This is a genomic window from Pseudomonas sp. Choline-02u-1 (genome assembly GCF_002836515.1).
Classification (GTDB): Bacteria; Pseudomonadota; Gammaproteobacteria; order Pseudomonadales; family Pseudomonadaceae; genus Aquipseudomonas.
The window spans coordinates 115,343-230,685 of sequence record NZ_PJBC01000065.1 but is presented as its reverse complement, the minus strand read 5'-3'; the positions used below and the strand labels follow the sequence as shown (position 1 = coordinate 230,685).

Here is a 115,343-nt window from a genome sequence, read left to right as displayed (position 1 = left end):
ACTCAAAGGCTGATCGCGCAATCATGAGCGAATCGCTGACCGCGTTCGAACTGCTCTGGCAGATCGACCAGCGCTGCCGCTTGCTGGCGGCGGACCTGCCCTCGCAAGCGGCGCGCCCGGATCGCTGGAGCGGGATCGGCTTTCGCCTCGGCGAGCATTGGTATGTGGCGCCGATGGGCGAAGTCAGCGAAGTCCTGCACGAGCCGCGCTTCACCCAGTTGCCCGGGGTCAAGCCGTGGGTCAAGGGTGTCGCCAATCTGCGCGGGCGGCTGCTGCCGATCATGGACCTGTGCGGGTTCTTCGGCCATGAGCTGTCGCCGCTGCGCAAACAGCGGCGGGTATTGGTGGTGGAGCATGAAGACGTGTTCGCCGGGGTGATGGTCGACGAGGTGATCGGTCTGCAGCATTTCGAACAGGGCAGTTTCGAGCCACTGTCGATCAGCAAGCGCCAGGGCTCGAAGGCCGAATTCGTCAAAGGCTATTTCCGCCGCGAACAGAACTGGCGGGTGTTCAGCCTGTTCGCACTGGCCAAATCCCCGGTATTCATGGGTGTGGCGGTATAGCAAGTACAACACTTCCCCCTGTGGGAGCGGGCTTGCTCGCGAATGCGGTGGGTCAGTCAATCCATGTGTCGGCTGACCTACCGCATTCGTGAGCAAGCCCGCTCCCACATTTGAAGGTGGCGGGTTTCATAGGCGAGGACCGATGACAACAGCAAAAACAGGCAAGTCGGCAGAAGCATCGCGCAGTCGTGCGCAGATCATCGTGCTGTTTATCGCGCTGATCGTGTTCATCATGCTGCTGTTCGCGAACTTTGCTTACCTCAACACCCAGGCGAACTACGACAAGCAGTACATCGGCCACGCCGGTGAGCTGCGCGTGCTCTCACAACGCATCGCCAAGAATGCCACCGAAGCGGCGGCGGGCAAGGCGGCTGCATTCAAACTGCTCAGCGATGCGCGCAACGATTTCGCCCAGCGCTGGGGTTACCTGAAAAAAGGTGATCCGAATACCGGCCTGCCGCCGGCACCCGTCGCCGTGCGCCCGGAAATGCGCGCGGTGCAGATGGACTGGGAACGCCTGCTGAAAAATACCGACGCGATCCTCACCAGCGAACAGACCGTGCTATCGCTGCATCAGGTCGCCGCGACACTCGCCGAAACCGTGCCGCAGTTGCAGATCGAATACGAAAAAGTCGTGGAAATCCTCCTGCAGCGTGGCGCTCCGGCGGCGCAGGTGGCGATGGCGCAAAGGCAATCGCTGCTGGCTGAACGCATTCTCGGCGCGGTCAACACCGTGCTCGCTGGTGACGAAAACTCGCAACAGGCTGCCGACGCTTTTGGCCGCGACGCCGCGCGTTTCGGCCTGGTGCTCAACGGCATGTTGCAGGGCAACCCGGCGCTGAAAATCAGCCAGGTCGAAGACCGCGACGCCCGTGCGCGTTTGAGCGAAATCTCCGAGCTGTTCCAGTTCGTTTCCGGCTCGGTGGATGAAATCCTCGAAACCTCGCCAGAGCTGTTCAAGGTCCGCGAATCGGCGAGCAACATCTTCACCCTGTCGCAAACCCTGCTCGACGAAGCTTCGCACCTGGCCACCGGGTTCGAGCATTTGGCCGGCGGACGCAACACCGACACGATTGGCGGCTATGTGCTGGGCCTGCTGGCGCTGGCCTCGATCATCCTCATCGGTCTGGTCATGGTCCGCGAAACCAATCGCCAATTGCGCGAGACAGCCGAGAAGAATGAGCGTAACCAGAACGCGATCATGCGCCTGCTCGACGAAATCGAAGACCTCGCCGATGGCGACCTCACCGTGACCGCTTCGGTGACCGAAGACTTCACCGGCACCATCGCCGACTCGATCAACTATTCCGTCGACCAGTTGCGCGATCTGGTCGCCACCATCAACCTCACCGCCGGCCAGGTTGCCGCCGCCGTGCAGGAAACCCAGGCCACCGCCATGCATCTGGCCCAGGCCTCGGAGCAACAGGCCCAGCAGATTTCTGAAGCCTCGACAGCGATCAGCGACATGGCCGAGTCCATCGATCAGGTCTCGGCCAACGCTGCCGAGTCGTCGGCGGTGGCCGAGCGTTCCGTGGAAATCGCCAACAAGGGCAACGAGGTGGTGCACAACACCATCCACGGCATGGACAACATTCGCGAACAGATTCAGGACACCGCCAAGCGCATCAAGCGCCTCGGCGAGTCTTCTCAGGAAATCGGCGACATCGTCAGCCTGATCGACGACATCGCCGACCAGACCAACATCCTCGCCCTCAACGCAGCGATCCAGGCATCGATGGCCGGGGATGCCGGGCGCGGTTTTGCCGTGGTTGCCGACGAAGTGCAGCGGCTGGCCGAACGTTCCTCAGCCGCGACCCGGCAGATCGAAACCCTGGTGCGGGCGATTCAGGCCGACACCAATGAAGCGGTGATTTCCATGGAACAGACCACCACCGAAGTGGTGCGCGGCGCGCGACTGGCGCAGGATGCCGGTGTGGCCCTGGAAGAAATCGAAGGCGTGTCGAAAACCCTCGCGGCGCTGATCCAGAGCATTTCCAACGCGGCGCAGCAGCAGACGTCTTCGGCCGGGCAGATCTCGCTGACGATGAATGTGATCCAACAGATCACCTCGCAAACCTCGTCGGGATCCACCGCCACCGCCGAGAGCATCGGCAACCTGGCGAAAATGGCCAGTCAGTTGCGCCGTTCGGTGTCCGGTTTTACCTTGCCGGCGGCGACAGATAAAGCGTGAGTGGAGTGGTTATGGGTGATCGGCACGACTATGTGGCCCTGGAGTGGGTCAAGGGCGAAATTGCCGAAACGCTGAAGCTGGCGCATCAGGCGATCGAAGCCGTGCTTGACGATCCGCAGGCTCTCCCCGGGCTGGACGATTGCCTGGCCTACATTCATCAGGTCCACGGCAGTCTGCAAATGGTCGAGTTCTACGGCGCAGCGTTGCTTGCCGAAGAAATGGAGCATCTGGTTGAAGCCCTGCAACATCAACGCGTGCCGCACCGCGACGAAGCCCTGCACCTGATGCTGCAAGCGCTGGGGCAATTGCCGGCGTACCTCGACCGCGTACAGAGCGCCCGCCGTGACCTGCCGCTGGTGGTGCTGCCGCTGATCAATGATCTGCGCAGCGCTCGCGGTGAAAGCCTGCTGGCGGAAACCAGCCTGTTCAGCCCGCCACTGCCCGGGTTGGCGCCGCTCGGCGACGAGGCACTCGCCGCGCTGGAACCGCCCGATCTGCCGAACGTACTGCGCAAACTTCGGCAGATGCTGCAAATGGCTCTGGTCGGCCTGCTGCGCGAACAGGATGACCAGACGCACCTCGGTTATCTGGCCAAAGTCTTCAGCCGTCTCGAAGCACTGAGCGGCGATGCGCCGTTGAGCCCGTTGTGGCAGGTCGCCTCGGCGTTGGTCGAGGGCATGCGCGAGGGCGCCATCGCCAACAGTCCAGCGCTGCGCAGCCTGTTCAAGGACGCCGACACAGAGCTCAAGCGCCTGCTTGAGCAGGGCATCGTCGGGCTCAATCAACCGGCGCCGGCCGAGCTGCTGAAAAGCCTGTTGTTCTATATTGCCAAGGCCGAACATCCCACCGGGCAGATGCTGACCATGAAAGATCGCTACTCCCTGGACGACGCGCTGCCCGATAGCGCGATGGTCGACGAAGAGCGCGTACGCCTCGCCGGCCCCGACCGCGATGCCATGCGTTCGGTGCTGGCAGCGCTGTGCGAAGAGCTGGTGCGGGTCAAGGAACGCCTTGATCTGTTCGTGCGCAGCGACCGCCAGCACGCCTCGGATCTGGACAGCCTGCTCGCGCCGCTGCGGCAGATCGCCGACACCCTTGCGGTGCTGGGTTTCGGCCAGCCGCGCAAAGTCATCATCGACCAACTGGCGGTGGTCCTCAGCCTTGCTCAGGGCCAGCGCGAACCGAACGACGCAATCCTCATGGACGTCGCCGGTGCCTTGCTCTACGTCGAAGCGACACTGGCCGGCATGGTCGGCACGGTCGAGACGCAAAGCGCCGACGACGCGCGCCTGCCGACCACCGACCTGACGCAGATCCACCAGATCGTGATCAAGGAAGCACGCATCTGCCTGCAACAGTCCAAGGACATGATCGTCGATTACATCGACGCCGATTGGGACCGCCAGCATCTGCAACCGCTGCCCGAGCTGCTGACCCAGGTGCGTGGCGCGCTGGCGATGATTCCGCTGGCCCGCGCGGCGAGTCTGGTCGAGGCCTGCAACGGTTTCATTCGCGAGCATTTGATGCTCGATGCCCATGAACCGGGCTGGGAGCAACTCGATCATCTGGCCGATGTGATCAGCAGCCTCGAGTATTACCTCGAACGCTTGAGCGATGACCCGCAGGCGCCCGCCGAGCATCTGCTTGATGTCGCGCAGAACAGCCTCGCTAGCCTCGGCTTCTTTGCCAGTGAGCAGCCCGGCGAACCGCAAGTGCCGGTGCTCGATGAGGTGCTCAGCCCCAGCGAAGCGCAGGTCATGCAGAACCTGCAGACCCTCGATGATCCGCAGGTCGTGCAGTCGCTGGCCGAGGTGCTGGCCAGTCCGGTTTCGACGCTCAACCCGCCGGCACGCACTACACCTGGCAGCCTGATGCCGCCGCCGACGGATGAAGAACCGGTCGACGATGAACTGCGCGAAGTGTTCCTCGAAGAAACCGACGAAGTCCTCGCGGTCCTCCACGAATACCTGCCGCGCTGGACCGCCAATCCGCAGGACCGCGCCGCGCTGACCGAGCTGCGCCGGGCGTTCCACACCTTGAAGGGCAGTGGGCGCATGGTCCGTGCGTTGATCCTCGGCGAACTGGCCTGGGCGGTCGAAAATCTGCTCAATCGCGTACTCGAACAAAGCGTCGAACCTGGCGCAGTGCTGCGCCAGTTGCTCGGCGACACCGTGTTGCTGCTGCCCGAGCTGATCAACGAATTCGCCACCCAGCGTCAGCGTCAGCGCAGTGACGTCGATCAACTCGCCGCCCGCGCCCACGCGTTGGCCAAGGGTGATGAACCGCTGGCCGCCGAAGACACCGACGACGTCGCCGCACTCGATCCGCTGCTGCTGGAAATCTTCCGCAAGGAAGCCGAAACCCACCTCGCCAGCCTCAACCGTTTCCTCGATCAGGCCGCCGAGCAGGTGCCGTTGCAAGCCAGTGATGAACTGCAACGCGCACTGCATACGCTCAAGGGCAGCGCGTCGATGGCCGGCGTAGTGCCGATGGCCGAACTCGCAGCGTCACTCGATCAACTGGCCCGCGAATTCAAGGCGCATCAGTTGCCGCTGGATCTGGATGAGGTCGAATTGCTGCTCGAAGCCGAGGGCTTGTTCCGCGTCGGTCTGCGCCAGCTCAAACACGATCCGCTGGCGCCGATTGTCGGGGCGCAGTCGCTGATCAAACGCACCGAGGCGCTGCTCGCCGAACGCCTGCAAGCAGGCTCCGATGGCGCTGACAGCGGCCGGCGGCTCAAGCGCGATCCGCAACTGATCAACAACTTCCTCGCCCAGGGCATGGACATCCTCCTCGACGCGGAAAACCTCTTGCAGCGTTGGCAGCAGCACCCCGGCGAACGCCAGGAACTCAGCGCTTTGCTCGATGAGCTGACCACCCTGGGCGAAGGCGCACACCTTGCCGATCTGCTGCCGGTTGATGGCTTGTGCGAAGCCTTGCTCGACCTGTATGGCGCGGTGGAAGAAAGCAGCCTGGCGGTCAGTGAGCGGTTTTTCCACGAAGCGCAACTGGCCCACGAAGCGCTGATCAACATGCTCGACGAACTCGCTGCCGGCCAGGAAATCACCGCGCAACCGGAGCGGATTCGTGCCTTGCAGGAACTGCTCGACGAAGGCCTCGACCCGGCGGCGATGGGCCTGATCCGCAGCGACGGCAGTCGCACCCTGGATATTCGCGAGCTGGGCAGCGCCACCGCGCAATTTCAGCAATCGGTTGCCGCCCTCGAGCCTGACGACGAAATCGTCGAAATCTTCCTCGAAGAGGCGGTGGACATTCTCGACAGCGCCGGGCAAGCCTTGCAGCGCTGGCTCAAGGACCCGGACAACGCCGCGCCGCTGTCGTCATTGCAGCGCGACTTGCACACGCTGAAGGGCGGCGCGCGCATGGCCGAGGTCGAGGCCGTCGGCGACCTTGCCCAGGAACTGGAAAATCTCTACGAAGGGCTGGTCGATCGACGCTACAACCACAGCGCCGCGCTCGAAGGTTTGTTGCAGCGCAGTCATGAGCGGTTGGCGCTGATGCTGGAGCAACTGCAAGCGCATCAAGCGCTGACCCCGGCGCAGGATTTGATCGACGCGATCCGTCAGTTGCGTCAGGGCCAGGCCGCCAGCGAATCTGCCCCCGCAGCGGTCGAACACGACAACGCCGGGCATGATCCAGAACTGTTGGAAATCTTCCTCGAAGAAGGTTTCGACATCATCGAAAGCTCCGGCGCCGCGCTGTTGCGCTGGCAGGCCGAGCCGGGCAACCGTCAGGAAATCGAAACCCTGCTGCGCGATCTGCACACCCTCAAGGGCGGTGCGCGGATGGTCGAAATCGGCCCGATCGGTGACCTCGCCCATGAGCTGGAATTTCTCTACGAAAGCCTTTCCACCGGTGCGCTGCAACCGTCTGCCGAATTGTTCGCCCTGGTGCAGCGCGGACATGACCGGTTGGCGCAGATGCTCGACGGCGTGCGCGCCGGGCAACCGTGCCCACCTGCCGATCGGCTGATCAGCGCGATCCAGAATTTCAGCCATCCGGCGCAGGTTGAAGCGCCGCCGGCGCCAGCTCCCGTGGTCAAGCCTGAGGCTGCGCCACCGCCCGCCGATGCTGGGGCGGACATGGTCAAGGTCTCGTCCGAACTGCTCGATGAGCTGGTCAACCTGGCCGGGGAAACCTCGATCTTTCGTGGGCGGATCGAGCAGCAAGTCAACGATGCGCAGATTGCTCTCAACGAGATGGAAACCACCATCGAGCGCATGCGCGATCAGTTGCGCCGCCTCGACACCGAAACCCAAGGGCGCATCCTCAGCCGCCAGCAAGTCGATGGCGAACGCCTCGGTTATGAAGACTTCGATCCGCTGGAAATGGATCGCCATTCGCAGCTCCAGCAACTGTCGCGGGCGCTGTTCGAATCCGCCTCGGACCTGCTCGACCTGAAGGAAACCCTCGACCGCCGCAACCACGATGCGGAGAACCTGTTGCAGCAGCAGGGGCGGATCAACACCGAGTTGCAGGAAGGCCTGATGCGTACGCGCATGGTGCCGTTCGAACGCATGGTGCCGCGTCTGAAACGCATCGTGCGTCAGGTCGCCGAAGAGCTGGGCAAGGATGTCGCGTTTGTGGTCGGCAACGCTGATGGCGAGATGGATCGCAACGTGCTGGAGCGCATGGCCGCGCCGCTGGAACACATGCTGCGCAATGCCGTCGACCATGGCCTGGAATCCACCGAGGTGCGGCTGGCGGCGGGTAAACCGGCGCAAGGGCAGATCACCCTCGATCTGTCGCGCGAGGGCGGCGACATGGTTTTCGACATCCGCGATGACGGCGCCGGTGTGCCTTTGGAAGCCGTGCGGCGCAAGGCGATCAAGCGCGGCTTGCTCGCGCCCGACGCCGAGATCAGCGACCGCGATGTGTTGCAGTTCATCCTCCAGCCGGGTTTCTCCACGGCGGAAAAGATTACCCAGATTTCCGGGCGTGGTGTCGGCATGGACGTGGTCCACGAAGAAGTGCGACAGCTCGGCGGCAGCATGAGCATCGATTCGGTGCCGGGGCAGGGCGTGCATTTCCGTATTCGCCTGCCGTTCACCGTGTCGGTCAACCGCGCGTTGATGGTGCAGTGCGGTGAGGATCAGTACGCGATCCCGCTGAACACCATCGAAGGCATTGTGCGTGTGTTGCCGAATGATCTGGAAGGGCATTTCCGTCACGATCCGCCGCGCTACGAGTATGGCGGTCAGCGTTACGAGCTGTGTTATCTGGGCGAGCTGCTGAAGACGGCGCCGCGGCCGAAACTGCTCGGGCAGAACCTGCCGTTGCCGGTGCTGCTGGTGCATTACAACGACCGCCACATTGCCGTGCTGGTGGATGCCATGGCCGGCACCCGCGAGATCGTGGTCAAAAGCCTCGGCCCTCAATTCGCGGCGGTGCAGGGCGTGTCGGGGGCGACGATTCTCGGCGATGGCCGGGTGGTGCTGATTCTGGATCTGCTCGCACCGATCCGGGCGATGCAGGCGCGGTTGGCGCAAGAGCCGGCGCGCACGGAGATCGACAGCGAACCGCACAAGCCGCTGCTGATCATGGTTGTCGATGACTCGGTGACGGTGCGCAAGGTCACCAGCCGTTTGCTCGAACGTCACGGCATGAACGTGCTGACCGCCAAGGACGGTGTCGATGCGATGCTGCTGCTTGAGGAGCACATGCCCGATCTGATGCTGCTCGACATCGAAATGCCGCGCATGGACGGCTTCGAGGTCGCCACCCAGGTACGCGCCGATGAACGCCTGCGCCATCTGCCGATCATCATGATCACCTCGCGCACCGGGCAGAAACACCGCGACCGCGCCATGGCCATCGGCGTCAACGACTACCTCGGCAAGCCGTATCAGGAATCGGTGTTGCTGGAGAGCATTGCCCAGTGGAGCCAGAAACATGCATGAGCACCGGCTCAACCCGCGCAACAGCCAGCTCACCGGGCTGCTGCTGCCGCTGGCCGATCGCAATCTAATCCTGCCCAATGTCGCCATCGCCGAGCTGATCGACTACCAGGCCAGCGCCTTCGACCTCGACACGCCGCCGTGGTACCTGGGGCGGGTGAAGTGGCGCGAGCGGCAGATCCCGCTGATCAGCTTCGAGTCGGCGTGCGGGCAGAAAATCGTCATCGGCGAACGGGCGCGCATTGTCATTCTCAATGCCTTGGGCGGCTTGCCCGAGCTGAGATTCATCGCCCTGTTGGTGCAGGGGATTCCTCGGTCGTACAAGCTGGACAGTCAGTTGAGTTATGTCGATGTGCCGTTGTGTGCGCTGGAGCAGGCGGCGGTGCAGGTGGGCGAGCAGGTGGCGAAGGTACCGGATTTGTTGGGGCTGGAGAAGTTGTTGGTGGAGGCGGGATTGGCCCGCTGATCCAAGGCTTGACCGATCGTTCCCACGCTCCGCGTGGGAATGCAGCCCGGGACGCTCCGCGTCCCTTTCAGAAGCCGAACGCGGAGCGTCCGTGGAGGCATTCCCACGCAGAGCGTGGGAACGATCAACATCAAGCCATGCCTGTGTTTAAAGACACCCAGTGTTACGCCCCACCAGCCTACAAATCCTTGCGCCGCTGCCTACGCCTGCGCCAGAATCCGCCGGCTTGTGCGCCCAGGGCTTGCTGCGTAACTTGGTTCCGTCACTGATTCGCAGTGATCGGGTTTAGTAGCCCGCGGTAATTCAGCTGGTCGTGCATTCATCACAGGTGTTCCGCACCTGAGCTTGATGGTGGCTGTACGTAGGGCGCTTCGGCGCGCCGGCTTAAGCTGAGTTCCCCGGTCTACTAACCTGCGTACAGTCGCCTCCCTTTCGTTTAGTAGCCAAGGGGTTGGCGCTCAACAACGGGAACACAGCTCATGTTCAAAGTTACGCCAAACCCGCCGACCCAAGACCCGGCATCGCCCTACCAATCTCCCGACTCAAAGAATCTTCACGACGCCGCCGAACGCGCCCTCGACCATTATCTCGGCCCGCACGCCGCCGACTTCATGGCCCCGCCGTACACCCCCAACACGCTATACATGGCCAACCCCGAAGCCGACACCGAGTCCTTGCTGGCCGACGCTTGTGAAACCCTTGGTTCGGCAACGGTGATGCTGCACAACCACGCCGCTTCCGTGGAAGGCTCACAGCGCAAGACCCTGCAGGGCATCGCGCAGATTGTCATGGTGGCGGAGATGGCGGTGAACCGGGTGCTGGACAAACTGGTGCCAACCGACTGAGCGAATGCGCTGAGGCGACTGGCCTCTTCGCGAGCAGGCTCGCTCCCACAATTGGAATGCGTTCGATCGTTCCCACGCGGAGCGTGGGAACGATCAAAAGATCGCAGCCTCGTTTCACTCGACAGCTTCTACAGGGGCTTCAGCTTGTCCGTTACGCTCAGCGTAATGATTCACCATCCAGCTTGATTGATGCCCTCATCGCACACGCCTACCTTGGCTCCACGACAGCGAACCCGTGGAGTGAGCATGACAACAACAACTACCCCCGACTCGCGCTGGACGCGGCGGCGTGACGAGAAGCAGCGTCGGCTCGACAAGGTGCGCGGGCTGGCCGATGGTGCGGTGTTGCCCAGCGACAAGATCGTCGCCGCGCTCGAAGCGCTGATCCATCCCGGCGACCGTGTGGTGCTGGAGGGCAACAACCAGAAGCAGGCGGATTTCCTCTCGCGTTCGCTGGCCAAGGCCGATCCGGCCAAGCTCCATGACCTGCACATGATCATGCCCAGCGTCGGCCGTTCGGAGCACCTCGACCTGTTCGAACGCGGCATCGCCCGCAAGCTCGATTTCTCCTTCGCTGGCACCCAGAGCCTGCGCATCAGCCAGTTGCTCGAAGACGGCCTGCTCGAAGTCGGCGCGATCCACACTTACATCGAACTCTATGCACGGCTGGTGGTGGACCTGATCCCCAACGTCGTGCTCTCGGCCGGGTTCATGGCCGACCGCGCCGGCAACATCTACACCGGCCCGAGCACCGAAGACACCCCGGCATTGATCGAACCGGCCGCATTCAGCGACGGCATCGTCATCGTTCAGGTCAACCAGTTGGTCGACGACGTCAGCGAACTGCCGCGCGTAGACATTCCCGCTTCATGGGTCGATTTTGTCGTGGTCGCCGACAAGCCGTTCTACATCGAACCGTTGTTCACTCGCGACCCGCGCCACATCAAGCCTGTACATGTGCTGATGGCGATGATGGCGATTCGCGGGATCTACGAAAAACACAACGTGCAGTCGCTCAACCACGGCATCGGTTTCAACACCGCCGCCATTGAGCTGATCCTGCCGACCTACGGCGAATCCCTCGGCCTCAAAGGCAAGATCTGCCGCAACTGGACCCTCAACCCGCACCCGACGCTGATCCCGGCGATCGAAAGCGGCTGGGTCGAAAGCGTGCATTGCTTCGGCACCGAACTGGGCATGGAAAACTACATCGCCGCCCGGCCGGACGTGTTCTTCACCGGCCGCGACGGCTCGCTGCGTTCCAATCGTATGGTCTGCCAACTCGCCGGGCAGTACGCGGTGGATCTGTTTATCGGCGCGACGCTGCAGGTCGATGGCGACGGCCATTCCTCGACCGTGACCCGGGGTCGTCTGGCCGGTTTCGGTGGCGCGCCGAACATGGGCCACGACCCGCGCGGTCGCCGTCACGGCACCCCGGCGTGGCTGGACATGCGCCACGCCGATGGGCCGCAACCGATGCTCGAACGTGGCAAGAAACTCGTGGTGCAAATGGTCGAGACCTTCCAGGAGGGCGGCAAACCGACCTTCGTCGAAACCCTCGACGCCGTGGAGGTGGCGAAGAAAAGCGGCATGCCGCTGGCGCCGATCATGATCTACGGCGACGACGTTACCCACCTGCTCACCGAAGAAGGCATCGCCTACCTGTACAAGGCGCGCTCGCTGGAAGAGCGCCAGGCGATGATCGCAGCGGTCGCCGGAGTTACTGCCATCGGCCTGCGACACAACCCGAAAGACACCGAACGCATGCGCCGCGAGGGCCTGATCGCCCTGCCCGAAGACCTCGGCATCCGCCGCACTGACGCCACGCGCGAATTGCTCGCGGCGAAAAGCGTGGCCGATCTGGTCGAGTGGTCCGGCGGCCTGTACAACCCGCCCGCCAAATTCAGGAGCTGGTAATGCACGCATTCAACCTGCAAGCACAACCGCTGTCGCTGGCTGACCGCTTGGCCGATCTGGCGGTGGACGCGCTGATCGACGAAGCGGATCTGTCGCCGAAACCGGCGCTGGTCGACCGTCGCGGCAATGGCGCGCACACCGATCTGCACCTGGGCCTGATGCACGCGTCGGCGTTGGCCTTGTGGCCGGCATTCAAGGAAATGGCCGAGGCAGCGCTGAACATTGGCGAAGTCGGTCTGCCATTGCGCGAAGCGATTGGCCGCATCGGCCGTGAAGGCGAGCAAGCGATGCTCGCGACCACTAACGGCGTCAACACCCATCGCGGTGCGATCTGGGCGTTGGGACTGTTGGTGACGGCCGCCGCGCTGCAACCGAAATCCGTCGCCCTGTGTGCCGCGCGCCTGGCATTGCTCGACGACCGCTACGCACCGAAACCGCTCAGCCACGGCGCACAAGTCGCCCAGCGTTACGGCGCACGCGGCGCTCGGGAAGAAGCGCAACTCGGCTTCCCGTCCGTGCTGCAACGCGGCCTGCCGCAGCTGCACAAAAGCCGCGCCAGCGGCCACGGCGAACAGAACGCCCGGCTCGACGCCTTGCTGGCGATCATGACCGAACTGGCCGACACCTGCGTGCTCTACCGCGCCGGCGAACCCGGCCTGCAGGCCATGCAGTCCGGCGCGCAAGCGGTGCTCGATGCCGGTGGCAGCGCCAGCCTCAGCGGCCGCCGCCGATTGCACGAACTGGATCAACAACTCATCGCATTGAATGCCTCGCCCGGTGGTGCCGCCGACTTGCTCGCCGCCACGCTGCTGCTCGACCGAATCGAGCGCGACGGCATCTTGCAGGGAGCGTTTTGATGGAAAGCCTATCGTTTGAATTCCCCGCCGGGCAGCCGCCACGCGGGCGTGCGCTGGTCGGTTGTGTCGGCTCGGGGGATCTGGAAGTGCTGATCGAACCGGGCCTGGCCGGCAAACTGACGATCAACGTGCAGACCTCGGTCAACGGCGCGCAACAGCGCTGGCAGCATCTGTTTGCGCGGATGTTCGATGGCACCACGCCACCGGCGATGGCCATCGACATCCACGATTTTGGCGCGACGCCGGGGGTGGTGCGCTTGCGTCTGGAACAGGGTTTCGAGGAGATCGGCCATGACTGACAGCGCCGCGTTGCTCAACAAACACAGCTTCGTCGAACTCGGCGCGCGGCAGCGGGCGAAGGCCTTGCTCGACGCCGGGACGTTTCGCGAACTGCTCGATCCGTTTCAACGGGTCATGTCGCCATGGCTTGAGCGCCAGGGCGTAGTGCCGCAGGCCGATGACGGCGTAATCATCGCCAAGGGCAGCCTCGACGGTTTGCCAGTAGTGATTGCCGCGGTCGAAGGCGCGTTTCAGGGCGGCAGCCTTGGCGAAGTCGGCGGGGCGAAAATTGCCGGGGCGCTGGAGCTGGCCGCCGAAGACAACCGCAAAGGCATCCCGACCCGCGCAGTGCTGCTGCTGGAAACCGGTGGCGTGCGCTTGCAGGAAGCCAATCTCGGCCTCGCGGCGATTGCCGATATTCACGCGGCGATTGTCGATTTGCAGCAATACCAACCCGTGGTCGGCGTGGTCGCCGGCAGCGTCGGTTGCTTTGGCGGCATGTCGATTGCCGCTGCGCTGTGCAGTTATCTGCTGGTGACTCAGGAAGCGCGCCTCGGATTGAACGGCCCGCAAGTGATCGAGCAGGAAGCCGGGATCGAGGAATACGACTCTCGCGACCGCCCATTCATCTGGAGCCTGACCGGCGGCGAACAGCGGTTCAACACGGGACTGGTGGACCGTTATGTCGGCGATGATGTGGCGCAGATTCGTCAGCAGGTGAGTGAACTGCTCCAGCAAGGTCTGCCGGCACAGCCGCGCAGTCAACGCGCCGAGTGGTTTCTGCAACGCCTGGCGAGTCTGGACACGGACAAGCAAATCGAGCCTTCGGTGGTTCGCGATCTGTATCAAGGAGAGCGCTCATGAGTGGTTATTCATTGCGCGGTTTGCACTGGTTCAACGCTCTGAGCGCGGGTGCTAAAAACGTCGAAGGCCTGCCGGCGTCGTTGAAAGTCGCTGACGGTGAACTCGGGCGTTTTATCGCCGTGGTCGCCGACCCGGACAATCGCTTTCCCCGCGCTCGCAACGGCGAAGTCGGCTTGCTCGAAGGCTGGGGGCTGGCCAAGGCTGTGGATGACGCGATCAGCGCTGATCGCGATAACGCGCAAAAGCGCCCGATCATCGCCATCGTCGATGTGCCGAGCCAGGCCTATGGTCGGCGCGAAGAAGCGCTCGGCATTCATCAGGCGCTGGCCGGCGCGGCGGGCAGTTATGCCCGTGCGCGGCTGGCCGGCCATCCGGTGATTGCGCTGCTGGTGGGCAAGGCCATGTCGGGTGCATTTCTGGCCCACGGTTATCAGGCCAATCGCCTGATTGCTTTGCGCGATCCCGGGGTGATGGTGCATGCGATGGGCAAGGCTTCGGCGGCGCGGGTCACCTTGCGCAGTGTCGAGGAGCTGGAAGCGCTGGCCTCCAGCGTACCGCCGATGGCTTATGACATCGACAGCTACGCCAGCCTCGGTCTGCTCTGGGAAACCCTCTCGGTGCAGCAGATCGAACAACCGACGGCGGAGGATCTGGCGCGGGTCAGCGAATGCCTCAAGCAAGCCATTGCTGATATCACCGGCACCGATTTGAAAGGCCGCCTCGGCGCGAGCAATCGTGCAGCTTCCAGCAAAGTCCGCGAATTGCTGAGGGCGCAGTGGTGAACCAGCCCATGGCCCACGATCTGCTCTGGGGCATGACCCCGGCGCAGTTGCCGGCGGATGCGCCACAGTGGGCAGTTGATTCGCTGGCCGCCGGGCAACCGGTGGTGGTGCGCCGGGCGTTGAGTGCTGACGGTTTTGTCGCGGTCGGCGTGCGTGGGTTGCTGCGTGAGCAGCGGCTGGCGGCGTTCATGCGCGTCGATTCGATTGTGCGGCGGGTCAGTCCTGAAGCGTTGTGTCATGTCGACAGCGCGCGTGATCTGCCGGTCATGCAAGCGCTCAGACAATTGCGGCCGATGCTCGATGACTGCGGTTCGGTCTGGGGTGTCAGCGGCAGTGTCGGGTTTGAATTGGCCAGTGGTTTCAGAGCGATGCACGCGGCCAGTGATCTTGATCTGATTCTGCGTGCGCCGCAGATGATCGGCCGTGATCAGGCGCGCGAACTGGTCGCGCTTTTTGATCAAACTGCGTGCCGGGTCGACATGCAATTGCAGACGCCGCTCGGTGCCGTGGCTTTGCGCGAATGGGCCAGTGGCTCGGCGCGTGTCCTGCTGAAAAATGCGCATCAGGCAGTATTGGTGACGAATCCGTGGCACCCGCAGGAGCAGGCAGCGTGAGCAGTCTGCTGGTGTTCCCCGGCCAGGGCGCGCAGCAAGCCGGCATGCTCCAGCGTTTGCCTCGCGAAACACTGGTCGAGGCCAGTGATGTGCTCGGCGAAGATGTTGCGCTGCTGGATTCAGCCGAGGCATTGCGCGCGACCAGAGCGGTGCAGCTGTGCCTGCTGATCGCCGGTGTCGCTGCTTCTCGGCAGTTATTGCAGGATGGGCTGAGCGCGGATTACGTCGCCGGCCTGTCCATCGGCGCATACCCGGCAGCAGTGGTGGCGGGAGCCTTGAGTTTCAGCGATGCGTTGCATCTGGTCAGCCTGCGCGGTGAGCTGATGCAGCAGGCTTATCCACAGGGCTACGGCATGACCGCGATCATCGGCTTGCAGTTATCCACCGTCGAAACGCTGCTGGCGCAGGTTCACAGCGAGGATTCGCCGGTGTATCTGGCCAACATCAATGCCGATAACCAAGTGGTGATTGCCGGTAGCGACAGGGCCATGCAAACGGTGGCTGAACTGGCGCGCAGTCGCGGCGCCGGTCTGGCGAAGCGCCTGGCGGTGAGTGTGCCGTCGCACTGTCCGCTGCTGGACGAACCGGCGCAAACCCTCGCCGAAGCCTTCGCCGGGGTTGCGGTTAAAACGCCGAAAATCGCATACCTCAGTGGTAGCCGTGCGCGTCCGGTAATCAAGCCGGAGGCCTTGCGCGACGACCTCGCTTTCAACATGTGCCGCGTGGTGGACTGGCGCGGCACCGTGCAAAGCGCCTACGAGCGCGGCGTACGTTTACAGATCGAACTGCCGCCCGGCGCGGTGCTGACCGGGCTGGCGCGCCGGGTCTTCGAGCAGGGCACCGTCACTGCCTTCGACAGTGCTCGCCTCGACACCCTGCAAGCGCTGTTGCGAGAGGAGGGTGGCCGCCAACTCTAAAACCGCCGCGACTCAAGCTTCGAACAACAAAAACAACATTCGACGATGCACTTTGAGGACTACAACAATGATTATTTACGGTGTGGCGTTTCTCGCCTTTTGTACGCTGGTCGGTATCTGGGTCGGTGAACTGCTCGGCAAGCTGATCGGCGTGCCGGCCAACGTCGGCGGCGTCGGTATTGCGATGCTGCTGTTGATCGGCCTCGGCAGCTATCTCTATAAAAGCGGCTGGCTCAAGGGCAAGACCGAGCAGGGCGTGGAGTTCTGGAGCGCGATCTACATTCCCATCGTGGTCGCCATGGCCGCGCAGCAGAATGTCTACGGTGCGCTGAAGGGCGGGCCGATGGCGATTCTTGCCGGAACCCTCGCCGTAGTGATCGCTTTTGCTCTGGTGCCGGTGCTGACACGCATGGGCAACAAGCAACAGACGCCGATTGCTCCAGCCAAGACTGCGGGGTGATCGCCATGTACGAATCAATGATGAAAGTGATCACCGGCTACGGTCTGATCAGCGGCTTTTTGATTGTCGGCCTGACCATGTGGGTGTCCTACTGGATGTCCAACACCTTCACCAAGGGTCGTCTGCACGGCTCGGCGATCGCCATTCTGCTCGGGCTGGTGCTGTCGTATATCGGCGGCGCGCTCACCGGTGGGCAGAAGGGCGTGGTCGATATTCCGCTGCTGTCGGGCATTGGCCTGCTCGGCGGTGCGATGCTGCGTGATTTCGCGATTGTTGCCACCGCGTTCGGTGTCAGCGTCGATGAGCTCAAACGGGCCGGGCTTGTGGGTGTGCTGGCGCTGTTCGTGGGGGTAGGCACTTCTTTCGTCGCGGGTGTCGGCGTGGCGATGGCGTTCGGCTATACCGATGCGGTGAGCCTGACCACCATTGGCGCGGGTGCCGTGACCTATATCGTCGGTCCGGTGACGGGGGCGGCGATTGGTGCGAGTTCCGAAGTGATGGCGTTGTCGATTGCGGCGGGTCTGATCAAGGCGATTCTGGTAATGGTGATGACACCGTTCGTGGCGCCGATGATCGGCCTGAACAATCCACGTAGCGCGGTGATTTTTGGCGGTTTGATGGGCACCTCCAGCGGCGTCGCCGGCGGGTTGGCGGCCACCGATCCGAAGCTGGTGCCTTATGGTTGCCTGACGGCGGCGTTCTACACCGCGCTTGGGTGTCTGCTGGGGCCTTCGCTGTTATTTCTGGCGATGCGCGGGTTGATGGGCTGAGACACTGGTTGTCGGGACAGACGCCTTCGCGAGCAAGCCCGCTCCCACAGGGGAACGCATTCCAAATGTGGGAGCGGCTTGTTCGCGAAGGGCGCGACTCGCTATCAGGTCTGGCGATTGGCATACATCCGACACTCCGCCAGCAACGCCAGCAAATTAGGATCCCTCTCCTTGGCCTTCAGAAACACCACGCCAATGTGCTGCTGCAACCGATATTTCTCCTGCAACGCAATCAGCTTCACCCGGTTCTCGTACACCGCTGCAATCCGCCCCGGCAGCAGTGCATAGCCCACGCCCGAGCTGACCATGCTCAGCAAAGTGAAGATGTCATTGACCTGCATCGCCACTTTCGGCTCGAACCCCGCCTGCTTGAACACCCGATTGCCATCCTGATGCGTCGCAAATCCCTGGGTCAGGGTGATGAACGTTTCATCCCGCACCTCGGCCAGATCGACTTCACTGCGCTGAGCAAATTTTGAATCGGCCGGGGTGGCGAGGAAGATGTCGTCGGAAAACAGCGCAATCTGTTCGCAGTCCGGATCGTTGATGCTGTCGTCCAGTGACACCAGAATCGCGTCGACCTCCATGTTTTTCAGCTTGTAGAGCAGGTCGATGTTCGAGCCGAGGATCAGGTCGATGTTGAGTTCGCTGCGGCGGATTTTCAAGCCCATGATCAGTTGCGGCACGGTTTTCACCGTCAGCGAATACAGCGAGCCAAGCTTGAAGCGCTCAGCGGAGAACCCGGCGGCTTCGCGGGTCAGGCGCACGCTGTCGACCACGTCGTTGATCAGCTTCTGCGCACGCTCTTCCAGCACATAGGCGCTTTCCAGCGGCGTCAGGTTGCGCCCTTCGTGTTTGAACAGCGGGCAGCGCAGCGCGCTTTCCAGCGAGTGAATGGCGCGGTGCACGCTGACGTTGCTGGTCTGCAGTTCGGCAGCGGCGCGGGCGAGGTTGCCGGTGCGCATGAAGGCGAGGAACACCTCGAGTTTTTTCAGGGTCAATTCTTCGTCGATCAGCATGGCGCGGACTCTTTTTGGAATGCGTCGATTGTGCCTTGAAGATCAAAAGATCGCAGCCTTCGGCAGCTCCTACATTGGAATGCGATCACCTGTAGGCGCTGCCGAAGGCTGCGATCTATTGATCTGTTAAACGGAAACATTGCGCTTTTACGCTCAAGGCCCGAGCCTTGCGCGCTTGCGGTAGCGACTATGAGGAAGGCGACACATGTATCACGGGGAAAAACTCAACGCCTGGACCCACCTGGTCGGAGCGGTGGCGGCGTTTATTGGCGGCGTGTGGATGCTGGTGATCGCCAGTCTCGACGGCAGTCCGTGGAAGATTGTCAGCGTGGCGATCTACGCGTTCACCCTGCTGGTGCTCTACAGCGCATCGACCGTGTACCACAGCGTGCGCGGGCGCAAGAAGGCGATCATGAAGAAGGTCGATCATTTTTCGATCTACCTGCTGATCGCCGGCAGCTACACACCGTTTTGTCTGGTAACCCTGCGCGGGCCATGGGGCTGGACGCTGTTCGGAATCGTCTGGGGGCTGGCGCTGATCGGCATCCTGCAGGAAATCAAACCGCGCTCGGAGGCGCGGATTCTGTCGATCGTGATTTACGCGGTGATGGGCTGGATCGTGCTGGTCGCGGTCAAGCCGTTGATTGCCGCGCTGGGCACGGCGGGGTTTGCCTGGCTGGCGTCGGGCGGGGTGTTGTATACGGTGGGGATTATCTTTTTTGCCCTTGATCACCGGCTGCGGCATGCACATGGGATCTGGCATCTGTTCGTGATTGCCGGGAGCTTGCTGCACTTTGTCGCGATTCTGTTTTACGTCCTCTAGACGCAATCCCTGTGGGAGGGGGCTTGCTCCCGAAGGCGTCAGGTCAGTCAATCGTTGATGAATGGCCCACCGCATTCGGGAGCAAGCCCCCTCCCACATTGGAACTGGAGTGTTCACAAACCTGTGGTCACTGGAGATCCAATGTGGGAGCGAGCTTGCTCGCGAAGGGGCCTTAGAAATCACCCCACAATTGTTGGGCTACCGCCAACGCCACCACCGGCGCGGTTTCGGTGCGCAGCACGCGCGGGCCGAGGCGGGCGGCGTGGAAGCCATTGCCTTTGGCCTGCTCGACTTCGCCGTCCGTCAAGCCACCTTCCGGCCCGATCAGGAACGCCAGCGTCGCCGGTTTGGCATGACTCACCAGCGGTTCTGCGACCGGGTGCAGGACCAGTTTCAACTCGGCTTCGGTCTGCTTGATCCAGTCCGCCAGCAACACCGGCGGATGAATCACCGGCACCCGTGAGCGCCCGCACTGTTCGCAGGCGCTGATCGCCACCTGGCGCCAGTGCAGCAGGCGTTTGTCGGCGCGTTCGTCCTTGAGACGGACTTCGCAGCGATCGCTGAAGATCGGGGTGATTTCATTCACGCCCAGTTCGGTGGCTTTCTGAATCGCCCAGTCCATGCGCTCGCCCCGGGACAAGCCCTGGCCGAGGTGGATGTGCAGCGGCGATTCGACCTGCCCGGCGAATTGCTCGTCGATCTGCACGACGACGCGCTTCTTGCCAACGTCCACCAGCGATCCGCGAAATTCATGGCCGGAGCCGTCGAACAACTGCACCGCATCGCCCTCGGCCATGCGCAGCACGCGGCTGATGTAATGCGCCTGGGCTTCCGGCAGTTCATGTTCGCCGGTGCTCAGCGGGGCGTCGATAAAGAAGCGGGACAGTCTCATTTCGGGTCTCTGCAAATATGAATCAGTTGGATCGGCGTCGACTTCATTCGCGAGCAAGCCCGCTCCCACACTTGAAATGCATTCCCCTGTGGGAGCGGGCTTGCTCGCGAAAGCGGCCGCCAGGCACTACAGATCTTGGATGATTTTTCAGCCCGGATCGCGGAAGCCGGGGTGGAAGTCTTTTGGCACCGCCACGCTGACGCTGTCACGCGTGGCGATATCAATGCCTTCACTCGCCACTTCTGCCAGAAAATCGATCTGCTCCGGGGTGATCACATACGGCGGCAGGAAATACACCACGCTGCCCAGCGGCCGCAGCAATGCGCCACGTTCCAACGCATGCTGGAACACCTTCAAACCACGGCGTTCCTGCCAAGGGTAGGCCTCTTTGCTGGCTTTATCCTTGACCATCTCGATCGCCAGAACCATGCCGGTCTGGCGCACTTCGGAGACGTTGGGGTGATCGACCAGATGGGCCGTCGCCGAAGCCATGCGCTGGGCCAGGGCCTGGTTGTTCTCGATGACGTTGTCCTGCTCGAAGATATCCAGCGTCGCCAATGCTGCCGCGCACGCCAGCGGGTTGCCGGTGTAGCTGTGCGAGTGGAGGAAGGCGCGCAGGGTCGGGTAGTCGTCGTAGAATGCGCTGTAGACCTCATCGGTCGTCAGGCAGGCGGCCAGCGGCAGGTAGCCGCCGGTCAGGGCTTTCGACAGGCAGAGGAAATCCGGGCGGATGCCGGCCTGTTCGCAGGCGAACATCGTCCCGGTGCGACCGAAGCCGACCGCGATTTCATCGTGAATCAGGTGCACGCCATAGCGGTCGCAGGCCTCGCGCAACAGCCTGAGGTACACCGGGTGATACATGCGCATGCCGCCGGCGCCCTGAATCAACGGCTCGACGATCACTGCCGCGACGCTGTCATGATTTTCCGCCAGTGTCTGTTCCATGGCGGCGAACATATTGCGCGAGTGTTCTTCCCAGCTCATGCCTTGCGGGCGCAGATAGCAATCCGGGCTCGGCACTTTGATGGTGTCCATCAGCAGCGCTTTGTAGGTCTCGGTGAACAGCGGCACGTCGCCAACCGCCATCGCCGCCATGGTTTCACCGTGGTAGCTGTTGGTCAGGGTGACGAAGCGTTTCTTGTTTGGTTGGCCGCGATTGAGCCAGTAGTGAAAGCTCATCTTCAGCGCGACTTCGATGCACGACGAGCCGTTGTCGGCGTAGAACACCCGATTCAGGCCTTGCGGCGTCATCTTCACCAGACGCTCGGACAGCTCGATCACCGGTTGATGGCTGAAACCGGCCAAAATCACATGTTCGAGTTGATCGACCTGATCCTTGATGCGCTGGTTGATACGCGGGTTGGCGTGGCCGAACACGTTGACCCACCAGGAGCTGACCGCGTCGAGGTAGCGCTTGCCTTCGAAGTCTTCGAGCCAGACGCCTTCGCCGCGCTTGATCGGGATCAGCGGCAGCTGTTCGTGGTCTTTCATCTGGGTGCAGGGATGCCACAACACCGCGAGATCGCGTTGCATCCACTGGTTATTCAGGCCCATTTACAGTCTCCTCGAGGCGGCTCGCGTCAGGCGCGGGCGAACAATCGCGCAAGCCTATGCAATGCATCGCGCGGGAACAACCCATTGTGTCGATTGAGCTACTTTGTCTGAGCCGATAGACGTCGCTGGCGGCGTTTTGATGGCTAACGTATTCTTCGCGGTTCTTGAGTCGTCTGACTCGCAAAACTGCTTTTTCCCACATGTTTTTCCGGAGTTCGCTGAATGTCTGTCGGTTGGCTGCGCGCCTGTGCGCTGGTGATGTTGGGGCTGTTCAGCGTTACGGCGCTGGCCAAGGATAAAACCGCAATCGTGATCGGCGGCGGCCTGTCGGGTCTGACTGCCGCTTACGAGCTGCAGAACAAGGGCTGGCAGGTCACCCTGCTGGAAGCCAAGCCGAGCCTGGGCGGTCGCTCGGGCATGGCCACCAGCGAGTGGATCGGCAACGACAAGACCCAGCCGGTGCTGAACAAGTACGTCTCGACCTTCAAGCTCGGCACCACGCCGGCGCCGGAATTCGTCCGTACGCCGAGCTATCTGATTGACGGCGATTATTTCTCCGCCGCCGATCTGGCCACCAAGCAGCCAGCCACCGCGGACGCACTCAAGCGCTACCAGAAAACCCTCGACGATCTGGCGCGCTCGATTGACGATCCACAGAACCCGGCGGCGACCCCCACCCTGCATGCGCTGGATCAGATCACCGTATCCAGCTGGCTCGACAAGCAGAACCTGCCGGCCACCGCGCGTCAGTTGATCAACCAGGACATCCGCACCCACTACGACGAACCTTCGCGTCTGTCGCTGCTGTATTTCGCTCAGCAGAACCGCGTCTATCGCGGCGTCTCCGACCGCGACCTGCGCGCCTCGCGTCTGGTCGGCGGCAGCCAGGTGCTGGCCCAGGCGTTCGTCAAACAGATCAAGACCATCAAGACCAGCTCGCCGGTCTCGGCCATTACCCAGGACAAGGACGGCGTGACCGTCAAGGTCGGCAGCGTCGGCTATCAGGCTGATTACGTAGTACTGGCAGTGCCGTTGCGCGCACTGAACAAGATCGCCCTGACCCCGGCGCTGGATGCTCAGCACCTGGCGGCGATCAAAGGTACCAACTACGGTTGGCGCGACCAGATCATGCTGAAGTTCAAGACGCCAGTGTGGGAAAGCAAGTCGCGCATGTCCGGCGAGATCTACAGCAATACCGGCCTGGGCATGCTCTGGATCGAACCGGCGCTCAAGGGCGGCGCCAACGTGGTGATCAACCTCTCCGGCGATAACGCCCGCGTGATGCAGGCGTTCGGCGACAAGCAGATGGTCGATCAGGTGCTGATCCGTCTGCACGCGTTTTATCCACAGGCCCGTGGCTCGTTCACCGGTTATGAAATCCGTCGCTACAGCACCGACCCGTCGATGGGCGGCGCCTACCTGGCTTACGGCCCGGGGCAGATCAGCAAGTTCTGGCGCCTGTGGGAGCGTCCGCTGCAACGCGTAGCGTTCGCCGGCGAACACACCGACACCTTGTACCCCGGCACTCTGGAGGGCGCGCTGCGCACCGGCCAGCGTGCGGCCAGTCAGGTTGAAGATCTGGCGGCAGGCAAATCGTTCGAACCGGTCAAAGTTGTTCCGGCTGCAGCAGCGGCAGGCGCGGCGGGTGCCGTAGCGGCGAAGAAGGGCAACTTCTTCACTAATCTGTTCGGCGGTTCGGATGACGAGAAGAAGCCTGAGCCGGTGAAAGCACCAGAGCCGGCGCCTGCTCCAGCGCCTGCACCGACTCCGGCACCGGCGCCAGCTCCGGTGGAAGCACCGAAGCCAGCGGCCCCGGCGAAAGCTGAACCGGCGAAGAAAGCAGCGGCCAAGCCTGCGGCGAAGAAGCCTGCGGCGAAAACCGAAACCAAAAAGCCTGCCGCGAAACCGGCGGCGAAAAAGGCTGAGCCGGCGAAGAAACCAGCGGCCAAGCCTGGTGCAACGACCGAGACCAAGGCGCAGTAAGCCTTGCGGTGAATGAAAAAGCGCGGCGTTTATGCCGCGCTTTTTTTTTGCCTCTGAGACCGCTTTCGCGAGCAAGCCCGCTCCCACCTTTGACCGTGTTTCTTGTTGGAATGCAATCGCTGTGGGAGTGGCCTTGCTCCCACCTTTGACTGTGTTTCCTCAGTTGGAATGCAATCGCTGTGGGAGTGGCCTTACTCTCAAATTTGACCGTGTTTCCTCAGTTGGAACGCAATCACTGTGGGAGCGGGCTTGCTCGCGAAGGGGCCGGCGCAGGCATTCCGATTCCGATGCCTTGCAACAACATCCCGCCACACTTTTGCCTTTAATCTTTCCTTAACACGCGACTTCCAGACTCTTGATCGTATTTCTCGATATTTCAAAGCGAAATTTTCCGCTTTAATTCGATAGGTAACTCGCTAGTCTTGGTTCGCAGTTCTCACAGGATTTGGGCAATGCAGCTACGTAACTCTTCTTCGCGCTATGGTTGGGTCAGCATCTTCATGCACTGGGGCGTCGCGCTGGCGGTCTTCGGGCTGTTTGCGCTGGGTCTGTGGATGGTAGGGCTGGATTACTACAGCACCTGGCGCAAAGACGCGCCGGACCTGCACAAAAGCATCGGTCTGGTGCTGCTCGGTGTGATGGTGTTGCGGGTGTTGTGGCGTTTCGTCAGCCCGCCACCTTCTACGCTGCAAAGCTACAGCCGCATGACCCGCGTTGGCGCTAAATTCGGCCATGGGTTTCTGTATCTGGCGCTGTTCGCTGTGATGATTGCCGGTTACCTGATTTCCACCGCAGACGGTGTCGGGATCCCGGTGTTTGGCCTGTTTGAAGTTCCTGCACTGCTCTCCGGACTACCGGATCAGGCAGATACCGCTGGGGTGATTCATCTCTGGCTGGCGTGGATACTGGTAATTTTTTCCGGTCTCCATGCGTTGGCAGCATTGAAGCACCACTTTATCGATCGTGATGCGACCCTCACCCGGATGCTCGGTCGCAAAGCCTGAAATTCAACCTCGACTCAAAGGAAAAGAAAGCATGTTGAAAAAGACTCTGGCCGCTCTGGCAATCGGTTCTGCCGTGCTGTCCGCCAACGTAATGGCTGCTGACTATGTAGTAGACAAGGAAGGCCAGCACGCCTTCGTCGACTTCAAGATCAGCCACTTGGGCTACAGCTACATCACCGGCACCTTCAAGGACATCGACGGCAAATTCAGCTTCGACGCTGCCAAGCCTGAAGACAGCAAGATCGAGTTCAACGTCAACACTGCCAGCGTGTTCACCAACCACGCCGAGCGCGACAAACACATCGCCAGCGCTGATTTCCTCAACGCCAGCAAGTTTGGCAAAGCCACTTTCGTTTCCACCAGCGTCAAGTCCACCGGTGCCAATACCGCTGACGTGACCGGCGACCTGACCCTGCTGGGCGTGACCAAGCCAGTGGTCGTGAAAGCAACCTTCCTGGGCGAAGGCAAGGATCCATGGGGCGGCTACCGTGCCGGCTTCGAAGGCACCACCACCATCAAGCGTTCCGATTTCGGCAAGCAGAAAGACCTCGGGCCGAAGTCCGATGCAGTCGAGCTGTATGTTTCGTTTGAAGGTGTGAAAGCGAAGTAATTCTCGCCGCCATAAAAAAACGCCCCTGGTCGCAAGGCCGGGGGCGTTTTTTATTGATGCAACACAGATCCCTTGTAGGAGCTGCCGAAGGCTGCGATCTCTTGATCTTGATTTTTGAAGATCAAGATCAAGATCAAAAGATCGCAGCCTTCGGCAGCTCCTACACAAAGCGATTTGCAGTGCTCAAAAAAATGCCCCGGTTCTTTCGAACGGGGGCATTTTTCATTGCGGCATGAAACTCAGCGATTGCGCGTCAGCAAGGCTGGTTTCTCGCCACGCGGGCGGCTTGGCAGTTGATCGAGTTGCTCAGGTGTCGGAAAGCGGTCGGCTTTCGATTCCTTGTGCATGATCTTCGGGCCGTTGCTGCGCGGGTTCTGCACGGCCGGTTCGCTGCGCGGCTGATCGTCACGGGCCGGGCGGCGATTGCGTGGTGCGGATTCGTCACGACGACCCTGACCGTCACGCGGTGCGCCATTGCGCGGGCCGCTGCGTTTGGCCGGTGGCGTGCCGGTGGTCGAGCCATTGCTGTTGCGCGGGCCGTTCTGTCGACCCTGTGGCTGGCCACCACGAGGTGCGCCAGTGCCTGCGCCTTGCGCCGGAGCGCCCGGACGACGGCCACGACCCCCGGCAGGGGCGGCTTTCGGCACGTAATCAACGCGGTTACCGAAGTTATCGATATCGTCGTCGAGGAACTCGTCCGGAGCGCGGTCAGCTGCTGCACGCGGTGGCTGACTCGGACGCTGTTCGCGGCTCGGCGTACCTTCGCGTGGCTTCTGCTGACGGGCAGGGCGCTCGCCACGTTCACCGGCCGGCTTTTCCTTGCCTTTGTCCTTGCCTTTGTCCTTGCGACCGCCGCCACCGCCACCGCCATTCGGGCCGTCGCCGCGTGGGCCACGGGAATTGCGCGGGTTGCGGATGTCCGGACGCTCGCGGGCTTCCGGCTTCTCGGCTTCGATGGTGCTGGAGTCGAAGCCCATCAGGTCGCCGTCGGCGATCTTCTGCTTGGTCATGCGCTCGATGCTTTTCAGCAGTTTTTCTTCGTCCGGTGCGACCAGCGAGATCGCCTCGCCCGAACGACCGGCACGGCCGGTACGACCGATACGGTGCACGTAGTCTTCATCGACGTTCGGCAGCTCGAAGTTGACTACATGCGGCAACTGGTCGATGTCCAGGCCACGGGCCGCAATGTCGGTAGCAACCAGAATGCGCACTTCGCCGGCCTTGAAGTCGGCCAGAGCTTTGGTGCGCGCGTTCTGGCTCTTGTTGCCGTGAATCGCCACCGCCGGCAGACCGTGTTTGTCCAGGTATTCGGCGAGACGGTTGGCGCCGTGCTTGGTGCGGGTGAACACCAGTACCTGTTCCCACGCGCCGGCGGTGATCAGGTGCGCCAGCAGGGCACGCTTGTGGCTGGCCGGCAGGCGGAACACGCGTTGCTCGATGCGCTCGACCGTGGTGTTCGGCGGCGTGACTTCGATGCGTTCCGGGTTGTGCAGCAGTTTGCCGGCAAGATCGGTGATGTCTTTGGAGAATGTTGCCGAGAACAGCAGGTTCTGACGCTTGGCCGGCAGACGCGCGAGGACTTTCTTCACGTCGTGCACAAAGCCCATGTCGAGCATGCGGTCGGCTTCGTCGAGGACGAGAATTTCCACGTGGGACAGATCGACGCTGCCCTGGCCGGCGAGATCGAGCAGACGACCCGGGCAGGCGACGAGAACGTCGACGCCACGGGACATGGCCTGGACCTGCGGGTTCATGCCGACGCCGCCGAAGATGCAGGCGCTGACGAATTTCAGGTCACGGGCGTAGATCTTGAAGCTCTCGTGCACCTGGGCCGCGAGTTCGCGGGTCGGGGTCAGGACCAGCACGCGCGGTTGGCGCGGACCGTGACGCTGGGATTTGTCCGGGTGACCGTTGGGGAACAACCGCTCCAGAATCGGAAGGGCGAAGCCGCCGGTTTTACCGGTACCTGTCTGAGCCGCCACCATCAGGTCGCGACCTTGCAACACGGCGGGAATGGCCCGCTGTTGCACCGGAGTAGGCTCGGTATAGCCCGCATCTTCGATGGCACGGACTAAAGCCTCGGAGAGACCGAGGGAAGCAAAGGACATGAGTAATCCTGTTTTAGTTAGGGCTTGGCCCAATGGGAGTCTTGCCTGGCGCGAATCACGTTTAAGAGGACGCAATCCCGTCCGGTCCAGCGGCGGTTCCGAAGGCTCGTCAGGAGCGCTCGCGCGGGCTGAAAGCTGCGCTGTAGCGGGTCGTGAGGCCTGTTACGGTTCCGGGCGTCCGGGCGTGAGCCTGGCGGGAACGCCGGAGTATAACAGAGCAATCACTGCGCGCTGCTTTCCTGCTGCTCAACGGTTTTGCCGTTGGCCGTGGCCGAGCGCAGTGATGCGCTGTCAACCGGTGCGGCGCCATAGCGCGCGCTGAGTTCGGCGTAGGCCGGTTCGCGCTTGAAACGCCTGAGTTCGGCGCCGAAACGCTGCACCAGCAAGTCCATGCCAGCATTGCGCCGAACCGCGAGAAACTGGCTCTGACGGCTGATAACTGTCGGGTTTTCCGTGATCAGATCGCGAATATTCAGTTCATCGAGCAAATGCTGGCCGACGCGGCGATCAGTGATCAGCAGGTCGATACGCCCGCGCACCAGTTTGCCGAAGTTGGCCTCATGGGTGGGCGCCGGTTCGCGGTTGAACAAGTTCGACTGGCTGAAATCCGGGCTGTACAGATAGCCCGGCGAGGTGCCGATGGTCAGGCCCTTGAGCTGTTCGAGTGTGCTGAACGGGTGCGGCCGATCGTTGGCGTAGAACATCACGAATTCAACATCGGACAACGGTTCGCTGGGGTAGAGCAGGGTGGCATCACGCTCGGCGCTGTGAAAAATGTCCAGCGCACCGTCGGCCTGACCGGTTTCAAGCATCGACAGGCAGCGCTTCCACGGCAGGAACTGCCATTGAACTTCAATGCCCAACCGCTTGAACACGATGGCTGTGGTTTCGTAGTCCAGACCGAGGTTCTGCCCGTCCTGTTCGTACACGTACGGCGCCCATGGCTCGGTGACAATGCGCAACTTCTCGCCCCGAGCGGCGAAGCTCAGGCAAGTCAGAAGGATAACGCTCAGCAGTTGGGCGATGACGGGCATGGCCTGAGGTTAGTACGCGAAACGCCAGATGAGAAGCTCTGGCATGCATGTTTCGCGCAGTCCCCGTGCGGATTGGCCGCAACAGCCTTATTTGCTCGAAGTTTTGAGCAAATGTTGATGGACCGTTGCGTGGCGTGTTCCCAGGATCCGCTTGACCAGGCCACGACTGAACCAGTCTTTGAGCAAGTGCTGGCAAACCGGCTTGCCAATGCGTTCCTGCTGGTTTTGCAGCGCCTTGTCCCACCACACCCGTGCACACGCCTGATCGAACTCGTTGGGGTGTTCATAGCAGCCGTAGAGGATTTCGCGGATGAACTGACGCAGATGTGCCGGCAACAGCAGCGTAATGAGCTTGTGAAACACGCGCTGCAGGCGCGGTGGTCGGGGCAATTGCGGTGATACGCGGCGGGTGTCGTCCAGTGCAGCCTGGCCGGTCGGATTGTCGCCGTGTTTGGCGACCCAGGCCTGAACCTTGGCCCTGAACAGATGTTTGCGACTCCAGTAATGATGGATCAGGTCCGGGCACTTGTTGACGTCCAGCGTGCGATAGGCGGCCACTGACAGGCAGAACTCTTCGAGGGTGTAGGCGCCCTGTGCAGCCGGAAACAATTCATCAATCAAGGCGATGGAGCGGTCGAGCACATGGGCGTCCTGCCGGTGCAAACCGATGACGCCAGAGTTGAGCAGGCGCATGTGATCGTCAGTCAGGCCCTTGTCCAGCAGTGTTGCCGACAGTGTGCGGTAAAGCAGGCTCGCTTTGTTGTCGCCATATCGGGCGTGGTAGTCATTGCACAGCAGGGTGCCGGGCTGCACCCGCTCGAACAGTTTGAGCGGCGAGCAGTGGAAAAACGTATCGGTGTCGATCAACAGCGCCGTTTCGTATTCGGCCAGTACCGAGCGCAATGCGACGTGTTTGATGCGGAAGTGATAACCGTGGGGCTCGCTCCATGTCTGGCGCGTTTGCGCGTCAAGAGGGCGAACACGTACGGGAAGCTGTTCATAGGGTTGCGGATTGTCGGTGAAGACCTGGATGTCGATCGGGGCATCCGGTGTTTCGCGCAACCACGCCAAAGCACTGGCGATGCTGAAAACAGCTTCTTGATGGTAGGTCTCGGCGCCGAAAACCAGATAGACCAGTTGAGGGCGTTTTTTTGTTTGCGCGCAGATCATTGACGACAACATTCCATTGGTGCTTTTTAGTGAAAAGGCCCGATCAGGGCCTTTTGTACCGCATGAAAACCCTTCAGCGCGGTAGCTTGAGGTTGTTCCAGATCGCCAGGCTAGGTTCGGCCTGGTTCATCGAGTAGAAGTGCAGTCCCGGTGCGCCACCCTGCAACAGGCGTTCGCACATCTCGCTGACGACTTGCTCGCCAAAACGTTGAATGCTTTGCGTGTCATCGCCGTAAGCCTCCAGTTGCTTGCGGATCCAGCGCGGGATTTCCGCACCGCAGGCATCGGAGAAACGCGCGAGTTTGCTGTAGTTGGTGATCGGCATGATCCCCGGCACGATCGGCAGATCCACGCCCAGTGCCTGCAAACGGTCGACGAAGTAGAAGTAGCTGTCGGCGTTGAAGAAGTACTGGGTGATCGCGCTGTCGGCACCGGCACGGGCCTTGCGCACGAAGTTGGCGAGATCGTCCTCATAGTTGCGCGCCTGCGGATGCATCTCCGGGTAGGCGGCGACTTCGATGTGGAAATGGTCGCCGGTCTCTTCACGAATGAATTCGACCAGTTCATTGGCGTGACGCAGCTCACCGCTGGTCATGCCCATGCCGGACGGCAAATCGCCACGCAGGGCGACGATGCGCTTGATGCCGGCAGCCTTGTATTCGTTCAGCAGGCCGCGCAGGTCGTCCTTGCTGTCGCCGACGCACGACAGGTGCGGTGCGGCGGGTACTTTGACTTCGCTTTCGAGCTGCAACACGGTATTGAGCGTGCGGTCACGGGTCGAGCCGCCAGCGCCGTAGGTGCAGGAAAAGAAATCAGGGTTGTAAGTGGCCAGTTGACGGGCAGTGGCGAGCAGCTTTTCCTGCCCGGCATCGGTCTTGGTCGGGAAAAACTCGAAGCTGTAGCGACGGTCTTGGGACATGGTCATACCCTTTGGAACACAAAGCCTTTGAAGCTTGCAAAGCCCCTGTGGGAGCGGGCTTGCTCGCGAATGCGCTGGGTCAGTCAACAAAGATGTTGAAGGACTGATCGCCTTCGCGGGCAAGCCCGCTCCCACAGGGGAGGCAGGCCGACGCGTCAATCAGTAGCGATAAGCGTGCGGCTTGAACGGGCCTTCGACGGTGACGCCGATGTAGTCAGCCTGTTGCTTGGTCAGTTGGGTGACCACACCGCCGAAGCCGCGGACCATTTCCAGGGCCACTTCTTCGTCGAGTTTCTTGGGCAGCACTTCAACGGTCAGACGCTCGGCTTTCTGCGCTGGCGACAGGTCGGCGTACTTCTGGCCGAACAGGAAGATCTGAGCCAGAACCTGGTTGGCGAACGAACCGTCCATGATGCGGCTCGGGTGACCGGTGGCGTTGCCCAGGTTCACCAGACGGCCTTCGGCCAGCAGGATCAGGTAGTCGTCGTTCTGTGGATCGAAGCTGCCGGCGCCGGTGCGGTGAACCTTGTGCACCTGTGGCTTCACTTCTTCCCACGCCCAGTTCTTGCGCATGAAAGCGGTGTCGATTTCGTTGTCGAAGTGACCGATGTTGCAGACCACAGCGCGCTTCTTCAGGGCCTTGAGCATGTTCGCGTCGCAAACATTGACGTTACCGGTGGTGGTCACGATCAGGTCGATCTTGCCCAGCAGTGCTTTGTCGATGCTCGCTTCGGAACCGTCGTTGATACCGTCGATGAACGGCGATACCAGTTCGAAACCGTCCATGCAGGCTTGCATGGCGCAGATCGGGTCGACTTCGGAAACCTTGACGATCATGCCTTCCTGACGCAGGGACTGGGCCGAGCCCTTGCCCACGTCACCGTAACCGATGACCAGCGCTTGCTTGCCGGACAGCAGGTGGTCGGTGCCACGCTTGATCGCATCGTTCAGGCTGTGACGGCAGCCGTACTTGTTGTCGTTCTTGGACTTGGTCACCGAGTCGTTGACGTTGATGGCCGGGATCTTCAGCTCGCCCTTGGCCAGCATGTCCAGCAGACGGTGTACGCCGGTGGTGGTTTCTTCGGTCACGCCGTGAACGCGATCGAGCACTTGCGGGTATTTCTTGTGCAGCAGCTCGGTGAGATCGCCGCCGTCGTCAAGGATCATGTTGGCGTCCCATGGCTGACCGTCCTTGAGGATGGTCTGCTCCAGGCACCACTCGTACTCTTCTTCAGTCTCGCCTTTCCAGGCGAACACCGGGATACCGGCAGCGGCGATAGCGGCAGCGGCCTGATCCTGAGTGGAGAAAATGTTGCAGGACGACCAGCGCACTTCGGCACCCAGGGCAACCAGGGTTTCGATCAGCACGGCAGTCTGAATGGTCATGTGGATGCAGCCGAGGATTTTCGCGCCCTTGAGCGGCTGCTCGGAGGCGTACTTGCGGCGCAGGCCCATCAGGGCAGGCATTTCCGATTCGGCGATGATGGTTTCGCGACGGCCCCAGGCAGCCAGGGACATGTCGGCAACTTTGTAATCGGTAAAATCGGCAGGCGTGTTGACAGCGCTCATGAAGAGCCTCCATTCGTAATGTATGCGAATGGGCGCCGTTGTGCGTTTAGTGTCCGGCGTGAGCCGGTCAACGCCCCATCCGAGCCTGACAGGTCGAACCTGCTGCAGCGCCCCTCGGACAGGTGGCGGGAAAACGGTATCAATCGAAGATGACCGTTTTAAAACGGGGGCGATTATAGCTGCCCGGGCTGATCTTCCAAAGGGTTTCTGTCGGCCAGATGAAGATCGCCAATGGCGACCATAGTCGCAGCTGGCTGGAGCCTGACTGATCGGTCTGCCAAGATGGGCGCATCTTTCGGCAAGCGCTCAGGAGTGAACATGAATTTCCACACCCGCAAATGGGTAAAACCCGAAGACCTCAACCCCAACGGCACCCTGTTCGGCGGCAGCCTGCTGCGCTGGATCGATGAAGAAGCAGCGATCTACGCGATCGTGCAACTGGGCAACCAGCGTGTCGTGACCAAGTACATCTCGGAAATCAACTTCGTCAGCGCCTCGCGCCAGGGCGACATCATCGAACTGGGCATCACCGCCACCGAATTCGGCCGCACCTCGATCACCCTGACCTGCGAAGTGCGCAACAAGATCACCCGCAAGAGCATCCTGACCGTCGAGAAGATGGTTTTCGTCAATCTCGGCGAAGACGGCCTGCCGGCGCCGCACGGGCGAACCGAGATCAAATATGTGAAAGACCAGTTTCAGGAAGATGAACCCGTTACCAGGTGACATGGGCGGCGCGCCCTTCGCGAGCAAGCCCGCTCCCACATTTGGAATGCGTTCCCTTGCGGAAGCAATCCCGCTCCACATTTGGAATTGGAATGCGTTCCCTTGTGGGAGCGGGCTTGCTCGCGAATGCGGTTGTGCAGCCACCGAATCTTTATCTGACCACTGAACAGTCGTGAGCCGCGGGAGTCGTAGCTAAACACCACCCCCCACGGTTCTCACGCCATGACCACCCCCACCAGCGACAAGACCCCCGACCTCTCGGCCAAGGAACAGCACGAAGTCGAGAAGAGCCAGCCGCCGCGCGCGGCCGTTCTGCATGAAATCATCCGCACCCAGGGCGATCAGGAGCTGGAGCGCAGCATTGCCGCGCTGTGGTGGTCAGCGCTGGCGGCAGGCCTGACCATGGGCCTGTCGCTGATGGGCATGGGTTTACTCAATTCGCGCTTGCCTGATGGTGACGAATTCAAGGTGATCGCCAGTTTTGGCTACTGCGCGGGGTTCCTCGCAGTGATCCTTGCGCGCCAGCAACTGTTCACCGAGAACACCCTGACCGCCGTGCTACCGGTGATGACCAAACCGACGCTGCTCAATTTCGCCCGATTGATCCGCCTGTGGAGCGTGGTCCTGATCGGCAACCTCTGCGGGACGATTCTGGTCGCCTACGTGATGCTGGAGCTGCCGATCTTCGACAGCAAGACCGACGTCGCCTTCCTCGAAATCGGCCGCAAGGTCATGGAGCACAGTGCCAGTCAGATGTTTGCCAAGGGCATCGTTTCCGGCTGGATGATCGCCACCATGGTCTGGATGATCCCGTCCATGGAGAGCGCGAAGATGTGGATCATCATCCTCATCACTTACTTCATGGCACTGGGCGACTTCACCCATATCGTCGTCGGATCGGCGGAAGTGTCGTATCTGGTGTTTGCCGGCGAATTGCCGTGGAGTGATTTCTGGGCGGTATTCGCCGGGCCGACATTGGCGGGGAACATCATTGGCGGCAGTTTCATCTTCGCGCTGATCAGCCATGCGCAGATTCGCAGCGAAAGCGGTGCGCCGCAGGCTGACAAGCCGAGCCCTGATGAAACAGGCTCGGCAGGTAAACGCGCAGTGGGTACCGAGCACCGGGGCGAATAGCTTCAGGCTTGCAGCGTCGGCTGATCTGCAGCTGCCGCGTCCTCGGGTGCTTTCAGCTGGCCCTCCCATCGGGCGATGACCAACGGCGCCAAGGCATTGCCCAGCACATTGAGAGCGGTGACGGGCATGTCCATCAGGCGATAGACGCCAGCAATGATCGCGACGCCTTCTACCGGCAATCCTGCGGTAGTCAGCGTCGCGGTCAAAATGATGAACATGAAGCCCGGCACCCCTGCGGCCCCTTTGGACGTCAGCACCATGATCAATACCAGCATGGCTTGATCGGCCCAGCCCAGGTCGATGCCGTAAGCCTGGGCGATGAACAGGGTTCCCAGCCCTGCAAACAGTGAAGCGCCATCGAGATTGAATGAATAGCCCAAGGGAATGACCATGCTGGTGATTGAGCGCGGCGCGCCATATCGCTGCATTTTTTCAATCAGTTGCGGCATCACCGTGGCGGACGCCGCGCTGCTGTAAGCCAGTATGAGTTCACTGCGGATTTCCCTGAGAAGGTGAAAAAATCCGATGCCGGCGATGCGTGCCACCAGCCCCAGTACGCCGAATGCGAACAGCAACACCGCCAGGTAAGTGACAGCGATCAGCTTGGCCAGCGGCATCAACGCACTGAGACCGAAGCTGGCCACGGTGACTCCGATCAGGCCGAAGATGCCGATCGGCGAATAGTGCATGACCAGATGGGTAACTTTGAACATGGTGTCCGAAATGGCTTGCATGACTGCGATCAAAGGCGCCCTTTGCTGCTCGGGCAGCATTGACAAGGCGCAGCCGAACACAATAGCGAAAAACAGCACCGACAGCAGTTTGCCCTGGGACATCGCCAGCACGATGTTATCGGGCACGATGTTGACCAGCGTTCGGCCAAGGTTTTGCGTTTCCCCGGCAGTGGCCAAAGCGGATGCCGGTGCTTGCAGGGTGCTGCTGAAGTCCGCGCCGGCGCCGGGTTGGAATACGTTACCGACGACCAGCCCGAAGACGATGGCAATACTGGTGATGGTAAAGAAGTAGACCAGCGTCTTGATGCCGACTCGCCCGAGCGCTTTTGTGCTGCCGGCGCCAGCAATGCCGACCACCATGCAGGCAAAGACCAGCGGCACCACGATCATCTTCATCAGCCGGATAAACAGATCACCGGCCGGCTGCAGCAGGTTGTCGATAAACCATGCCTTGTGCTCCGGAAACTGGTTGAGAAGGATGCCGACGACGATCCCGGCGACCAGCCCGATCATGATGCGGGTGACAAGGCTCGAGGTGTTTTTCTTGCTCATGTTGTGCCCCTTTTTTCTTGTGTTTGTTGGTGGGGAAATCAGCGCGCGAAGAGGTTGTTGAAGTCCTTGAAGCCTTTGACTTCGATTGGATTACCGCTCGGGTCGAGGAAAAACATTGTGCGTTGTTCCCCTGGCTCGCCGGCAAAGCGGATCACGGGTGGAATCTCGAAAAGGGTGCCGAGGCGGATCAAGCGTTCAGCCAGTGCCAGCCACTCCTGCAGCGGCAGGACGACGCCAATGTGCGGCATCAACACCTTGTGCTCGCCTACTTGTCCGGAGCGGGTAGTGGCAAACGGAACGCCCAGATGCAGGGAGATCTGGTTGCCGAAAAAATCGAAGTCGACCCATGTCTCGGTACTGCGGCCCTCGATGCAGCCCAACACATCCCGATAAAAAATCCGCGACTGGTCCAGGTCGCAAACATGGTATGCAGCGTGAAAAGGTCTGTTCATGGGGTAGCCCTGAGTGAAGGAACTCTCAGGTTAAGCAGGCCGTACGGCGAGGCATAACGGCTTCGCCTTGTTCTGAGCGAAAGGAAAACTTATGGACGTACGCTTTCTGAGAAGTCTGGTGGCCGTCATTGAAACCGGCTCGATTGCAGCGGCGGCGCGGCGGGAAAATCGTACGGCGGCGGCAATCAGTCAGCGTGTGCAGACGCTCGAACGTACCCTGGGCTGTACGCTGCTGCTGCGCACAGCCCATGCGGTGCACCCGTCGGATCAATGCCTGATGGCTTTGCCGAAGATCAAAGCAATTATTGAACTGACACAGGTATTGCAGCATGACCTGCACCAGGATGGATTAACGGGCGAAGTGAAAGTCGGCGCCATTTCCACCGCCCTGACCGGCGTACTGCCAGACTTGATCGAGCGCCTGACACTGTCGGCACCCAACCTGAAACTCAGGATCACCCCGGGTGACTCGAAAAGCCTTTACGAAAAAGTGCTCAATGGCGAACTGGACGCGGCCATTCTGGTGAGGCCGCCATTTCAGCCGCCGAAGGCATTGGCCTGTACGGTGCTGAGGATCGAGAAGCTGGTGCTGGTTGCGCCGCCTGCATGTGTCGGAAAATCGCTCGATACGCTGCTGCGCGAAGGACCTTTGATTCGTTACGACGCGCGTTCCTGGGGCGGTCAGATTGCTCAGCGATATCTTGCTGAACAGGCAATCGAGCCCGAAGTGCTGTGTGAACTGGATGCGCTGGAGACCATCGTGATGCTGGTTGCGCAGGGCATGGGCGTTTCGCTGGTACCGCAATGGTCCGGGATGGCGCTGGAAGGGTTGTACGTTTTGCCGGTGGAGGAGGGACACCTTTACTCACGGGAGCTGGTGGTGATGCACGGCTCGGCGCCGCACCGCCCGTTGGCGATGCGGCACCTGCTCGATCTACTCGGCAGCCCGCCTTGATGAAACTCAATGAAGGGCCACGGCGATGCGTCAGTGCGCAGACTCGCTCGCTACAGTCGGCTCATTGCGCGTCGCGTGCTTGACCAGTTTGCCGATGGACAGGCCCTGCAACAGGATCGACGACAGCACGACGATGTAGGTGATGCTCAGCAACAGATCGCGTTCCGGGCCCAGTGGCAGGGCCAGCGCCAGTGCCACCGAGACACCGCCGCGCAAGCCGCCCCAGGTGAGGATGCGGATGGTGCCGGCCGGCACTGAGCGCCACCGACGCAGCAGCAGGATCGCCGGCGCCACGGTGAGCAGACGCGACAGCAGAATCGCCACCGCCAGCAGACCCGCTGCGGCCATGTGCAACCAGTTGAAAGGGAGCAGCAACAACTCCATGCCGATCAGTGCAAACAGCAGCGCATTGAGCATGTCATCGAGCAATTCCCAGAAGCCATCGAGGTAGCGCCGGGTCATGTCGTTCATTGCCAGATTGCGCCCAAGGTTGCCGATGATCAGGCCGGCCACCACCATCGCGATCGGTGCCGAAACGTGCAGTTCGGTGGACATCGCCGAACCGCCGATCACCAGAGCCAGGGTCAGCATTACCGTGATCTGATGCTGCTCGACGCTTTTGATCATGCGATAGACCAGATAGCCGATCAGCCCGCCGAACAACACACCGCCAATCGCCTCATGGACGAAGAGCATCGCCGTGGCACTGACAGTCGGGGTTTCGCCCAGTTGCGCGATGCCCAGCAGTACGGTGAAGACCACGACCGCCGTGCCGTCGTTGAATAGCGATTCGCCGACGATGGTGGTTTTCAATGGTTTCGAAGCGTTGGCCGTACGCAGTACGCCGAGTACGGCAATCGGATCGGTCGGCGAAATCAGCGCGCCGAACAACAGGCAGTAAAGGAAACTCACGTGCCAGCCGAAGAGGGCAAAAATGTAGAAAGCCAGGCTGCCGATGACGACGGTGGCGATCAATACGCCGAAGGTGGCCAGCAGGCCGATCGGCCACCGGTAACTGCGCAAGTCATTCAGGTTAACGTGCAGGGCGCCGGCGAACAGCAGAAACGACAGCATCCAGTTCATCAGCAGATCGCCGAAGTCGATCTGGCCGATCAGTTGCTGCACGCGGTCTTCGAGGCCGGGAAAACCGAGGACACTGAGGCCTTGCAGGATCAGCGAAAACAGCAGCGCTGTGACCATTACGCCAATGGTCGGCGGCAGGCCTATGAAACGGAAATTGACGAAGGTCAGAAGGGTGGTCAAACAGATAAAAGCGGCGACAAGTTCAAGCATCCGGAGTCCTTTGGATGAAGGGTGAATGGAGTGCGACCGGAGATTGGGCGCAGAAGTTGAAGGGGTGGGGGCTCGGTCTGGCACCACAATCAGCCAGACACATTGACCGTACTCGCCCGCCGCCGTTGCAGGTAGATGAACAACAGCGCCGTCAGCACCGTCAGCACGCCAACCAGTGCCCCGGTCCACGGCAAGTCCGCCAGATCCGCGCCGCTGGCGACTACCAGTCCGCCGATCCAGGCACCTGCGGCGTTACCGAGGTTGAACGCGCTCTGGTTCAGCGTCGAGCCGAGATTCGGCGCTTCGTGGGCCTGATCGATGATCAGCAGCTGCAGAATCGGGCACAGCGCAAAGGCGAAAATCCCCCACAGCACCAGCGTGATTGCCGCCGGAATTACCGAACGGCTGGTCTGGCTGAAGGCCGCGAGAATTACCACGACTGCCAGCGCTACACCGACCAGCGACGGCAACAAACGGCTATCGGCCAGGCGCCCGCCGAGCATGCTGCCTGCCGTCAGGCCAACGCCGAACAACAGCAGCATCACCGTCACGCCGTGGGGGCTGACGCCAGTGATGTCTTGCAGGATCGGTGCGATATACGTGAATACGCTGAACAGACTGGTCGAGGCCAGCACGCTCATGCCCAGCGCCAGCAGCACGTTGGCCTTGCCCAGTACTTTGAATTCGCTGGCGAGGTTGGCCTTGTCCATCGCGATGTGTCTGGGCAACCACAACCATTGCGCCAGCGCCGCAACAACGCCGATCACCGACACCGCCCAGAAGGTCGAACGCCAGCCAGCGTATTGACCCAGCGCCGTGCCTAAGGGCACGCCGAGGACGTTGGCCAATGTCAGGCCGGTGAACATCATCGCAATGGCTTGCGCGCGCTTGTTTGGCGCGACCAGCCCGGCGGCGACCACCGAGCCGATCCCGAAAAACGCGCCATGACACAGTGCCGTGACGACGCGCGCCGCCATCAGCGTTGCGTAGTTCGGCGCGAGTGCGCAAAGCACATTGCCAAGAATGAACATCAGCGTCATGCCCAACAGCGTTGCTCTGCGCGGCATGTTGGCGGTGCCGATCGCCAGAATCGGTGCACCGAACACCACGCCCAGGGCGTAACCGGTGATCAGCAGGCCGGCATGTGGAATGCTCACGGCAAGGTCGCGGGCCACATCGGGTAGCAGGCCCATGATGACGAATTCGGTGGTGCCGATGCCGAACGCGGCAACGGCGAGTGCAAGCAAAGCGAGGGGCATGCGCAAGGTCTCTGTCAGTCGTCTTGACGCTTTGATCAGGCATACGCGTGCCAGCGACCGTTTTCGGAGAAAGCGGAGCAGGCAGCTTTTATTGGTTTTTTTTTGGTGTGCAGCTGAGTACGGCGTGGTGGGTTGCAGTATAAACAGCTGCTGACACATGGCGAATCAATAATCTGACTGGTTGTCGTGTGGATTACTTTATGTCCACTGCAGAAGCTGCCGAAGGCTGCGGTTTTTTGCTTTTGGTTTTGACAGACAAGGTCTAAAGATCGCAGCCTTCGGCCGCTCCAACAAGATAATAAAAACAAAGGAGTCAATTGTGCTGGCAACAGCTCTGGTAATGGTGGCGGCGCTGTTGCATGCGGCGTGGAATACCCTGATCAAGTTCAGTGCCGAGCGGCTGCTGGTGGTGGCGTGCATGGACACCGTGGCGCTGTTGTTCGTCGCCCTCGCGTTGCCCTTCGTGAGTTTGCCGCCTGCGGAGATCTGGCCATGGATTCTCGCTTCGGCGGCGTTTGAGCTGCTGTATCGCTATCTGTTGATTCAGGCTTATCGCGTGGGCGATCTGGGTCTGGTCTATCCGTTGATGCGCGGGCTTTCACCGCTGGTAGTGCTGGCGTTGACCCTGATGTTCGCCGGTGAGGAGCTGAGCACGCAGCAGATTTTCGGAATCATGCTGATCCCGTTGGGCATGGTCTGCCTGCTGTGGCAGGGCGGTGGCGGCGGCCGTTTGCCGTGGTCAATGCTGCCGGTCGTGGCGCTGATCGGCCTGTGCATTGGTTGCTATACCTACATCGATGGTCAGGCGCTGCGGCGTTGGTCGCATCCGCTGGATTATCTGGTCTGGGTCACGTTGCTCAGTGCCTGGCCGTTTCCGCTGTTGGCATGGGTCGCCCGGCGCCCCGCATTCCTGCTGTTCTGGCGCGAGCAATGGAGACTGGGCCTGGCGGTCGGGTTCTGTGTGTTGTTCAGCTACGCTCTGGTGCTGTGGGCGATGCAGTTGGGGTCGATCGCCGAAGCGGCGGCGTTGCGCGAAATCAGCGTGATTCTGGTGGTGCTGTTCGGCATGCGTTACCTGAAAGAACCTTTCGGCCGGCCGCGGCTCTTAGCCTGTGGGCTGGTGCTGATCGGCATGCTGGTGATGAAGTTCTGACCGCTCGCCAATTACTCGAATCGAAAAAAAGGACGACGTTATGACGGTGGCTCTGTGGTGTGTGTTGATCGCGATTTTTCTGCCGTACGTGTGCACGATCGTGGCGAAGGCAACCGGCGGTTTCCGCCTCAAGGACAATTACGATCCAAGGGATTTTCTCGACAGCGTCGATGGCGTCGCCCGTCGCGCCCATGCTGCGCAACTGAACAGCTTTGAAGTGACGCCGGCCTTTGCCGCAGCGGTGATCGTTGCACATCTGGTCGGCACTGCGGAGCTGGTAACGGTCAATGTGCTGGCGGTGCTGTTTATCACCAGTCGCCTGCTGTACATCATTTGCTACCTGGCCGACTGGGCTGCACTGCGTTCGGTGGTGTGGTTTATCGGGATGGGGTTGATTGCTTCGTTCTTCTTTGTGTCTATCTGATAGCAGGATCAAAAGATCGCGGCCTGCGGCAGCGCCTACAGAGGAATGCGTACTCCTGTAGGAGCTGCCGAAGGCTGCGATCTTTTGCTTTTAGGGTTCGTCAGCCACCTGCGGCACTTGCGGCAACGCTGCCCCTTTGGGCCAGAGCATCCAGATCTGCCCTTGCTGCTTCATGTCTCCGGCCAGTTGCCCGGCCGCATCGCCGGTGCCCCAGAACAGATCCGCGCGCACCTCACCGGCAATCGCGCCGCCGGTGTCCTGCGCCGCGACCGGGCGTACCAGCGGTGTGCCATCAGGTTTGGTGGTCGACAGCCATAACAGACTGCCCAACGGAATCACCTTGCGATCCACCGCCGCGCTGTAGCCAGCGGTCAGCGGCACATTCAGCGAGCCGCGCGGGCCTTCGTTGCTGTCCGGGTTGCGAGTGAAAAACACGTAGCTCGGATTGCTGGCGAGCAGCTCAGGGATGCGCGTCGGGTTGGCCTTGGCCCAATTGCTGATCGCGCTCATGGTCACGTCTTCTTTCTTCAGCTCGCCCTGCTCGACGAGCCAGCGACCGATCGGCCGGTACGGGTGGCCATTCTGGTCGGCGTAAGCGATGCGCAACTGTTTGCCGTCCTCGGTCTGAATCCGGCCCGACCCCTGGATCTGCAGAAATTGCAGGTTCATCGGATCAGTCAGATAGGCAACGACGGGCGCTTTCACGCCTTTGGATGCAATCGTCGCCGCGTCGTCGTAAGGCTTGAGCACGCGACCTTCGAGGCGGCCGCGCAGGCGCTTGCCTTTGAGTTCCGGATAGAGGCTGTCGAGCGAGACAATGATCATGTCCTCGGGCACGCCATACACTGGCACGTTTGCTGACGCGGTCGGCGTCAGGCTGCCGGGGTAGACCGGTTCGTAGTAGCCCGTGATCAGACCGTTGGGGTTGTCGTTTTCGGCGCGCAGGCCGAAGACATCGAGGTTGTGCTTGAGAAATGCGCGAATCTCGGCGGCGCTTTGCGGCACATTGGCCGCCGCTGCGCAGGTCGGGGCCCACACTGCGTCGGTTTTGAGACGGGTGCAGGCGCTGCGCCACGAACCGAAACCGGCGACCAGGTCGCTGTCGGACACAGCGGGCAGGGCTTCCCAAGTGGCGCTTGAGTAGGTGGCCAGTGCATGGGTTTTCGGTTTGTCGCTGTCACCGCCGGTGCAGCCAGTGAGTGCGGCCAGCAGGGGAAGGGTGGCAAGCAGTGGGTGACGCCAGGCCTGGAAACGGCGATTCATGGAGTGATTCCTGTGCCGGTTGCCCAAGTGCTCCATGCGCTCAGGCAACCCGTATTTTTAATAGGGCTATTGGTGTTTGACGGTGACGCGAGGATACTGGCCGCCGATTTCCGCGACCTGAAGCCGCCATGACCCTCAAACGAATTGCTGTTGTATTGCTGGCCTGCCTGACCCTGTCCGCCTGTGGCGGCGTTGACCCGAATTCGCCGCTGGGCCAGCGCAAGGCCATCTTCAAGCAGATGCTCAAGACCAGCGAAGACCTGGGCGGCATGTTGCGCGGGCGCATTGCGTTCGACGGGCCAAAATTCACCGAGGGTGCGGTCAAGCTCGATGCCTTGTCCCATGAACCGTGGGAGCATTTTCCGCAGGTGCGCGAAGAAGATCACACCAGCGCCAAAGATGATGTCTGGCAGAAACAGGCGCGTTTTCAGCAACTGGCCCGCGCACTTGAAGCCGCCACCGGTGAACTGGTGGTTGCCAGCCAGGTTCAGCCGTACAAGGTCAGCAATCTCGGGCCGGCCGTGCAGAAAGTTGAAGATGCCTGCAGTGCTTGCCATAAAGAGTTTCGCGATCATTGATTTGTATTGCTTGAGCTGACACCTTCGCGAGCAGGCTCGCTCCCACCGTTGACCAGGTGGTTCATGTGGGAGCGAGCCTGCTCGCGAACGCGGTTTGCCATTCGCCACGAAACCAAAGTCTTACTTGTCGATCTCGTCCAGCGCTTCCTGCAGCTCTTTACGCGACTCTGCCAGTTTTTCCTTACGCTTGTTGATCTTCTCCGGATCGCCTTTCTTCATGGCTTTGTCGAGGTCCGCCTGACGCTGGCTCACCTCATGCTTGGCCTCCAGCACCTTGTTTTCGCGTTCTTTCTTCAAACCGGCGTCGGTGCAGTGTTCGTTCACTTCGCGCAGTGCGGTTTCCAGACCTGCCTGCTGCTCCATGTTGCCGCGCGATTTGGCCTGTTCGATCTGATTGATGATGCCCTGCTTCTTGGCAGCGCAACCGGTCAGGCCCGGGCCATCTTCTTCGGCCATGACCGGAGCGGCCATGACACCGCAAAGAGTAAGCAGGGCGAGCGGTGCGAGAAATTTCATAAAAGCTCCATGTGCATAGGCAATCGGGGTTGGAGGGCACTGCGCTGTTGGAGCGTCTGCCCGGCCGTTGGGTTCCCGCAAGGCGGGGATTGCAGATTCAGAAGCCGTCGATTCCGGCGGCTTTGAGAGTGTCACTCAAAGCCAGCACCTGCGGATCGCGAAAAAATGCGCTCAGCTGTGCCGCGCGTCCCGGGCCGATGCCGGCTTCTGCCTGCCATTGTTCAGTGTCGCGTTGTGCCAGGGCCTGCCATGAATCTTCCAGTTGTGCCTGTCCGGTCGGTGGCATGCCCAGCGCTTTCAACCAGTGAGCGAACGGCTGTTGCCGTGCGCCGTGAAAACTGTGGATCAGGCGTGCGCTGCTGCGCTCGCCGAGGCCGGCAATGTTAGCAAGCTCTGACGCGTCGAGGGTCAGCCAATCCAGCAGGTGTTTCAGGCGGCCTGTTTCCAAAAGTTTCTCCCAGGTGCCACGCCCGACATGGTGCATGGCCAGACCCTGCTTGCCACTGAGCCAGGTCAGGCGCGCGAGAAACTGGCTTTCACACCCGGGCGTTGGTTGCCAGCAGCTCAGGGCGTGGTAGTCGCCGGCATGGGGAATGCGGATGTCTGCCCGTTCGCTGGTGCGCAGCACGACACTGTCCAGACGTGGAATGGTCAGCCCGGCCAGACTGATTGCCACCTGGTCGCCCGGACGGATGTCGAGCGTTTGCCAGCGTTTGAGCGAGCTGACGCTGACCCGTTTGATCTCGCGGTCATCGAGTCTGACCGGCAGCAGTTCCAGTACCGGCGTGATGCGCCCGGTGCGGCCGATGTTGAAATTGACCTTGCGCACTTCGGCCAATGCCTGGGCGAACGGGTATTTCCAGGCAATCGCCCAATAAGGTGCCTTGGGCTGCCAACGGTGCGCAGGTGGCCGCTGGTTCTGGCGCAACACCACGCCGTCACTGGCAAAGGGCAGCGGCGAGCGATACCAGTGTTCGCGCCATTGTCGCGCGTCTTCGAATCGGGTGATGGGTTGTGTATAGGTCTGGGTTGTCGCGAATCCCAGCGTCTGCAGTTCTGACAAGCGTTCAGTAAGGTCTATCGGGCCTTGCGGCCAGTCCCAAACAAACAGGCCGATCCCGGCGGCCTGTTCGGCATCGAGGGTTTTACGCCCCATAAGGCCGGCCACGGTGGCGCGGGCATTAATACTGCCGGACCTGGCTTGCACATGTGCATTCAAGCGCCAGTAGAGTTCACCCTGCACCAGCAGATCCCGTGGCTGCGTCAGGCGTTGCGGAATGGTCGCGATCTTGCGCGCCGAGACTGTCCAGTCTTGACCAGTGACCCCGTCACCGCGACTGATGGCCTGGTGCAATATTCCCTGGCGATAGATCAACGTGACAGCCACACCGTCGACCTTGGGCTGCACCCAGACGTTCTGGCGATCGCGTAGCCAGTTGGCGACATCTTCGGCTTTGTGCAGCTTGTCCAGACCGGTGTGGGCGATCGGGTGGGTGACTTTGCCGGACGCGGTGCGCAACGGCTGCGGTGATGACGGTTGGTTGAAGCAGGCTCGCCATTCGTCCAGTCGCAGCAGGGACTGGTCGTAGAGTTCGTCGGTGATCAATGAACGGCCTTCGCGATGATAGGCGTTGTCCCATTGGTCGATCTGGGTCTGCAGGGTGGTGATTTGCTTTTGCGCTTTGAGAGCCGTCCAGTCGGGGCAGCTGGCGAGCGTCGGATGGGCAATAACAATCAGCAGTAAGGCAAGCAGCGAGCGCATCGTGAGCATCCTTGCTCAGGGATAGTTCTTGAAGGCTAGTCAGAATTTCGAGCAAGGTCGGGCGGGTGTTTTGCGGGGTATTTCGTTAGATCAAAGTCAAATGATCGTCCGAAGGCTGCGAACTTTGCTCTTGCATGAAAAAGCCCCGCACGGCGCGAACCGTGCGGGGCTTTCATGCAGCCAGGGTTTTACAGGCCAGCGGCAGAACGCAGGGCGTCGGCGCGGTCGGTTTTTTCCCAGGTGAACGTGGTGAAGCTGTCTTCGCCAACGGTCTTGGACTGCGGCGCGCGACCGAAGTGGCCGTAGGCTGCGGTTTCCTGGTACATCGGGTGCAGCAGGTCGAGCATGGTGGTGATGGCGTATGGACGCAGGTCGAACACATCACGCACCAGTTTGATGATCTTGTCATCGCTGATCTTGCCGGTGCCGAAGGTGTTCAGCGAGATCGAAGTCGGTTGGGCCACACCGATCGCGTAGGAAACCTGAATCTCGCAACGCTCGGCCAGGCCGGCCGCGACGATGTTCTTGGCCACGTAACGGCCAGCGTAGGCAGCCGAACGGTCAACCTTCGATGGATCCTTGCCGGAGAACGCGCCGCCGCCGTGACGGGCCATGCCGCCGTAGCTGTCGACGATGATCTTGCGACCGGTCAGACCGCAGTCACCTACCGGGCCGCCAATGATGAACTGGCCGGTCGGGTTGATGTGGAACTGGGTGTCCTTGCTCAGCAGTTCGGCAGGCAGTACGTGCTTGACGATCAGCTCCATCACGCCTTCGCGCAGGTCTTTGTACGACACTTCAGGGTTGTGCTGGGTCGACAGAACAACTGCGTCGATACCGACAACCTTGCCGCCTTCGTAGCGGCAGGTCACTTGCGACTTGGCGTCCGGACGCAGCCAAGGCAGCAAGCCCGATTTACGGGCCTCGGCCTGACGCTGCACCAGTTGGTGCGAGAAGGTGATCGGCGCTGGCATCAGCACGTCGGTTTCGTTGCTGGCGTAGCCGAACATCAGGCCCTGGTCGCCGGCGCCCTGATCTTCAGGCTTGGCACGGTCAACGCCCTGGTTGATGTCGGGGGACTGCTTGCCGATGATGTTCATCACGCCACAGGTCGCGCCGTCGAAGCCGACTTCGGAGCTGGTGTAGCCGATGTCGCAAATCACGTCACGAACGATCTGCTCCAGGTCGACCCAGGCGCTGGTGGTCACTTCACCGGCAACGATGGCCACGCCGGTCTTGACCAGGGTTTCCACGGCCACGCGAGCGTGTTTGTCCTGGGCAATAATGGCGTCCAGCACCGCATCGGAAATCTGGTCGGCGATTTTGTCCGGATGTCCTTCAGACACGGACTCGGAGGTGAAGAGGGAGTATTCGCTCATCTCGATGTTTTCCTGAATTTACCGATGGTGAGTGTCGCCAGCCGGTCGCTGAAAGTGGCGAACCTGGATCTGGAAACCATTACGTAAGCCTACATAGAGGCTTTCCCCGGGAACGAGTCCCGCAGCGGTGGCCCAACGGGCCAGATCGTCCTGTTCAAACCCCAACCAGAGATCACCGCAGGCCTCCCTGGCCCAACTCTGGTTGTGGCTACATAACTCTGTCACGAGCAGGCTACCGCCCGGTTGCAGCAGGTCGGCCATGTGCCTGAGCGCATCGGCCGGGGCGGCGAAATGGTGCAACACCATGTTCAACACCACGCAATCGGCCTGAAGGCTTGTGCCGTTCAATGCATCGGCCAATTGCAGGCTGACGTTAGCCAGCTGTTCACGTTCACACACCTGACGCGCCAGTTCGAGCATCGCCGGGCTGTTGTCCAGCGCGGTCACGGTGCCGAAGCGACGGGCCAGCTCCGGCAGAAAAGCACCATCGCCGGGGCCGACTTCGATGGCCGTGGCTGCACCATTGAAGTTCAGTTTGTCGAGCAGGGCCAGCACGCTGTCACGGTATTGCGGCAGGCCTGCGATCAAGTCTTGCTGGGCTCGGAATTTTTCCGCCACCCGGGCAAAAAAGTCCTGACTGGCGGCGGCTCGCTGGCTGTGAACCTGCTCGATGCGCGCTTGCACATCATCAGGCAGGTCCAGATTGTCGACTTCTTCCAACAATGCCGCGTGCAGCTTGCCGCCGAGCAATTCGCTGTGGGGCAGGGCGCGACGATAGAAAATCGCATTGCCTTCACGGCGTGTCGCTACCAGATCGGCTTGTGCCAACACTTTGAGGTGATGGCTCATGCCGGACTGGCCGATGCCGAAAATCTGCGCCAGCTCCAGCACGCCGAACGAATCGTTGGCCAGCGCGCGCAAGACATTCAGCCGCAGCGGATCGCCGCCGGCCTTGCACAGGGCCGCCAGCTCGTCGCAATCGTCATGGCGAATGGAAGGCACGCGTAGGTTCATAGGGCAGGCAGTCTAGAGACGGGGGGATAGCATCGCAAGGCCAATATCAAAAAGTTTTGATATTGCTCGATAAATGGCACTTCTCAGCGCACGGCAGTCTCTACAAAACGAATAGCGGAAAGGTTTCACCAAGCGAAACCTGTGCTATCGATTGGAAAAACGCCTGCCGATGACTATCTGTCATTGCCCCGAGGCGCATGGGTGAGGGAAAATGCCCTCCTTTTTTCCGTTTCAGTCTATTCACACCCAGGAGATCAGCGATGCCTAGCCGTCGTGAGCGTGCCAACGCCATTCGTGCCCTCAGCATGGATGCCGTGCAAAAAGCCAACAGCGGCCATCCCGGTGCCCCTATGGGTATGGCAGATATTGCCGAAGTGCTGTGGCGCGACTACCTCAAGCACAACCCGAGCAACCCGTCGTTCGCCGACCGTGACCGCTTCGTGCTGTCCAACGGCCACGGCTCGATGTTGATCTACTCGTTGCTGCACCTGACCGGTTACGACCTGTCGATCGACGACCTCAAGCAGTTCCGCCAGCTGCACAGCCGCACTCCGGGCCACCCGGAATTCGGCTACACCCCAGGCGTCGAAACCACGACCGGCCCGCTGGGTCAGGGTCTGGCCAACGCCGTCGGCTTCGCGCTGGCAGAAAAGGTCATGGGCGCACAGTTCAACCGTCCCGGCCACAACATCGTCGACCACCACACCTACGTATTCCTCGGTGATGGCTGCATGATGGAAGGCATTTCCCACGAAGTCGCCTCCCTGGCCGGCACGCTGGGCCTGGGCAAGCTGATTGCCTTCTACGATGACAACGGCATCTCCATCGACGGTGAAGTTGAAGGCTGGTTCACCGATGACACGCCGAAGCGTTTCGAAGCCTATAACTGGCAGGTGATCCGCAACGTCGACGGCCACGATCCGGAAGAGATCAAGACCGCTATCGAAACCGCGCGCAAGAGCGCCCAGCCGACGCTGATCTGCTGCAAGACCACCATCGGTTTCGGTTCGCCGAACAAGCAGGGCAAGGAAGATTGCCATGGCGCCCCACTGGGTGACGCGGAAATCGCCCTGACCCGTCAGGCGCTGAACTGGAACCATGGCCCGTTCGAAATCCCGGCCGACATCTATGCCGAGTGGGATGCCAAAGAAGCAGGCCGCGCGGTCGAAGCCGAGTGGGATCAGCGTTTTGCTGCCTACTCCGCTGCATTCCCGACCGAAGCCAACGAGCTGATCCGTCGCCTGAGCGGTGAGCTGCCGGCTGACTTCTCGGAAAAAGCCTCGGCCTACATCGCCGAAGTCGCGGCCAAGGGCGAAACCATCGCCAGCCGCAAAGCCAGCCAGAACACCCTCAACGCCTTCGGCCCGCTGCTGCCGGAAATGCTTGGCGGTTCGGCTGACCTCGCCGGTTCCAACCTGACCCTGTGGAAAGGTTGCAAGGGCGTCAACGCTGAAGACGCCAGCGGCAACTACATGTACTACGGCGTGCGCGAATTCGGCATGACCGCGATCATGAACGGCGTCGCCCTGCACGGCGGTCTGGTGCCTTACGGCGCCACCTTCCTGATGTTCATGGAATACGCGCGCAACGCCGTACGTATGTCGGCACTGATGAAGAAGCGCGTGATCCACGTCTACACCCACGACTCCATCGGTCTGGGCGAAGACGGCCCGACGCACCAGCCGATCGAGCAACTGACCAGCCTGCGCAGCACGCCGAACCTCGACACCTGGCGCCCAGCCGATGCCGTTGAATCGGCGGTGGCCTGGAAAAACGCTCTGGAACGCAAGGACGGCCCGTCGGCGCTGATCTTCTCGCGGCAGAACCTGCAGCACCAGGAACGCGATGCCGGCCAGATTGCCGCCATCAGCCGTGGCGGTTATGTGCTCAAGGACTGCGCAGGCGAGCCTGAGCTGATCCTGATTGCCACCGGTTCGGAAGTCGGTCTGGCCGTGCAGGCCTTCGACAAGCTGACCGAGCAGGGCCGCAAGGTCCGCGTGGTTTCCATGCCGTGCACCAGCGCGTTCGATGCTCAGGACGCGGAGTACAAGCAGTCGGTTCTGCCGCTGCAGGTCAGCGCACGTATCGCCATCGAAGCGGCCCATGCCGACTTCTGGTTCAAATACGTGGGTCTGGAAGGTCGCGTGATCGGCATGACCACCTACGGTGAGTCGGCGCCGGCTTCGGCACTGTTCGAAGAGTTCGGCTTTACCCTGGAAAACATCCTTGGTCAGGCTGAAGAGCTGCTGGAAGACTAACCAGCAGGAATGCGGTGGCTACGGCTGCCGCGTTCTCCTGTAGGAGCTGCCGAAGGCTGCGATCTTTTGATCTTGATCTTGAAAACAAGATCAAAAGATCGCAGCCTCGTTTCACTCGTCAGCTCCTACAGGGGTTGTGTGTCAGTGAATTCTATCGAGAACCCCATGCCTCAACCGCGTCCCTACAAAGTTGCACTCAACGGCTACGGCCGCATTGGTCGTTGCGTCTTGCGGGCGTTGTTCGAGCGCGGCGACAAGGCCGGGTTTGAAATTGTCGCGATCAACGATCTGGCCGACATGGCCAGCATCGAATACCTGACACGCTTTGACTCCACCCACGGCCGTTTTCCCGGCGAAGTGCGGGTGGAAGGCGATTGTCTGCATATTAATGGCGACTGCGTGAAGGTCCTGCGCAGTGCCACCCCCGAAGGCATCGATTGGGCGTCGCTGGGCGTCGATCTGGTGCTCGAATGCTCCGGTGCCTATAACACCCGTGAAGACGGCCAGCGTTTTCTCGACGCTGGCGCGCCACGCGTGTTGTTCTCGCAGCCCATGGCCAGCGAGGCGGATGTCGACGCCACCATCGTTTACGGCGTCAATCAGGACTGCCTGACCGGCGACGAATTGCTGGTGTCCAACGCCTCGTGCACCACCAACTGCGGCGTGCCGTTGTTGCGTCTGCTCGATCAGGCGATCGGCCTCGATTACGTGTCGATCACCACGATTCACTCGGCAATGAACGATCAGCCGGTGATCGACGCCTATCACCACGAAGACCTGCGCCGCACGCGTTCGGCGTTCCAGTCGGTGATCCCGGTGTCCACTGGTCTGGCACGCGGTATCGAGCGCCTGCTGCCGGAACTTGCCGGGCGAATTCAGGCCAAAGCCGTGCGCGTGCCGACAGTCAACGTGTCCTGCCTCGACATCACGATGCAGACCGCCACGGCGACTGACGCCAGTGAGGTCAACCGGATCCTGCGCGAAGCCGCCACCAGCGGCCCGCTCAAAGGCCTTTTGGCCTACACCGAGTTGCCGCACGCCAGCTGTGATTTCAACCATGACCCACATTCGGCCATCGTCGATGCCAGTCAGACCCGTGTTTCCGGCCCCAGACTGGTGAACATCCTGGCCTGGTTCGACAACGAATGGGGTTTTGCCAACCGAATGCTGGACGTTGCAGACCACTATCTGCAAACAGCAACTTCAAAAAAACCGTAGGAAGTGCGACCCATGACCGTGTTGAAGATGTCCGACCTCGATCTGCAAGGTAAGCGCGTATTGATCCGCGAAGACCTCAACGTCCCCGTCAAGGACGGTGTTGTCACCAGCGACGCGCGCATCCTGGCTTCGCTGCCGACCATCAAGCTGGCCCTGGAAAAAGGCGCGGCAGTGATGGTCTGCTCGCACCTTGGCCGTCCGACCGAAGGCGAGTTCTCTGCCGAGAACAGCCTGAAACCTGTCGCTGACTACCTGAGCAAAGCACTGGGTCGCGAAGTGCCGCTGGTGGCTGAATACCTCGGTGGCGTAGAGGTCAAGGCCGGCGACATCGTGCTGTTCGAAAACGTGCGCTTCAACAAGGGCGAGAAAAAGAACGCTGACGAGTTGGCCCAGCAATACGCCGCTCTGTGCGACGTGTTCGTGATGGACGCTTTCGGCACCGCACACCGCGCCGAAGGTTCGACGCATGGTGTAGCCAAGTTCGCCAAAGTTGCTGCCGCTGGCCCGCTGCTCGCCGCTGAACTGGACGCACTGGGCAAAGCCCTGGGCGCACCGGCCAAGCCAATGGCGGCCATCGTTGCCGGCTCCAAGGTTTCGACCAAACTCGACGTGCTCAACAGCCTGAGCCAGATCTGCGATCAACTGATCGTCGGCGGCGGAATCGCCAACACTTTCCTCGCGGCGGCCGGTCACCCGGTGGGCAAATCGCTGTACGAACCGGATCTGCTCGACACTGCGCGCGCCATCGCCGCCAAGGTCAGCGTGCCGCTGCCGGTTGATGTCGTGGTTGCCAAGGAATTTGCCGAAACCGCCGAAGCCACGGTCAAGCTGATCGCTGACGTCGCGGCTGACGACATGATTCTCGACATCGGCCCGCAAACCGCAGCCAACTTCGCCGAGCTGCTGAAATCGTCGAAAACCATTCTGTGGAACGGCCCGGTCGGCGTGTTCGAATTCGACCAGTTCGGCAACGGCACCAAAGTGCTTGCTCAGGCCATTGCTGAAAGCTCGGCATTCTCCATTGCTGGCGGCGGCGACACCTTGGCGGCGATCGATAAATATGGCGTGGCTGAGCAAATCTCCTACATTTCCACCGGTGGTGGCGCGTTCCTCGAATTCGTCGAGGGCAAGGTGCTGCCGGCCGTCGAAGTCCTGGAAAGCCGGGCCAAGGCCTGAGGCCGCCCGTTTGGCCAGGCAAAGGAGTGTTCACATGGTCAAGTCGTTAGCGCTGTTGTTGCTGAGCGGTACGCTGGCGGCCTGCGGGAGTACCCCGAAGGCCGACGCGACGCCAGCACCGAGCGAGCCGCACAAGGGCTGTTATCAGGCCGACTGGCAGGCCGAAACCAACCCGGTGCTGAACAAGCGATCCGGGCCGGACGGTCTGGAGAAATACGAGACGCAAAGCCCGGCCAAGGAACATGGTTGTCCTTGACGGGTCTGACTCTTAACTCAGGGCTGGCGGCGTGCGCCGTCAGCCGAGGAACACGGATGAAAGGCTTGATCGCCATTGCGGCGTTGGCATTGTTGGGCGGTTGCGCGCAGTTGAACCTGTTTCAGTCGTCTGCTCCGGCGGACAACTGGACCACCTGGACCTGCGACAGCCAGGCCAAGGTGCTGTGGCGTTACGCCGATGCCGGCCAGAAGGAAGTCGATGTGCGACTGGGCGGCGGCGATCAGGTCTATCGCCTGAAAGAAGAGCCGGGCGCGTCGGGCACGCTGTACAGCGACGGCATGCTGGCGTTCCACGTCAAGGGTGATGAAGGCCTGGTGTACTGGGTCGCCACCAATGACCTGATTGGCCGTGGTTGTAAAGCCGAGTAAGACGATTGATTTGATTCACAGCGATCCAGATGTGGGAGCGGGCTTGCTCGCGAAGGCGGTGGATCAGCTCGCATAAGATGTTGAATGTTTAACCGCATTCGCGAGCAAGCCCGCTCCCACAGTGGTTGTCTGTAGTTCTTGAGATTTTGCATCACCGAATTCGCAGCCCGGGCCTCAACCCCCGATCTGCATTAACTTGAATAGCCGCCGCCGCTCCGGCAGGCTGGCACGATCAACGACCCTCAACCGGGAGAGACACACACAATGGCACTTATCAGCATGCGCCAGATGCTGGACCACGCAGCCGAGTTCGGCTACGGCGTTCCAGCTTTCAACGTCAACAACCTTGAGCAGATGCGCGCCATCATGGAAGCCGCTGACAAGACTGACTCCCCGGTGATCGTCCAGGCTTCGGCCGGCGCCCGCAAATACGCCGGCGCGCCTTTCCTGCGTCACCTGATCCTCGCCGCGATCGAAGAATTCCCACACATCCCGGTGTGCATGCACCAGGACCACGGCACCAGCCCTGACGTCTGCCAGCGCTCCATCCAGCTGGGCTTCAGCTCGGTAATGATGGACGGCTCGCTGGGCGAAGACGGCAAGACCCCGACCGACTACGACTACAACGTCCGCGTTACCCAACAAACCGTCGCCATGGCCCACGCCTGCGGCGTTTCGGTAGAGGGCGAGCTGGGCTGCCTGGGTTCACTGGAAACCGGCATGGCCGGTGAAGAAGACGGCATCGGCGCCGAAGGCGTTCTGGATCACAGCCAGATGCTGACCGACCCGGAAGAAGCCGCTGACTTCGTCAAGCGCACCCAGGTCGATGCCCTGGCTATCGCCATCGGCACCAGCCACGGCGCCTACAAGTTCACCAAGCCACCTACCGGTGACGTGCTGGCGATCGACCGCATCAAGGAAATCCACAAGCGCATCCCGAACACTCACCTGGTGATGCACGGCTCGTCCTCGGTGCCACAAGAGTGGCTGGCGATCATCAACCAGTACGGCGGCGACATCAAAGAAACCTACGGCGTACCGGTTGAAGAAATCGTCGAAGGCATCAAGCATGGCGTGCGCAAGGTCAACATCGACACCGACCTGCGCCTGGCATCCACCGGCGCGATGCGTCGCCTGATGGCCACCAACCCGAGCGAATTCGACCCACGTAAATTCTTCGGCGCCACCGTGACTGCTATGCGTGACGTGTGCATCGCTCGTTATGAAGCGTTCGGTACCGCCGGTAATGCTTCGAAGATCAAACCGATCTCGCTGGAAGCGATGTACCAGCGTTATCTGAAGGGTGAGTTGAACGCGAAGGTCAACTAAGCCTGAGTGTTGAGCTGACATGAAAAAACCCGCCGAGAGGCGGGTTTTTTGTGGGCGTAATTAAACAAATATTTTCGCTATCTCTTCAAGCGTGGGCATGACTGCTGGATTGACGGTGAGCTCGTCGACGAAGAGTCCTTTATCAGTGACTACTCCTTCAGTTCAACGTGATCCAGTGCCTGATTCACTGCCAGTTCACCGAGCATGACGACCTGCGCGATCCCCAGCGCGGTTTTGCGATGCGAGTTGTCGAGCATCGCGGCGAAGTTGTTGAGCATGACGCTGGCTGAGCCCAAGGTTTCGCTGGCGTTGGCCAGCAGGGATTCGGTGTTGTATTTCGGGTTTGCGAAGTACATGGGCTCGGGTTCGTTGGTGCTCGCCATGATAAGGGTGACGGGGTTGAGGTAGTGGTCGAGGGCGCGTTCGGCGGCGTCGTTGAGTTTTTTTGAGTTGAGGGATTCGTATGGCGAGGCCGGGTCGGTGACCGGCGGGTGTGGCGTTGATTTAGTCATTTGCTCGAAACCTGATTGGAGTGCCTCCGCTCTGGCTACTAATCAAAGTGGAGGCAACTGTACGCAGGTTAGTAGACCGGGGTTTCGAGCAAGCCGGCGCACCCGAAGGTGCCCTGCGCACAGCTGCCATCAAGCGCAGGAATCGAAATCCCCGACTGACAGATGCTTGTGCATCACGCTTGAAACCGCGGGCTACTAAACCCGATCACTGGGAATCAGTGACACGAATCAAGTTACCGATGGCCCGCCAGGCGCACAAGCCGGCGAATTCTGGCGTAGTGGTAGGCAACGACGCAAGCTGTTGTAAGCATCCGGAAGTAACCGCTGACAGCTCTAAACAGCGCTGTTTAAAGGTAGGAGCTGCCGAAGGCTGCGATCTTTTGATTCTGTCTTTTTAGAATCAAAAACAAGATCAAAAGATCGCAGCCTCCGGCAGCTCCTACAGTAGGATTTGCGTTACTTGTCGTGATCAATATCCAGTTTGGTAAACGTCACCTGCCCACCCTCGCTGGTGTACCCGGTGTTGTCCTGCACATACACCCCGGCTTTGAAATACAACGGCTTGTCCCGCCAGGTCGCGCTGACCTGTGAATCCCACTGATAACCTGCCGCACTCACGCCCAGCGCCCCGCCGGGGCTCAAGTGGATGAGGTAGTTGAATTCGCGATCGAGCTTGATGCCGGTGGCGAGGGTGATGACGCGGCTTTCTTCGTCATCGGGGCGCATGCGCACTTTGATCACCAGGTTGCCGGTCTCGGTTTTGGTTTTGTATTGGTATTCGAGTTTGACCATCGGCCGCTGGCTCTCGTACGCATGAATCTGGCCGATGACAATCTTGCCCGAGCTGGGCACTTTGTTTACCGCGAGGGTCGCGCGCAGCAGGTTATCGGCGTCCGGGTAGTACCAGTTGCGCAGGGTGCCGTTGCTGTAGGTTTCGCGCAGTTCGGTGCGCGGGTACACGGCGTTTTCGGTTTTTGACCCGGTAACCGGGGACCAGAAAAACAAGGTGCCGGTGTCGGAATGGAAGTATTGATCCTTGAAGCCGTTCACCAGTTTTTCGGTTTCGACGGTGTACGGCGGGCTGCCAACGGGAACGCTGAGGTTCCAGGTTGCGAGATCGATCATGTCGGTTCTTCCACTCGATTCATCCTGAACGCGGGTGCCAGAAGCTCTAGCCCGCGCCTTTTTCGGGGCGCCTTTATAAGCGTAGCGGCTATTTTTGTTAATGCCCGTCCGGCGGTTGATTGACGTCAACATCCTGTCGAAATGCCATCCTCCCCGGTTTTCGGGGGCTGTAGCGGTGACCGTTAGTCGGCTCGATGGAACATTGGCCAAATGATGGCGAAGCGGCAGCTTCTGCTTTGCCGCATCCGCGACTAGAGTGAAGGCTCAGTATGTCTATGGTTTTGCCGGCAACCGGTCCCGAAAAGAGAAGCAGCATGGAATGCGCGCAACCCCAGCCAGGTGAAGGCAGCTCGGTCCTTTTGATCGTCGATGATTACCCCGAAAATCTGATCAGCATGCGCGCCTTGCTGCAGCGGCAGGATTGGCACGTGATGACCGCGGCCTCGGGTTTCGAGGCGCTCAACCTTTTGCTCGAACACGATATCGACCTGGTCCTGCTTGATGTGCAGATGCCCGGCATGGACGGTTTCGAGGTCGCGCGGCTGATGCGCGGCAGCCAGCGCACGCGGCTGACGCCCATCATTTTCCTCACCGCCAACGAGCAATCCCAGGATGCCGTGATCAAGGGCTACGCCAGCGGTGCGGTGGATTACCTGTTCAAGCCGTTCGATCCGCAAATCCTCAAGCCCAAGGTCCAGGCGTTGCTTGAGCACCAGCGCAATCGCCGCGCCTTGCAGCGCCTGAGTCATGACCTGGAAGTGGCGCGCGCCTTCAACGCCTCGGTGCTGGATAACGCCGCCGAAGGCATTCTGGTGCTGAGCGAGGACGGCGTGATCCGCTTTGCCAATCCGGCGATTTCGCGGCTGCTCAACGCGCCGGTGAAGGAACTCGAAGGCAAGGAGTTTCTCGATTTCCTGCAGAAACCGCACATTGCGCTGTGGGCCGATTCCGAGTTCTACGCCGGCTACCAGCGCGGCGAAACCCTGCGCCTGCATGATGCATTGCTGCGTACTGCGCCCGGGCAGCAAGTGCCGGTGGCATTGTCCTGCGCGCCGCTGCCCTCGGAGCAGCACGCGATGGTGGTGACTGTGCTGGACATGTCGGTGGTGCGTCACTTGCACCAGCAGCTGGAGTTCCAGGCGGTGACCGACCCGCTGACCGGCCTGCTCAACCGGCGCGGGTTCTACCAGACCGTGGAAAACCTGCTGTTGCGCGGGGAGCGCAGCGACAGCAGTTGGGTGTTGCTCTATCTCGATCTCGACGGTTTCAAGCGGGTCAATGATTCACTTGGGCATGATGCCGGTGACCGTGTGTTGCGCTGGGTCTCCGAACAACTGAAGGCGTGCCTGCGGCCCTTCGATATTCTCGCGCGCATGGGCGGCGATGAATTTACCGCGCTGCTGGATCTGGAGTTTCCCGAGCAAGCGGCGAAAATTGCCGAGAAGCTCATCGAACGGGTGTCGGTCTGTCAGCAGATCGAAGGTCTGGATATTGTCCTTGGCGCCAGCATCGGCATTGCCACCTATCCCGACTGTGGCCGCAATCTTGATGGCTTGCTGCGCGCCTCGGACATTGCCATGTACGAAGCCAAACGTGCCGGGCGTCAGCAATATCGCTTCTATGATCCTGAAATGAACGGCCGCGCACGCTCGCGCCTGATGCTTGAAGACAGCGTGCGCGAGGCCATCGAGAATCGCGATTTCAATCTGGTCTATCAGCCGCAGGTCGCGATTGGCAGTGGGCGGATTCGTGGCTTCGAAGCGCTGCTGCGCTGGCAGCATCCGAGTGTCGGCGATGTGCCGCCGGGGCTGTTTCTGCCGCTGCTGGAAGAGGCACGGTTGATCAGTCGCCTCGGCAGCTGGATCTATCACCGTGGCGCTGGCCAGCGTAAAGCCTGGGAAAGGCTGTTCGCTGATGATCTGGTGCTCGGTGTGAGCCTCAGCAACACCCAGTTCGGCCTGCCGAATCTGGTCACCGAGTTGCGCCAGGTCATGGAGCGCCATGCCCTGCAGCCACGTCAGCTGGAAGTCGAGGTCACCGAAGAAGCTCTGATGCAAAACCCCGATGAAACCCGCAAACAGCTGCGGCTGTTGCGTCATTTCGGCGTGCGCGTGGCGCTGGATGACTTCGGTTCCGGGCCGTGCTCACTGGCGCATCTGCGTGATCTGGAACTGGACACGCTGAAGCTCGACCGCCACGTGATCGCACGCTTGCCGGACTCGCCGCGCGACGCTGCACTGGTGCGTATGGTCATCGACCTGTGCAAGCAATACGGTCTGCTGGTAATCGCCGAAGGGGTGGAAACCGTCGAGCAATATCGGTGGCTGCAAGCCCATGGCTGCGAATACGTGCAGGGCTTTCTGGTGGCGCGACCCCTGGTCGCCGAGGAGGCCGTCCGCTTCGCCGAGCCGTTCGACTGGAGCGCGCTGCCCGGCTGAATTCGCTACACTGGCGCACCATTTTTTCCAACCGTGCTGCCCGCCCATGACTGCGTTGAAGTACCTCCAGGCCTATCCCGAGCGTTTGCAGGATCAGGTGCGCCAATTGATCGCCGAAGGGCGGTTGGGTGATTACCTCGATCAGCGCTATTCGGGGCGACATGACGTGCAAAGCGACAAGGCCCTGTACAACTACGCGCTGGATCTCAAGCAGCAGTACATGCGTAACGCGCCGGCCATCGACAAGGTGCTGTTCGACAACCGCCTCGACCTGACCCACCGCGCCCTCGGTCTGCACACCACGGTTTCGCGAGTGCAGGGCGGCAAGCTGAAGGCCAACAAGGAAATCCGCATCGCCTCGCTGTTCAAGGACGCCGCGCCGGACTTTCTGAAGATGATCGTGGTGCACGAACTGGCGCACTTCAAGGAATCAGACCACAACAAGGCGTTCTATAAATTGTGCGAGCACATGTTGCCCGGGTATCACCAGATCGAGTTCGATCTGCGCGTGTACCTGACGTGGCGGGATATGCAGGTTTAACCAATCAGGAAGATGTGGATGGACGTCAGCAAGACCAAGAGCAGTTTCTACCGCCGTTTATACGTGGCTTATCTGATCGATAGCGGCCTGGCGCCAAGTGTGCCGACGCTGACCGAAGTCACCGGCATGCCTCGACGCACGGCGCAGGACACCATCGCCGCGCTGGCCGATCTGGATATCGTTTGTGAATTCGAACAGGAACAGGGCGCGCGCAATCATGCCGGGCGCTATCGAATTCGCGAATGGGGGGCAATTGATCGCGGGTGGATCGAGCGCAATTTGCGGCAAATAAAAGCGGTGCTGGAATATCCGTGATGTCTGCAGTACCTGAGACTGACGTCTTCGCGAGCGAGCCCGCTCCCACAGTAGACCGGCTTCTGCAGTCAGAGCATGGTCAAATGTGCGCGCGAGCTTGCTTGCAAAGGGCCTCAGGAGCGACGCATTCCGATGTGGGGAATGCCATCCTCCAGATACTGCTCACCCGCCACTTCAAAGCCGTACCTACCGTAATACCCCTGCAAATGCGCCTGCGCCGATAGATAGATTGGCACCTGCGGCCAATGCTTTTGCGCCTGTTTCAGCGCTTGTTCCATCATTGCGTGGCCCAGCCCTTTGCCCCGACCGGCAGGCGCGGTGATCACACGGCCAATCACCACGTCGCCGCCCTGGGATTCCGGATCGAGCAGGCGCAGATAAGCCATCAACTGATCGTCCTCCCAGCCCATCAAATGGTAGGTATCGCCTTCCAGATCCTGGCCGTCGAGGTCCGGATAGGCGCATTTCTGTTCGACCACGAACACGTCCGATCGCAGCTTCAGCAGCGCGTACAGCTGCTCTTTACCCAGATCGCTGTGATGTTTGCAGATCCACTCGATTGTCATTTTTCGATTCCTTGAGCATGTGGCCCGATACTAAGCGCACTGGCTCCGTCTGTCTGTATGGCGCAACAGTCTGTGATAAAGGTCAAAATGCCATCATTCCTTTCGCGCGGCGCCTGCGACTTTGTGTAATCTGCTGAAAAGCGCTGGGCACTGGCTCGCATGAGCCAATGTCCAAGGGTTGGGTGTTGCCGGTAAGGGGCCTTGGGTTTTTGGCGTGAAGACGCGTCGGGCGGTGCCCGCTGAGGATGTTCAAGCATGCTGCGATTGCTTCAAGCCGTTGCGTTGATCGGACTGCTGTCGCTCGGCCAGGATGCTGCAGCGCAGAAGCTGCGGCTGGCGTTCGATAACTGGCCGCCGTTTACCGACGATGCGCTGGTCAACGGTGGACTGGCTACCGATATTGTCAGCACCGCACTGGCTCGCGCCGGTTATGCCAGCGGGTACGAGCAAGTGCCTTGGGCACGGGCGTTGCTGGGGATTGGCGAAGGACGTTACGACGTGCTGGTCAACGCCTGGTACAACGACGAACGCACGCAGATCGGCCAGTTCTCCGGCGAGTACCTGATCAACCGCATTCGCTTTCTCAAGCGCAAAGATGCACCTATTGACTACAGCAACCTTGAGCAACTGCACACCTATCCTGTTGCAGTGGTGCGCGGGTATGCCTATTCCGCACCGTTCGATGCCGACACGGCGATGCAGAAAGTGCCTGTGCATAACTTCGCCATGGGCGTGCGCATGCTTGCGGCGGACCGGGTCAAGCTGACGCTGGAAGATGAGTATGTGGCCAAGTATTACCTGGCACGGGAATCGGCCAAGGTACGCAATTCGGTGGAGTTTTTACCCAAGCCGCTGAGTGAGAACAGCCTGCATATTCTGGTCAGTCTGAAAAATCCGCAGCATGAGCAGATTGTCGCCGGGTTTGATCGGGCGATTGCAGCGATGAAGGCTGACGGGACATATGACAAGTTGCTGCGGCGCCATGGCATGTGAGGCTGATCCAGCATCTGCTGTGCGGCTGGTGGCCCTTTGGCGAGCAAGCCCGCCCGCGAAGGCGCTCTTTCAGCCAGCGCTGACCTCACTGGTGTCCTTGATCAAATGCGCCGCCAACGTGCGAAGCGGCCCCAGCTGCCGGCAAATCAGCGCCAATTGCGTCTGCACCAACCGCTGCCCTTCATCAATCTCGTCCGGCATCTGCTCCAGCTCATTGGCCAGCGCTTCCTCTTCATCACTCTGAATGGCAATCGGCTGCTTGCTGGCCAGGCCTTGGGCGATTTCGTCGATGCTGGTCGCCAGTTTCACCCCGGCGCCTTCGATCAGATGCTCACGCACTTCGGCTGGCAACTGCGTCTCGCGGTGGGCGCCCAGGCCTGAGAGGTAGCTGAGCAACGTGTGCGACAGCACCAGAAAACGGAAACCGACATCCGCCTCCTTACGGAAATGCCCCGGCTCCATGAGCATGTTTGCCAGGGTCGTCGACAATGCCGCATCGGCGTTGTGCGCGTTGCGTCGGGCCAGGCGATAAGCGAGGTCGTCGCTCTTGCCGGCGGCGTATTGCTGCATGATCTGGCGCAGGTAGATGCTGTTGCAGGTCAGTGTGTTGGCCAGCACCTTGTTCAGGCGCCGACCCTGCCAGTCCGGCAGGAACAGGAACACCGCCAGCCCCGCAATCAGGCTACCCAGCAACGTATCGAACAGGCGCGGCAGGAACAGCCCGTAGCCATCGCCGACCTGATTGAAGCAGAACAGCACCATGATGGTGATCGCTGCAGTCGCCAGCGTATAGCGGGTCGTGCGGTTGGTGAAGAACACCACGCCGGCAGCGATGGCGAAGCACGATTGCACCACCGGGCTGGGAAACAGATCGAACAGCGCCCAGGCCACCGTCAGGCCAATGGCCGTGCCGATGATCCGCTGGCCGAGCTTGCGCCGGGTGGCGCCGTAATTCGGCTGGCAGACGAACAGCGTGGTGAGAATGATCCAGTAGCCTTGCGACGGGTGGATGAGGTGCACCATGCCGTAGCCGATGCTCAGCGCCAATGGCAGGCGCAGAGCGTGGCGGAACAGCAGCGAGGTCGGCGTCAGTTGCGTGCGCAGGCGAATCCACACGTCCTTGAGATTGCGCGGTGAGCGGTCGAGCAGGCTGCTGTCGGTCGCATCAGCGAGGGCATCCGGATTGCTCGCATCGCTGAGCAAGCGGTCGAGGGTGCCGAGGTTGGCCGCCAGTGCGCGCAGCGAGCGCAGCAGCCCGCGCCATGCCGGGTTGCTCTGGATGCGCAAGTGTTCGAGGGAGGCATGCAGGTCGTTCAGGGCTTCGGCGAAACTGGCGTCATAGATGAACGGCTGGCGCATCTGGATCGATTCGGCCAGGGCGCGGCAGGCCTTGCCTTGCTGGCGCAGCAGGCGCTGGCAGCGGAACAGCACGTCACTGTGGAAGAACGCCTCGGCCAGTGCGTTGTAAGGGTAGTGCGAGGAGCTGGCGCGTTCGTGGATGTCCTGGGCAAGGAAGTACAGCTTCAGATACCGGCTGACTTTGGAGCCCGGCCGACCGTTGCCGACCCGGTGCAGGATGATTTCCTTGGCTGTGTTCAGTGCGGCGACCACGCGCCCATTCTGCTGCGCCAGTTCCAGACGGCGGGCTTCGACGTCCATTTGCCGGATGGGCTCGAACAGCGAGGATTTCAGCTTCAGGTAAAGGCCCAGTTCGCGGAACAGCCGCGCCAGACTCTGCTGCACCGGCTGATTGGAAAACAGCGCCTGCCACAGCACCGAGAGCAAGCCGTACCACGCCGCGCCGGCGACCAGCAGCATCGGTTCGTGCCAGAAATCGGTAACCGCGCCGCCGCGCTGATCGACGCCGATCATCGTGTACACGGAAAGGATCAAGGTTGCCGAAGCGATCGCCCCATAACGCTCGCCCAGCGCACCGAGCATGGTCAGCCCGAAACTGGCCAGCGCCAGGGCTACGGCGAAAATGATCGGGTAGGGGAAGAGCAATTCCACCGACAGCGCGGCGATGCTGAAACACACCAGCGTCACCGCCAGAGCGTTGAGACGACCCTGCCAACTGTCATCGGTCTCGGCCAGGGCGCTGGCGATGATGCCGAGGAACAACGGGATCAGCAGGCCCATTTCATCCTGATGCCAGCACAGCGCCATGCTGCCGGTCAGGGCGATGAATACCCGCACGCTGTAACTGAATTTATCCAGCGCCCACAGGCGCCGCAAAGACTGACGAAACGAGGTCGAGGACATGAAGTGCGAAGGCCTTCCGAGGCGATGCCGCTAAATTGAGCCAGTAATGACGCCGACGCAATGGCGCCGAGCACATCTGACAGCAAAAAGTGTTCCTGACTGCATCACACGGAGCAAATGTGGGAGCGGGCTTGCTCGCGAAAGCAGAGTGTCAGCCAACGATGATTTTGAATGACACACCGCATTCGCGAGCAAGCCCGCTCCCACGGTTTTGATTTGCGCTGGATCAGACGTACTGCGCGGCGGCGTAGCCCGAGGCCCATGCCCATTGAAAGTTGAACCCGCCCAGATGGCCGGTGACATCCAGCACTTCACCAATGAAATACAGACCCGGGCTTTTCAGCGATTCCATGGTTTTGGACGACACTTCACGGGTATCGACGCCACCCAGGGTCACCTCGGCCGTGCGATAGCCTTCGGTGCCTGCCGGCACGACTTTCCAGCTGCCCAGTTTGTCGGCGATCTCGGCCAGTTCGGCGTGGGTGTACTGTTTCATCGGTTTGGAGACGAACCAGTTGTCTGCCAACAGATTGGCCATCTTCTTGGTGAAGATTTCGCCGAGCAGCGTCTTCAGCTCGCTGTTCGGCCGTTCGGCCACTTGCTGCTGCAGCCAGCTTGCGGCGTCGTAATCCGGCAGCAGATTGATTTCCACCGTATCGCCCGACTCCCAGAACGAGGAAATCTGCAGAATCGCCGGGCCACTGAGGCCACGGTGAGTGAACAGGATGTTTTCGCGAAAACTCTGCTCGTTGCAGCTGACCAGGCAATCCACCGAAGTGCCGGACAGCTCGGTACACAGTTCCTTGAGCTGATCGGTGATGGTGAACGGCACCAGCCCGGCGCGGGTCGGCAGCAACTCATGGCCGAACTGTTTCGCTACCTGATAGCCGAAACCGGTGGCGCCCAGGGTCGGAATCGATAGCCCGCCGGTCGCGATCACCAGCGATTGGCATTGGATCTGGACAAGGGTGGTGTCGAGCAGATAACCGCTGTCGGTTTTTTCGATGGTCTGGATCGAGGTGTCCAGGTGCAGCTCGACGCCGGCCTGATCGCATTCATCAAGGAGCATGCCGAGGATGTCGCTGGATTTGTTATCGCAGAACAGCTGGCCGAGTTTCTTCTCGTGGTACGGCACGCCATGTTTGCCGACCAGACCGATGAAATCCCACTGGGTGTAACGCGCCAGAGCGGATTTGCAGAAATGCGGATTCTGCGAGAGGAAATTGCTCGGCTCGGTGTACATGTTGGTGAAGTTGCAGCGGCCACCGCCCGACATGAGGATTTTCTTGCCAGCCTTGTTCGCGTGATCGAGCAGCAACACCTGACGCCCGCGCCCGGCGGCGGTCAGTGCACACATCAACCCAGCGGCGCCAGCGCCAATGATCACGACTTCGGTAGAGCGCAAAACGGTGTCCTCTGAAATGTCACCACAAAACGAACTGTAGGAGCTGCCGCAGGCTGCGATCTTTTGATCTTGCTCTTAAAAAACAAAGTCAAAAGATCGCAGCCTGCGGCAGCTCCTACAGGGGAGTTACGTTGTTCTTACAAAATGCGTACGCGCAACGAGCGGCCCTTGATCTTGCCGTCATTCAAACGCTGCAGGGCCTGCATGGCCACGGTGCGTTCCACGGCAACGTAGGCCTGGAAATCGAAGATCGCGATCTTGCCCACCTGCGCGCCGGGAATGCCGGCTTCGCCCGTCAACGCGCCAAGAATGTCGCCCGGACGCACTTTGTCTTTACGGCCGGCGCCGATGCACAGGGTGGTCATCGGCGGTTGCAGCGGCGCCAGGCCCTGGGACTTGAGATTGTCGATCTGATCCCAGTTCAACGGCGCCTTCTGCAATTGTTCGATGGCTTGCGCGCGGTGCGCTTCGGATGGCGCGACGAGGCTGATGGCAATGCCTTTCTCGCCAGCCCGACCGGTACGGCCGACGCGGTGGATGTGGATTTCCGAATCGCGGGCCAGTTCGACGTTGATCACCATGTCCAGCGCATCGATATCCAGACCACGGGCGGCGACGTCGGTGGCGACCAGCACCGAGGTGCTGCGGTTGGCGAACATCGCCAGCACCTGATCGCGGTCACGCTGTTCCAGATCGCCGTGCAGGCCGACGGCGGAAATGCCCTTGGCGGTCAGGTGATCGACGGTTTCCTGAACCTGCTGCTTGGTGAAGCAGAACGCCACGCAAGACGCCGGACGGAAGTGGTGCAGGACTTTGGTCACCGCGCTCATGCGCTCTTCCGGGGAAATCTCGTAGAAGCGCTGCTCGATCTGCGTGTCGTCGTGGAAGGCTTCAGCCTTGACGGTCTGCGGATCGCGCATGAATTTCGAGGCCAGTTGCTTGATGCCCACCGGGTAGGTCGCGGAGAACAGCAGAGTCTGCCGGCGCTCCGGGGTCTTGATGATGATGTCTTCGATGGCGTCGTAGAAACCCATGTCGAGCATGCGGTCGGCTTCGTCGAGGATCAGCGTGTTCAGGCCATCGAGCACCAGCGAACCCTTGCGCAAGTGCTGCTGAATGCGCCCCGGGGTGCCGACGATGATGTGCGCGCCGTGCTCCAGCGAAGCGATCTGCGGACCGAACGACACGCCGCCGCACAGGGTCAGGACCTTGATGTTGTCTTCGGCGCGGGCCAGACGGCGGACTTCCTTGGCGACCTGGTCGGCCAGCTCGCGGGTCGGGCAGATCACCAGCGCCTGGCAACCGAAGTAGCGCGGGTTGATCGGGTTGAGCAGGCCGATGCCGAACGCAGCGGTCTTGCCGCTGCCGGTCTTGGCCTGGGCGATCAGGTCCATCCCTTTGAGGATCACCGGCAAGCTCTGCGCCTGGATCGGCGTCATCTGGGCATAACCGAGTGATTCGAGGTTAGCCAGCATGGCGGCGGACAGCGGCAGAGTATTAAAAGCGGTGGCGATGGTGGTCACGGGACTGGCCTGCAAAACAAAATGTCGCGCAGTGTAGCAGCCCCGTGCCCGTTTCCTCGACAGTTCTGGACGAACAGCGATTAATGTTCGATGTGCTCCTGCGGCCGTTTGGCCCGGCGTCCGTCTTCCTTGGACAGCTGCGAGAAGATCGTCGCCGCCAGCATCGCCATCACCCCGACCGTAACGAAGGTCAGCTGGAACGCACCGAGCACGGTTTCCACGCCATCGTTGCCGACTTTCGCGGTGAAGCCGCCGAGCAGCGCGCCGGCGCAGGCCACGCCGAGGCTCAGCGACAACTGCGCCACCACCGACAGCAAACTGTTGCCGCTGCTGGCGCTGGCATCATCGAGATCGATCAGGGTTACCGTGTTCATCGCAGTGAATTGCAGCGAGTTGATCGCACCCAGCACTGCCAGCAGGCACAGCAGCAACCAGTACGGCGTCTGTTCGCTGACCAGACCCATGCTCGCCAGCATGACCCCCAGCGCCAACGTGTTGCCGGTGAGCACGATGCGATAGCCAAGGCGTTCGATCAGCGGCCGCGCCACCCACTTGGCGACCATCGCCGCCGCGGCCAGCGGCAACATGCTCATCCCGGCTTGCGACGGCGAATAGCCCAACGCCACTTGCAACAGCAGCGGCACCAGAAATGGCAAAGCGCCGCTGCCCAGTCGCGCGAACAGGTTGCCGAGAATGCCGACGGCGAAGGTGCGGGTCTTGAACAATGACGGCGCGAACAACGGGTTTTCGATGTGCCCGGCGCGCAGCCAGTACGCCGCCAGACAGGCCATGCCGGCGAACAGCAGCAACATCACCCGCAGGTGCGGCAGGTGCAGTTCACCAAGGCCTTCCATGGCGATGGTGATGAGGATCATCGCCGCGCCGAACAGCAGAAAGCCGAGGCTGTCGAAGCGCGTGCGCTCCGTGCCGCGCAGGTCGGGAATGAATTTCCACACTGCATAACAACCGATGACGCCGACCGGCAGATTGATCAGGAAGATCCAGTGCCACGTCACGTATTCCACCATCCAGCCGCCCATGGTCGGGCCGATGAGTGGGCCGAGCAGGCCGGGAATGGTGATGAAACCCATGATTCGCACCAGTTCCGAGCGCGGATAGGCGCGCAGCACCACCAGCCGCCCGACCGGTAGCATCAGCGCACCACCGAGGCCTTGAATGACGCGGGCGCCGATGAGCATGCCGAGGCTGCTGGACAACGCACAGAGCAGCGAGCCAAAACTGAACAGCAGGATCGCGCCGAAGAAAATCTTCTTGGTGCCGAAGCGGTCGGCAATCCAGCCTGACGCCGGGATCAACAGAGCCACGGTGAGCATGTAGGCGATGATCACGCCCTGCATGCGCAACGGGTCTTCGGCCAGATCGCTGGCCATGGCCGGCAGCGCAGTGTTGAGGATGGTCCCGTCGAGGGACTGCATGAAGAACGCAATGGCGACGACCCACGGCAACCAGCGGGCGGTGATGGCGTCGAGAGGTGGGCGGTTGGGCATGGAACCTCTGTTGTTGGAGTTAATGCATGTCCATTGTCTAGCGCAGTCAGTGTGGGAGCGGGCTTGCTCGCGAATGCAGTTTTTCAGTCGACAGACAGGGTGACTGATACACCGCGTTCGCGAGCAAGCCCGCTCCCACAGGTTTTGCGTTTACAGGGTCAGGGTCAGTCGGCTGACCAGCGCACCCGGCAACAGCGATGACGAGGTGTTGCGCTGGCTGTACGTGCTCGCCGACAACAGCAATTCGCGCTCGGCAGTCAACGCTTCCAGCTGCGAGCCGAGCAGGTTGTAGGCGCTGTCGTCGAAACGCATGGTGCTGACCGGCGCCTGGATCTCGCCATTCTCGACCCAGAAGGTCGCGAAACGGGTCATACCGGTCATGCGCGCCGCCGGTTGATCCGAGTAGTTCAGGTACCACAGGTTGCTGATGTACAGCCCGGTGCCCAACTGCTTGAGGATCTCTTCTTGCGACAGATCACCGGCGGCCATGTTCAACGCACTGGGCATCTCGCCGCCGCCCGCACCGTTGGCCGCCAGGCCGTATTCGGCAGCGCTGCGCGAACCGACCAGTTGATCGCCGGCCCGTCCTTCGATGATCAGACGCAGATCGCTGCGCGGATAACCTTCGGCGGAAAACGCCGGGCTCAGCGATTCGCTGACTTTTTCATCCAGCGACAGCAATGGGCTAAATGTCTGGTCGCCGACGTAGAGCTTCTGCAGTGGACTGCTTTTGCTGGCGATCGATTGCGCCGAGAACCCGCCCCAACTGAGCATGCCCATGATTTCTTCCAGCGCTGCCGGCGCCAGATAGGCGCGGTACTGACCCGGCGCCAGAGTGCGTAACGGTCGGCCGAGAAACTCCAGCTGTTCGCGGGCCAGGGCGAAACGCCGGGCGAAACCCTCGTCGCTCCAGTCGTGCCCCGCGTAGCTGGCCTTCACCGCTTCGCCATTTTCGTGGAACAGGCTGAAGTCGAAATTGAAGCTGTTGGCTTCGTGCCAGCCGAACGCGCCGGCGGAACTGGCGAAACCGCGGCTGATCGGGCCGGCAGCATAAAAACCGACCAGATCGAGACCTTCAGCGGCAGCGCAGATTTGCCCGACGACATGTTCGGTGTCCGGCAGCGGATGCGCTTGTACGTGTGTGCTCTGCCAGCTGTTGTGATTGAGCAGCAGGTACGGATCCTGCGGCAGCAGCGGCAGGGTTTCGCGCAGTTGTTGCAGGCCTTCAGCGAGCCGTTGCAGATCGGCTTCCGGATCTCCGGACAAGGTGATTTGCAGGTCGGCATGGCGACCGTCGTCGATCAGTTTCAGGCCAACGTTGGCCTGCTGCACTTGCCCGGCCTGGCGCACCTTGGCGTGATTGAAACGCACGAATGCCGAGGCTTCGGCGGCGTAGCTGAGCGTGAACTGTTCCGGCTCGCGCACGCTGTCGCGCAACCAGTTGACCATGACCTTGAAGGCGTCGGACTGACGCTTCGAAATGCTCATCAGGCGTCTCCCCCAAACACATCAATGTTACTGAATACGCAGGCCGGCGAAGCGTGGCCGACGCGAATCACCTGGTTCGGTTCGCCCTTGCCGCAGTTCGGCGTACCCAGCACCTTGACGGTGTTGGCGTCGCCGACGGCGCGCAGGCTTTTCCAGAAGTGCGCGGAAATGGCCCGGTAGTTGGGATTTTTCACCACGCCTTTAAGTTCACCATTCTCGATCAACTGGCCCCATTCACAGCCGAACTGGAATTTGTTGCGCGCATCGTCAATCGACCATGAACGGTTGGTGCTCATCAGAATGCCGTGCTCGATACCACCGATCATCTGCTCGAGCGTCTGATCACCCGGCTCGATGTTGAGGTTGGCCATGCGGTCGATCGGCGCGCGGTTCCAGCTGCACGCGCGGCTGTTGGCAACGCCATCGAGGCCGGCGCGGTATTGCGACAACGCCCCACCCAGTGGCCGCAGCAGCAGGCCGTCGCGAATCAGGAATTGTTTGCTCGCCGCAGTGCCGTCATCGTCATGGCCGTAGCTGGCGAGTTCTTCCGGGATGCCCGGATCGAAGGTCACGTTGAGCAGCTTCGAGCCGTATTGCAGGCTGCCGAAGTCGCTGGCTTTGACGAAACTGGTGCCGGCGTAATTGCGCTCATCGCCCAGGATCCGGTCGAGTTCCAGCGGGTGGCCGATGGATTCGTGGATCTGCAGCATCATTTGATCGGGCATCAGCAGCAGGTCGCGCGGGCCTTGCGGGGTGTTTGGCGCGAGCAGCAGTTGCAGGGCCTGATCGGCGACTTGCGGACCGGCACCGACCAGGCCGCAGCGGCTGATGACATCGGCGCCACCCTGCTGGCCGAAGTTCTCGCGGCCGAGGCTGCGGGTCTGGCTGTCGTTGCCGTCGTAAGCGGTGACGTCGAGACCCGGGTAGACGAAGCGCTGCGCTTGGCGCAATTGGGCCCCGGCGCTGCTCAGGTAAATCTGTTCAACGTGGGTAACGCCAATGCTCACCTGCCAATTGACCAGGCGCTCATCCTTGGGCACCGAGGCGGATTCCGCACCAAGCAGATCGAAGCATTCGCTCAGTGACGGGAAGGGCTGTTCGAGGTTGGGTGAAAAATAATCAGCGCGGTCGCTGGAAAGCGGCTGCTCGCGCAGATCGAGCAAGGCGTGCGGCTTGAGTCGGCGGGCTTGCTGCTCGGCGCGCTCGAGCGCGGTTTGCAGGCCTTGCTGCGAGAGGTCGTTGGTCGCCGCGTAGGCTTCGACGCCATTGACGCGCACGGTGAGCATCGCCCCCTCATCGCGGCTCAAACTCGGCGGTTCGGCGACGTTCTTGCGCACCGACAGGTACTGCCCTGACTCGCGTACATACCGCAGGGAAAAAAATTCAGCGCCCGTGCGCAAGGCAGCGAAGCGCTGCTTGAGCTGGGGGTGGAAATCGAACATTCGTGAACCTCCTTGTAATGGAGTAGCGGCATGGCGACAGCGGGGAGGGGGTAATACGGTTGCGCGAGGTCTAGAGTAGGCCTGCGTGGGGGGAGGATCAAGTGAAGAGGGGGTGTATGGGGATTTACTGCGCAGCAGGGGAATTTGTGCTGAATGTGAGGGCCCCTTCGCGAGCAAGCCCGCTCCCACAGTAGATCTTCAGTGAACACAAAATTTGTGAACACCAGGATCCAATGTGGGAGCGGGCTTGCTCGCGAAGGCCGCGCCTCGGTATTACGGTTTTATTGAGTAACCGGGGTGATATCACGCATCGGCTTGCCTTTGACCGGCGCGCCGTTCGCGACGTAGTAAGCGGCATTGCTGCGCGGCAGCGGCTTGCGGCCACGGATCCTGTCGGCGATTTTCTCGGCCATCATGATCGTCGGTGCGTTGAGGTTGCCGGTGGTGATGATCGGCATGATCGAGGCATCGACCACGCGCAGGCTCTGCATGCCGTGCACACGGCCTTCACCGTCGACCACCGCCATCTCGTCGGTGCCCATCTTGCACGAGCAGGACGGGTGGAACGCGGTTTCAGCGTGCTCGCGGATGAACTTGTCGAGCTGCTCATCGGTTTGCACGTCAATGCCGGGGCTGATTTCGCGGCCACGGAACGCGTCGAGTGCCGGCTGCTGCATGATTTCCCGGGTCAGGCGGATGCCATCGCGGAATTCCTGCCAGTCCTGCTCGGTGGCCATGTAGTTGAACAGGATGCTCGGGTGCTGGCGCGGATCCTTGGATTTGACCTGGATGCGGCCACGACTCGGCGAACGCATGGACCCCATGTGCGCCTGGAAACCGTGCTCTTTCACACCGTTGCTGCCGTTGTAGTTAATCGCCACCGGCAAGAAGTGGTACTGGATGTTCGGCCATTCGAATTCCGGACGCGAACGGATGAAACCGCCGGCCTCGAACTGGTTGCTGGCGCCGATGCCGGTGCCGTTGAACAGCCACTCGGCACCGATGGCCGGCTGGTTGTACCAGAGCAACGACGGGTACAGCGAGACCGGTTGGGTGCAGGCGTATTGCAGATACAGCTCGAGGTGATCCTGGAGGTTTTCACCGACGCCCGGCAGGTCGTGGACCACCGGGATGTCGAGGCTTTCCAGCAGTTTCGCCGGGCCGACACCGGAGCGCTGCAGAATCTGCGGCGACGCGATGGCGCCGGAGCACAGCAGGACTTCCTTGCGCGCCTTGGCTTCGACGCGCTCTTCAGCGTCGCCGATCAGATAACGCACGCCGACTGCACGCTTGCCTTCGAAGAGAATCTTGTCGGTCAGCGCGTGGGTGACGATGGTCAGGGTCGAGCGCTTTTTGGCGACGTCGAGATAACCACGGGCGGTGGAAGCACGACGGCCGTTCGGCGTCACGGTGCGGTCCATCGGGCCGAAGCCTTCCTGCTGGTAACCGTTGAGGTCTTCGGTGCGCGGATAACCGGCCTGCACGCCCGCTTCAACCATGGCGTGGAACAGCGGGTTGTTGCCGGCTTTCGGTGTGGTCACGCTGACCGGGCCGTCGCCACCGTGGTAATCGTTCGGGCCGATGTCACGGGTTTCGGCTTTGCGGAAATACGGCAGGCAATCAAGGTACGACCAGTTTTCCAGGCCCGGCAGTTTCGCCCAGCCGTCATAGTCCATGGCGTTGCCACGGATGTAGCACATGCCGTTGATCAGCGACGAACCACCGAGGCCCTTGCCGCGACCGCACTCCATGCGGCGACCGTCCATGTGTGGCTCTGGATCGGTTTCATAGGCCCAGTTGTAGCGGCGGCCCTGCAGCGGGAACGCCAGCGCGGCCGGCATTTGCGTGCGGAAGTCGTAACGGTAATCCGGACCGCCGGCTTCGAGCAGCAGAACGGTGACGCCTTCGTCTTCAGTCAGACGGGTCGCCAGGGTGTTACCGGCCGAGCCGGCACCGATGATGATGTAATCGAATTCTTGGGACATTGAATGCACCCTCTTTGATAGTGGTCAGGTCTGACCTCGGCGAGTGCTGCGCACTCGAATCGCTGGCAAGCCAGCTCCCACAAGGATTGGGGGCTGCCACAGATTGATGGACTACCCCGAACCTGTGGGAGCTGGCTTGCCAGCGAAGAGGCCTTCGCGGGCAACGCAAATCTCGGGTTAGAACACCGAGACGTAATCGCCCAGCTCGACCTGTACCGATTTGATGCGGGTGAAGTTGTTCAGCGAGCTGATCCCGTTCTCACGGCCCACGCCCGACTGCTTGTAACCGCCAACTGGCATCTTCGCGTCGGACTCGCCCCAGGCGTTGATCCAGCAGATGCCGGCTTCCAGCTGATGAATTACGCGGTGCGCGCGGTTCAGGTCGCGGGTGACGATACCGGCGGCGAGGCCGAAGTCGGTGTCGTTGGCGCGGCGGATCACTTCTTCTTCGGTTTCGTAGGAGAGGATCGCCATGACCGGGCCGAAGATTTCTTCACGGACAATGGTCATGTCGTCGGTGCAATCGGTGAACACGGTCGGTGCCACGAACGCGCCTTTGGCGAATTCGCCGTCGGTCAGACGACCGCCGCCGCACAGGACGCGTGCGCCTTGTTCCTTACCTTTTTCGATGTAAGCCAGCACGCTTTCCATGTGGGCGAAGCTGACCAGCGGGCCGAAGTTGGTGTTTTCGTCTTCCGGGTTGCCGACGCGAATACGCGCAACGCGCTCAACGATCTTGGCTTCGAACGCGGCTTTCAGGTGCGCGGGTACGAATACGCGGGTGCCGTTGGTGCAGACCTGACCGGAGCTGTAGAAGTTGGCCATCATCGCGGTGTCGGCGGCGCGATCCAGGTCGGCGTCGTCGCAGATGATCAGCGGCGACTTGCCGCCCAGTTCCATGGTCACGTCCTTGAGCGACGAAGCCGAAGCGCTGGCCATGACTTTCTTGCCTGTGTCGGTGCCACCGGTGAAGGAGATTTTCTCGATGCGCGGGTGCTCGGTCAGCCAGGTGCCGACTTCACGGCCGCTGCCGGTCAGTACGTTGAACACGCCGTTTGGCACGCCGGCTTCGGTGTAGATCTCGGCCAGTTTCAAGGTAGTCAGCGAAGTGACTTCGCTTGGCTTGAAGATCATCGCGTTGCCGGCCGCCAGGGCTGGAGCGGATTTCCACAAAGCGATCTGGATCGGGTAGTTCCACGCGCCGATACCGGCGACTACGCCCAGCGGTTCGCGACGGGTGTAAACGAACGAGGTGTCACGCAGCGGGATCTGCTCGCCTTCGATGGCGGGCACCAGGCCTGCGTAGTATTCCAGCACGTCAGCGCCGGTGACGATGTCGACGTACTTGGTTTCGGAGAAGGATTTGCCGGTGTCCAGGGTTTCCAGCGCGGCCAGCTCATCGTTGCGCTCGCGCAGGATGTCGACGGCGCGGCGCAGGATGCGCGAACGCTCCATGGCCGTCATCGCGGCCCAGATTTTCTGGCCCTTTTCGGCGCTGACCACGGCGCGCTCGACGTCGTCTTTGGTCGCACGTTGCACCAGTGCGAGGACTTCACCGTTCGCCGGGTTGATGGCTTCGAAGGTGGCGTCGCTGCCGGCGTCGGTGTACGCGCCATCGATGTAGAGTTTTTGCAGTTCGAAACGGGCCATAGTGTCCTCGCAAGTGCATTGGTGGTTGGCGTTGACCACCGCGATCACGCTGCGGTGGAGTTCAGGGGCCGAGCATTTTCTGTGTGCTCTAGCTCACCTTCTTGGCCAATTGGAAATCCATGTATTCGTAAGCGATCTGTTGCGCCTGCGCCGTGTCGAAAGCGTCTCCCGACAGCGCGCCGCGCAACCACAAGCCGTCAATCAACGCTGCCAGACCTCGCGCGGCATTGCGCGCTTCTTCGAGCGGCAACACCCGACGGAACTCGCAGCACAGGTTGGAATACAGACGGTGATCGTTGATCCGCTGCAACCTGTGCAAAGACGGCTGGTGCATGCTGGTGGCCCAGAAGGCCAGCCAGGTTTTCATTGCCGGGCCATTGACCTGGCTGGCGTCGAAGTTGCCTTCGATGATCACCTGCAGATGCGCCCGTGGGCTGTCATCTGCCAGCGCCTGACGGCGCGCGGTGACGTTCTCGCTGAGGACGCTCATCAGGTACCGCATCGTGGCGGCGATCAGGCCGTTCTTGTCCTGAAAGTAATGACTGATGATGCCATTCGAGACACCGGCCAAACGGGCGATCAGCGCAATGCTGGCGTCCCCCATTCCGACCTGATCGACCGCTTGCAACGTGGCTTCGATCAGTTGTTGACGGCGGATGGGTTGCATACCGACCTTGGGCATCTTGCACATCTCCTTAGGCCTTCCGAGGGGCGAATGACGCCGATCGGATTGAGGGCCAGTCTATTTTGTTTTGATTGAACGTTCAATCAACAAAGAATAAGATCTGCGACAATTCGTCGCTGCCTACAGCTTTTTCCTACGTGTAATGACGATAAAAACCGACACCTGAAACGGCTCGAAACCTGCGCGGGGCATGGCGCGGTTCGCGATTCGATGGACGTGTTGAAAGGGCAAGACGCTCGGGACCAGGTTTCGGATGAACGTCCGCACACCGGGGCCACGAAAGCGATCAGCGCGCCATTTCGGCAGGTTCGGGCTTTTTTCGGAGTGTCTTTATATCACCCGCCGGTCGGCTGCCAACTAACCGATTGGTCGGGTTCCGTGATGCCTTGTGTTCTTCTCTCGCACTGCCTGGAGCATTTGTGCCATGAGTTCTGCCTCGCTAATAAAGACCCCGCCCGAGAAGGTGACGGTCAACGGTTGGGTGTTCTACACCTCGACCGCGTTGATTCTGTTGTTGACCGCCATTCTGATCATCGCCCCGCAAGAGGCCGGCAGAGTGTTGGGGATGGCTCAGGCCTGGTTGTCGCGCAGCTTCGGCTGGTACTACATGGTAGTGATCGCCGCGTACCTGGTGTTCGTGGTCGGTCTGGCGTTTTCCTCGTACGGCAAACTCAAACTGGGCAGCAAGGACGACACCCCGGATTTCAGTTACGGCGCCTGGGCGGGGATGCTGTTCTCGTCTGGCATCGGCATTTCGCTGTTGTACTTCGGCGCGTCCGAGCCGCTGGATCACTACTTCAATCCGCCGGAAGGCACGTCGGCCAGCAATCTGGCGGCGCGTCAGGCGGTGCAGCTGACGTTCCTGCATTGGGGCCTGCATGGCTGGGCAATCTACGCACTGGTCGGTCTGGCCGTTGCTTACTTTGCTTATCGGCATAACCAGCCGTTGGCGTTGCGTTCGGCGCTGTATCCGCTGGTCGGCGAGCGTTGGGTCAAAGGCGCGGCCGGGCATGCGGTTGACGGCTTCGGCATGTTCGTGACGCTGCTGGGGCTGGTGACCAACCTGGGCATCGGTTCGCTGCAAGTATCGTCGGGGCTGGAAAACCTGTTCGGCATGGAGCACAGCAACACCAACCTGCTGATCGTGATTATCGTCATGAGCACCGTGGCGACCATCGCTGCTGTGTCCGGCGTGGAAAACGGCATCCGGCGTCTGTCCAACCTGAACATCGTGCTGTTCAGCGGCTTGCTGATCTTCGTCCTGCTGTTCGGCCCGACGCTGCACTTGCTCAATGGTTTTGTGCAGAACATCGGTGATTACCTGAACGGCGTGGTGCTGAAGACGTTCGACCTGTACGTCTATGAAGGCGACAACGCCAAGTCCGATCGCTGGCTGGGCCTGTGGACGCTGTTCTACTGGGCGTGGTGGATTTCCTGGGCGCCATTCGTGGGCATGTTCATCGCGCGGATTTCCCGTGGTCGCACCGTGCGTGAACTGGTTGCCGGCGTGCTGTTGATTCCGCTGGGCTTCACTTTGGCGTGGCTGTCGATCTTCGGCAACTCGGCGCTGGATCTGGTGATGAACCACGGCGCGGTGGAGCTGGGCAAGACGGCACTGGAACAGCCGTCGATGGCGATTTATCAATTGCTTGAGCACTACCCTGCGTCGAAAGTCGTCATCGGTGTGTCGATCTTCGTTGGCTTCGTGCTGTTCCTGACCCCGGCCGACTCCGGCGCGGTGATGATGGCGAATCTTTCGTGCAAGGGCGGTAACGTCGATGAAGATGCGCCGCACTGGCTGCGGATTTTCTGGTCGGTAGTGATCACGCTGGTGACCATCGGCCTGCTGTTCGCCGGCAACTTCGAAGCCATGCAGACCATGGTGGTGCTGGCCGGCCTGCCGTTCTCGGTGGTGCTGATCTGCTTCATGTTCGGCCTGCACAAGGCGATGCGTCAGGACGTGCAGATCGAGCAGGAGCAGGCGCAACTGGCCGAGCGCGGACGTCGCGGTTTCAGCGAGCGCTTGACGCAACTGGATCTGCAACCGAGCCAATCGGTGGTTCAGCGTTTCATGGACAAGCACGTCACCCCGGCGCTGGAAGACGCCGCCGCGCAATTGCGCAATCAGGGCATTGAAGTGCAGACGCTGCTGGGCAAGGCCAAACGTTGCATGGGCGTGCGGGTCGAGATGGGAGAGGGCAACCCTTTCGTTTACGAAGTCAGCCTGGACGGTTATCTGGCGACCCCGACCGAATCGGCGCAGTCCGATGAAGCGCGGCAGCGTTATTACCGGGCTGAGGTGTATCTGCACAACGGCAGTCAGGATTACGACTTGATGGGCTTTACGCCGGAGCAGATTACCCGGGATGTGCTGGATCAGTTCGAGAGCCATCGGCAGTTGCTGGGTCGGGTTTATAGCTAAACACCGAGCGCGGTGTTTCTCCGGAGACACCGCATTGTTCCTTTAAAAGATCGCAGCCTTCGGCAGCTCCTTCATGGATCGCATTATCCTGTAGGAGCTGCCGAAGGCTGCGATCTTTTGATCTTCAAACAAAAACGCCGCGATCCTCTCGCGGCGTTTTCGTGTCTGCGGGTTTACCCCAGATTCTTGCCCAACAACGCGTGATACAACTCGCTGTCGCCCAGAATCCCCACCACATGATTGTCATCGTGCAGCACCAGCTTGTTGCCGGTCTGATAACGAATCTGCAGTGCGTCGCGCATGCCGATGTTCGAGTCCACCAGCGTCGGCTTGCGCTCCAGGCCTTCCACCGCTTGCCCCGGTGCCCAGTTCTGCAGGTTCAGCACTGAGCCGTTCTGACGTGCGCCTTTGATGGTGTTGCCTTCGGCCAGGTCCAGCCACGAGTCGCCGCCCGGGTCGAGGCACACCGAACCGTTGATGCGTTTACACTTGTCCAGCGTGCGCATCAGGCTGCGGCCGCAAAGCACGTTGAGCGGATTGGTGTGGGCGACGAAGGTGCGCACATAGTCGTCCGCCGGGTTGAGGACGATTTCTTCCGGCACGCTGTACTGAATGATTCGGCCGTCCTTCATGATCGCGATGCGGCTGCCCAATTTGAGCGCTTCATCGAGGTCGTGGCTCACAAACACGATGGTCTTGCTCAGCTTGCGTTGCAGTTCCAGCAATTCGTCCTGCAGGCCCTGGCGGATCAGCGGGTCAAGCGCCGAGAACGGTTCGTCCATCAGCAGAATGTCGGCGTCCATGGCCAGCGCTCGGGCGAGGCCAACGCGCTGCTGCATGCCGCCGGAGAGTTCGTCGGGCTTCTTGTTGCGCCACTGGGTCAGGCCGACCAGCTCGAGTTTCTCGTCGACCAGCTTCTTGCGTTCCTTCTCCGGCCGGCCCTGCATTTCCAGACCGAAACTGATGTTCTCGCGCACCGTCAGCCAGGGCATCAGGGCGAACTTCTGAAACACCATGGCGATGCGTTTGGTGCGCATCATCTTCAGCTCGGCGGGCGTGCAGGACGCGATGTCGATCTGGCGGTTTTCATGTTCGACGAACAGCTTGCCGCGGCTCACGGTATTGAGGCCGTTGATGCAGCGCAGCAGGCTCGACTTGCCCGAGCCGGACAGGCCCATCAGCACGCAGATCTCGCCTTTGTTGATGTCCAGCGTGGCTTTCTCCACGCCGACGATCTGGCCGGTCTTCTTCAGGATCTCGTTGCGGGTCATGCCCTGATCGAGCAGCTTGAGTGCCTCGCGCGGGTCCTTGGAGAAGATTACGTCGACGTCTTCGAAGCGAATTATGCTCATGCGTCACCCCCTACTTTGGCGTCGGGTTGTTTGCAGATACGGTCGAGCATGATCGCCAGCAGTACGATTGCCAGACCTGCTTCGAAGCCCAGCGCAATATCAGCAGTGTTCAGTGCGTTGACCACCGGTTTGCCGAGTCCGTCGGCGCCGACCAGTGCCGCGATCACCACCATCGACAGCGACAGCATGATGCACTGGGTGATGCCGGCCGCGATGCTTGGCATGGCGTGCGGCAGTTCGATCCTTGAGAGCAATTGGCGACGCGAGCAGCCGAAGGCCTTGCCGGCGTCCATCAGTTCTTGCGGGACATCGCGGATGCCCAGGTAGGTCAGGCGGATCGGCGCCGCGATGGCGAAGACCACCGTGGAGATCAGGCCCGGGACCACACCCAGCCCGAAGAGGGTCAGGGTAGGAATGAGGTAAACGAAGGTCGGTACGGTCTGCATCAGATCGAGCACCGGCCGCATCATGGTGTAGAACATCGGTTTGTGCGCGGCGACGATGCCCAGCGGCACGCCGATCAACACGCAGACCAGGGTGGCGAACAGCACCTGGGCGAGAGTTTCCATGGTTTCCTGCCAGTACCCCAGGTTGAGGATCAGCAGGAACGAGGCGACCACGAACGCGGTCAGGCCCCACTTGCGTTGAATCAGATGGGCAATGATGGCAATCAGGCCAATCAGCACCAGTGGGTTGAACCAGGTCAGCGCAAACGTCACGCCGTGGATCATCGTTTCCAGTGTCACGGCGATTGCGTCGAAGGTGTTGGCGCCGTGTTGCGTCAACCATTCGACGAAGCCCGCGATGTACTGGCCTAAAGGTATTTTCTGATCAATCAGCATGGTAGTGAACGTCCGCATGCAAGGAAATTAACAGCCCGGGCAGGCACGCCTGCCCGGCATAAGCGGTGCCTTTCAAATCAAGGCGCGAGCTTGGCTTTCACGGCCTCCAGGCCTGGTTTACCGTCAATGGTGGTCACGCCAGCGAGCCAGGTATCGAGCACCTGTGGATTCTTTTTCAGCCAGGCCTTGGCGGCCGCGTCAGGCTTCATCTTGTCGTCGAGGATGTTGCCCATCAGTTCACTTTCCATGTCGACGGTGAATTCCAGGTTTTTCAACAGCTGACCAACGTTGCTGCATTCTTCGGCGTAACCCTTGCGGGTGTTGGTCGCCACGGTGGCCGCACCGAAATCGGGGCCGAAGAAATCGTCGCCGCCGGTCAGGTATTGAATCTTGAAACGCTTGTTCATCGGGTGCGGTGCCCAGCCGAGGAAGACCACGGCGGTGTCGCGCTTCTGCGCCCGGTCGACTTGCGAGAGCATGCCGGCTTCCGATGATTCGACCATTTTGAAACCGGCCGTCTTCAGACCGAAAGCGTCCTTGTCGATCATGCTCTGGATCAGGCGGTTGCCGTCGTTGCCCGGCTCGATGCCGTAGATCTTGCCGTCGAGCTCTTTCTTGAATTTGGCGATGTCGGCGAAGTCATGCAGACCTTTGTCGTACAGGGCTTGCGGCACGGCGAGGGTGTACTTGGCGCCCTTGAGGTTGGTGCGCACGGTGTCGACAGTGCCGGCATCGCGATACGGCTTGATGTCGTTCTCCATGGTCGGCATCCAGTTACCGAGAAACACGTCCATGTTCTTGCCGTCGGCCAGCGACTTGTAGGTCACGGGCACGGAGATCATGGTGGTTTTGGTCTTGTAGCCGAGGGCGTTGAGAACAACGGAGGTGGTGGCGGTGGTCGCGGTGATGTCGGTCCAGCCGACATCGGAGAAGTTAACGAGGCTGCACTGGGCCGGTTCTGCGGCTTGCGCCAGTAACGGCAGACTCAGCAGGGCGGCCAACAACAACGACGGGGAACCTTTCATGGATGGACTCCTTGGTGTTTTTTTTGGCAGTGTTCCGACTGTGGACCACCGCACTTATGGGTTGCGGTTGGTGGCGTTCTGAAGACAGCTCTACCGCAGCGCCTTGCAATCGAGTCATCCCGATCATGTACCAGTGAAAATCTGACGCCTACAGGGAGGGTCGTATCCAGTACAGGGATGGTCGCTTCCAGTGTCGGTGACGTCGCTTACAGCTTTTTTCCGCCCTCGATGGCCTTCTGATCTGCATAAAAACGGCGCATTTGCGGGGCTAAACCGTAACGACGCTGCTGGACATGAGTGCGTCGGTGTCAGACGCCGTGCGCGCCGACAAAAGCCCGATGATGCCGGCATTCGGCGGATCGCAGCTAGAGCGTAGCAGCTCCGCCAGCGGGCGCTTTGGCCGCCCGGTCCGGTATTCTCAGGAGCTCTGCAGCAATGGCTATCAGCGTTTTCGACCTGTTCAAAATCGGCATCGGCCCTTCCAGTTCCCACACCGTCGGGCCGATGCGCGCCGCCGCACTGTTCGTCGAGTCGCTGCGCGGCAAGCATCAGCTGGAGCAGGTGCGCCGGATCGAGGTGCAGTTGTTCGGTTCGCTGTCGGCCACCGGCATCGGTCACGGCAGCGATAACGCGGTGATCATGGGCCTGATGGGCGAATGGCCGGACGCCATTGACCCGGCGCAGATCGGCCCGCGCATTCAGGCGCTGCGCGAGACCGACACGCTTCTATTGGATGGCAGCCTGGCGGTGCCGTTTGTCTGGGCGCGCGACATGCGCCTGATCGATGAAAACCTGCCGTTCCATCCCAATGCCATGACTTTCGTTGCCGAGGGGGATCACGGTGAGTTGCATCGCGACACCTACTATTCGGTCGGCGGCGGCTTTGTCGTGGACGAGGCGCAAGCGGCCAGCGGTGTAGTCGACCTCGACCGCACCGAATTGCCCTACGACTTCTCCAGCGCGGTCGAGCTGCTGCAGTTGTGCAAAACGCACAACCTGCGCGTCGCCGAACTGATGATGGCCAACGAAAGGGTCTGGCGCAGCGAAGAAGAAATCCGCGCCGGGCTGATGAAGCTGTGGCGGGCGATGCAGGATTGCGTCGAGCAAGGCCTCAAGCACGAAGGCATTCTGCCCGGCGGCCTGAACGTGCGGCGGCGTGCGGCGAAGTTGCACCGCAGCCTGCAAGAGCTGAATAAGCCCAATGTCATCGGCTCGACCCTGAGCGCGATGGAGTGGGTCAATCTGTTCGCCCTGGCCGTCAATGAAGAGAATGCCGCCGGCGGGCGCATGGTTACCGCGCCGACCAACGGCGCGGCGGGGATCATCCCGGCGGTGCTGCACTACTTCATGAAATTCAGCGAGGCAGTCACCGACGCCAACGTCGTCGACTATTTCCTCGGCGCGGCGGCGGTCGGCATTCTGTGCAAGAAGAATGCTTCGATCTCTGGCGCGGAGGTCGGTTGTCAGGGCGAGGTCGGTTCGGCCTGCGCCATGGCGGCGGCAGGGCTGGCGGAGATTCTCGGCGCCACCCCTGAACAATTGTGCAACGCAGCGGAAATCGGCCTGGAGCACAACCTGGGCCTGACCTGCGACCCGGTCGGCGGGCTGGTGCAAGTGCCGTGCATCGAGCGCAATGCGATTGCGGCGGTGAAGGCGATCAATGCGGCGCAGATGGCCCTGCGCGGCGATGGCCAGCACTTCATTTCCCTGGACCGGGTGATCCGCACCATGCGTGATACCGGCGCGGATATGCATGACAAATATAAAGAGACCTCGCGGGGCGGGTTGGCGGTCAGTGCGGTTGAGTGCTGAGTCAGCAGCACCGAGTTGAATGCTTCGCGAGCAAGCCCGCTCTCACATTTGAACCCTGGGGTTCACACATTTTGTGTTCACTGGAGATCTACTGTGGGAGCGAGCCTGCTCGCGAAGGGGCCAGACCAGTCAAAACTGCTCACCAAACGATCACCGAAATTCAACCGCGCCACCTTTTGGCGCGTCGCAATCAGATAAGAGTGGTTGTCAGTCGTGACCGATGAGTCGCTATCAGACCGTTCATCGACCGTGCTTGCGGTGACACTCTTTGCAAAACCGCTCCAGCCCTGTTCCCACAAGTGCTACCGATCTGCTCACGGAGCGCGGAGCAGGGCGTTCTCGACACTTGATGGCACTTCGAAATGCCCTGTTCGCAGGTCTCGAATAGACACGTCGCGAGGTCGTTTTCAGGAGTTATTGAATGGCCATCCAACTTTAGGCATGGCAATTGCTCTGTCATAACAAAGCCTGCTTCCCTTGTGAGAACGCCGGCAATAACAAGAGCCTCCGCCTGAGGCCACCACCCGCTTTGTGTGAGGAGATACCGCGATGACGACGTTCAACTCCGGGGCCCAACCCCAGAACCGTGCGCCTCAATCCATCGGCTTTCTGCTGCTGGACAATTTCACGCTGATTTCCCTGGCGTCCGCCGTTGAGCCGCTGCGCATGGCCAACCAGTTGTCCGGTCGCGAGCTGTATCGCTGGAGCCCCCTCACCGTTGACGGCGGCCAGGTCTGGGCCAGTGACGGGCTGCAGATCACCCCCGACGCCTCCATGCACAAAGCCCCGCCACTGGACATTGTTATCGTCTGCGGCGGGGTCGGCATTCAACGCACCGTGACCCGTGAACATGTGTCCTGGCTGCAAAGCCAGGCGCGCCAGTCCAAGCGGCTTGGCGCGGTGTGTACCGGTAGCTGGGCGCTGGCCTGCGCCGGCCTGCTCGACGGCTTCGATTGCAGCGTGCACTGGGAATGTCTGGCGGCGATGCAGGAAGCGTTTCCGCGAGTGGCCATGAGCACACGCCTGTTCACCCTCGACCGTAACCGTTTCACCAGCTCCGGCGGCACCGCGCCGCTGGACATGATGCTGCACCTGATCAGCCGTGATCATGGCCGCGAATTGTCGGCAGCAATCTCGGAAATGTTCGTCTATGAACGCATCCGCAATGAACAGGATCACCAGCGCGTGCCGCTCAAGCACATGCTCGGCACCAACCAGCCGAAGCTGCAGGAAATCGTCGCGCTGATGGAAGCCAATCTGGAAGAGCCGATCGACCTCGATGAACTGGCGGTGTATGTCGCGGTGTCGCGTCGACAGCTGGAGCGGCTGTTCCAGAAATACCTGCACTGCTCGCCGTCGCGTTATTACCTGAAGCTGCGGCTGATCCGCGCCCGGCAACTGCTCAAGCAGACGCCGATGTCGATCATCGAAGTGGCGTCGGTGTGCGGTTTCGTTTCTACGCCGCATTTCTCCAAGTGCTACCGCGAATATTTCGGCATTCCGCCGCGTGACGAGCGCGTCGGCTCCAACACCACCCAGCAAGTGGCAATGCTGCCACTGCCGCAGGCCATCGTGATGTCACCGCTGTCGGGGCCGATGTCGGCGTTGAGTCAGGCGCGTAATGAGTCGACGTTTGCCAGCGTAAGGCTGTAAACCGAGTCATCGTTCTTCGCGAGCAAGCCCGCTCCCACATTGGAATGCATTTCAAATGTGGGAGCGGGCTTGCTCGCGAAGAGGACCTGTCAGGCGCTATGACTTTGCTGATAGTCCGCGAGTGCCGGCAACAACTGCTTGTCGATCGCCTGACGCACCGCCGGCTGAATGCTCGCGCCACTGGTGTACATGTCCTTGACCATCTTGCGCAGTTCAAAGGCGCGCACGTTGTCCAGCCCGCGCACCGCACACTCGCAGGCCTGCTCGGCGGTGGTACCGCTCGGCACCTGAATACCCAAGGCCTTGAGCTGGCCCAACAGATCTTCCTGGTCAATCAAATCGGCGTACATCATCACGCAAATCCTTCTGTGGCAACGGAGGTCTTGGCTCGATTCTGGTGGCCCCGACCGGACGCGGCAAGGGCGTTTTGTCGCGGTGGCCGGGACGACTATGAACAGGTCGTTTTCGGCTAATCGACTGGCTTGGCGAGTAGGCACACTGGCTCCAGCTCGCTTCACGAAGGTTTGGTCACCCTCGCCTGGCAGCTCCTCAACAGTACCCTCCTCAGCTCCGATCCTGTCACGGCTTGATCGGAGTTTTTTTTGCCTGTGAATCAGGGGGCGGGATGTTGATCGAGCTGACGCCATCGCTGGCAAGCCAGCTTCCCACAGGTCTACCTCTGCAACACCAGAATCCGCGACAACAACTCATCCCGATCGACATAGCAGCCCTGAAAATGCCGCGCCCCAGTGGCCGGATCAAAGGCATTGCGCGCATGCAACGTGCGGCGGTTATCGAAGCACCACAACTCCCCCGGATTGAGCCGTTGCACCAGCCGAAACCGCGGCTCGCGGGTCATCGCGATAAGGCGTCGATAAGCTCGATAGAGCAACGGCATCTGCGCCACCGACGTATCGAACCCCCCGCGCAGGAAGTTGGCCATGCGAATTTCCGCCACCCGGCCCAGCGCATCCAAAGCGATGATTGGCGCCAGGCAGCGATAGTCGCTGTGCCGGTCCTTGTTGCGAAATTCCACGGGGATTTCACACAGGGCCTGAAACAGCTGCGGATCCTCCTGACGCAAGGCATCGGCGATCGCAAAGCCATCGACGAAAACACTCTCGCCGCCCTCGGCATCATTCACCAGGCAATGCAGAAATTGCAGCCCCGGTTGCAACTCACGAGTCGGTAGATCCGTGTGCAATGGCAGGTTGAATGCGGTGTAAGCGTTGCTGTCGGCATCGGCCTTGGACTGCACGTTGAACAGCACGCCGAAATTGCTCTCGCGGATGAAGGAAATCCGTTGCGCGATGGATTTCAGCGAGCCGGGCTCGGTCGGCACGCCGCGCACTTGGGTCAGGCCGATGTCGCGCACGGCGAGCAACCATTGCAGCAGTGCAGCGTTGTCGTTCATCAGCGCGTTGTATTCGAACACCGGCAACTGCAGATCGCTGTGCCACAAAAGGTTTTGCGGTTTACCGGCCAGGCGCTCGGCGCGGGATTGGTCGTCATAGGCGTGAGCGCGCAACCAGCCCGGGTCGAAGCGGCTGAGGTGACCGTCTTCCCAGTCGAGGCGCAGGCCGCCATCGGTGTCGATGCGCGTGGCCAGCGGTTGCAAATCCTCGGCGGCATCGACGCTTTCAAAGACCTGCTCGCGAGTGACGCTGTAGACACATTGATCACACGGGCAATTGTCGCGCAGCCAGACGTGGTGAAACGGGCTGACACGCCCGTCGGCCCATTCGATGACAACGCGATCCGCCAGACCCTGCACGCCACGCAGCGCGCTGATCAACGGATAAGTACGAAAATCGGCAACAGCGGCAGCGGTATTCATGGCGGCTCCTGATCGAAGGGATTACCGGGCGGGTGGCAGCGCGATCACGCGGCCGATGTAAGCAGGGGCGGGCAGGTCGGTCTGGTCAGCGACGATGGCTTGCAGGCGATGCAACGTATCGGGGCTGAACGGCGCTGAGCGCGGGCCGGCGAGGTCGACGTGCAGCAGCATCTGTTCATTGCCGGCCAGTTCCTGCGCATCACCGACCTTGTGCAGGCTGTGATAGAGATGCAGGCGTTTGTTGTCGTGGCCGATGATCTGCGTACGCACTTCGACCTCGCTGTCGAGCTTCACTTCGTGCAGGTAATTGAGGTGCAGTTCGAGGGTGAACAGCGAATGGCCGCTGGCTTCGCGGTTGTTGCTGTCCATGCCGAGACGATCCATCAGCGCGTCGGTGGCGTAGCTGAAGATCAGCAGGTAGAAGGCATCGCGCAGGTGGCCGTTGTAGTCGACCCAGTCGGCGATGATGGTGGTTTGGTAGGTGGTGAGGTGGGGCATTGCACGGCTCCGATGTTGATGTTGGCGGGACTGCAGCCTTCGCGAGCAAGCCCGCTCCCACACTGGATCTGCGTCGTTCACAACACCAATGTGGGAGCGGGCTTGCTCGCGAAGGGGCCAGACCTGCTGAATGGTTACTCGCTGAACGCCATCCCATGCTTCTCTTTGGTGGTTTTCACCGCCTCGAGCACCGCCAGCAGACAATCATCACGATAGCGCTCCAGCGCCGAAATGCTGTGCCGGCCAAGCTGATCGCTGGTGCCATCGACCACATCATCGATCAGCTTGTCGGTAAGCTCCGGTGCGGGCAGATACGTCCACGGCAATTGCAACGCCGGGCCGAATTGCGCCATGAAGTGACGCATGCCGGCATCGCCACCGGCCAGGGTGTAAGTCAAAAACGTACCCATGAACGACCAGCGCAAACCGGCGCCGAAGCGAATCGCATCGTCGATTTCGCCGGTGGTCGCCACGCCGTCATTGACCAGGTGCAGCGCCTCGCGCCACAGCGCTTCGAGCAGGCGATCGGCGATGAACCCGGGGACTTCCTTGCGCACATGCAGCGGGCGCATGCCGAGGGATTCGTAGACTTGCATCGCCGCTTGCACTGCCTCGGGCGCGGTGTGTTTGCCACCGACCACTTCCACCAGCGGTAACAGATAGACCGGGTTGAACGGATGCCCGACCACGCAACGCTCGGGGTGCGTCGAGCTCTCATAGAACTCGCTCGGCAACAGGCCTGAAGTGCTGGAGCCGATCAACGCATCGGGTTTGGCCGCGGCGCTGATTTTGCTGTGCAGATCGAGTTTCAGCTCCAGCCGCTCGGGGGCGCTTTCCTGAATGAAATCGGCGTCGCGTACGCACTCCTCGATGGTGGTGACAAAGCGCAGACGATCCTGCGAGGCGCCCGGCGCCAGGCCGCTCTTTTCCAAAGCTCCCCAGGCATTGGCCACGCGTTGGCGCAGTGCCGCTTCGGCGCCGGGCGCCGGGTCCCAGGCCACCACGTCGAGGCCATGGGCGAGGGCGCGCGCGACCCAGCCACTGCCAATGACACCGCTGCCGAGCGCGGCGAAGGTTTTGATTTCGGTGATAAAGCGCATAGGTTTTCCCTGATGGTCGAGGACCCTGTAGGAGCTGCCGAAGGCTGCGATCTTTTGATCTTGCTTCTAAAAATCAAAGGCAAAGATCGCAGCCTTCGGCAGCTCCTACAGGTGAAATGGGTGATGGGATCAGCCGCGCTGGGTCAGGCCCATTTTTTTGCGACCTTCCGCCGGGGTGAGCACGCGAGCGCCGAGGCGGCTGAGGATTTCCGTGGCGCGCTCAACCAATTGCCCATTGGTTGCCAGCACGCCTTTGTCCAGCCAAAGATTGTCCTCAAGCCCGACCCGCACGTTGCCGCCCAGCAGCACTGCTTGCGCCGCCATCGGCATCTGCATGCGGCCGATGCCGAAACCGGCCCACACCGCGTCGGCCGGCAGGTTGTCGACCATGGCTTTCATGGTGGTGGTGTCGGCCGGCGCGCCCCACGGGATGCCCAGGCACAGCTGGAACAGCGGGTTGTCGAGCAAGCCTTCCTTGATCATCTGCTTGGCGAACCACAGATGCCCGGTGTCGAAAATCTCCAGCTCGGCCTTTACGCCCAGCTCGGTGATGCGCTTGGCCCCGGCACGCAGTTGCGCCGGGGTGGAGACGTAAATGGTGTCGCCGTCGCCGAAGTTCAGCGTGCCGCAATCGAGGGTGCAGATTTCCGGCAGCAGCTCTTCAACGTGGGCGAGACGGGTCAGCGGGCCGACCAGATCGGTGTTCGGGCCGAACTCCATCGGGTTCTCGCCAGCGCCGATTTCCAGGTCTCCGCCCATCCCGGCGGTGAGGTTGACGATGATGTCGACGTCCGCCTCGCGGATGCGCTCCATGACTTCGCGGTACAGCGCCACGTCACGGCTGAACTTGCCGGTCTGCGGATCGCGGACATGGCAGTGCACGACGGTGGCGCCGGCCTTGGCCGCTTCCACCGCTGCTGCGGCAATCTGTTTCGGGGTGACCGGCACGTGTGGACTTTTGGCGCTCGTGTCGCCAGCACCGGTAAGTGCGCAGGTGATGATGACGTCGTGGTTCATGGTGCGTTTTCCTTCAGGCGTGATGGGTCTGTTCGCAGCCCGTGGCGGGGCTGCGAAGCGTCGTCAAATTCCCCTCTCCCTTGGGGAGAGGGTCAGGGTGAGCGGCTCTTCAATCGAGGGGTTATTTGCTGGTCAGTTGCAGATTTTCAGCGGCCGGTTTGCCATCGAAAGTCGTCACCCCTTCGAGCCAGCGCTGCTTGTCTTCGGGGTGATCCTTGAGCCATTGCTTCGCCGATTCGAAAGCGTCCTTGTGGTCAAGCAGCGGCTGCATCATCCGGCTCTCGTCTTCAGCGGTGAAGGTCAGGTTGGTCAGCAGACGGCCGATGTTCGGGCACTGCTCGGCGTACTTCGGCGCGGTGACCGTCCACACCGTGGCCATGCCTTCGTTCGGGCCGAGGGCGTCTTCGCTGCCGGTCAGGTAGGTCATCTGGATATTGACGTTCATCGGGTGCGGTGCCCAGCCGAAGAACACCACGGCTTCCTTGCGACGCACCGCGCGATCGACGGCGGCGAGCATGCCGGCCTCGCTCGATTCGACGAGCTGGAACTTGCCGAGGCCAAATTGGTTTTTGGCGATCATCGCCTTGATCTGCGTGTTGGCGCCCGAGCCTGGCTCGATGCCGTAGATCTTGCCGCCCAGTTCTTTCTGGAATTTGGCGATGTCGGCAAAGGTTTTCAAACCCTTGTCGGCGAGATAAGTCGGCACGGCGAGGGTCGCGCGGGCGTCTTTCAGGCTCGGTGCTTCGAGCACTTTGACCTGATTGGCTTCGACGAACGGCGTGATGGTCTGGGTCATCAGCGGGTTCCAGTAGCCGAGGAACAGGTCCAGGCGCTGGTCGCGAATCCCGGCGAAAATGATCTGCTGGGAGGCGCTGGTCTGTTTGGTGCTATAGCCGAGGCCGTCGAGCAGGACCTGGGTCATGGCACTGGTGGCGATCACGTCAGTCCAGTTGACCACGCCCATGCGCACGTTCTTGCAGGACGCCGGTTCGGCCGCCATCACGCCGGTGCTGAAGAAAGCGGTACCGCTGAGTGCAAGAACGCAGCTGCTGATCAGTCGTTTCATGTCGGGTTCCTCGGCAGTTCGATTATTGTGGTTCCCGGCATCTGCGCACCGGTGAGGCCAAGTTACGCAGCTATGCGCCCGTAAAAGCGCACTGCGGCGACTGGCAATTGCACTGTAGCGACCTGCGCGCTTGAATGCCGCCGGCAAACGGCGTATCAACGTTCCACGCGACCCGCCAACCGAGTGCGCCCATGTCTCAGGATTTCTACTTTTTGCTGATGCCGGGGTTCTCCGCCATCGGCTTTATCTCCGCAATCGAACCGCTGCGCGTGGCCAACCGCTTTCGCGGCGAGTTGTACCGCTGGCATGTGCTCAGCGCCGATGGCGGCGCGGTACTGGCGAGCAACGGCATGTCGGTCAACGCCGATGCGGCGCTGGAGCCGCTGAAGAAAGGCGCGACCTTGCTGGTGGTGGCCGGCTTCGAACCGCTGAAGTTCATCACGCCGACGCTGGAGCACTGGTTGCGCAGGCTGGATAAGGACGGCGTAACCCTCGGTGCGATCGACACCGGCAGCTTCGTCCTTGCCGAAGCAGGCCTGCTCGACGGCTATCGCCTGACCCTGCACTGGGAGGCGATCGATGCGTTCAGGGAATCTTATCCACAGCTCAGCGTGACCCAGGAGCTGTTCGAGATCGACCGCCGGCGGATCACTTCGGCGGGTGGCACGGCTTCTATCGACTTGATGCTCGACCTGATCGCCCAGGCCCACGGCCCGCAACTGGCGATTCAGGTCAGCGAGCAATTTGTGCTGGGGCGCATCCGCCCGCGCAAGGATCACCAGCGCATGGAAGTCGCCACGCGTTACGGCATCAGCAACAAGAAACTGGTGCAGGTGATCGGCGAGATGGAGCAGCACAGCGAACCGCCGCTGACCACGCTGCAACTGGCGGAGTCGATCAAGGTCACGCGGCGGCAACTGGAGCGCTTGTTCCGGCTGCATCTGAACGATACGCCGAGTAATTTCTATCTGCGCTTGCGCCTGGAAAAGGCCCGGCAGCTGTTGCGCCAGACCGACATGAGCGTGCTGGAAGTCAGCATTGCCTGCGGCTTTGAATCACCGTCTTATTTCACCCGCAGTTATCGCGCACGTTTCGCCCGCTGCCCGCGCGAGGATCGGCGTACCGCACAGGCCTGAAAGTCAAAAGATCGCAGCCTTCGGCAGCTCCTACAGGGAAATGCATTCCAATGCAGGAGCTGCCGAAGGCTGCGATCTTTTGATCTTGCTCTTGGTTACTTTTTCACCAACGCCGAGCACGCCGCTTTATAAGCCTCATGCTGATATTTGTTCAAAGTCCCCGGCAGCTCGAAATTGTGCTTCTTGGCCTGCGCATTGATCGTCTGCGGCGACAGCAGCGTCACCTCACAACCATCCAGCAACTGAAATACGCCCTCAATCTTGAACGTCGTCGGCCCCCCGGCAAACTCACCCTTCTTGCTGCGCTTCTTGATCGCAATCCGGTCCACCGAGTTCTCGCGCACAAACGACGCCACCTGCGCCGCGAACCGCCGCACGTTCGCCGCCTCGTCATCGTCATCCAGAGCAATCTTTTTCGTGGCGAGTGGGACATGGCTCAAGGTCGAACCGTCGAGCGCAGCCACGGCGATGATCGCTTCGCTGCCTTTGATTTCAATGCCGCAGATGTTCATGGGAATCCTTAGACTGGCTTAAGAGGTTCAGCTTACAGCTCAAACACTCAATCCTGCCCGATCGACTCCAAAAACTCCGACCGTTCATCACTCATCCGCGCCACACAATCGTTCTGCGCAATGGTGAACGCTTTGCTGCCTGCGGTCGCCGGAAACGCTTCCACTGCGCAATCGGCATCGCGGGTTTTCAGCCATTGCTGCTGGGCGGTTTTCAGTTTGGCGGTGATGTCGGCCAGTTGCGTCGGGTTCTTGCCGTACGCGGCCTGCATGCGTTCGTTGAGGCTGGCGTAGTTGTCCTTGAGCAGGTCTTCGGCGGTGCTGCGGCTGTAGGCGGAGCATTCCAGGGTCTGGATGTCGTTTTCCACCGCGTCGCACGGGTTGTTCTCGGACTCTTCGGCGGCGTGGACGCCGGTCGCAATCAATGCCAGGGCGAGGAAGATCGATTTCATTGGGGTCGCTCTAATCCGTGGGTAGGTGCAGGCTGCGGCAGATTCTGGCGCAAGCGCGCTGGCTTGAACAGCCAGCCGAGGAGGGCGGCTGACGACCCTTTGTCGCGGATTGACGCTTTCGGCAATTCCCCTGTCGTTTTTGCACCCGGTCGCCCCGACACCTAGGCATATGCTGGCCCCAAAGCGCCGGCAGACGATTCGGCGCATGAATCGCCAATAAGGGGACGCCTGATGAGCCCAGCCGAATTACACGCCGACAGCATCGTTATCGACGGTCTGATCATTGCCAAATGGAACCGCGAGCTGTTCGAAGACATGCGCAAGGGCGGTCTGACGGCAGCCAACTGCACTGTGTCGGTGTGGGAAGGCTTTCAGGCGACCGTGAACAACATCGCTGCCAGCCAGAAACTGATCCGCGAAAACAGCGACCTGGTGATGCCGGTGCGCACTACCGCCGACATCCGTCGCGCCAAGGAGCAGGGCAAGACCGGTATCCTCTTCGGCTTCCAGAATGCCCACGCTTTCGAAGACCAGATCGGCTATGTCGAGGTGTTCAAGCAGCTCGGCGTTGGCATCGTGCAGATGTGCTACAACACCCAGAATCTGGTCGGCACCGGTTGCTACGAGCGTGACGGCGGCCTGTCGGGTTTTGGTCGCGAGATTGTCGCCGAGATGAACCGCGTCGGCGTCATGTGCGACCTGTCCCACGTCGGTTCAAAGACCTCCGAAGAAGTCATTCTCGAATCGAAAAAACCGGTCTGCTACTCGCACTGCCTGCCATCGGGTCTCAAAGAGCATCCGCGCAACAAGTCCGATGCAGAGCTGAAGTTCATTGCCGACCACGGCGGTTTCGTCGGCGTGACCATGTTCGCGCCGTTCCTCGCCAAGGGCATCGATTCGACCATCGACGATTACGCCGAAGCCATTGAATACACCATGAATATCGTCGGCGAAGACGCCATCGGTATCGGCACCGATTTCACTCAGGGTCACGGCCAGGACTTCTTCGAATACCTGACCCACGACAAGGGTTACGCCCGCCGCCTGACCAGCTTCGGCAAGATCATCAACCCGCTGGGCATCCGCACCGTCGGCGAATTCCCCAACCTCACCGAAACCCTGCTCAAGCGCGGCCATTCCGAGCGCGTGGTGCGCAAGATCATGGGCGAGAACTGGGTGAACGTTTTGAAAGATGTTTGGGGCGAATAAGCCGCCGCACTTCTGAATCCTTTCCCGCGGCCATCCGCGCCGGGGGCAACACACAAAATTTTCTGGAGTTAAGTTTCCATGGCCAAGATCGCCCCGCAATTGCCTATCGAAGTCGACAGCGAGACCGGTGTCTGGACCTCCGACGCCCTGCCGATGCTCTACGTGCCACGGCACTTCTTCGTGAATAACCACATGGGCATCGAAGAGGTTTTGGGCGCTGACGCCTACGCCGAAATCCTCTACAAGGCCGGCTATAAGTCCGCGTGGCACTGGTGCGAAAAAGAAGCCGAATGCCACGGCCTGGAAGGCGTCGCAGTGTTCGAGCACTACATGAAGCGCCTGTCGCAGCGCGGCTGGGGTCTGTTCAAGATCCAGGACATCGACCTCGACAAAGGCACCGCCAGCGTCAAGCTCGAGCACTCGGCATTCGTCTATGTCTACGGCAAGGTCGGGCGCAAGGTCGATTACATGTTCACCGGCTGGTTTGCCGGCGCCATGGACCAGATCCTCGAAGCCCGTGGCAGCAAGATTCGCACTGTGGCTGAACAAGTCTACGGAGGCTCCGAAGAGGGCCACGATGACGGCTTGTTCACCGTCAAGCCGTTGTAAGCCGAGGACCGTGAAATGGCTTTCGAAGCAATGTTCCAGCCGATCCAGATCGGCAAACTGACCATCCGCAACCGCGTGCTCAGCACCGCGCACGCCGAGGTCTACGCGACTGACGGCGGCATGACCACCGACCGCTACGTCAAATACTACGAAGAGAAAGCCAAGGGCGGCATCGGCCTGGCCATCTGCGGTGGTTCGTCCGTGGTGGCGATCGACAGCCCGCAGGAATGGTGGAGTTCGGTCAATCTGTCCACCGACCGGATCATTCCGCACTTCCAGAATCTGGCCGACGCCATGCACAAGCATGGCGCCAAGATCATGATCCAGATTACCCACATGGGCCGTCGCTCGCGCTGGGACGGTTTCAACTGGCCGACCCTGATGTCGCCATCGGGCATCCGTGAACCGGTGCACCGCGCCACTTGCAAAACCATCGAGCCGGAAGAGATCTGGCGAGTGATCGGCAACTACGCCCAGGCTGCGCGCCGGGCCAAGGCTGGTGGCCTCGATGGCGTCGAACTGTCGGCCGTGCACCAGCACATGATCGACCAGTTCTGGAGCCCGCGCGTCAACAAGCGCACCGATGAATGGGGCGGCAGCTTCGAAGGGCGGATGAAGTTCGGTCTCGAAGTACTCAAAGCCGTGCGCGCCGAGGTCGGTGACGACTTCTGCGTCGGCATACGTCTGTGCGGTGACGAGTTCCACCCGGACGGCTTGTCCCACGAGGACATGAAGCAGATCGCCAAGTATTACGACGACACCGGCATGCTCGACTTCATCGGCGTGGTTGGCTCGGGTTGCGACACGCACAACACCCTGGCCAACGTGATTCCGAACATGAGTTATCCACCGGAGCCGTTTCTGCACCTGGCTGCCGGGATCAAGGAAGTGGTCAAGGTGCCGGTGCTGCATGCGCAGAACATCAAGGACCCGAACCAGGCCACGCGGATTCTCGAGGGTGGTTACGTCGACATGGTCGGCATGACCCGCGCGCACATCGCCGACCCGCACCTGATCGCCAAGATCAAAATGGGCCAGATCGACCAGATCAAGCAGTGCGTCGGCGCCAACTATTGCATCGACCGTCAGTATCAGGGGCTGGACGTGCTGTGCATCCAGAACGCCGCGACCTCCCGTGAGTACATGGGCGTGCCGCACATCATCGAGAAATCCACCGGGCCGAAACGCAAGGTGGTGATCGTCGGTGCCGGCCCGGCCGGGATGGAAGCCGCACGCGTGGCTGCCGAGCGTGGCCACGACGTCACGCTGTTCGAGAAAAAAGACTTCATCGGCGGGCAGATCACCACCGCATCGAAAGCACCGCAGCGTGACCAGATCGCCGGCATCACTCGCTGGTTCCAACTGGAACTGGCGCGGCTGAAAGTCGATCTGCGCCTGGGCACGGCGGCGGATGCCGACACCATCATGGACCTGCGTCCGGACGTGGTGGTGCTGGCGGTCGGCGGGCATCCGTATCTTGAGCAGAACGAGCACTGGGGCGCCGCCGAAGGGTTGGTGGTCAGCAGCTGGGACGTGCTCGACGGCAAAGTCGCGCCGGGCAAGAACGTGCTGGTCTACGACACCATTTGCGAATTCACCGGGATGTCGGTGGCCGACTTCCTCGCCGACAAGGGCAGCCAGGTCGAGATCGTCACCGACGACATCAAACCGGGCGTGGCCATTGGCGGTACGTCGTTCCCGACCTACTACCGCAGCATGTACCCGAAAGAAGTGATCATGACCGGCGACATGATGCTGGAAAAGGTCTACCGCGAAGGCGACAAGCTGGTGGCGGTGCTGGAGAACGAATACACCGGCGCGAAAGAGGAGCGGGTGGTCGATCAGGTGGTCGTCGAAAACGGCGTGCGCCCGGACGAGGAAATCTACTACGCGCTCAAGGACGGCTCGCGCAACAAGGGCCAGATCGACGTCGAAGCGCTGTTCGCGATCCAGCCGCAACCTTCGCTGAGCGAAGCGGGCGACGGCTACTTGCTGTTCCGCATCGGCGACTGTGTGGCGCAGCGTAATACCCATGCCGCGATCTATGACGCCCTGCGACTCTGCAAGGATTTCTAACGAGGTGAACTCGGTCAAATGTGGGAGCGGGCTTGCTCGCGAAAGCGATGTACCAGGCACTGGATGCATCGACTGACGCGCCGCCTTCGCGAGCAAGCCCGCTCCCACATTACGGGCCAGTTTGACGGTAGACCTGTGTGGTCTTTGGGAGCTTCACCATGTTGAACACCCTTCTTCCAATCCTGTTGTTCGCAGCCTTGGGCCTTGCTGTCCTCGGCGCGTTGCGGCGGATGAACATGTGGCGCCGGGGGCGGGCGGCGAAAGTCGATCTGCTCGGCGGTCTGCTGGCCATGCCCAAGCGCTACATGGTCGACCTGCACCACGTCGTGGCGCGGGACAAATACATTGCCAACACCCACGTCGCCACGGCGGGCGGTGCGGTGGCGTCGATCGTGCTGGCGATTCTGGTGCACGGTTTCGGCCTGCATAACCGCATCCTCGGTTACGCCTTGTTGCTGATGTCGGCAGTAATGTTCGTCGGCGCGATCTTCATGTACCTGCGCCGCGTCAATCCGCCTGCACGTCTGTCGAAAGGCCCTTGGATGCGCCTGCCGAAAAGCCTGCTGGCCTTCTCCGCGTCGTTTTTCCTGGTGACCCTGCCGGTGGCCGGGATCCTGCCGGAAAACTTCGGCGGTTGGGTGCTCGCCGCCATTCTCGGTATTGGCGTGTTGTGGGGCGTGTCGGAACTGTTCTTCGGCATGACCTGGGGCGGGCCAATGAAACACGCCTTCGCCGGTGCCCTGCATCTGGCCTGGCACCGCCGCCCCGAACGTTTCGGTGGCGGGCGCTCGACCGGTTTGAAGCCGCTGGATCTGAACAATCCCGATGCGCCGCTGGGCGTGGAAAAACCCAAGGATTTCACCTGGAACCAGTTGCTCGGTTTCGACGCCTGCGTGCAGTGCGGCAAGTGCGAAGCGGCGTGCCCGGCGTTCGCTGCCGGCCAGCCGTTGAACCCGAAAAAACTGATTCAGGATATGGTCGTCGGCCTCGCGGGCGGCACCGATGCAAAATTCGCCGGTAGCCCGTATCCAGGCAAACCGATCGGCGAACACGGCGGCAATCCGCATCAACCGATCGTCAACGGCCTGGTCGATGCCGAAACCCTGTGGTCGTGCACCACGTGCCGCGCCTGCGTTGAGGAATGCCCGATGATGATCGAGCACGTCGATGCGATCGTCGACATGCGCCGGCATCTGACCCTGGAAAAAGGCGCGACGCCGAACAAGGGCGCCGAAGTGCTCGAAAACCTCATCGCCACCGACAACCCCGGCGGTTTCGCCCCGGGCGGGCGGATGAACTGGGCGGCGGACCTGAACCTCAATCTGCTCAGCGAGAAGCAATCCACCGACGTGCTGTTCTGGGTCGGCGACGGCGCTTTCGACATGCGCAACCAGCGCACCTTGCGTGCCTTCGTCAAGGTGCTGAAGGCGGCGAAAATCGACTTTGCCGTGCTCGGCCTTGAAGAACGTGACAGCGGCGATGTGGCGCGGCGTCTCGGCGACGAGGCGACGTTCCAGTTGCTGGCCAAGCGCAACATCCAGACCCTGGCCAAATACAGCTTCAACCGCATCGTTACCTGCGACCCGCACAGTTTCCATGTGTTGAAAAACGAGTACGGGGCCTTCGACGGCAACTATCTGGTGCAGCACCACAGCACCTACATGGCCGAGATCATTCAGGCCGGCGCGCTCAACCTCGGGCAGCACAAAGGCAACAGCGTGACCTATCACGACCCGTGCTACCTGGGCCGCTACAACGGCGAATACGAAGCACCGCGCGAAGTGCTGCGTGCGCTCGGTATCGAAGTCAAAGAAATGCAGCGTTCCGGTTTCCGCTCGCGTTGCTGCGGCGGCGGCGGCGGCGCGCCGATCACGGACATTCCGGGCAAACAGCGCATTCCCGATATGCGCATGGACGACATCCGCGAGACCGGCGCCGAACTGGTGGCCGTGGGTTGTCCACAATGCACGGCGATGCTCGAAGGCGTGGTCGAACCGCGTCCGCTGATCAAGGACATTGCCGAGCTGGTCGCCGACGCGCTGCTCGAGGACGCCGCGCCAAGCAAGCCTGCCACCCCGGCCAAACGTGAACCTGCGGAGGTGCACTGATGAGCGACATTATCCGCCGCGACCCGCGCGCCGAATGGATTGCGCGCAACCGCCTGCATCCGCTGCACGCGGCCATGCAACCGGCGCAACACAGCTGGATGGGGCCTAATGGCGTTATCCGCAAGAACCTGCATGGCATCGGTTTTATCGGCCCTAACGGCATCAAACGCATTGACCGCAGCGGCGCGCAGCAGGGTGGGGCGGTCAAACGTTCGGCTGCTGTTGAAGTGCAGTTGCCGCTGCATCAGGTACCGGCTCCGGCGTTCTACATCAGTGTGGTGCCGGATATGGTCGGTGGCCGCCTGAGCAGTCACGACCGCGATCTGCTGGGCCTCGCTCATCAACTGGCCGGCACGGACGGCGCGGTGTTGGCGGTGGTGTTTGGCGAGCATAAGGAATCCGCTTTCGAAACCGCCGGCGTCGACCGCTTGCTGGTACTCGAGGGCGACGAGTTCAGCGGTTATGCACCGGAACAACGGGTGCAGGGGCTGCGGGCTGTGGATAACCAGTTCAGTCCGCGCCACTGGCTGCTCCCGGACAGTCGCAGCGGTGGCGGCGAACTCGGCCGGCGCTTTGCTGCGGCACTGGGCGAACGCCCGGCAACGCGGGTCTGGCAAGTCAAGGATCAGCAGTGCATCGGCCGCGCTGGCGCCGGGCTGCAAGACCTCGCCCGTCCGGTGGCGCGGTTGATTCTCGCCGCTGCCGAATGCGCGGAGCCGGTCAGCGAAACCCGTCACGAAGCGTTGCCAGTGGAGTTATCCACAAGCGTGGCGCGCAGCCTGTCGCGAATCGAAGATCTCGGCGCCGTAGCGGTGGACCCGGGCGCGATTCCGATGGCCGAAGCCGAATTCATTTTCTCCGGTGGCAACGGCGTGAAGGACTGGTCGCTGTTCCACGAGACCGCCGCTGCACTCGGCGCCACCGAGGGCGCGTCGCGGGTCGCCGTGGACGATGGTTTCATGGCCCGTGATCGCCAGGTCGGTGCGTCCGGCACCTGGGTCACCGCGCGGGTGTATGTCGCCGTGGGTATCTCCGGAGCGATCCAGCATCTGCAAGGCATTGGCGCCTGCGACAAGGTGGTGGCGATCAACCTCGATCCGGGTTGCGACATGATCAAGCGTGCCGACCTCTCGGTGATCGGCGAAAGCGCAGAGATTCTGCAAGCGTTGATCGAAGCGGTCGCGGCTTACCGCAACGAAGCCAAGCGCGATGCGGCTTAAGGAAACCCTATGAACACGAACGTTATCAGTCTGGTTTCGATCGGCGCCCACCCGACCTCCGGCCGGCCACGGCGCGCCGAACAGGACGCCCGCGCGGTCGAACTGGGCCTGCAACTGGCTGGGGATAACCTGCAAGTGCTGCACGCCGGTGATGTTGCCGAACCGGCATTGCGTGCGTATTTGGGCATGGGCCTGGAGCAGATGCACGTGCTTGAACAACCGGCTGGCGCTGATGCGTTGCCGGCGCTGACCGCATACCTGCGCGATGCCGGCGCGCAGGTGGTGCTGACCGGCAGCCAGGCGGAAACCGGGGAAGGCTCGGGGATGTTGCCGTTCCTGCTGGCTGAAAGTCTGGGCTGGCCACTGGTGGTGGGCCTGGCGCAGGTCGAATCGATCAATGACGGCTCGGCGTTGGTCCTGCAAGCGTTGCCGCGCGGGCAGCGGCGGCGCTTGAAGGTGAAACTGCCGTTTCTGGCGACTGTGGATAACGCCGCGCCGAAGCCTCGGCAAAGTGCTTACGGACCGGCGCGACGGGGCGAGTTACAGGCTGATGAAGTTGAGGTGGTGGATGACCAACTCCTGGCCGTCGCCACGCTGCAACCGGCCAAGCCACGGCCCAAGCGTTTGAAAGTGATCAAGGCCAAGAGCGGCGCCGACCGGATGAAAGCCGCTACCGCAAAAGCCAGTGGCGGCGGTGGGCAAGTGCTCAAAGGCGTCACTGCGCAGGCGGGTGCCGAAGCGATTCTCAAACTCCTCATCGAAGAAGGTGTTGTCCGCTGACACTGCACCCAATTCCTTGTGGGAGCGGGCTTGCTCGCGATAGCAGTGTGTCGGGCGACATTGATGTTGACTGACTCGGCCTCTTCGCGAGCGAGCCCGCTCCCACAGGTGCGTGTTCGGCAGGCTGTCATTTGTTGACATGGAAAAACCTCCGCATTCCTTTGCGATCAGCTTCAACCACAGGTTAAAACCCCAACTCGAACGCGAGGAGTCAAGTGAATGGCTGTTGAGTTTCGACCTGCCCGTCGCACGGATGCGCGCGATATCGCACGTTTGTTTCAGATTTCGTCGGAGGGCGCTTCGGATTACATCTGGAGCCAGTTGGCGGCGCCCGGAGAGGCGCTGCTGGACGTCGGGGAGCGACGTTATGCCCGCGACGATGTGGATTTTTCCTGGCAGAACTGTCTCATCGCCGAGGCGGAAGGGGGCGTCGTTGGCATGATGCACAGTTACGCCATGCGCGAAGATCCTGAACCGACGCCGCCCACCGATCCGGTACTGGCGCCGTATGCGGATATGGAAGTGCTGGATTCGTTGTACATCTCCAGCCTGGCGCTGCACGAAGGCTGGCGCAACCAAGGGTTGGGTGTGCAGTTTCTTCGGCATGCTCAGACGCGCGCCGAGCAGCTCGGGCTGAATGGTCTGAGCCTGATCGACTATGCGGCCAACACTGGCGCGCGCCGCTTTTATGAGCGTCATGGCTTCGGCATTGTGAAAACCTGCGAAGTTGTCCCCCATCCGATGATACGGGTAACGGGCGACGCCCATTTGATGTACAGAGCATGAATCAGGTTATCCACTCCTGAGGGGTTACACACAATCGCTGTTGGTCAGTCTGTGGATAACGTGTTCGTCCCTCGCTGCAAGCCATATCCGCAGCGGCTTGCAGGCCTCAGATCAAAAAACAATCAATCTAAGTGGCGGTTTTTACAGAGTTTTCCACGGGATAACGCTTCGAGTTGCCCCCAATCTCTGTTGGTGCCTCTGTGGATAAGATGTTCGTCGTCTGCCAAGAGCCTTATAAATCGAGGCCTACAAAGAATTGCTCAGATTTTGCTCAAATGGAGCTCTGCTGCAACGAAATCCTCTTGAGCGCGGGTTTTTCCCGAGTTTCATGCGCTTTTCCACAGACGAGACAAAGTTACCCCCGTTCTCTGTTGGCGCTTCTGTGGATAACGTGTTCGCTACCCGCTACGGGCCTTATTTTGCGTGGCTTACAGCGAGCTGATCAAAAAACAATCAGACGTTTTGGCGATCCGTGCTTTTGCAAAAGTCACGGTTTTTCTTTGCAAATCAGCAGGATAATTTCCGACTCACACACAGTTACCCCCATTTGCTGTGGGTGGGCATGTGGATAAGTTGTTCGCGGAAGGCTGGAGGGCTTGGTGGGTATGGGTGGGGGGTGGTTGATCAGAAATTGTGCAATCTGCTTTGGGGGTGTGGTATTTGGCAGGACGCCTTCGCGAGCAAGCCCGCTCCCACAGCTGGAATGCATTCCAGCTGTAGGAGCTGCCGAAGGCTGCGATCTTTTGCTCTTGATCAGCCCTGAACCGGTACGCCTTTGAGATAAGGCGCAGGCTCGGCCCCGAGGTTGTTCAGCATCCGCTCGCTGTACCAATCGACGAAGTTGACCACGCCAAACTCGTAAGTCTTCGAGTAAGGCCCTGGCTGGTAGGCCGTGGAGTTGATCCCGCGCTGGTTTTCTTCAGCCAGACGCCGGTCCTGATCGTTGGTCGCGTCCCACACCTGACGCATGCGCTCAACGTCGTAATCGACACCTTCCACCGCGTCTTTGTGCACCAGCCACTTGGTGGTAACCATGGTTTCCTGGGCGCTGATCGGCCAAACGGTGAAGACGATGATGTGATCGCCCATGCAGTGGTTCCACGAATGCGGCAGGTGCAGGATGCGCATCGAGCCCAGGTCCGGGTTCTTGATCCGGCCCATCAGTTTCGCGCAGCCTTGCTTGCCGTCGAGGGTCATCGACACGGTGCCCTTGAGCAGCGGCATGCGCACGATACGGTTGCGCAAGCCGAAACTGGCGTGGGCGTAAGGGATCTTCTCGGCTTCCCAGGCAGCGGCGGAGGCGGCGACGTGATCCTTGAACGCCTGATCGGCGCGCGGGTCGGTGACGTCGTCCCACTCCAGCAGGGTCTTCAGCAGCTCCGGGTGCGACGCGTTGCAGTGGTAGCACTCGCGGTTGTTTTCCAGCACCAGTTTCCAGTTGGCCTTTTCCATCAAGGTGGTGGTGATCGCCACCTTGGTGTTCTCCATGTCGTACGGTTCCATGTAGTGGTTGAGCGTCGACAGGAAATCATCGATGGCCGGCGGGTTTTCCGCCAGGCTGATGAAGATGTAGCCACCGGCGGTTTTCACGTTCACCGGTTTGAGGCCGTACTGCTTCATGTCGAAGTCGGCGCCCATCTCGGTGCCGGCGAACAGCAGGCGCCCGTCCAGTTCATACGTCCACTGGTGGTAGTGGCAGACCAGTTTCGCGACCTTGCCTTTTTCACTGGTGCACAGGCGCGAGCCACGGTGGCGGCAGACGTTGTGGAAGGCATGCACCACACCTTCGGCGCCGCGAATGACGATGATCGGGTTCTTGCCGATCTGCAAAGTCAGGTAGTTGCCCTTGGCCGGGATTTCGCAGGTCATGCCGGCGATCAACCACTCTTTCTGAAAGATCTCCTGCATGTCGATATCGAACAGGCGCTCGTCGCTGTAGAACGGCTGCGGCAGGGAAAAGGTCCGCTCGCGTTCCTGGAGCATTTGTGCGGTGGCCTTGCGTGCGGGTTCCAGCGGATCGCCCAGGCTGATTTTTGCGGTGACGTCCATCGATGTAATCCTCATGGCCCTCTGCGTGGCCGGCGAAAGTGGCTGATCAGGTGTACTGCAAAACGGTTGCTACGCAAGGTGTAAAGAAATCGTCTTGTGTTGGGGCGAGTGTGGGGCCGGCGCTGCCCCGAACCTTATCCATGGGCGACATGGTGCAATCTGTTCCCGACGCGCAAGGCCCGGTGTTCAAGGGCTGGTCGCGATAAGTATGTCAATGTCGCGGATAGGTAAACGCACGGTCTGCGCTATACGCAGAATCGCCGACAAGAGGCCGACAGTCGGCCGTGGAGAACAGCATGTCCAACAGCTTCCTGAATCCGGTCACCACCCAGACCTGGGCCAATGGCCGACACATTGTCCGTTGCGTCAAAGTCATCCAGGAAACCTGGGATGTGCGCACCTTCTGCTTTATGGCCGACCAGCCGATCCTGTTCTTCTTCAAGCCGGGGCAGTTCGTCACCCTGGAGCTGGAAATCGAAGGCCAGCCGATCATGCGCTCGTACACGATTTCCAGCTCGCCGTCGGTGCCGTACAGCTTCTCTGTGACAATCAAACGCGTGCCGGGCGGCAAGGTCTCGAACTGGTTGCACGACACTTTGCATGAGGGGCAGGAGTTGGCGGTGCACGGCCCGGTCGGGCTGTTCAACGCGATCGACTTCCCGAGCCCGAAGGTTCTGTATTTGAGCGGCGGCGTCGGCATCACCCCGTGCATGTCGATGGCGCGCTGGTTCTACGACACCAACGCCAACGTCGACATGACCTTCGTGCACAGCGCGCGCTCGCCAAAAGACATCATCTATCACCGCGAGCTCGAGCACATGGCGTCGCGGATCGACAACTTCAGCCTGCACCTGATCTGTGAAAAGCACGGCCTCGGTGAGCCATGGGCCGGTTATCGCGGTTATCTGAATCACAAGATGCTCGAACTGATGGTTCCGGACTTCCTCGAACGCGAAGTGTTCTGCTGCGGCCCGACGCCATACATGACTGCGGTCAAGCGCCTGCTGGAAGCGGCCGGCTACGACATGTCGCGTTACCACGAAGAATCCTTCGGCGCCACGCCACCCGAGGCCCGCGCCGACGCGGTGGAACAGGCCGAACAAGCCGCCGATGCGCCGGAAATCGACGCAGCGGATCTGCACCAGGTCGAATTCACCGCCTCCGGCAAAAGCATCCGCGTCGGCCCGGGCGAAACCGTGCACGCAGCCGCCGCCAAACTCGGCCTGATGATCCCGAAAGCCTGCGGCATGGGTATCTGCGGAACGTGCAAGGTGATGAAACTGGGCGGCGAAGTGGAGATGGAACACAACGGCGGGATTACCGAGGATGACGAGGCGGAAGGATTTATCCTGTCGTGCTGCAGCGTGCCGAAGGGGGATGTGCGGATTGAGTTTTAAATAGCCATGAACTTGGGTCGATCTCCTAAATGAGGAGATCGACCGGGAAAGTGCAATTTCAAATCAGCCCGAACAAAGCGAGCAGGCCGAAGCCCACAAAGGCAAAGCCAAATATTTGCTGGTATTTATTCAGTGTGAGCAGGTCGCGTTTGAGTTTTGGCGGGAAATTCTTAACGTCTCTTGCGCTGACTTTGCCTTGAGAAATGTACCGTGCGGGTTTTTTGAGGATGCCGAAAATCTCACCCAACATATAAATACGTCCCCCCAGGCCCGCTTGCCATAACATGAGCAAAGACGATGTGATTGAACTGCGTTTCAGGCTATTTAGGATCGTTTCCAGTCTTCTCTTGGCGGTATAAAGTAAAATTCCATTTACCACTAAAAGACCTGTGAAACTCACCAGTGTCATGATCACAATTGGATCTTTTACGATATTGTTAATTTGATCTACGGATGAGCTTATTCCCAAGCACATCATAATTGCAAAAAAAATGAAAACCAGTTTGTATAAAATAATCAGGTTCTTTTTCAGTTTTTTGGGGAAGTTTTCGAAGTCTTTCGCGCAAAGTTTTCCGGTGTAAATGTAAAGTTCAGGGTTTCGCATGATGTCGAACACTTCTCCCATCATGTAGATTTTGCCCCAAGGACCTCCGTGCCAAAGCATTATCAGTCTGCTCGAAATAGAACTGTTTGTTAGATGGTTCAATATGGTTTCGGTCTTTGTTTTCGCGACATATAACATCACTCCTATCAAAATAAATATGCCGACGAAGTCTACAATACCAATCAACAAGAATATTTTCTCTGAAGTACGAAGAGTCATTTAACAGCCTCGTATACTTTCTGTGCGATCCGTTCGCCGCCTTTCTCGCCCAAAGTCCCGCCGGCGTAATTTCCGAGTCCTGCCAGTAGCGCACTGCAAAGTACAGTGCCAAGCCCGCCTGTCGGGAGGCCAGCGCCTACGCAAATCGTTGAGGCAGTCAAGCTTACGAGCGCGCCGGCAACCATTCCGCCACCCACACCACCCAAAAAGCTTCCGCTCTCCGTGAACTTCACTTTTTCACATGCCTCCGCGCTTCCGTGCATGCAGACATCCTGCACCTTTAAGGCGGAGGCGCCACCACCCACCGCTGTACCGATCCAGCCGCCATATTTAACGTACTGTGATGCTTGGCTGACTGCCCGAATATGCGTGGCATAACCTGGGTTCTGGCCGATGCCGCCGGCTTTTCGCCAGTGGTGCACAAGATAGGGATGATCAATGCCTAGAGTGGTCTTCAGGCTCGGGTAATCGGGGATGCCAATACTCTGTCGGGTGAACCGATTGAGTTGGACGTCCAGCTTTTTGAGTAATTGGTCACGCTTGTTTATGAATTCTTCAGAGACCCGGTGGTTTTTTGCGTCCAGCGTATGAACATGCAGCTGCTCAAGATCCGCGAGGACATTTTTTATGCCATCCAGATGATTGGCTGCCATGGCCGTGACGACCCCGATCACTTTTGATTCATAGGCGAGTGCGGTCTGGATCACGCCATAGTGCTGCGCCATGAAATCCGCTTCTTCCAAGGTCAGTGGTTCCAGCGTCGCACTGACGAAACGGGCGGTCTGCATCAGCAATGCTTCTTCGTATGTGCATTGCTGATTGTCAGGGTCGCTCAGCACGATCATCGAACCCGCTTTAATCATGTCCGGGTTCGGATTCAGACTCCTGAATCTGGCGATGACATTCGGGTTGGCGGAGGGGAGCAGTTGTGCCTCAAGCTTCTCGGCGACAATGCTTTTCGGCACGATGTAAAACCCCGGCTCTGACGGGGCCGGACGATCTTGCGGCCAGTGCTCGCTGGGGAAGAACTTCAAGTCGTTGACGGGGTGAGGGCTGCGCGCGGTGCTGCTGTTATTGACGCGTGCCACCCTGAGGTTCTGCTGATGAATCGCGCGCAGCAACCTGTCTGGATCGGAGCGCGAGGCAGGCTGCCTGAGCATCGATAATGGGCTTTTTTTTACCCCTTCAGGAACGGCACCTTTGGTGCCGCGTACCAGAACTCTGGATTGGTTCAGAAGATGACGCTGTTCCTGTGCAAGGGCGTCAAGGCCCATGTCCGCTGAAAGGCGGCCGCTGGCGACATCATCGACAATGCCCTTGGCGAAGCGCGCGACCTCCTGATTGAACTGCACGCGCGCACTGCCGAATGCCAGATGACGTGAGCCGACTGTCTGTGCCTGTGCGAGCAGCTTGCCGGCAGCGTGTCGAACGTCGCTGAGGTCGTGGCGTTGATCGCTCAACCTTCTTCGCCCCATGAGGCATGGCCACTGGTCCCGGCGAGGTGATGCACCCAGCTGATACCACGATAACGAATGGCGACCTGCTCCTGAGGCTCAGCGTCGCTGTGCAGAATGACGTGGGGCATATCCAGGTTCAGTTCGGTGAGCACCGCACCGTCGATCGAGACAGAAAAGTATTTTTCCTGCTGACCCTGAGGGGAGGTTCGGTAGAAGTTGATCTTGCAGTCGATCTCTTCACGGTTGGCCAGTGCCTGGGCCAGCAGCGGTGAAGATTTGTCGACGACTTTGGTGACAATGACCGGCGCGTGGGTGGCTCGGTGAGAGTTGTCGAGGTTGGCGAGGTTGTGGCTGTACGACAGCACCATGATTTGATCGGTGTGTGCCGCCTGATATCTGTTGCCGACCGAATCAGGCGTTGAGCAGCCTGCCGAAATCAGCCCTTGGGTCTTGCCCATGATCGTCATGTAGCCGGGAATTGCCATCGCGTGCGCTCCTTGAATCGGGAGCGGGCAGTCTATGGCGGGTTTTTTGTGCTTTCTGTAGGCCTTGGTGTAGTCCGATTCTGAAAATGCAGGTCTGCGACGCGCAGCCTCTGGGTTGCATTCCCGTGCTGAGCATGGGAATGCAACTAGGGAGGGGAATCAGGCCGACATGACCTCGCGAATATCGCGCGCCAGTTCGCGCACGCGCTCTTCTTCGGTGTCCCAGGAGCACATGAATCGTGCGCCGCCCTTGCCGATGAAGGTGTAGAAACGCCAGTTCTTTGCAGTCAACGCAGCGATGGCCGGCTCGGACAGTTGCAGGAACACGCCGTTGGCCTGCACCGGGAACATCAGTTCGACGCCGGGAATGTCGCTGACCAGTTCTGCCAGCAGCTGCGCGCAGTGGTTGGCGTGGCGGGCGTATTTGAGCCAGGCGTCGTTTTCCAGAATGCCGACCCACGGTGCCGACAAAAAGCGCATCTTCGACGCCAGTTGCCCGGCCTGCTTGCAGCGGTAGTCGAAGTCTTCGGCCAGTTTGTGGTTGAAGAACAGGATCGCTTCACCCACCGCCATGCCGTTTTTCGTGCCGCCGAAACACAGCACGTCGACGCCGGCTTTCCAGGTCAGGTCGGCGGGCGAGCAGCCGAGGAATGCGCAGGCGTTGGAGAACCGCGCGCCGTCCATGTGCAGGTGCAGGCCCAGTTCCTTGCAGGTTGCGCTGATGGCGCGGACTTCTTCCGGGGTGTAGACGCTGCCGACTTCAGTGGCTTGAGTCAGGGTCACCACACGCGGTTTCGGGTAGTGAATGTCCTGGCGCTTGAGCGCGACTTCGCGGATCGATTGCGGGGTGATCTTGCCGTTTTCGGTGCCGGCGATCAGCAGCTTCGAACCGTTGGAGAAGAATTCCGGGGCGCCGCATTCGTCGGTTTCGACGTGGGCGGTTTCCGAGCAGATCACGCTGTGGTAACTCTGGCACAGCGACGACAGGGCCAGCGAGTTGGCGGCGGTGCCGTTGAAGGCGAAGAACACTTCGCAGTCGGTTTCGAACAGGTTGCGGAAATGATCGGCCGCACGGGCGGTCCATTCATCGTCGCCGTAAGCGCGCTGGTGGCCGTGGTTGGCCTGTTCCATGGCTGCCCAGGCTTCAGGGCAGATACCGGAATAGTTGTCGCTGGCGAATTGTTGGCTCTTGTCGGTCATGGCCGGCTTCCGTAATCGAGACTCTTGTGAAGGCTCGTGGTCAATGAGGATGCGCACTTTACCGAAGATCTTCCGGGGAGCACATGCAATGTCGGGTGGGGAAAATTACCAGTTTATGGGCCGATTATGCACCTGAGCCAACGCGACGGTGCGCTGGACCTGCTCAAGTGGTTGGCGCTGCTGAGCATGTTGCTCGATCATCTGCGATATGTCGGCTTCTCCGTCGACTGGTTGTTTGTGCCAGGTCGCCTGGCGTTTCCATGGTTTTGCCTGGCGATGGCGGCGAATCTGGCGCGCGACGGTTCGCGGAAGATGGAGTGGCGATATCTGAGCTGGCTGTTGCTGTTCAGTGCCATCAGTGAAATTCCTTATCGCTTGTACATTCCCGAGCCTGACACGTTGAACGTGATGCCGACTCTGGCGTTGGGGCTGCTGGTGGCGCGGGGTTGGCAGGATTCGGCATCGATTTCGCGGTTGCTCGCATTGGCCGCGCTGGTAGCTGGGGCGTTTTTTTCAGATCGGCTGATGTTCGGTTTCTTCGGCGTGCTGCTGCCATTGGCGATGCTGCTGATATTTCGGCGGCCGTTGTATTTCAGTCTGTTGCCGGGGCTGGTCTGTCTGGCGGCGAACCAATGGCAGGTGTTGCTCGAATCGGCGCGGTTCGGCAACTGCGTGGCGATTCTCGGTCTGGCGACGTGTCTGTTTGCGCCAGTGCTGGGAATGTTCCTGTTGCGACATCTGCGACACCTTCAGCCGCCAGCGATGCGGCGCTGGGCGTATGCGCTTTATCCGGCGCATTTCCTCCTGCTGCTCGCCGCCCGCCAGTTGATCGCATAACCCCTGTAGGAGCTGCCGAAGGCTGCGATCTTTTGATCTTCAAAGTCAAAGTCAAAAGATCGCAGCCTTCGGCAGCTCCTACAGGGGAACGCATTGTCCAGTCATTTCCAGCCATGTCGTAAACGCACCTTTGCGTGGCGCCCGCAGGCATTTGAACACTCGAAGCCAGCCATACCATCGCATCAAAGGGCACCGCTGCGATTGCCGGTGCCTTACCGAGACGAATGGCGCACAGATGCCGCTGGGAGAGACGCGATGTTCAGCAAGCAAGACCAGATCCAGGGTTACGACGATGCACTGCTGGCGGCGATGAATGCCGAGGAGCAACGTCAGGAAGATCACATCGAGCTGATCGCGTCGGAGAACTACACCAGCAAGCGCGTCATGCAGGCGCAAGGCAGCGGCCTGACCAACAAATACGCCGAAGGCTATCCGGGCAAGCGCTATTACGGCGGCTGCGAGCACGTGGACAAAGTCGAAGCGCTGGCTATCGAACGCGCCAAGCAACTGTTCGGCGCCGATTACGCCAACGTCCAGCCGCACTCCGGTTCTTCGGCCAACAGCGCGGTGTACCTGGCGCTGATCCAGCCGGGCGACACCATTCTCGGCATGAGCCTGGCCCACGGCGGTCACCTGACCCACGGCGCGAAAGTGTCGTCTTCGGGCAAGCTCTACAACGCCGTGCAGTACGGCATCAACACCGACACCGGGCTGATCGACTACGACGAAGTCGAGCGTCTGGCCGTCGAGTGCAAGCCGAAAATGATCGTCGCCGGGTTCTCCGCTTACTCGAAGACACTGGACTTCCCGCGCTTCCGTCAGATCGCGGACAAGGTTGGCGCGCTGCTGTTCGTCGACATGGCTCACGTCGCCGGTCTGGTGGCTGCCGGCCTGTACCCGAACCCGCTGCCGTACGCCGACGTGGTCACCACCACCACCCACAAAACCCTGCGCGGTCCGCGTGGCGGGCTGATCCTGGCCAAGTCCAACGAAGAAATTGAAAAGAAGCTCAACGCTGCAGTGTTCCCCGGCGCCCAGGGTGGCCCGCTGATGCACGTCATCGCCGGTAAGGCGGTGTGCTTCAAGGAAGCGCTGGAGCCGGGTTTCAAGGCCTATCAGCAACAAGTGATCGACAACGCTCAGGCGATGGCCAGCGTGTTCATCAAGCGTGGCTACGACGTCGTCTCCGGCGGCACCGACAACCATCTGTTCCTGGTCAGCCTGATCCGTCAGGGCCTGACCGGCAAAGACGCCGACGCTGCGCTGGGCCGTGCTCACATCACCGTGAACAAGAACGCCGTGCCGAACGACCCGCAGTCGCCGTTCGTGACCTCGGGCCTGCGCATCGGCACCCCGGCGGTGACCACGCGCGGCTTCAAGGTCAGCCAGTGCGAAACCCTCGCCGGCTGGATCTGCGACATCCTCGACAACCTCGGTGACGCCGATGTCGAGGCCAATGTCGCGCAACAGGTGTCGGCGCTGTGCGCAGACTTCCCGGTTTATCGCTGAGTCGGTTTTGGAGTAATGACTATGCAACGCTATTCCGGCTTCGGCCTGTTCAAACACTCGCTCAGCCACCACGAAAACTGGCAGCGCATGTGGCGCACGCCCACCCCGAAAAAAGTCTACGACGTGGTCATCGTCGGCGGCGGCGGGCACGGCCTGGCGACGGCCTACTATCTGGCCAAGGAGCACGGCATCACCAACGTCGCCGTGGTCGAGAAGGGCTGGCTCGGCGGCGGTAACACCGCGCGCAACACCACCATCGTGCGTTCCAACTACCTGTGGGACGAGTCGGCGCACCTGTACGAACACGCGATGAAGTTGTGGGAAGGCCTGTCGCAGGACCTCAACTACAACGTGATGTTCTCCCAGCGTGGCGTTTACAACCTGTGCCACACCCTGCAGGACATCCGTGATTCCGAGCGTCGGGTCAGCGCCAACCGCCTCAACGGCGTTGATGGTGAACTGCTCAACGCCAAGCAAGTCGCGGACGAGATTCCGTACCTCGACTGCTCGAAGAACACCCGCTACCCAGTGATGGGCGCCACCGTGCAGCGTCGCGGCGGCGTCGCCCGTCACGATGCCGTGGCCTGGGGCTTTGCCCGTGCCGCCGATGCCTTGGGCGTGGACCTGATCCAGCAGACCGAAGTGATCGGTTTCCGCAAGGAAAACGGCGTGTGCATCGGCGTCGAAACCAACAAGGGCTTCATCGGTGCCAAGCGCGTCGGTGTGGTCACTGCCGGTAACTCCGGGCACATGGCCAAGCTCGCCGGTTTCCGTCTGCCGATCGAATCCCACCCGCTGCAAGCGCTGGTGTCCGAGCCGATCAAGCCGATTATCGACAGCGTGATCATGTCCAACGCCGTGCACGGTTACATCAGCCAGTCCGACAAGGGCGACCTGGTGATCGGCGCCGGTATCGACGGCTACAACGGTTACGGCCAGCGAGGTTCGTACCCGGTGATCGAGCACACCGTGCAAGCGATCGTCGAGATGTTCCCGGTGCTGTCCCGCGTGCGCATGAACCGCCAGTGGGGCGGCATCGTCGACACCACCCCGGACGCCTGCCCGATCATTTCGAAAACTCCGGTACCGAACATGTTCTTCAACTGCGGTTGGGGCACCGGTGGCTTCAAGGCTACACCCGGCTCGGGCAACGTGTTTGCCGCGAGTCTGGCCAAGGGTGAAATGCACCCGCTGGCCGCACCGTTTTCCATCGACCGTTTCCACAACGGCGCACTGATCGACGAACACGGCGCTGCTGCCGTCGCCCACTAACAGGAGAAATCCCTATGTTGCACATCTTCTGTCCTCACTGCGGCGAACTGCGCTCCGAAGAGGAATTCCATGCATCCGGCCAGGCGCATATCCCGCGTCCACTGGATCCGAACGCCTGCACCGACGAGGAGTGGGGCGACTACATGTTCTTCCGTGACAACCCACGCGGGTTGCACCACGAGCTGTGGGACCACGTCGCCGGTTGCCGCCAGTACTTCAACGTCACTCGCGATACCGTGACCTACGAGATTCTCGAGAGCTACAAGATCGGCGAGAAGCCGCAATTCACCGACAAGGCTGGCGCTGCAAAAACAGCCACGACGGCGCTGGGAGAGAAGGTATGAGCCAGACCAATCGCCTGTCCAACGGTGGACGGATCGACCGCAACAAAGTGCTGAGCTTCACCTTCAACGGCCAGACCTACAAAGGCTATGAAGGCGACTCGCTGGCCGCCGCACTGATCGCCAACGGCGTCGATATCATCGGCCGCAGCTTCAAGTATTCGCGTCCTCGCGGCATCTTCGCCGCCGGTTCCGAAGAGCCGAACGCCGTGCTGCAGATCGGCGCCACCGAAGCCACGCAGATTCCCAACGTGCGCGCCACGCAACAGGCGTTGTACCAAGGTCTGGTCGCGACCAGCACCAACGGCTGGCCGAGCGTCAACAACGACATGATGGGGATTCTCGGCAAGGTCGGCGGCAAGCTGATGCCGCCGGGTTTCTACTACAAAACCTTCATGTACCCGCAATCGTTCTGGATGACCTACGAGAAGTACATCCGCAAGGCTGCCGGCCTCGGCCGTTCGCCGACCGAGAACGATCCAGACACCTACGACTACATGAACCAGCACTGCGACGTGCTGATCGTCGGTGCCGGCCCGGCCGGTCTCGCCGCTGCCCTGGCCGCTGCGCGCAGCGGTGCCCGGGTGATTCTGGCCGATGAGCAGGAAGAGTTCGGCGGCAGCCTGCTCGACTCGCGCGAAAGCCTCGACGGCAAACCGGCGATGGAGTGGGTCGCCAGCGTCCTCGCCGAGCTGAAGAACACCCCGGACGTGCTGCTCTTGCCGCGCGCCACGGTCAACGGTTACCACGACCACAACTTCCTGACCATTCACGAGCGCCTCACCGATCACCTCGGTGACCGTGCGCCGATCGGTCAGGTGCGGCAGCGCATCCACCGTGTGCGCGCCAAGCGTGTGGTGCTGGCGACCGGCGCCCATGAGCGTCCGCTGGTCTATGGCAACAACGACGTGCCGGGCAACATGCTTGCCGGTGCGGTGTCGACTTACGTGCGTCGTTATGGCGTAGCGCCGGGCAAAAAACTGGTGCTGTCGACCAACAACGATCACGCCTATCGCGTCGCTCTGGATTGGCTCGATGCCAGTCTGCAAGTGGTCGCCATCGCCGATGCGCGCAGCAACCCGCGTGGTGCGCTGGTGGAAGAAGCGCGTGCCAAAGGCATTCGCATCCTCACCGGCAGCGCCGTCATCGAAGTGCGCGGCAGCAAGCGCGTGACCGCCGCCCGCGTCGCCGCGATTGACGTAAAGGCCCACGCCGTGACCAGTCCGGGTGAATGGCTCGATTGCGATCTGGTGGCCAGCTCCGGCGGTTACAGCCCGGTGGTTCACCTGGCGTCGCACCTCGGTGGCAAACCGGTCTGGCGTGAAGACATTCTCGGTTTCGTACCGGGCGAAGCACCGCAGAAGCGCGTGTGCGTCGGTGGCGTCAATGGCGTTTACGCGCTTGGCGATTCGCTGGCCGACGGTTTTGAAGGTGGCGTGCGCGCTGCTGCCGAAGCCGGTTTCCAGACGGTTGAAGGCGTGTTGCCGAAAGCGCTCAGCCGTCTTGAAGAGCCGACCCTGGCGCTGTTTCAGGTGCCGCACGAGAAGAATTCGGCGCGTGCCCCGAAGCAATTTGTCGACTTCCAGAACGACGTCACTGCCGGCGGCATCGAACTGGCGACCCGCGAAGGGTTCGAGTCGGTCGAGCACGTCAAACGCTACACCGCGCTGGGCTTCGGCACCGATCAGGGCAAGCTCGGCAACGTCAACGGTCTGGCGATTGCCGCACGTTCCTTGAACGTGACGATCCCGCAGATGGGCACCACCATGTTCCGTCCGAACTACACGCCGGTGACCTTCGGCGCCGTGGCCGGTCGGCATTGCGGGCACATCTTCGAACCGGTGCGCTACACCGCACTGCATGCCTGGCACGTGAAGAACGGCGCCGAGTTTGAAGACGTCGGTCAGTGGAAGCGTCCATGGTACTTCCCGAAAAACGGTGAAGACCTGCACGCGGCGGTCAAGCGCGAATGCAAAGCCGTGCGCGACAGCGTCGGCCTGCTTGATGCCTCGACCCTCGGCAAGATCGACATTCAAGGCCCCGATGCCCGCGAATTCCTCAACCGCGTGTACACCAACGCCTGGACCAAGCTCGACGTGGGCAAGGCCCGCTACGGTCTGATGTGCAAGGAAGACGGCATGGTCTTTGACGACGGTGTCACGGCGTGTCTGGCCGACAACCATTTCGTCATGACCACCACCACCGGCGGCGCTGCCCGCGTACTGCAGTGGCTGGAGCTGTACCACCAGACTGAATGGCCGGACTTGAAGGTGTACTTCACCTCGGTCACCGACCACTGGGCGACCATGACCCTCTCCGGGCCGAACAGCCGCAAGCTGCTCAGCGCCGTGACCGACATCGATCTGAGCAACGAAGCGTTCCCGTTCATGACCTGGAAAGAAGGCATGGTCGGCGATGTGCCGGCGCGGGTGTTCCGTATCTCGTTCACCGGTGAGTTGTCGTACGAAGTCAACGTCCAGGCCGATTATGCGATGGGCGTGCTGGAGAAAATCGTCGAGGCCGGCAAGCAGTACAACCTGACGCCGTACGGCACCGAAACCATGCACGTGCTGCGGGCCGAGAAGGGTTTCATCATCGTCGGCCAGGACACCGACGGCTCGATGACCCCGGACGACCTGAACATGGGCTGGTGTGTCGGTCGCACCAAACCGTTCTCGTGGATCGGCCAGCGCGGCATGAACCGCGAAGATTGCGTGAAGGAGCAGCGCAAACAGTTGGTGGGCCTCAAACCGATCGATCCGGCCAAATGGCTGCCGGAAGGTGCGCAACTGGTGTTCAACACCAAGCAGGCGATCCCGATGACCATGGTCGGCCACGTGACCTCCAGCTACGCACACAACTCCCTCGGTTATTCGTTTGCCATGGGTGTGGTCAAGGGCGGTCTCAAGCGCCTGGGCGAGCGGGTGTTCGCTCCGCTGGCCGATGGCAGCGTGATCGAGGCGGAAATCGTTTCTTCGGTGTTCTTCGATCCGAAGGGTGAGCGGCAGAACATCTGACAGCCCCCGGGAGCGGTTGGCGGGCGGCTATTCGCGAGCAAGCCCGCTCCCACAGGGGAATGCGGTCAAATGTGGGAGCGGGCTTGCTCGCGAAGGCGGCGGTACCGCCACCACAAGGGCCGGAACCAACAGAATTCAGAAGGTGCTTTATGACCACAGCCAATGTTTACCAACAACGCCCGACTACCGGTGCCCGTGCCGAGTCGTCGCTGCACCATGCCGACCTCGCCAGCCTGGTCGGCAAGGGCCGCAAAAACGCCGGCGTGATCGTGCGTGAGAAAAAACTCCTCGGCCACCTGACCATTCGTGGCGATGGCCACGACGCGGCGTTCGCGGCCGGTGTGCACAAAGCGCTTGGCATTGAATTGCCCGGCGCGCTGAGCGTGATCGTCAAAGGCGAAACCAGCCTGCAATGGATGGGCCCGGACGAGTGGCTGCTGATCGTGCCAAGCGGCGAAGAATTCGCCGCCGAGCAGAAACTGCGCGAAGCGCTGGGTGATCTGCACATTGCTATCGTGAACGTCAGCGGCGGCCAGCAGATCCTCGAACTGAGCGGACCGAACGTGCGTCAGGTGCTGATGAAATCCACCAGCTATGACGTGCACCCGAACAACTTCCCGGTCGGTAAAGCGGTGGGCACGGTGTTCGCCAAGTCGCAGCTGATGATTCGACACACGGCCGAAGACACCTGGGAGTTGCTGATCCGTCGCAGCTTCTCGGATTACTGGTGGTTGTGGTTGCAGGATGCTTCGGCCGAGTACGGCCTTAGCGTTCAGGCCTGATGATGATCGTTCCCACGCTCCGCGTGGGAATGCATCCCGGGACGCTCCGCGTCCCAAGAGCGGACGCAGAGCGTCCATGGCGGCGTTCCCACGCAGAGCGTGGGAACGATCAGAGGAAAAAATATGAGCCGCGCCCCAGACACATGGATTCTGACCGCCGACTGCCCCAGCGTCCTCGGCACGGTGGACGCGGTCACGCGTTTTCTGTTCGAGCAGGGCTGCTACGTCACCGAGCATCACTCGTTCGATGACCGCCTCTCGGGGCGCTTCTTCATTCGC

Annotated in this window: 98 protein-coding genes, 1 pseudogene and 1 riboswitch (2 of these 100 running past the window's edge); of the genes and pseudogenes, 54 read left to right on the top strand and 45 right to left on the bottom strand. The window is 60.9% G+C overall.

The features are described 5' to 3' along the window. From pilH to madM, 15 genes are all read left to right on the top strand, one after another. A protein-coding gene (pilH, locus tag CXF97_RS22550) for a twitching motility response regulator PilH (protein WP_101161212.1) crosses the window boundary here: on the top strand, positions 1-13 show its final stretch. Its footprint begins 353 nt before the window's first position; only the last 13 of its 366 coding nucleotides appear in the window; the start codon falls outside the window, past its left edge; it ends in the stop codon at positions 11-13. A gap of 10 nt (positions 14-23) precedes the next feature. Then, entirely contained in the window at positions 24-563 is a 540-nt protein-coding gene (locus CXF97_RS22545) for a chemotaxis protein CheW (RefSeq protein WP_101161210.1), read from the top strand. Between the two features lie 142 nt (positions 564-705). Then, entirely contained in the window at positions 706-2,754 is a 2,049-nt protein-coding gene (locus CXF97_RS22540; RefSeq protein ID WP_101161207.1) for a methyl-accepting chemotaxis protein, read from the top strand. Between the two features lie 11 nt (positions 2,755-2,765). After that, on the top strand, positions 2,766-8,675 hold the full coding sequence (locus CXF97_RS22535; RefSeq protein WP_101161204.1) for an Hpt domain-containing protein: 5,910 nt from the start codon (positions 2,766-2,768) through the stop codon (positions 8,673-8,675). Beyond that, the gene (locus CXF97_RS22530) at positions 8,668-9,138 is read left to right on the top strand and encodes a chemotaxis protein CheW (RefSeq protein ID WP_101161201.1); all 471 of its coding nucleotides are present in this window, start codon (positions 8,668-8,670) and stop codon (positions 9,136-9,138) included. Before CXF97_RS22535 ends, CXF97_RS22530 begins: the two co-directional genes overlap by 8 nt. A gap of 479 nt (positions 9,139-9,617) precedes the next feature. Further along, on the top strand, positions 9,618-9,983 hold the full coding sequence (locus tag CXF97_RS22525) for a DUF6124 family protein (protein ID WP_101161197.1): 366 nt from the start codon (positions 9,618-9,620) through the stop codon (positions 9,981-9,983). A gap of 246 nt (positions 9,984-10,229) precedes the next feature. After that, complete coding sequence (gene mdcA, locus CXF97_RS22520; RefSeq protein ID WP_101161194.1) at positions 10,230-11,900, top strand: malonate decarboxylase subunit alpha; 1,671 nt, start codon at positions 10,230-10,232, stop codon at positions 11,898-11,900. Continuing rightward, a complete protein-coding gene (locus tag CXF97_RS22515) occupies positions 11,900-12,757 on the top strand; it encodes a triphosphoribosyl-dephospho-CoA synthase (protein WP_101161190.1) in 858 nt (285 codons plus the stop codon). The genes mdcA and CXF97_RS22515 overlap by 1 nt, the downstream gene beginning before the upstream one ends. Next, on the top strand, positions 12,757-13,056 hold the full coding sequence (locus CXF97_RS22510) for a malonate decarboxylase subunit delta (RefSeq protein WP_056786420.1): 300 nt from the start codon (positions 12,757-12,759) through the stop codon (positions 13,054-13,056). The genes CXF97_RS22515 and CXF97_RS22510 overlap by 1 nt, the downstream gene beginning before the upstream one ends. After that, a complete protein-coding gene (locus CXF97_RS22505) occupies positions 13,049-13,900 on the top strand; it encodes a biotin-independent malonate decarboxylase subunit beta (RefSeq protein ID WP_101161187.1) in 852 nt (283 codons plus the stop codon). Before CXF97_RS22510 ends, CXF97_RS22505 begins: the two co-directional genes overlap by 8 nt. Then, a complete protein-coding gene (gene mdcE / locus CXF97_RS22500) occupies positions 13,897-14,682 on the top strand; it encodes a biotin-independent malonate decarboxylase subunit gamma (RefSeq protein WP_101161185.1) in 786 nt (261 codons plus the stop codon). Before CXF97_RS22505 ends, mdcE begins: the two co-directional genes overlap by 4 nt. Further along, entirely contained in the window at positions 14,676-15,296 is a 621-nt protein-coding gene (locus CXF97_RS22495) for a malonate decarboxylase holo-ACP synthase (RefSeq protein WP_101161183.1), read from the top strand. Before mdcE ends, CXF97_RS22495 begins: the two co-directional genes overlap by 7 nt. Beyond that, positions 15,293-16,213: a malonate decarboxylase subunit epsilon gene (gene mdcH, locus CXF97_RS22490; RefSeq protein ID WP_101161181.1), complete on the top strand. Its 921-nt coding sequence runs from the start codon at positions 15,293-15,295 to the stop codon at positions 16,211-16,213. Before CXF97_RS22495 ends, mdcH begins: the two co-directional genes overlap by 4 nt. Positions 16,214-16,280: 67 nt before the next feature. Next, positions 16,281-16,673: a malonate transporter subunit MadL gene (madL, locus tag CXF97_RS22485; RefSeq protein ID WP_101161179.1), complete on the top strand. Its 393-nt coding sequence runs from the start codon at positions 16,281-16,283 to the stop codon at positions 16,671-16,673. A gap of 5 nt (positions 16,674-16,678) precedes the next feature. Further along, positions 16,679-17,443: a malonate transporter subunit MadM gene (gene madM, locus CXF97_RS22480; protein ID WP_024014642.1), complete on the top strand. Its 765-nt coding sequence runs from the start codon at positions 16,679-16,681 to the stop codon at positions 17,441-17,443. A gap of 104 nt (positions 17,444-17,547) precedes the next feature. Here the strand turns inward: madM and CXF97_RS22475 are convergent, their stop codons facing one another. Then, a complete protein-coding gene (locus CXF97_RS22475; protein WP_101161177.1) occupies positions 17,548-18,462 on the bottom strand; it encodes a LysR substrate-binding domain-containing protein in 915 nt (304 codons plus the stop codon). Positions 18,463-18,667: 205 nt separating this feature from the next. On the opposite strand from CXF97_RS22475, the gene CXF97_RS22470 reads away from it, so the two are divergent. After that, positions 18,668-19,285, top strand: coding sequence for a hemolysin III family protein (locus CXF97_RS22470; RefSeq protein WP_007964065.1), 618 nt, complete (start codon positions 18,668-18,670; stop codon positions 19,283-19,285). A 172-nt stretch (positions 19,286-19,457) separates the two neighbouring features. On the opposite strand, the gene CXF97_RS22465 is transcribed toward CXF97_RS22470, so the two are convergent. Both CXF97_RS22465 and CXF97_RS22460 read right to left on the bottom strand, forming a co-directional pair. Further along, the gene (locus tag CXF97_RS22465; protein WP_101161176.1) at positions 19,458-20,177 is read right to left on the bottom strand and encodes a 16S rRNA (uracil(1498)-N(3))-methyltransferase; all 720 of its coding nucleotides are present in this window, start codon (positions 20,175-20,177) and stop codon (positions 19,458-19,460) included. Between the two features lie 147 nt (positions 20,178-20,324). Then, positions 20,325-21,731, bottom strand: a complete 1,407-nt coding sequence (locus CXF97_RS22460) for an adenosylmethionine--8-amino-7-oxononanoate transaminase (RefSeq protein ID WP_101161174.1) — start codon at positions 21,729-21,731, stop codon at positions 20,325-20,327. 222 nt (positions 21,732-21,953) lie between these two features. On the opposite strand from CXF97_RS22460, the gene CXF97_RS22455 reads away from it, so the two are divergent. From CXF97_RS22455 to CXF97_RS22445, 3 genes are all read left to right on the top strand, one after another. Then, positions 21,954-23,714, top strand: a complete 1,761-nt coding sequence (locus CXF97_RS22455) for a flavin monoamine oxidase family protein (RefSeq protein ID WP_101161172.1) — start codon at positions 21,954-21,956, stop codon at positions 23,712-23,714. A gap of 452 nt (positions 23,715-24,166) precedes the next feature. Continuing rightward, positions 24,167-24,718, top strand: a complete 552-nt coding sequence (locus CXF97_RS22450) for a cytochrome b (protein ID WP_101161170.1) — start codon at positions 24,167-24,169, stop codon at positions 24,716-24,718. Positions 24,719-24,749: 31 nt separating this feature from the next. Continuing rightward, entirely contained in the window at positions 24,750-25,328 is a 579-nt protein-coding gene (locus tag CXF97_RS22445; RefSeq protein ID WP_039757580.1) for a YceI family protein, read from the top strand. A gap of 239 nt (positions 25,329-25,567) precedes the next feature. Here the strand turns inward: CXF97_RS22445 and CXF97_RS22440 are convergent, their stop codons facing one another. From CXF97_RS22440 to ahcY, 5 genes are all read right to left on the bottom strand, one after another. After that, complete coding sequence (locus tag CXF97_RS22440) at positions 25,568-27,436, bottom strand: DEAD/DEAH box helicase (protein WP_101161167.1); 1,869 nt, start codon at positions 27,434-27,436, stop codon at positions 25,568-25,570. A gap of 221 nt (positions 27,437-27,657) precedes the next feature. Next, the gene (locus CXF97_RS22435) at positions 27,658-28,470 is read right to left on the bottom strand and encodes an ABC transporter substrate-binding protein (RefSeq protein ID WP_101161164.1); all 813 of its coding nucleotides are present in this window, start codon (positions 28,468-28,470) and stop codon (positions 27,658-27,660) included. An 87-nt stretch (positions 28,471-28,557) separates the two neighbouring features. Continuing rightward, positions 28,558-29,640 (bottom strand): hypothetical protein, encoded by a 1,083-nt coding sequence (locus CXF97_RS22430; RefSeq protein ID WP_101161162.1) that lies wholly within the window; start codon positions 29,638-29,640, stop codon positions 28,558-28,560. 73 nt (positions 29,641-29,713) lie between these two features. Continuing rightward, the gene (gene metF, locus CXF97_RS22425) at positions 29,714-30,559 is read right to left on the bottom strand and encodes a methylenetetrahydrofolate reductase [NAD(P)H] (protein ID WP_101161786.1); all 846 of its coding nucleotides are present in this window, start codon (positions 30,557-30,559) and stop codon (positions 29,714-29,716) included. 159 nt (positions 30,560-30,718) lie between these two features. After that, the gene (gene ahcY / locus CXF97_RS22420; protein ID WP_039757587.1) at positions 30,719-32,128 is read right to left on the bottom strand and encodes an adenosylhomocysteinase; all 1,410 of its coding nucleotides are present in this window, start codon (positions 32,126-32,128) and stop codon (positions 30,719-30,721) included. A 23-nt stretch (positions 32,129-32,151) separates the two neighbouring features. Then, positions 32,152-32,250: riboswitch (S-adenosyl-L-homocysteine riboswitch) on the bottom strand. 196 nt (positions 32,251-32,446) lie between these two features. On the opposite strand from ahcY, the gene CXF97_RS22415 reads away from it, so the two are divergent. Together CXF97_RS22415 and CXF97_RS22410 are read left to right on the top strand one after the other, a co-directional pair. After that, entirely contained in the window at positions 32,447-32,854 is a 408-nt protein-coding gene (locus tag CXF97_RS22415; RefSeq protein ID WP_101161159.1) for an acyl-CoA thioesterase, read from the top strand. 222 nt (positions 32,855-33,076) lie between these two features. After that, positions 33,077-33,988, top strand: coding sequence for a formate/nitrite transporter family protein (locus CXF97_RS22410; protein WP_101161157.1), 912 nt, complete (start codon positions 33,077-33,079; stop codon positions 33,986-33,988). 2 nt (positions 33,989-33,990) lie between these two features. Here the strand turns inward: CXF97_RS22410 and CXF97_RS22405 are convergent, their stop codons facing one another. Both CXF97_RS22405 and CXF97_RS22400 read right to left on the bottom strand, forming a co-directional pair. Continuing rightward, positions 33,991-35,235 carry a cation:dicarboxylate symporter family transporter gene (locus CXF97_RS22405; RefSeq protein ID WP_371918394.1) on the bottom strand — a complete coding sequence of 415 codons (1,245 nt, stop codon included), beginning with the start codon at positions 35,233-35,235 and terminating at the stop codon, positions 33,991-33,993. Positions 35,236-35,312: 77 nt separating this feature from the next. Then, a complete protein-coding gene (locus tag CXF97_RS22400) occupies positions 35,313-35,726 on the bottom strand; it encodes a VOC family protein (protein WP_101161152.1) in 414 nt (137 codons plus the stop codon). A 91-nt stretch (positions 35,727-35,817) separates the two neighbouring features. Between CXF97_RS22400 and CXF97_RS22395 the strand changes: the two genes are divergently transcribed. Next, positions 35,818-36,681 (top strand): LysR family transcriptional regulator, encoded by an 864-nt coding sequence (locus tag CXF97_RS22395; protein WP_101161149.1) that lies wholly within the window; start codon positions 35,818-35,820, stop codon positions 36,679-36,681. 30 nt (positions 36,682-36,711) lie between these two features. Here CXF97_RS22395 and CXF97_RS22390 read toward each other — a convergent pair whose 3' ends face one another. Together CXF97_RS22390 and CXF97_RS22385 are read right to left on the bottom strand one after the other, a co-directional pair. Continuing rightward, complete coding sequence (locus tag CXF97_RS22390; protein ID WP_101161146.1) at positions 36,712-37,974, bottom strand: sodium:proton antiporter; 1,263 nt, start codon at positions 37,972-37,974, stop codon at positions 36,712-36,714. Between the two features lie 89 nt (positions 37,975-38,063). Further along, entirely contained in the window at positions 38,064-39,233 is a 1,170-nt protein-coding gene (locus CXF97_RS22385; RefSeq protein ID WP_101161143.1) for an MFS transporter, read from the bottom strand. 319 nt (positions 39,234-39,552) lie between these two features. Here CXF97_RS22385 and CXF97_RS22380 point away from each other — a divergent pair, with 319 nt between their 5' ends. Both CXF97_RS22380 and CXF97_RS22375 read left to right on the top strand, forming a co-directional pair. Then, a complete protein-coding gene (locus CXF97_RS22380; protein ID WP_101161140.1) occupies positions 39,553-40,386 on the top strand; it encodes an EamA family transporter in 834 nt (277 codons plus the stop codon). A gap of 40 nt (positions 40,387-40,426) precedes the next feature. After that, positions 40,427-40,810: an MAPEG family protein gene (locus CXF97_RS22375; protein WP_024014628.1), complete on the top strand. Its 384-nt coding sequence runs from the start codon at positions 40,427-40,429 to the stop codon at positions 40,808-40,810. A gap of 90 nt (positions 40,811-40,900) precedes the next feature. Here CXF97_RS22375 and CXF97_RS22370 read toward each other — a convergent pair whose 3' ends face one another. After that, positions 40,901-42,073 carry a murein transglycosylase A gene (locus CXF97_RS22370; RefSeq protein WP_101161137.1) on the bottom strand — a complete coding sequence of 391 codons (1,173 nt, stop codon included), beginning with the start codon at positions 42,071-42,073 and terminating at the stop codon, positions 40,901-40,903. A 128-nt stretch (positions 42,074-42,201) separates the two neighbouring features. On the opposite strand from CXF97_RS22370, the gene CXF97_RS22365 reads away from it, so the two are divergent. After that, entirely contained in the window at positions 42,202-42,651 is a 450-nt protein-coding gene (locus CXF97_RS22365; protein ID WP_101161135.1) for a cytochrome c, read from the top strand. Positions 42,652-42,771: 120 nt separating this feature from the next. Here the strand turns inward: CXF97_RS22365 and CXF97_RS22360 are convergent, their stop codons facing one another. The 4 genes from CXF97_RS22360 to CXF97_RS22345 form a co-directional block, all read right to left on the bottom strand. Next, a complete protein-coding gene (locus CXF97_RS22360) occupies positions 42,772-43,167 on the bottom strand; it encodes a DUF1090 domain-containing protein (RefSeq protein ID WP_016772779.1) in 396 nt (131 codons plus the stop codon). A gap of 97 nt (positions 43,168-43,264) precedes the next feature. After that, positions 43,265-44,929 (bottom strand): NAD-dependent DNA ligase LigB, encoded by a 1,665-nt coding sequence (ligB, locus tag CXF97_RS22355; protein WP_256589897.1) that lies wholly within the window; start codon positions 44,927-44,929, stop codon positions 43,265-43,267. Between the two features lie 188 nt (positions 44,930-45,117). After that, positions 45,118-46,308 carry a methionine adenosyltransferase gene (gene metK / locus CXF97_RS22350; RefSeq protein WP_101161130.1) on the bottom strand — a complete coding sequence of 397 codons (1,191 nt, stop codon included), beginning with the start codon at positions 46,306-46,308 and terminating at the stop codon, positions 45,118-45,120. Positions 46,309-46,326: 18 nt separating this feature from the next. Continuing rightward, on the bottom strand, positions 46,327-47,322 hold the full coding sequence (locus CXF97_RS22345) for a metalloregulator ArsR/SmtB family transcription factor (RefSeq protein WP_101161127.1): 996 nt from the start codon (positions 47,320-47,322) through the stop codon (positions 46,327-46,329). Between the two features lie 260 nt (positions 47,323-47,582). On the opposite strand from CXF97_RS22345, the gene tkt reads away from it, so the two are divergent. The 6 genes from tkt (at position 47,583) to fba (ending at position 53,948) form a co-directional block, all read left to right on the top strand. Further along, complete coding sequence (gene tkt / locus CXF97_RS22340) at positions 47,583-49,580, top strand: transketolase (protein ID WP_101161124.1); 1,998 nt, start codon at positions 47,583-47,585, stop codon at positions 49,578-49,580. A 165-nt stretch (positions 49,581-49,745) separates the two neighbouring features. After that, complete coding sequence (gene epd, locus CXF97_RS22335) at positions 49,746-50,798, top strand: erythrose-4-phosphate dehydrogenase (RefSeq protein ID WP_101161121.1); 1,053 nt, start codon at positions 49,746-49,748, stop codon at positions 50,796-50,798. A gap of 12 nt (positions 50,799-50,810) precedes the next feature. Further along, complete coding sequence (locus tag CXF97_RS22330; RefSeq protein WP_101161119.1) at positions 50,811-51,974, top strand: phosphoglycerate kinase; 1,164 nt, start codon at positions 50,811-50,813, stop codon at positions 51,972-51,974. A gap of 34 nt (positions 51,975-52,008) precedes the next feature. Further along, positions 52,009-52,230 carry a hypothetical protein gene (locus CXF97_RS22325; protein ID WP_101161117.1) on the top strand — a complete coding sequence of 74 codons (222 nt, stop codon included), beginning with the start codon at positions 52,009-52,011 and terminating at the stop codon, positions 52,228-52,230. Between the two features lie 56 nt (positions 52,231-52,286). Next, positions 52,287-52,619, top strand: a complete 333-nt coding sequence (locus CXF97_RS22320; RefSeq protein WP_093097536.1) for an MliC family protein — start codon at positions 52,287-52,289, stop codon at positions 52,617-52,619. Between the two features lie 264 nt (positions 52,620-52,883). Next, positions 52,884-53,948 carry a class II fructose-bisphosphate aldolase gene (fba, locus tag CXF97_RS22315; protein ID WP_008081027.1) on the top strand — a complete coding sequence of 355 codons (1,065 nt, stop codon included), beginning with the start codon at positions 52,884-52,886 and terminating at the stop codon, positions 53,946-53,948. A 149-nt stretch (positions 53,949-54,097) separates the two neighbouring features. Here the strand turns inward: fba and CXF97_RS22310 are convergent, their stop codons facing one another. Then, positions 54,098-54,460, bottom strand: a complete 363-nt coding sequence (locus tag CXF97_RS22310) for a DUF6124 family protein (protein WP_101161116.1) — start codon at positions 54,458-54,460, stop codon at positions 54,098-54,100. A gap of 456 nt (positions 54,461-54,916) precedes the next feature. Next, positions 54,917-55,585 carry a polysaccharide lyase family 7 protein gene (locus CXF97_RS22305; protein ID WP_101161114.1) on the bottom strand — a complete coding sequence of 223 codons (669 nt, stop codon included), beginning with the start codon at positions 55,583-55,585 and terminating at the stop codon, positions 54,917-54,919. Between the two features lie 314 nt (positions 55,586-55,899). Between CXF97_RS22305 and CXF97_RS22300 the strand changes: the two genes are divergently transcribed. From CXF97_RS22300 to CXF97_RS22290, 3 genes are read left to right on the top strand one after another with little or no spacing between them, the layout of a single operon-like run. Further along, entirely contained in the window at positions 55,900-58,023 is a 2,124-nt protein-coding gene (locus tag CXF97_RS22300; protein ID WP_101161112.1) for a bifunctional diguanylate cyclase/phosphodiesterase, read from the top strand. Positions 58,024-58,069: 46 nt separating this feature from the next. Beyond that, positions 58,070-58,564 (top strand): M48 family metallopeptidase, encoded by a 495-nt coding sequence (locus CXF97_RS22295; protein ID WP_101161110.1) that lies wholly within the window; start codon positions 58,070-58,072, stop codon positions 58,562-58,564. An 18-nt stretch (positions 58,565-58,582) separates the two neighbouring features. Next, a complete protein-coding gene (locus tag CXF97_RS22290) occupies positions 58,583-58,879 on the top strand; it encodes a helix-turn-helix domain-containing protein (RefSeq protein WP_101161107.1) in 297 nt (98 codons plus the stop codon). Positions 58,880-58,992: 113 nt separating this feature from the next. Here CXF97_RS22290 and CXF97_RS22285 read toward each other — a convergent pair whose 3' ends face one another. Beyond that, positions 58,993-59,445 carry a GNAT family N-acetyltransferase gene (locus CXF97_RS22285; protein ID WP_101161104.1) on the bottom strand — a complete coding sequence of 151 codons (453 nt, stop codon included), beginning with the start codon at positions 59,443-59,445 and terminating at the stop codon, positions 58,993-58,995. Positions 59,446-59,700: 255 nt separating this feature from the next. Between CXF97_RS22285 and CXF97_RS22280 the strand changes: the two genes are divergently transcribed. After that, positions 59,701-60,438 carry an ABC transporter substrate-binding protein gene (locus CXF97_RS22280; RefSeq protein ID WP_101161102.1) on the top strand — a complete coding sequence of 246 codons (738 nt, stop codon included), beginning with the start codon at positions 59,701-59,703 and terminating at the stop codon, positions 60,436-60,438. Between the two features lie 69 nt (positions 60,439-60,507). Here the strand turns inward: CXF97_RS22280 and yccS are convergent, their stop codons facing one another. The 9 genes from yccS to betI form a co-directional block, all read right to left on the bottom strand. After that, on the bottom strand, positions 60,508-62,700 hold the full coding sequence (yccS, locus tag CXF97_RS22275) for a YccS family putative transporter (protein WP_101161099.1): 2,193 nt from the start codon (positions 62,698-62,700) through the stop codon (positions 60,508-60,510). Positions 62,701-62,926: 226 nt separating this feature from the next. Next, positions 62,927-64,105, bottom strand: coding sequence for an NAD(P)/FAD-dependent oxidoreductase (locus CXF97_RS22270; protein ID WP_101161097.1), 1,179 nt, complete (start codon positions 64,103-64,105; stop codon positions 62,927-62,929). A gap of 137 nt (positions 64,106-64,242) precedes the next feature. Then, positions 64,243-65,628: an ATP-dependent RNA helicase DbpA gene (gene dbpA, locus CXF97_RS22260; protein WP_024014613.1), complete on the bottom strand. Its 1,386-nt coding sequence runs from the start codon at positions 65,626-65,628 to the stop codon at positions 64,243-64,245. Positions 65,629-65,708: 80 nt separating this feature from the next. Continuing rightward, positions 65,709-67,136, bottom strand: coding sequence for a multidrug transporter subunit MdtD (gene mdtD, locus CXF97_RS22255; RefSeq protein WP_101161095.1), 1,428 nt, complete (start codon positions 67,134-67,136; stop codon positions 65,709-65,711). Positions 67,137-67,286: 150 nt separating this feature from the next. Next, on the bottom strand, positions 67,287-68,624 hold the full coding sequence (locus tag CXF97_RS22245; protein WP_101161092.1) for a TldD/PmbA family protein: 1,338 nt from the start codon (positions 68,622-68,624) through the stop codon (positions 67,287-67,289). Beyond that, the gene (locus CXF97_RS22240) at positions 68,624-70,066 is read right to left on the bottom strand and encodes a TldD/PmbA family protein (protein WP_101161089.1); all 1,443 of its coding nucleotides are present in this window, start codon (positions 70,064-70,066) and stop codon (positions 68,624-68,626) included. The genes CXF97_RS22245 and CXF97_RS22240 overlap by 1 nt, the downstream gene beginning before the upstream one ends. A gap of 281 nt (positions 70,067-70,347) precedes the next feature. Then, a complete protein-coding gene (betA, locus tag CXF97_RS22235) occupies positions 70,348-72,051 on the bottom strand; it encodes a choline dehydrogenase (protein ID WP_101161086.1) in 1,704 nt (567 codons plus the stop codon). Between the two features lie 177 nt (positions 72,052-72,228). Continuing rightward, positions 72,229-73,701 (bottom strand): betaine-aldehyde dehydrogenase, encoded by a 1,473-nt coding sequence (gene betB, locus CXF97_RS22225; RefSeq protein WP_101161083.1) that lies wholly within the window; start codon positions 73,699-73,701, stop codon positions 72,229-72,231. Positions 73,702-73,789: 88 nt separating this feature from the next. Beyond that, entirely contained in the window at positions 73,790-74,383 is a 594-nt protein-coding gene (gene betI, locus CXF97_RS22220) for a transcriptional regulator BetI (protein WP_101161080.1), read from the bottom strand. A gap of 427 nt (positions 74,384-74,810) precedes the next feature. On the opposite strand from betI, the gene betT reads away from it, so the two are divergent. Beyond that, positions 74,811-76,808 (top strand): choline BCCT transporter BetT, encoded by a 1,998-nt coding sequence (betT, locus tag CXF97_RS22215; protein WP_101161077.1) that lies wholly within the window; start codon positions 74,811-74,813, stop codon positions 76,806-76,808. Positions 76,809-76,981: 173 nt separating this feature from the next. On the opposite strand, the gene choV is transcribed toward betT, so the two are convergent. The 3 genes from choV to CXF97_RS22200 form a co-directional block, all read right to left on the bottom strand. Continuing rightward, positions 76,982-78,160 carry a choline ABC transporter ATP-binding protein gene (gene choV / locus CXF97_RS22210; protein WP_034153601.1) on the bottom strand — a complete coding sequence of 393 codons (1,179 nt, stop codon included), beginning with the start codon at positions 78,158-78,160 and terminating at the stop codon, positions 76,982-76,984. Then, positions 78,157-79,002 carry a choline ABC transporter permease subunit gene (gene choW / locus CXF97_RS22205; RefSeq protein ID WP_016772805.1) on the bottom strand — a complete coding sequence of 282 codons (846 nt, stop codon included), beginning with the start codon at positions 79,000-79,002 and terminating at the stop codon, positions 78,157-78,159. Before choW ends, choV begins: the two co-directional genes overlap by 4 nt. Positions 79,003-79,079: 77 nt before the next feature. Beyond that, on the bottom strand, positions 79,080-80,027 hold the full coding sequence (locus CXF97_RS22200; RefSeq protein ID WP_090287010.1) for a choline ABC transporter substrate-binding protein: 948 nt from the start codon (positions 80,025-80,027) through the stop codon (positions 79,080-79,082). A gap of 435 nt (positions 80,028-80,462) precedes the next feature. Here CXF97_RS22200 and CXF97_RS22195 point away from each other — a divergent pair, with 435 nt between their 5' ends. Together CXF97_RS22195 and CXF97_RS22190 are read left to right on the top strand one after the other, a co-directional pair. Beyond that, positions 80,463-81,839: an L-serine ammonia-lyase gene (locus CXF97_RS22195; RefSeq protein WP_101161074.1), complete on the top strand. Its 1,377-nt coding sequence runs from the start codon at positions 80,463-80,465 to the stop codon at positions 81,837-81,839. A 549-nt stretch (positions 81,840-82,388) separates the two neighbouring features. After that, positions 82,389-83,492, top strand: coding sequence for a GlxA family transcriptional regulator (locus CXF97_RS22190; RefSeq protein WP_101161071.1), 1,104 nt, complete (start codon positions 82,389-82,391; stop codon positions 83,490-83,492). A gap of 89 nt (positions 83,493-83,581) precedes the next feature. On the opposite strand, the gene CXF97_RS22185 is transcribed toward CXF97_RS22190, so the two are convergent. From CXF97_RS22185 to CXF97_RS22155, 6 genes are all read right to left on the bottom strand, one after another. Beyond that, on the bottom strand, positions 83,582-83,845 hold the full coding sequence (locus CXF97_RS22185) for a hypothetical protein (protein ID WP_008083190.1): 264 nt from the start codon (positions 83,843-83,845) through the stop codon (positions 83,582-83,584). Positions 83,846-84,165: 320 nt separating this feature from the next. Beyond that, a complete protein-coding gene (locus CXF97_RS22175) occupies positions 84,166-85,329 on the bottom strand; it encodes a gamma-butyrobetaine dioxygenase (RefSeq protein ID WP_101161068.1) in 1,164 nt (387 codons plus the stop codon). Between the two features lie 21 nt (positions 85,330-85,350). Next, positions 85,351-85,827, bottom strand: a complete 477-nt coding sequence (locus CXF97_RS22170; RefSeq protein ID WP_101161064.1) for a thioesterase family protein — start codon at positions 85,825-85,827, stop codon at positions 85,351-85,353. A 134-nt stretch (positions 85,828-85,961) separates the two neighbouring features. Further along, positions 85,962-86,927, bottom strand: coding sequence for an L-carnitine dehydrogenase (locus CXF97_RS22165; RefSeq protein WP_101161061.1), 966 nt, complete (start codon positions 86,925-86,927; stop codon positions 85,962-85,964). A 129-nt stretch (positions 86,928-87,056) separates the two neighbouring features. Next, positions 87,057-87,944 carry a 3-keto-5-aminohexanoate cleavage protein gene (locus tag CXF97_RS22160; protein ID WP_101161058.1) on the bottom strand — a complete coding sequence of 296 codons (888 nt, stop codon included), beginning with the start codon at positions 87,942-87,944 and terminating at the stop codon, positions 87,057-87,059. A gap of 121 nt (positions 87,945-88,065) precedes the next feature. After that, the gene (locus CXF97_RS22155) at positions 88,066-89,010 is read right to left on the bottom strand and encodes a choline ABC transporter substrate-binding protein (RefSeq protein ID WP_101161054.1); all 945 of its coding nucleotides are present in this window, start codon (positions 89,008-89,010) and stop codon (positions 88,066-88,068) included. 191 nt (positions 89,011-89,201) lie between these two features. Here CXF97_RS22155 and CXF97_RS22150 point away from each other — a divergent pair. After that, positions 89,202-90,229 (top strand): annotated as a pseudogene (locus tag CXF97_RS22150) (GlxA family transcriptional regulator). A 12-nt stretch (positions 90,230-90,241) separates the two neighbouring features. Here the strand turns inward: CXF97_RS22150 and CXF97_RS22145 are convergent. After that, positions 90,242-90,658 carry a DUF3010 family protein gene (locus CXF97_RS22145; RefSeq protein ID WP_016772815.1) on the bottom strand — a complete coding sequence of 139 codons (417 nt, stop codon included), beginning with the start codon at positions 90,656-90,658 and terminating at the stop codon, positions 90,242-90,244. A 47-nt stretch (positions 90,659-90,705) separates the two neighbouring features. Next, the gene (locus CXF97_RS22140; RefSeq protein WP_101161784.1) at positions 90,706-91,107 is read right to left on the bottom strand and encodes a lysozyme inhibitor LprI family protein; all 402 of its coding nucleotides are present in this window, start codon (positions 91,105-91,107) and stop codon (positions 90,706-90,708) included. A gap of 231 nt (positions 91,108-91,338) precedes the next feature. On the opposite strand from CXF97_RS22140, the gene CXF97_RS22135 reads away from it, so the two are divergent. The 7 genes from CXF97_RS22135 to CXF97_RS22105 all read left to right on the top strand — a co-directional run bounded on the left by CXF97_RS22135 (position 91,339) and on the right by CXF97_RS22105 (position 99,895). Then, positions 91,339-92,316: a dipeptidase gene (locus CXF97_RS22135; RefSeq protein WP_007962626.1), complete on the top strand. Its 978-nt coding sequence runs from the start codon at positions 91,339-91,341 to the stop codon at positions 92,314-92,316. A 78-nt stretch (positions 92,317-92,394) separates the two neighbouring features. Continuing rightward, positions 92,395-92,925, top strand: a complete 531-nt coding sequence (locus CXF97_RS22130; RefSeq protein ID WP_005792152.1) for a DUF5943 domain-containing protein — start codon at positions 92,395-92,397, stop codon at positions 92,923-92,925. 15 nt (positions 92,926-92,940) lie between these two features. Next, positions 92,941-95,001, top strand: a complete 2,061-nt coding sequence (dgcA, locus tag CXF97_RS22125) for a dimethylglycine demethylation protein DgcA (RefSeq protein ID WP_101161048.1) — start codon at positions 92,941-92,943, stop codon at positions 94,999-95,001. Between the two features lie 158 nt (positions 95,002-95,159). Beyond that, entirely contained in the window at positions 95,160-97,109 is a 1,950-nt protein-coding gene (gene dgcB / locus CXF97_RS22120; RefSeq protein ID WP_101161046.1) for a dimethylglycine demethylation protein DgcB, read from the top strand. Continuing rightward, positions 97,109-98,329 carry an electron transfer flavoprotein subunit alpha/FixB family protein gene (locus tag CXF97_RS22115; RefSeq protein WP_101161043.1) on the top strand — a complete coding sequence of 407 codons (1,221 nt, stop codon included), beginning with the start codon at positions 97,109-97,111 and terminating at the stop codon, positions 98,327-98,329. Before dgcB ends, CXF97_RS22115 begins: the two co-directional genes overlap by 1 nt. A gap of 9 nt (positions 98,330-98,338) precedes the next feature. Next, positions 98,339-99,109, top strand: coding sequence for an electron transfer flavoprotein subunit beta (locus tag CXF97_RS22110; protein WP_101161040.1), 771 nt, complete (start codon positions 98,339-98,341; stop codon positions 99,107-99,109). 219 nt (positions 99,110-99,328) lie between these two features. After that, positions 99,329-99,895 (top strand): GNAT family N-acetyltransferase, encoded by a 567-nt coding sequence (locus tag CXF97_RS22105; protein ID WP_101161037.1) that lies wholly within the window; start codon positions 99,329-99,331, stop codon positions 99,893-99,895. Positions 99,896-100,648: 753 nt separating this feature from the next. On the opposite strand, the gene gbcA is transcribed toward CXF97_RS22105, so the two are convergent. After that, positions 100,649-101,944 (bottom strand): glycine-betaine demethylase subunit GbcA, encoded by a 1,296-nt coding sequence (gene gbcA, locus CXF97_RS22100; RefSeq protein WP_039757637.1) that lies wholly within the window; start codon positions 101,942-101,944, stop codon positions 100,649-100,651. Between the two features lie 296 nt (positions 101,945-102,240). On the opposite strand from gbcA, the gene gbcB reads away from it, so the two are divergent. Further along, positions 102,241-103,341 carry a glycine-betaine demethylase subunit GbcB gene (gbcB, locus tag CXF97_RS22090; RefSeq protein WP_016772824.1) on the top strand — a complete coding sequence of 367 codons (1,101 nt, stop codon included), beginning with the start codon at positions 102,241-102,243 and terminating at the stop codon, positions 103,339-103,341. 58 nt (positions 103,342-103,399) lie between these two features. Here the strand turns inward: gbcB and CXF97_RS22085 are convergent, their stop codons facing one another. The 4 genes from CXF97_RS22085 to CXF97_RS22070 all read right to left on the bottom strand — a co-directional run bounded on the left by CXF97_RS22085 (position 103,400) and on the right by CXF97_RS22070 (position 107,306). Then, entirely contained in the window at positions 103,400-104,164 is a 765-nt protein-coding gene (locus tag CXF97_RS22085) for a hypothetical protein (protein WP_101161034.1), read from the bottom strand. Next, positions 104,161-105,624, bottom strand: coding sequence for a hypothetical protein (locus tag CXF97_RS22080; protein WP_256589892.1), 1,464 nt, complete (start codon positions 105,622-105,624; stop codon positions 104,161-104,163). Before CXF97_RS22080 ends, CXF97_RS22085 begins: the two co-directional genes overlap by 4 nt. Further along, on the bottom strand, positions 105,621-106,106 hold the full coding sequence (locus CXF97_RS22075; RefSeq protein WP_101161029.1) for an Hcp family type VI secretion system effector: 486 nt from the start codon (positions 106,104-106,106) through the stop codon (positions 105,621-105,623). The genes CXF97_RS22080 and CXF97_RS22075 overlap by 4 nt, the downstream gene beginning before the upstream one ends. 159 nt (positions 106,107-106,265) lie before the next feature. Beyond that, a complete protein-coding gene (locus CXF97_RS22070; RefSeq protein ID WP_016986284.1) occupies positions 106,266-107,306 on the bottom strand; it encodes a low specificity L-threonine aldolase in 1,041 nt (346 codons plus the stop codon). Between the two features lie 126 nt (positions 107,307-107,432). On the opposite strand from CXF97_RS22070, the gene CXF97_RS22065 reads away from it, so the two are divergent. From CXF97_RS22065 to purU, 7 genes are all read left to right on the top strand, one after another. After that, positions 107,433-108,143: a TraX family protein gene (locus CXF97_RS22065; protein WP_101161026.1), complete on the top strand. Its 711-nt coding sequence runs from the start codon at positions 107,433-107,435 to the stop codon at positions 108,141-108,143. A gap of 255 nt (positions 108,144-108,398) precedes the next feature. Beyond that, complete coding sequence (gene glyA, locus CXF97_RS22060; protein ID WP_024014589.1) at positions 108,399-109,652, top strand: serine hydroxymethyltransferase; 1,254 nt, start codon at positions 108,399-108,401, stop codon at positions 109,650-109,652. Positions 109,653-109,673: 21 nt separating this feature from the next. Next, positions 109,674-110,924, top strand: a complete 1,251-nt coding sequence (locus tag CXF97_RS22055) for a sarcosine oxidase subunit beta (protein ID WP_003177603.1) — start codon at positions 109,674-109,676, stop codon at positions 110,922-110,924. Positions 110,925-110,938: 14 nt separating this feature from the next. Continuing rightward, positions 110,939-111,268: a sarcosine oxidase subunit delta gene (locus CXF97_RS22050; RefSeq protein WP_041476749.1), complete on the top strand. Its 330-nt coding sequence runs from the start codon at positions 110,939-110,941 to the stop codon at positions 111,266-111,268. Further along, positions 111,265-114,282 (top strand): sarcosine oxidase subunit alpha, encoded by a 3,018-nt coding sequence (locus tag CXF97_RS22045; protein ID WP_101161023.1) that lies wholly within the window; start codon positions 111,265-111,267, stop codon positions 114,280-114,282. The genes CXF97_RS22050 and CXF97_RS22045 overlap by 4 nt, the downstream gene beginning before the upstream one ends. Before the next feature lie 149 nt (positions 114,283-114,431). Beyond that, positions 114,432-115,064, top strand: coding sequence for a sarcosine oxidase subunit gamma (locus CXF97_RS22040; RefSeq protein WP_016772832.1), 633 nt, complete (start codon positions 114,432-114,434; stop codon positions 115,062-115,064). Between the two features lie 123 nt (positions 115,065-115,187). Continuing rightward, positions 115,188-115,343: the 5' portion of a formyltetrahydrofolate deformylase gene (gene purU, locus CXF97_RS22035; protein WP_101161020.1), read on the top strand. Its footprint extends 702 nt past the window's final position; 156 of the gene's 858 nt are visible here — the first part of the coding sequence; it begins with the start codon at positions 115,188-115,190; its stop codon lies off the right edge, out of view.

Excerpts from the sequence above, each read along its gene's own strand:
- CXF97_RS22545 (WP_101161210.1), top strand. The coding sequence starts at position 24 with ATGAGCGAATCGCTGACCGCGTTCGAACTGCTCTGGCAGATCGACCAG.
- CXF97_RS22540 (WP_101161207.1), top strand. The coding sequence starts at position 706 with ATGACAACAGCAAAAACAGGCAAGTCGGCAGAAGCATCGCGCAGTCGT.
- CXF97_RS22535 (WP_101161204.1), top strand. The coding sequence starts at position 2,766 with ATGGGTGATCGGCACGACTATGTGGCCCTGGAGTGGGTCAAGGGCGAA.
- CXF97_RS22530 (WP_101161201.1), top strand. The coding sequence starts at position 8,668 with ATGCATGAGCACCGGCTCAACCCGCGCAACAGCCAGCTCACCGGGCTG.
- CXF97_RS22525 (WP_101161197.1), top strand. The coding sequence starts at position 9,618 with ATGTTCAAAGTTACGCCAAACCCGCCGACCCAAGACCCGGCATCGCCC.
- mdcA (WP_101161194.1), top strand. The coding sequence starts at position 10,230 with ATGACAACAACAACTACCCCCGACTCGCGCTGGACGCGGCGGCGTGAC.
- CXF97_RS22515 (WP_101161190.1), top strand. The coding sequence starts at position 11,900 with ATGCACGCATTCAACCTGCAAGCACAACCGCTGTCGCTGGCTGACCGC.
- CXF97_RS22510 (WP_056786420.1), top strand. The coding sequence starts at position 12,757 with ATGGAAAGCCTATCGTTTGAATTCCCCGCCGGGCAGCCGCCACGCGGG.
- CXF97_RS22505 (WP_101161187.1), top strand. The coding sequence starts at position 13,049 with ATGACTGACAGCGCCGCGTTGCTCAACAAACACAGCTTCGTCGAACTC.
- mdcE (WP_101161185.1), top strand. The coding sequence starts at position 13,897 with ATGAGTGGTTATTCATTGCGCGGTTTGCACTGGTTCAACGCTCTGAGC.
- madL (WP_101161179.1), top strand. The coding sequence starts at position 16,281 with ATGATTATTTACGGTGTGGCGTTTCTCGCCTTTTGTACGCTGGTCGGT.
- madM (WP_024014642.1), top strand. The coding sequence starts at position 16,679 with ATGTACGAATCAATGATGAAAGTGATCACCGGCTACGGTCTGATCAGC.
- CXF97_RS22475 (WP_101161177.1), bottom strand. The coding sequence starts at position 18,462 with ATGCTGATCGACGAAGAATTGACCCTGAAAAAACTCGAGGTGTTCCTC.
- CXF97_RS22470 (WP_007964065.1), top strand. The coding sequence starts at position 18,668 with ATGTATCACGGGGAAAAACTCAACGCCTGGACCCACCTGGTCGGAGCG.
- CXF97_RS22465 (WP_101161176.1), bottom strand. The coding sequence starts at position 20,177 with ATGAGACTGTCCCGCTTCTTTATCGACGCCCCGCTGAGCACCGGCGAA.
- CXF97_RS22460 (WP_101161174.1), bottom strand. The coding sequence starts at position 21,731 with ATGGGCCTGAATAACCAGTGGATGCAACGCGATCTCGCGGTGTTGTGG.
- CXF97_RS22455 (WP_101161172.1), top strand. The coding sequence starts at position 21,954 with ATGTCTGTCGGTTGGCTGCGCGCCTGTGCGCTGGTGATGTTGGGGCTG.
- CXF97_RS22450 (WP_101161170.1), top strand. The coding sequence starts at position 24,167 with ATGCAGCTACGTAACTCTTCTTCGCGCTATGGTTGGGTCAGCATCTTC.
- CXF97_RS22445 (WP_039757580.1), top strand. The coding sequence starts at position 24,750 with ATGTTGAAAAAGACTCTGGCCGCTCTGGCAATCGGTTCTGCCGTGCTG.
- CXF97_RS22440 (WP_101161167.1), bottom strand. The coding sequence starts at position 27,436 with ATGTCCTTTGCTTCCCTCGGTCTCTCCGAGGCTTTAGTCCGTGCCATC.
- CXF97_RS22435 (WP_101161164.1), bottom strand. The coding sequence starts at position 28,470 with ATGCCCGTCATCGCCCAACTGCTGAGCGTTATCCTTCTGACTTGCCTG.
- CXF97_RS22430 (WP_101161162.1), bottom strand. The coding sequence starts at position 29,640 with ATGATCTGCGCGCAAACAAAAAAACGCCCTCAACTGGTCTATCTGGTT.
- metF (WP_101161786.1), bottom strand. The coding sequence starts at position 30,559 with ATGTCCCAAGACCGTCGCTACAGCTTCGAGTTTTTCCCGACCAAGACC.
- ahcY (WP_039757587.1), bottom strand. The coding sequence starts at position 32,128 with ATGAGCGCTGTCAACACGCCTGCCGATTTTACCGATTACAAAGTTGCC.
- CXF97_RS22415 (WP_101161159.1), top strand. The coding sequence starts at position 32,447 with ATGAATTTCCACACCCGCAAATGGGTAAAACCCGAAGACCTCAACCCC.
- CXF97_RS22410 (WP_101161157.1), top strand. The coding sequence starts at position 33,077 with ATGACCACCCCCACCAGCGACAAGACCCCCGACCTCTCGGCCAAGGAA.
- CXF97_RS22405 (WP_371918394.1), bottom strand. The coding sequence starts at position 35,235 with ATGATCGGGCTGGTCGCCGGGATCGTCGTCGGCATCCTTCTCAACCAG.
- CXF97_RS22400 (WP_101161152.1), bottom strand. The coding sequence starts at position 35,726 with ATGAACAGACCTTTTCACGCTGCATACCATGTTTGCGACCTGGACCAG.
- CXF97_RS22395 (WP_101161149.1), top strand. The coding sequence starts at position 35,818 with ATGGACGTACGCTTTCTGAGAAGTCTGGTGGCCGTCATTGAAACCGGC.
- CXF97_RS22390 (WP_101161146.1), bottom strand. The coding sequence starts at position 37,974 with ATGCTTGAACTTGTCGCCGCTTTTATCTGTTTGACCACCCTTCTGACC.
- CXF97_RS22385 (WP_101161143.1), bottom strand. The coding sequence starts at position 39,233 with ATGCCCCTCGCTTTGCTTGCACTCGCCGTTGCCGCGTTCGGCATCGGC.
- CXF97_RS22375 (WP_024014628.1), top strand. The coding sequence starts at position 40,427 with ATGACGGTGGCTCTGTGGTGTGTGTTGATCGCGATTTTTCTGCCGTAC.
- CXF97_RS22370 (WP_101161137.1), bottom strand. The coding sequence starts at position 42,073 with ATGAATCGCCGTTTCCAGGCCTGGCGTCACCCACTGCTTGCCACCCTT.
- CXF97_RS22365 (WP_101161135.1), top strand. The coding sequence starts at position 42,202 with ATGACCCTCAAACGAATTGCTGTTGTATTGCTGGCCTGCCTGACCCTG.
- CXF97_RS22360 (WP_016772779.1), bottom strand. The coding sequence starts at position 43,167 with ATGAAATTTCTCGCACCGCTCGCCCTGCTTACTCTTTGCGGTGTCATG.
- ligB (WP_256589897.1), bottom strand. The coding sequence starts at position 44,929 with ATGCGCTCGCTGCTTGCCTTACTGCTGATTGTTATTGCCCATCCGACG.
- metK (WP_101161130.1), bottom strand. The coding sequence starts at position 46,308 with ATGAGCGAATACTCCCTCTTCACCTCCGAGTCCGTGTCTGAAGGACAT.
- CXF97_RS22345 (WP_101161127.1), bottom strand. The coding sequence starts at position 47,322 with ATGAACCTACGCGTGCCTTCCATTCGCCATGACGATTGCGACGAGCTG.
- tkt (WP_101161124.1), top strand. The coding sequence starts at position 47,583 with ATGCCTAGCCGTCGTGAGCGTGCCAACGCCATTCGTGCCCTCAGCATG.
- epd (WP_101161121.1), top strand. The coding sequence starts at position 49,746 with ATGCCTCAACCGCGTCCCTACAAAGTTGCACTCAACGGCTACGGCCGC.
- CXF97_RS22330 (WP_101161119.1), top strand. The coding sequence starts at position 50,811 with ATGACCGTGTTGAAGATGTCCGACCTCGATCTGCAAGGTAAGCGCGTA.
- CXF97_RS22325 (WP_101161117.1), top strand. The coding sequence starts at position 52,009 with ATGGTCAAGTCGTTAGCGCTGTTGTTGCTGAGCGGTACGCTGGCGGCC.
- CXF97_RS22320 (WP_093097536.1), top strand. The coding sequence starts at position 52,287 with ATGAAAGGCTTGATCGCCATTGCGGCGTTGGCATTGTTGGGCGGTTGC.
- fba (WP_008081027.1), top strand. The coding sequence starts at position 52,884 with ATGGCACTTATCAGCATGCGCCAGATGCTGGACCACGCAGCCGAGTTC.
- CXF97_RS22310 (WP_101161116.1), bottom strand. The coding sequence starts at position 54,460 with ATGACTAAATCAACGCCACACCCGCCGGTCACCGACCCGGCCTCGCCA.
- CXF97_RS22305 (WP_101161114.1), bottom strand. The coding sequence starts at position 55,585 with ATGATCGATCTCGCAACCTGGAACCTCAGCGTTCCCGTTGGCAGCCCG.
- CXF97_RS22300 (WP_101161112.1), top strand. The coding sequence starts at position 55,900 with ATGGAATGCGCGCAACCCCAGCCAGGTGAAGGCAGCTCGGTCCTTTTG.
- CXF97_RS22295 (WP_101161110.1), top strand. The coding sequence starts at position 58,070 with ATGACTGCGTTGAAGTACCTCCAGGCCTATCCCGAGCGTTTGCAGGAT.
- CXF97_RS22290 (WP_101161107.1), top strand. The coding sequence starts at position 58,583 with ATGGACGTCAGCAAGACCAAGAGCAGTTTCTACCGCCGTTTATACGTG.
- CXF97_RS22285 (WP_101161104.1), bottom strand. The coding sequence starts at position 59,445 with ATGACAATCGAGTGGATCTGCAAACATCACAGCGATCTGGGTAAAGAG.
- CXF97_RS22280 (WP_101161102.1), top strand. The coding sequence starts at position 59,701 with ATGCTGCGATTGCTTCAAGCCGTTGCGTTGATCGGACTGCTGTCGCTC.
- yccS (WP_101161099.1), bottom strand. The coding sequence starts at position 62,700 with ATGTCCTCGACCTCGTTTCGTCAGTCTTTGCGGCGCCTGTGGGCGCTG.
- mdtD (WP_101161095.1), bottom strand. The coding sequence starts at position 67,136 with ATGCCCAACCGCCCACCTCTCGACGCCATCACCGCCCGCTGGTTGCCG.
- CXF97_RS22245 (WP_101161092.1), bottom strand. The coding sequence starts at position 68,624 with ATGAGCATTTCGAAGCGTCAGTCCGACGCCTTCAAGGTCATGGTCAAC.
- CXF97_RS22240 (WP_101161089.1), bottom strand. The coding sequence starts at position 70,066 with ATGTTCGATTTCCACCCCCAGCTCAAGCAGCGCTTCGCTGCCTTGCGC.
- betA (WP_101161086.1), bottom strand. The coding sequence starts at position 72,051 with ATGTCCCAAGAATTCGATTACATCATCATCGGTGCCGGCTCGGCCGGT.
- betB (WP_101161083.1), bottom strand. The coding sequence starts at position 73,701 with ATGGCCCGTTTCGAACTGCAAAAACTCTACATCGATGGCGCGTACACC.
- betI (WP_101161080.1), bottom strand. The coding sequence starts at position 74,383 with ATGCCCAAGGTCGGTATGCAACCCATCCGCCGTCAACAACTGATCGAA.
- betT (WP_101161077.1), top strand. The coding sequence starts at position 74,811 with ATGAGTTCTGCCTCGCTAATAAAGACCCCGCCCGAGAAGGTGACGGTC.
- choV (WP_034153601.1), bottom strand. The coding sequence starts at position 78,160 with ATGAGCATAATTCGCTTCGAAGACGTCGACGTAATCTTCTCCAAGGAC.
- choW (WP_016772805.1), bottom strand. The coding sequence starts at position 79,002 with ATGCTGATTGATCAGAAAATACCTTTAGGCCAGTACATCGCGGGCTTC.
- CXF97_RS22200 (WP_090287010.1), bottom strand. The coding sequence starts at position 80,027 with ATGAAAGGTTCCCCGTCGTTGTTGTTGGCCGCCCTGCTGAGTCTGCCG.
- CXF97_RS22195 (WP_101161074.1), top strand. The coding sequence starts at position 80,463 with ATGGCTATCAGCGTTTTCGACCTGTTCAAAATCGGCATCGGCCCTTCC.
- CXF97_RS22190 (WP_101161071.1), top strand. The coding sequence starts at position 82,389 with ATGACGACGTTCAACTCCGGGGCCCAACCCCAGAACCGTGCGCCTCAA.
- CXF97_RS22185 (WP_008083190.1), bottom strand. The coding sequence starts at position 83,845 with ATGATGTACGCCGATTTGATTGACCAGGAAGATCTGTTGGGCCAGCTC.
- CXF97_RS22175 (WP_101161068.1), bottom strand. The coding sequence starts at position 85,329 with ATGAATACCGCTGCCGCTGTTGCCGATTTTCGTACTTATCCGTTGATC.
- CXF97_RS22170 (WP_101161064.1), bottom strand. The coding sequence starts at position 85,827 with ATGCCCCACCTCACCACCTACCAAACCACCATCATCGCCGACTGGGTC.
- CXF97_RS22165 (WP_101161061.1), bottom strand. The coding sequence starts at position 86,927 with ATGCGCTTTATCACCGAAATCAAAACCTTCGCCGCGCTCGGCAGCGGT.
- CXF97_RS22160 (WP_101161058.1), bottom strand. The coding sequence starts at position 87,944 with ATGAACCACGACGTCATCATCACCTGCGCACTTACCGGTGCTGGCGAC.
- CXF97_RS22155 (WP_101161054.1), bottom strand. The coding sequence starts at position 89,010 with ATGAAACGACTGATCAGCAGCTGCGTTCTTGCACTCAGCGGTACCGCT.
- CXF97_RS22145 (WP_016772815.1), bottom strand. The coding sequence starts at position 90,658 with ATGAACATCTGCGGCATTGAAATCAAAGGCAGCGAAGCGATCATCGCC.
- CXF97_RS22140 (WP_101161784.1), bottom strand. The coding sequence starts at position 91,107 with ATGAAATCGATCTTCCTCGCCCTGGCATTGATTGCGACCGGCGTCCAC.
- CXF97_RS22135 (WP_007962626.1), top strand. The coding sequence starts at position 91,339 with ATGAGCCCAGCCGAATTACACGCCGACAGCATCGTTATCGACGGTCTG.
- CXF97_RS22130 (WP_005792152.1), top strand. The coding sequence starts at position 92,395 with ATGGCCAAGATCGCCCCGCAATTGCCTATCGAAGTCGACAGCGAGACC.
- dgcA (WP_101161048.1), top strand. The coding sequence starts at position 92,941 with ATGGCTTTCGAAGCAATGTTCCAGCCGATCCAGATCGGCAAACTGACC.
- dgcB (WP_101161046.1), top strand. The coding sequence starts at position 95,160 with ATGTTGAACACCCTTCTTCCAATCCTGTTGTTCGCAGCCTTGGGCCTT.
- CXF97_RS22115 (WP_101161043.1), top strand. The coding sequence starts at position 97,109 with ATGAGCGACATTATCCGCCGCGACCCGCGCGCCGAATGGATTGCGCGC.
- CXF97_RS22110 (WP_101161040.1), top strand. The coding sequence starts at position 98,339 with ATGAACACGAACGTTATCAGTCTGGTTTCGATCGGCGCCCACCCGACC.
- CXF97_RS22105 (WP_101161037.1), top strand. The coding sequence starts at position 99,329 with ATGGCTGTTGAGTTTCGACCTGCCCGTCGCACGGATGCGCGCGATATC.
- gbcA (WP_039757637.1), bottom strand. The coding sequence starts at position 101,944 with ATGGACGTCACCGCAAAAATCAGCCTGGGCGATCCGCTGGAACCCGCA.
- gbcB (WP_016772824.1), top strand. The coding sequence starts at position 102,241 with ATGTCCAACAGCTTCCTGAATCCGGTCACCACCCAGACCTGGGCCAAT.
- CXF97_RS22085 (WP_101161034.1), bottom strand. The coding sequence starts at position 104,164 with ATGACTCTTCGTACTTCAGAGAAAATATTCTTGTTGATTGGTATTGTA.
- CXF97_RS22075 (WP_101161029.1), bottom strand. The coding sequence starts at position 106,106 with ATGGCAATTCCCGGCTACATGACGATCATGGGCAAGACCCAAGGGCTG.
- CXF97_RS22070 (WP_016986284.1), bottom strand. The coding sequence starts at position 107,306 with ATGACCGACAAGAGCCAACAATTCGCCAGCGACAACTATTCCGGTATC.
- CXF97_RS22065 (WP_101161026.1), top strand. The coding sequence starts at position 107,433 with ATGCACCTGAGCCAACGCGACGGTGCGCTGGACCTGCTCAAGTGGTTG.
- glyA (WP_024014589.1), top strand. The coding sequence starts at position 108,399 with ATGTTCAGCAAGCAAGACCAGATCCAGGGTTACGACGATGCACTGCTG.
- CXF97_RS22055 (WP_003177603.1), top strand. The coding sequence starts at position 109,674 with ATGCAACGCTATTCCGGCTTCGGCCTGTTCAAACACTCGCTCAGCCAC.
- CXF97_RS22050 (WP_041476749.1), top strand. The coding sequence starts at position 110,939 with ATGTTGCACATCTTCTGTCCTCACTGCGGCGAACTGCGCTCCGAAGAG.
- CXF97_RS22045 (WP_101161023.1), top strand. The coding sequence starts at position 111,265 with ATGAGCCAGACCAATCGCCTGTCCAACGGTGGACGGATCGACCGCAAC.
- CXF97_RS22040 (WP_016772832.1), top strand. The coding sequence starts at position 114,432 with ATGACCACAGCCAATGTTTACCAACAACGCCCGACTACCGGTGCCCGT.